Here is a 111,042-nt window from a genome sequence, read left to right as displayed (position 1 = left end):
CTTCCTGAAAACCCATGTTCCCGAGGCTTCCTACGTCATTGCGCATGGGCAACTGGCGGCCGGCGATCTGGATGACCGGATGAACCAGTTCTACGACGGCAAGTATGACGTGCTGGTGGCGACATCTATTGTTGAAAGTGGTCTGGATATTCCTACAGCGAACACGATGATTGTTCACCGAGCGGATATGTTCGGCCTGAGCCAGCTGTATCAGATCCGGGGTCGGGTGGGCCGTTCGAAGACACGGGCCTATTGTTATTTGACGACGAAGCCGCGCGCTCCGCTGACGCCACAGGCGACGAAGCGGTTGCGGTTGCTGGGAAGCCTGGACAGCCTTGGCGCGGGGTTCAACCTGGCAAGCCACGACCTTGACCTGCGCGGGGCGGGGAACCTTCTGGGCGAGGAGCAGTCGGGACACATCCGCGAGGTGGGATACGAGTTGTACCAGCACATGCTGGAGGAAACGATCGCCAAGATCAAATCTGGTGAGTTGCAGGGGTTGTCTGCCATCGATGACGACTGGTCGCCGCAACTGAACCTGGGTGTGCCGGTGATGATCCCCGAGAGCTACATTCCAGACCTGGACATCCGGCTGGGCCTGTACCGGCGCCTGTCTTCGCTGACGACCAAGGTCGAGCTGGAGGGTTTTGCGGCCGAGCTCATCGATCGCTTCGGGCCGCTGCCGAAGGACGTGAACACGCTGATGCTGATCGTGCGGATCAAGGCGATGTGCAAGCGGGCGGGGATTTCCAAGCTGGACGCCGGGCCGAAAGGGGCGACAGTTCAGTTCCGGGGCGACAAGTTCGCCAATCCCGCAGGGCTGGTCGATTTCCTGAAGGCGCAAGGACCGGCGGCGCGGGTGAATGGCAACAAGATTGTCCTGACCGGCGAGATGAAGACCGAAGCCGACCGGATCAAGGGCGCCTTCAACATCGCGCGCGACCTGGCCGAGGTGGTGAAGGCGGGCCGGAAGGGCTAGGCACGCGGCTCGCCCAGGGTTTTGAGCGACAGGACCAGGCTGAGAGCGATGAGCCCCGTGGCTCCGATCAGAAGCGGTGTCGACGTGCCGTTGAAGGCAAGACCTACCGGGATCGCCAGCATCACCGAGCCAACGGTTGCGATCGACGAGATGACCGAGGCGGCAAGGCCGGCGATGTGGCCGACAGGCTCCATCGCCAGCGCGTTCAGGTTGCCCATCGTCAGGCCCGTCATCGAGAAAATCCCGATGCACCAGGCCATTTGCATGGCGAAGCTCAGGTTGCCCTGCAGAAGACCCGTTCCAAGGGAGGCGAGCGCAATCAGCGACAGCACGAGGACCGTGGCATAGCTGCGCTGGACGACACGGCGCATGCCGATGGTCATCACGATCCGACTGTTCAGCAGGCTGCCCCCCATCGAGGCGACGGCGATGACAGCGAACCAGAGCGGGAAGCTTTCGGCCCGGTCGAACTGGCGTTCGAAGATGCCTTGCAGGCTAGAAAGCGTGGCGAAGAGCGCCGCCAGGGTCAGGGTTTGCAGGAGGGTGGACACGACGATGATGCGGTGCGTGAACAGCTCTTTGGTGCCGCGCCAGAGGTCGCCGATGTGCAGCGGGCGGCGCTTGGCAAGGGGCAGGGTCTCGGGTTGGCGAAGGCCGAGCCAGAGCATGCAGAGGCCGGAAAAGAGGATGTATGCCAGGAAGATCGAATGCCAGCCGCCCAGAGCGATGATCCCCTGTCCCATCAGGGGTGCAAGCGCGGGGACGATGGTGAAGATCATCATGGCGAAGGACATGATCCTGGCCATCTCGCGGCCCGCGTAAAGGTCGCGGACCATCGCGATGGCGACCGTGCGCGGGGCGGCGGCGGCGAGGCCCTGAAGAAGGCGGGCGGCAAGCAGGACTTCCAGGCTGGGGGCGAAGAAGCAGGCCAGCGCGGCGAGGGCGTACAGGCCGGAGCCGACCAGGATCACGCGTTTGCGCCCGAAGGCGTCCGAGAGCGGGCCGGTGAAGAGGGTCCCGATGCCCATGCCAAGGACGAAGCTGGTCACGACCAGTTGCGCCGCGTTGGGCGCATCGGGAGAAAGGGTGGCGGCAATTTCCGGCAGCGCGGGCAGCATCGCGTCGATCGAGATCGCGATGGTGGCGAAAAGCATGGCGACAAGCGCCACGAACTCGGTCTGCGAGGGGCGGGACTGGATCACTCGGCCCGACCTGCCAGCTCGGCGATCACTTTCTCCCAGGTCTCGGGCGGTTGCGCGCCGCTGACCACATACTGTTGGGCGATGAGGAAGGTCGGAACGGCGTTCACCCCCTTCTGGCGGGCGTCCCCATCGCGGGCGGCGATGTCTTCGGCATCGGCGTCCGATTGCAGAAGGCGCAGTGTCGCGGCGCGGTCCATGCCGTTTTCCCCGGCAATGTCGGCAAGAGTTTCAAGGTCACCGATGTCGCGGCCTTCGGTCCAGTAGGCGCGCATCAGGGCGCTGACAACGGCGGGCTGCACGCTCTCGATCCCGGCCCAATGGATCAGGCGGTGGGCGTTCAGCGTGTTGGGCATCCGCTGCGGCTTGTCTGGGTCCATGTCGACGCCCGCCCCGCGCGCGACCTCACGCAGGCGTTCGTGGATCGCATCGACGCGGGCCTTGCCGCCGAATTTGCCTTCAAGATAGGCGCGCTTTGCGACGCCTTCGGCGGGCATGTCAGGGTTCAGCTGAAACGGGTGCCACTGGATCGCGAAAGGGTGGTCGGGGTGCGCCGCAAGCGCGCGGTCGAGGTTGGCCTTGCCGACATAACACCAGGGGCAGACCGGGTCCGAGAAGATGTCCAGGCGGATCGGGGCGGGGATCATTCGGGTCTCCTGTAGCGGGCGGCCAGCGCCTTGCGGATCAGCTTGCCGGTGCCGGTGCGGGGCAGGGCGTCAAGGCGCTGGTAGTGCCTTGGCTGCTTCCAGCGGGCAAGGGTCTTTTCGGCGCATTGGCGCAGGGTCGAGATGTCGATTTCGCAGGGGGCTTCGTAGAACAGCGCAACGATCGCGGTGCCTGGGGTCGGCTCTACCTGGGTCGCGGCGCAGGCGGTGAGGGGCAGGTCGTGGAAGGCGGCCTCGATCTCGGCGGGCGAGACGCGGAAGCCGCCGGCGTTTAGGAGGTCGTCCTTGCGGCCAAGGTGGGTGACGGCCCCATCCCCGGACATGGTGGCGGCATCGCCGGTGCGGAACCATCGGCCTTGCGGCGGCGGGTGGCCGAGGTAGGTCCGCATGAGTCCGGGGTCGGACGTGGAAACGGCGAGCTCGCCTGCGGCCCCACGCGCGACCGGGTTGCCATCGTCGTCCAGGATCGCGACATGGCGGCCGGGTTGGACGTAACCAGCGGCGCCTTCGGGCGCGGGGCGGATGGGGGAGCCGGAGAGGTAGGTGGAGATTTCCGACATGCCCAGGGCTTCGTGCAGGTCGGTCCGGGTGGCGGCAAGCCACTGGGCGCGCAGGGCATCGGGCAGGGTTTCTCCGGCGGACAGGCCGTGCCGGAGGTGGGGCAGCGCCGGAAAGTCGGCGCGAAGGAGCTGGCGGTAGATGCCCGGAGCGGCGGCGAAGACGGTGGCTTTGGCGCGCGCCATCAAGGCGAGCAGCCCCGTGACGGGAGTCCCGGCGGCTGGGATCAGAGCGGTCGCTCCGACCGTCCAGGGGTCGAGAAGGCCGGTCCCAAGGGTGTAGGTCCAGTTGAGCGCTCCGGCGTGGAGGAGGCGGTCGTGGGGCGTCAGGCCCTCCCAGTGCTGGTGCATGGTCTGGCGGGCGAGGATGGCGCGGTGGGCGTGGGAGACGGCCATTGGGTTGCCAGAGGTGCCGGAGGTGAAGATGATGTAAGCCTCGCGGTCAGGGTCGCCGAGGTGGATCGGTGCGGTTGGGAGTGTGGCCCAATGATCCAGGTCGGGAGTGAGGAGTGGAGCAGGGTGGTCGGGAAGCGTGATGCCCGGTTCGGCCGCGACACGCCTGGGGGATGTAAGGGCGGCGAGCTTGGTGATCTCGGGCCGGGTCAGGGCGGCCGAGGTGGGGATCGGGACGAGGCCGGCCCAGATCGCGCCCAGGAACAGGATCGGAAAGGCGAGCGTGTTGCCAAGGCGCAGGAGGATGCGGTCGCCGGGTTCAAGGCCCTGGGCGCAGAGGGCGGTGGCGCAGCCCTGGGTCAGGCGGAGAAGGTCGGCGTAGGCAAGGGTTTCATCCCGGTCCCGGTGCAGGATGGTGAGGGCGGGCTTTTTACGGTCGGCAGCGTTGGTCAGGACGTGTCCGGCAAGGTTGAAGTCCTGGGGCACGGTCGGAAACGGGCGGGTGTCGATCTCGGACAGCATGCGACAGGGGTAGGCAGGCCGCGCGGCAGTTGCAAGCTTGGGAAGGCTCGACTATCCGGGGAAGTATGGCACTGACCGATCCGAACAGCATGATCCGCGTGGCACGCGAGGCGGGCGGGGAGGCGCATGTCGAGCCGCTGAACCTGGGGGAACGCGTGCGCGAGTTGCGCCGATCCTTGGGCTGGACGCTGGAGGAGGCGGCCAACCGGGCGGGACTGGCGCGGTCCACTCTGTCGAAGATCGAGAACGGGCAGATGAGCCCGACCTATGACGCGCTGAAAAAGCTGGCCGGGGGGCTGTCGATCAGCGTGCCGCAGCTTTTCACGCCGCCGTCGAGGCAGCAGGTCATGGGCCGGATGGCGGTGACAAAGGCCGGAGACGGGCAGTCACAGGCCACGGTGACCTATGAGCACGAGTTGCTGGCGGCGCATCTGACAAAGAAGCAGATGCTGCCCTACCGCGCGGTGATCCGGGCGCGGGACCTGGAGGAGTTTGACGGCTGGGTGCGCCACGACGGCGAGGAATTCCTGTACGTCCTGACCGGAGTGATCCGGCTTTACACGGAATTCTACGAGCCGGTCGAACTGCGCAGGGGCGATAGCGCGTATTACGACGCGGCGATGGGGCACAACGTCATCAGCCTGTCCGAAGAGGATGCGACTCTGCTATGGGTCACGTCCCTGGTGTGAAACCGGACGGACAACACCCGGACCGGCAGGAACCGGACTGGCACGGCAGCCGCCCGGCGGGAATTGGCAAGCCGGGCAGTCCCGGCTTTGCCTCATGCCGGCACGCGCCGCGAAACCGGCCCCACCGTCAGAAGGTGTTCTGCACCGTGCGGGCGGTGCCCGAGATGTCCTCACCCACGCCAGCAATGGTATTGCAGCCTGCCAGGGAGGCCAGGACGGCCAGAAGTGCCAGTTTCTTCATGCTCATTGCCTCTTTCACTTTGCCTCGTACCACCAGGTGTCGGGCAGGAAACCCGTCCAGTCACCGTAAAGCGGTATCTTCTCGGGATACTTCAGGTCGGAGGAGTATGCCAAGCGGGAAAGGTCGGAATACCAGATCGGGATCACGAAGCGGCCCGAAGTCAGGACGCGGTCCAGTGCCTTGGTCGCGGCGGTGAATTCCTGGGAATTCGGGGCCTTGAGCATGGCGGCGATCATCGCCTCGACAGCCGGAGAGTTGACGCCCATCCAGTTGCGGGTGCCGGGTTCGGTGACACCGGGGGCACCCCAGTACAGAAGCTGTTCGTTGCCGGGCGAAAGGGACAGCGACCGGATGTAGTGGGTCATCTCGAAGTCGTAGTTGGTGGTCCGGTCCTTGTATTGCGCGTCGTCGATCTTGGTCAGGCGGGCCTGGATGCCAAGCGCCTTCAGCGCCTCGATATAGACTTCGGCGGCCGAACCCATCTCATCCTGGCCGGTGACGAGCAGGATTTCGAAGGCGAAAGCTTCGCCCTTGGCGTTCTTCAGGATGCCGTCATCGCCCACGGTCCAGCCCGCTTCCTCCAGGAGATTCGCGGCGGCGCGGATGTTCTTGCGGTTGGTCTGGTCGCCTTCGGAGACCGGAAGCGCGTAGCCCTCGATCGCGCCGGGCGGCAGTTCGGCGGCGAAGGGCTGCAGGAGGTCCAGCTCGCGCCCATCGGCGGGTTTGCCGGGGTCCATCGCAAGGAAGGAGTTGCCGAAGTAGGACGGGATGCGGGGCAGGGCGCCTGCGTTCAGGGTCTTGTTGATGAATTCGAAGTTGAAGGCCAGGATCAGCGCCTCGCGGACGCGCCAGTCGGCGAAGATGGGCTTTCGGGTGTTCATCACGAAGCCTTCGATCCCCGAGGGGCGGCCATGCGGGATTTCCGCCTTGATCACGTCACCGGACTGGACGGCGGGGAAGTTGTAGGAGGACTGCCACTTGGCCACGTTCGCCTCGCGGTAGGCCGAGACCTGGCCCGCCTTGAACGCCTCGAAGATCGCCTGGGGGTTGGCGTAGTAGTCGTAGCGGATCTGGTCAAAGTTCCACTGGCCACGGTTGAAGGGCAGGTCCTTGCCCCACCAGTCGGGGTTGCGCTTGTAGGTGACCTGGACGCCGAGTTCCGAGCTGTCCAGCACGTAAGGCCCCGAACCGATGGGGACCTCCATCGTGGCTTCGGCAAAGTCCTTCCCCTCCCACTGCGCCTTCTTCAGGATCGGACGCAGGCCCAGGATCAGCGGCAGTTCGCGGTCTTCGACATTGAAGGTGAAGCGGATCGACCGCTCGCCGGTCTTTTCCATCGAGGCTATCTTCTTCCAGGCGGCGGCGTAGCGCGGGTTGCCCTGCGTGCCAAGGGCTTCCATCGACCACATGACGTCCTCGACCGTGACGGGCGAGCCGTCAGAGAATCGGGCCTCTGGTCTGAGGGTGAATTCGACGTAGGTGCGACCCTCGTCGGTGTCTATCGATTCGGCCAAGAGCCCGTAAAGCGAGAAGGCTTCGTCATAATTCCGGCCCATCAGCGTCTCGACCGTCAGGGTCGAAATGCCGATCGCGGGGCGGCCCTTGGTGACATAGGGGTTGAAGCTGTCGAAGCTGCCCGCCTCGCCCCAGCGATAGGTTCCGCCCTTGGGTGCGTCGGGGTTCACTTGCGGCAGAGACACAAAATCCGGGGGGAGAGCAGGGTCGCCATACATAGCTATGCCGTGCATCGGTTCCGCCTGAGCGCCTGCGGCAAAAAGCGCCACCGCGACCGTCAGCCCGAACCTGCGCAAACCGGCCCTCGTTTCCCGTCCCATCCCGTGATGCTCCCCATATCCAGCGGTTGTGTGGCCGCAGACTAGGACGGAGATTGAATCAATTCAAACTTTTAGCTTGGCCATCGGCGGAGAGGGGACTATAAAGACTGTACTGCTCGATAGGTTTCTTGCCTGTATGAAACCTGCCTCAAAGACTTAACGCCGGCTTCGTGCCGGCGTTTTTTTATGCCCTTCGTCTGGAATCTGGAACCAAAGGGGTCGTATGATCCTTTTGCAGGTGCAGCATTTGGAGGACGGCATGGGCTTGGGTGGCAAACGGGCGATCATCACCGGGTCGAATTCGGGAATCGGGCTGGGGGTGGCCGAGGCGCTGGCGGCCGCCGGGGCCGAGGTGGTTCTGAACAGCTTCACCGACCGTGCCGAGGATCACGAGCTGGCGGCCGAGCTGGGCGCGCGGCACGGCGTGGCGGCGCGATATATCGCAGCGGACATGTCCAAGGGCGCAGAGTGCCGGGCGCTGGTGGAAAAGGCGGGCGGCTGCGACATCCTGGTGAATAATGCGGGCATCCAGTTTGTCAGCCCGATCGAAGAGTTTCCGGTCGATAAATGGGATGCGATCCTGGCGATCAACCTGACGTCGGCCTTCCACACCATCGCGGCGGCTTTGCCGGGGATGCGGGCGAAAGGCTGGGGGCGGGTCGTGAACGTCGCCTCGGCGCACGGACTGACGGCCTCACCCTTCAAGTCGGCCTATATCGCGGCCAAGCATGGTGTTGTCGGCCTGTCGAAGACCGTGGCCCTGGAGATGGCGGGGCAGGGCATCACCTGCAACGCGATCTGCCCGGGCTATGTGCTGACGCCGCTGGTCGAGGCACAGATCCCCGAGCAGATGAAGGTGCACGGGATGGACCGGGAAACCGTGATCCGCGAGGTCATGCTGCTGCGCCAGCCCTCGCGCCAGTTCGCAACGGTCGAGCAGATCGGCGGGACGGCGGTCTATCTGTGTTCGTCGGCGGCGGATCAGGTGACGGGGACCACGATCAGCGTTGACGGCGGCTGGACGGCGCTGTGAGGGGTCAGAATCCTTCGAAGGATTTTGCAAATCTTTTCGAAAAGATTTGCGGAGCCCGGCCATGAGGCGGGTCAGCCTGGCCCTGCAGGGTGGCGGCGCGCATGGGGCCTTTACCTGGGGTGTCCTCGACCGGCTTCTGGAGGAAGAAGGCCTTGAGATCGCCGGGATCTCCGGCACCTCGGCGGGGGCCTTGAACGGGGCCGCGTTGAAGGCGGGACTGATCGCCGGGGGGCGCGGGGCGGCGAAACAGCGGCTGGACCGGCTTTGGAGCCAGGTTGCCGAGATCGGCGATTTCCGCATGGTGCCGTGGATGGCGGCTTTCCTGCCCGCGATGCGGTTCTGGCAGACGGCCGGCGCGGCGCTTTTGCCGTTCTCGCCGCAGGCAGTCGCGGCGCAATTCTACTCTCCCTACGTCTTCGGAAAACGATGGACCAACCCGCTGGAGCCGGTGGTCAGGGATCTGGACTTTGCCGATGTCTGCGCCAACGCCGGACCCCGGCTTTTCGTCAGCGCGACCAATGTGCGGACCGGCAAGATCAAGGTCTTCGGCGCCAGGGACATAACGCCCGAGGCAATCCTGGCCTCGGCCTGCCTGCCCACGGTGTTCCAGACGGTCGAGATTGCGGGCGAGGCCTATTGGGACGGAGGCTATTCCGGTAACCCGGCGCTGTTCCCGCTGTACGAACCGGACTTGCCCGATGACATCCTGGTCGTGTCGCTCAATCCGATGCGGACCGAGAAGATCCCGGACACTCCGCTGGAAATCCAGAACCGGATTAACGAGATCAGCTTCAACGCCAGCCTTCTGGGCGAGCTTCGGGCCGTGAATTTCGTACGCCGCCTGATCGCCGAAGGACGGATGGAGCGGGGGCAAATGAAGGCGGTGAACCTCCACATGATCGCGGACGACAGGCTGATGAACGACCTCTCTGCGGAGTCGAAGCTGTCGCCTACGCCGCTGCTGCTGGACCGCCTGAAGTCTGCCGGACGGGCGGCGGGCGAGCGGTTCCTGCAGGATGCCGGCGCGAAGATCGGGCAAGAGCCCAGTGCCGACCTGAAGGGCCTGTTGGGCTAGATCACCGGCTCTTTCGGCACGGGATAGACAAGGCCGCCCGACACGATCAGCTTGGCCGCATCGTCCACACCCATGTCCATCACGATCAGGTCCTGGGTCGGCACGAACAGAAGCATCCCGCTGGTGAAGGGTGTCAGGCCCACGAAGACCGCCGACATGTCCGGGCCGATGGCGGCAAGGCGTTCGGCCAACTCGCCCTTGGGCCGGGTCGACATGAACCCCAGCGCCCAGGACCCGGCGCGGGGAAATTCCACCAGCACCACCTTGTCGAAGCTTTTGTCCTTCTTGTTGAAGAAGGTTTCGGCCACCTGCTTGATGCCGGAATAGACCGACCGGACGACCGGCATCCGTTCGACCAAGTTCTCGCCCGAGCGGATGACGGATCGGCCGATCAGGCCCTTGGCCAGCCAGCCGACGATGATGGTGACGATCAGGAAGACGAGGACCCCGACCCCGCGGACGGGGAATTCGTATGCCGGGCCGAACCAGCGACCAATCAGGGCGTCGGGCTGGTAGGTGGCAGGAATCAGCGGCAGAATCCAGGCATCGATCCAGCCGATCACCGCCCAGACGAAATAGATCGTCAGCCCGATGGGCAGCACGACGACAAGCCCCGTCAGGAAACTTGCGCGCAGGCCGGCAAGAAAGCCGCGACGGTGGTGCGGATGCGGTTCAGTCACGTCACATTGTCCCCTTCGGCCCCCTATCTAGGGGGTCGGACCGTTGCTGTGCAATGGCACCTGCAGGCAAACACGGGAATTTCAGGCTGCCCCGGCCAGTTCTCGGGCAATCGCGGCGCCAAGCCTGGCATTGTTCAGCACCAGCGCAATGTTCGAGGTAAGTGATCGACCCTGTGTCAGCTCGAAGATGCGTTGCAAAAGGAATGGGGTCACGGCCTTGGCGGCAATGCCTTTGGCTTCAGCCTCGGCCAGGGCAATCTCGATCTGCGGAGTGATCTCGGCGCGGGGAATCTCGGCCTCTGGCGGGATCGGGTTGGCAACAAGCTGGCCGCCAGGCAGACTTAGCCGGGCGCGCATGAGGTGGGCGGCGGCGATAGCGGCGGGGGTGTCCATCCGAAGCGGCGCTTTCAGGCCCGACGCACGCGACCAGAAGGCAGGGAAATCGTCCTGGCCGTAGGCGATGACCGGGACGCCCAGGGTTTCCAGGTACTCCAGCGTCTTTGGCAGGTCCAGGATCGCCTTGGCCCCGGCGGCGACGACGGTGACCGGAGTTTCGGCCAATTCGCGCAGGTCGGCGGAGATGTCGAAGCTGGTTTCGGCGCCGCGATGGACCCCGCCGATCCCGCCTGTGGCGAAGACCTGAATACCGGCAAGCCGCGCGCAGATCATCGTGGCGGCAACGGTGGTGGCCCCAATGCTCCCGGACGCAAGACAGGCCGCAAGGTCGGCGCGGGAGAGCTTGGCGACGTCCTGCGCCTGGCCAAGGTCGTCAAGTTGCGCCTGGGTCAGGCCGATGTGGATGCGGCGGTCCATGATCGCGATGGTGGCAGGGACGGCCCCTTGAGCGCGGATTTCGGCCTCCACCCGGCGAGCCGTTTCCACATTCTGCGGGAATGGCATCCCATGTGTGATGATCGTGCTTTCCAGCGCAACAATCGCCGCGCCGTTCGCGCGGGCTTCGGCAACTTCGGGCGAAAGGGTCAGGGGCAGGTCAATCATGAAGCGTCCGATCTATGGCAGGGCCGCAGGTGTATTGGTGGAAGTCGGCGGTGAAGCCTGCGCGCTCGGGCGAACAGGCCATGACGCCGATCTGCGCCGGTCCAGGGTCGAGGTAGCCCAAGCGCGTCATCAGCCAACTGCCGTCCGGGCGCCGGACCTGGACGCGGACCGCGTCGTCGTGGCGCGTCAGGCGCAGCCGCAGGCGGTCGGCGGGGAAGGGCAGGGCGACGATGGACCAGTCCGAGCGGTCGTTTGTGATGACGGTGGAAAAGAACGGCTGACCATCTGTGTATTCGATCCCGGCCTTGACCCAGCGCGTCTCGTCGATCCGCAGCATCAGCCCGGCCTGATCGTACAGCGCCTCATAGCGGGCGGCGATGGTGACCTCGGCGGTGAAGTCGCCCGAAACAGGGTGGTGCAGGAAATGGCCCGTGTCGCGGATGAAGCCGTAATGGGTCTTGCGCCAGAAATCGGTGCGCTCGCCGGTGGAGAGGGTCAGCGTGCCGTCCTTCATGTCCGACGCGGGCGGAGGGTTCAGCCAGGTCATGTCGGCAAAGGTCATGCGCCGATGTCCCCCGAGACATAGGTCGCGGCGGCGCGCAGGGCCTCGTCCAGCGCCTCTTGCCGGGGAACGCCGCGGCGCTCGGCGACCAGGTGGGCTGCCATGAAGGTGTCGCCCGCGCCCGTGACGCGGGTCACCAGAACCTTGGGCGGCTGGCCCATGATCACGCCCTCGCCGCGGCGGCCTTCGGCGGCAAGTTCGCCGCCGTTGGTGACCAGAACCCGGCCCGCGCCACGGGCCAGAAGCGCCTGCGCCGCCTCGGGGGCGGTGGCGGCCTCGCTGCGGGCCAGGATGTTCGCCTCTTCGAGGTTGACGTACAGCGTGGCCGATGGGTGGGTAAGAAGGGGTAGCAGGCGCCCCGCCTTGCCGGGTGAGGCCGGTGCTACGCGCAGGTCGGCAGCTGCGAAAAGGGGCGAGGCGGCGATTTCGGCCAGCAGGCCCTCGGTCAGGTTGCCATCCAGCGCGATGGGGCCGGACCAGGGGGCCTTTGATGTGCCCAGGCGGCCGTCGGCGAGGGGGCGCAGGATCTTGTCGCCTGCGGCCTCAAGCGAATGGGCGTCGGCAACTGCGGCGATCAGGCCGTTCGCGCCTTCGATGGCCATGTAGCGGTCGGTCGGCAGGTCGTCGGAGCGGTAGATCGTGCCCGTCACCAGACCCAGCCGGTCACAGGCGGCGACCAGTTCGTCGCCCTCGGCATCGCGACCAATGGCGGTCAGCAGGGCAGGCGTCATCCCGAATCGGCGCAGCGTCATCGCGATGTTCATCGCCACCCCGCCGGGCAGTCGGGTGATCCGCCCCGGCACGTCCGAGCCAAGGCGCATCGAGGTGGGCGAGCGGCCGATGATGTCCCACAGGACCGAACCGATGCAAAGAATGTCTGGCGTCATGGCTGCGTTCTGCCTTGTTCCACCAGGCGGGGTCAACCACTCAGCGTTTGCGGAACTGGCCGCCATAGCCGCCGTTGCGGCCATCGGGGAAGGGGCCTTCGTCCAGATAGCGTTGGTGGCAGCGGGCCAGCGCCGCGCGGTCTAACGTGACGCCCAGACCCGGACCCTGGGGCAAGGCGACGAAACCGCCGTCGTGACGGTGCGGACCACCTTCGATCACGTCGTCAGCGTACCAGTGGAACAGGGTCTGGCTGGGATCACGGACATGATCCAGTGCGGCGGTCAGGTGCAGGTAGGCAGCCGAGGCGATGCCAGTCTCACCCGAATGGAAGCGGAACCCGACGCCGAGAAGTTCGCAAGCGCGGATGAAGGCAACAGTGCGGGTGATGCCGCCGTGTTCGTTGATGTTGGTGACAATAGCCTCGGGGCAGCCAAGGGCATGAGCTTTGGCCAAGTCGATGCTATGGGCCGAGAACGGGATGTCGGAAAAGCGGCGCAGCTGGGCCATCTCTTCGTAGGTCTCGCAGGGTTCTTCGAACCAGGCGATGTCGTAGGGGGCGACCCGGCGCAAGGCGTCGCGGGCCGTCGGCACGGTCCAGACGCCGTTCGCATCCAGTTGCAGTGGGCGGTCCCCAATTGCCGCGCGGACTTCGGCGACCATGCGGACTTCCTCGGTCAGGTCCACGGTGCCCATCTTGCCCTCGAACCGGGTCGACCCGTGGCGTTCGATCATCGCGGCGCAGTAGCGGGCAACCTCGGTGGGCGACGATTCGCCCGCATCGATGCCGGGCCAACGGTAGCTGAAGTATTCAGTCAGTTCGATCCGGTCACGCCGTGCGTCGCCCAGAAGCGCGGCAAGTGGCATGCCGTCGGTCTTGCCTCGGGCGTCCCACATCGCCATCTCGATCCCACCAAAGGCGCGGCGGGTGGCCAGCACATTGCCCCAAGGCGTGTACCTCATTCCCGGGACAACCTTGGCTTCGGCTGTGCCAACCTCACGTACATCATGCCCGATTAGCCTTGCGCCCATTGCCACCACATCGGCCGTCCGGTCACCATCGGCACATTCCCCAAGGCCGATCACGCCATCTTCGGTCTCAAGCTCGATCACTGTCTTGGTCAGCGAGGCTATGGCTCCGTAGGAAAACCGGTAGGGTGCCCGGAAGGGGATGTTGACCGCCGTCGCGCGGACCTGTCGGATGAACATGGCGTACCTCCCCTTGCACCGCTGGTGCCATGCAGCGACGGGGGAGTCTTGCCTGCCTGCGACAGGGCCGGTGCGTTTCGCAGGGGCGCGTGTCAGCGGTCGTGTCGGCCAAAGCCCGACTGCATGAAGAAGGGCAGGGCAGGGTCGTATGTGGCGACGCCGGTCAGATCCTCGGGAGCAAGACCCGTGTCGCCGACTGTGTCCGGTTGAATCGCGGCCAAACGGGACTGCCGTTCCATCGCCGCCTCGGTGTGGGCGACGCGGCGGCGCAGGTGCGTCACCAGGACTTGGAAGAAGGAATGAGCGGCTGCGTGGTCGCGCAGGTTGATTTCGGCAAGGCGGGTCATGGCAAGCTCCTGGTTCGCGATGCGACAAGACTGCCAGAACGACCGGTTCGCGCTTGAGGGCCGCGTGGGGAAAGCTTGGGGAATGTCCGGGGAAATTGTGAAGATTGCCGAAGCCGTTTGATTTGGATCCCCGGCCATGCAACCGTGCCTCACAGGAAAGCCGAGCATTGCTGCATGCATCACGTCTTTGGCCCTTACACGCTTTTTCCGGACCGGGCAGAGCTTGTCGGGCCAGACGGTATCGTGCCGATGGAGCCAAAGGCCTTTGCCGTCCTGCGCCTGCTGGTCGAAAACCACGACAGAGTTGTGTCACGCCATGAAATGATCGAAGCGCTCTGGGGCGGGCGCTTTGTGTCGGATGGTGCCGTTTCGACCGCGCTGAAATTCGCCCGCAGGGCTGTAGGGGATGACGGCGACCGGCAGGTGATGATCCGCACCATTCATGGGATCGGGCACCACTTTGTCGCCCCTGTCGTAAGGCGGGTGGATGCGACAACTGCAGTGCAGGTGATGGAGCCGGCACCCGAGCAGTCCGACCACCGGCCGACGATTGCCGTTCTGCCCTTTGCTCAGGACCCCGGCAACGCGCTGCGGCTGGGCGAGGGGCTGGCGGACGAGATCATTGGATCGCTGGCCCGACTGCGCTGGCTGCGCGTGATCGCGAGAGAATCCACCTTTCGGTTCCGACAGGACGAAGTTGATCTTGCCGGTTTGCGCCGCGTTCTGGGCGCGGGCTATGTGCTGTCCGGGCGGGTGGAACTGGTGGCAGGTCGGCTGGCGGTCACAGTCACGCTGATTGAAACCGGGGCAGGGTCGGTGGTCTGGTCTGACCGTTTCAGCCCGTCACTGGACGACCTCCACCACGCCCGGATCGAGATAACCTCTGCCGTGATCGGAGCATTGGACCTGCAGATTTCTCAGGCGGAGGCGGCAACAGCGCGCACGAAGTCGACCGAAAAGCTGGATGCCTGGGGGGCCTATCATCTGGGGATGAGCCATCTCTTGCGCTTCAACGTGCATGACAACACCATCGCCGAGGGCCTTTTCGAACGCGCCACCAGATTGGACCCGAACTTCGCCACCGCCTTCGCCGGGCGGGCCTTTGCCGTGCAGCAAGAGGCAGCGCAAGCGTTCACGACCGACACAGCGCCCGTTATCGCCGAGATGCGACGGCTGGCCGAACGCGCAGTTGAACTGGACCCGTTCGATCCCTTCGCAAACATGGTCATGGGCCGCGTCAACCAGATTGCGGGTCAAGCGGATGACGGGCTTTTCTGGTATGATCGCGCGGTCGAGGTCAGCCCGAATTTCGTCAAGGGCCACTATGCCCGCGGCATGATCGACATGCTGGCCGGTCGTACGGAACAGGCCCACGCGGGGTTGGACCTGTCCTTGCACCTAAGCCCGATGGACCCTCTTCTGGGTCTGACCTTTACCTTCAAGGCACTGTCCTACTTCTTGGATGGCAAACTGGATCTTGCCCTGGATTTCAGCCGCAAGGCCGTGCGCAGCAATCAGGTGCACTACCTGATCCTGACAACCGCAGCGATGATCAATCAGGTGGCGGGCGACACGATCGAAGCGACACGCTGGGCCACCCATCTGCGCCGCTTGCGACCTGACGCCACTGCGCGACCGTATTTTCTGTCGATGAAATTTGCGAATACCGACACCAGCGACCTTGTCCGAAGGGCGCTGCGTGATCTGGGAATCCCGGACTGACCGCCTCTTGCATATCCGGGCACGACCGGCTAAAGGGGCGCCACTTCACAGGTGTGGCTGGGTCCGATGCGGGGAGAAATCCCGTGCGGTCCACCGGTTGCCCCCAGTCGGGGGTGAAGACGGCCGCACCGAGGATCAAACCGGAAAAGGATAAGGCATGGCTCTTCCCGAGTTCACCATGCGTCAGCTCTTGGAAGCTGGCGTTCACTACGGCCACCAGACCGCTCGCTGGAACCCCAAGATGGGCGAGTACATCTACGGTGACCGCAACGGCATCCACATTCTCGACCTCACCCAGACCGTCCCGCTCTTGGACCAGGCGCTGAAGGTCGTGCGCGACACCGTCGCCAAGGGCGGCCGCATCCTGTTCGTCGGCACCAAGCGTCAGGCCCAGAAGCCGATCGCCGACGCCGCCGAAAAGTGCGCGCAGTTCTACATGAACCACCGCTGGCTCGGCGGCACGCTGACCAACTGGAAGACCGTTTCCCAGTCAATCCAGCGTCTGAAGCAGCTGGACGAAGTGCTGGGCGCAGGCGGCGAAGGCCTGACCAAGAAGGAACGCCTTGGCATGGAACGCGACCAGGCCAAGTTGCAGGCCTCGCTGGGCGGCATCCGTGAAATGGGCGGCACCCCCGACCTGATCTTCATCATCGACGTTGGCAAGGAAGACCTCGCCATCCTGGAAGCGCAGAAGCTGGGCATCCCGGTCGTCGGCATCGTTGACACCAACTGCTCGCCCAAGGGCGTGACCCACGTGATCCCGGGCAACGACGACGCGGCCCGTGCGATTCAGCTGTACTGCGACCTGATCAGCCGCGCGGCTCTGGACGGCATGTCGGCCCAGATGGGTGCGGCGGGCGTCGACCTTGGCGCGCTGGAAGCGGCTCCTGAAGAAGAAGCTGTCGCCGAAGCTGCCGTCGAAGCCTGATCGGGCCTTCGCGTCACAACACTGTCACCCGGCGGGCCTAAGCCCCGCCGGGATCAGCATTTCCAAGGAGTGAACCCATGACGATCACCGCCCAGATGGTGAAGGAACTGCGCGAATCGACCGGCGCAGGCATGATGGATGCCAAGAAAGCCCTGACCGAGGTCAATGGCGACATGGAAGCCGCAGTTGACTGGCTGCGCACCAAGGGCCTGGCCAAGGCCGCCAAGAAGGCCGACCGCGTCGCGGCGGAGGGCCTGATCGGCGTCGCCGTCAGCAATGGTCGTGGCGTCGCGATCGAGATCAACTCGGAAACCGACTTCGTCGCCAAGAACGCTGACTTCCAGGCGCTGGTTCGCGACGTGGCGAACATCGCCCTGACCACCGGCGACGACATCGAGGTCGTGAAAGCCGCGCATCTGAACGGCAAGACCGTCGAGACTGTGGTGCAGGAAGCAATCTCGCGTATCGGCGAGAACATGACCTTCCGCCGCATGCACGTGCTGGAGGGAGACACTGTCGTCTCCTACGTCCACAACGCGGCGACCGCAGGCATGGGCAAGATCGGCGTCCTGGTGGCCCTGAAGGGCGACAAGTCAAAGGCCGAAGAGATCGGCAAGCAGTTCGCAATGCACATCGCCGCGACGAACCCGCTGTCGCTGTCCGAAGCCACTCTGGACCCGTCCGTGGTCGAGCGTGAGCTTGCCGTGCAGACCGCCAAGGCGCTGGAAGAGAACGCCTCGTCCGCCAAGCCGAAGCCGGAAGCCGTGATCCACAACAACATCATCCCGGGCCGGATGAAGAAGTTCCTGGCGGAAAACACGTTGTTGGGACAGGCCTTCGTGATCAACCCGGACCTGACCGTGGAAACTGCGGCCAAGGAAGCCGGTGTCGAGATCACCGGCTATGCCCGCGTCGCCGTGGGCGAAGGCATCGAGAAGAAGACGGAAGACTTTGCCGCCGAAGTCGCCAAGGCGCTGCAGGGCTGAATTTTCCAGTAATGGGGCAGGGGGCCGGGGCAGCGATGCGCCGACCCTTTTGCTTTCGCGTAACGCGGAAATGGAAACGGCGCGGTTCCGGGGAGAACCGCGCCGCAAGTCACGCTCTGACCCCTGGGGATGAGGGTGCGGCAGAGCAGGACATCAAGTCGGCCGACTGAATACGCGGCCCTGGATCAGGTCTATGATGCAGTGCCAGCAAAGGTCCGCTGGTCCGCGAGACCGTGGGTTGCCCTTAGGTCACCCTGACCTTGTGCCATGCGAACTCGCCCGAAACGAGTGCGGAATACCCTACCTCGCGGCCTGGGCGACCTCGGGTACGCGCTGAAAGATCATGTTCAGCAGCGCCCCTTTGGCGACGGCCTGGGCCGTGGTCTCGACCGCAAGTGCCTCGCGCGCAAGCCGCAGGTGCTTTTCGACCATCGCAGGCGAGACGCCCATCAATAGCGCCACATCCTGCGTGGTCTTGCCATCGGCCACCCACTCCAGCGCCTCGCGCTGGCGGGGGGAAAGCGCCCGATGGCGGCTGAGCTGCGGCAAATGAACGATCGTCAGGTGCATCATGTTTGCGACCGCCAGGATCTCTTCCTTGCGGGCCGCAAAGATCTCGTCCACCCGGGCGGGGGTCAGGCCCGGATCGGCAATCAACCCAAGCGCGCCCTTCGAGCGGGAAGAGACTTCGGGGAAGCTGACCGACATCCCGGCCACGATCCCCATCGCCGCGTTCTGCCGGACGGCTTCTGCTTCCTCGGCCGCCAGGCGCCCAGCCTCGAAAGCCTCCTTCACCCAGGACCATGTGCAGGCACCCGAATTGTGCTCGGCCCAGCGGAAAACCGGCGTCTTGGCGTAAAAGCCGCCCTGAAAGTAGCGCTTGACGTAATCAGCGTCGCAGGTCGTGAGGAACAGAGCGTCCTCGGGGTCACCGATGGTCTTCAGGTGCTTGAACCGGGTAAAGCCGTAATTCGCGCGGCGGAAGCCCAGGCTTGCGTAGTACCCGGTGGCGCGGTCCCAGGCCTCGTCGATTGATGAGGCGGCGGCGAGACGGTTCAGCAGTGTAAGAATGGAGTCACTCATCGTTTGTCTTCCCTGTTGCCCTGAACTGCCGCGTCAAACGACCCTGACCCGACGACATTCCGAACTTGGACGTGACATAAGGCCGGTTTCCTTGGCTTGTCTACGACTTAGGCATCGGAACCGTCCGCAAACCGGCCAGATGACGGAAGTTGTCACCGATTTGGGTCAAATCGCGCTAGAGACGAGCCGAAACATGAGCGACGAGGCGGGGAAGGGCGGCGTGATCGTCGAAAATCAGTCTCGCTCCCAGCGATTCTGCCGGTGCTTTGCGGTATCCACCCGCGAACAGCCCAAAAGGAATACCCGCACGCTGCGCGGTCTCGGCATCCACTTCACTGTCGCCGACAAAAAGCGCCTTGCCTGGCCCAAGCCCGGTCAGCGCAGCAAGTAGCGGGGCCGGGTCGGGCTTGCGCTGGGGCAGGGTGTCTCCGCCGATCACGACGGGGAAGAACCGGCCCAGGTCGAAGTGCCGGAGAACTGCCAAAGTCGGCCCCTGGGGCTTGTTGGTGCAAATCGCCATCCGGTGTCCGGCGTCAACCAGTGCAGACAAGGTCGTATATACGTCTGGATAAAGGGATGTTAGATCAAAGGCTTGTTCGTAGATATTGATGAAGCTCTCGACCAGTTCGCCCTCAAGCGCGGCGGTCGCCTCGATACCTTGGTGGGCGATCAACCGACCGACCAGCACACCCACACCGTTCCCGATGAACCCGCGAACGGTTTCCTGTGAAAAGGGCGGCAAACCCTTGCTCCCAAAGACAATATTCGCTGCGGCATGAATCTGTGGCGCGCTGTCGATCAGCGTGCCGTCAAGGTCGAAGACCAGATTCACGGTGTCAGCCAACAACTGCCTCGGCCGCGGCCCGGATTGCCCTGATGTTTGACCCATAGGGTGCCGGATTGTCGACCGAACCACCCTTGAAAACCGCCGAGCCCGCAACCAGCACATCGGCACCGACGGCACTGACCAGAGGAGCCGTCACAACCGTGATCCCGCCATCGATCTCGATGTGGATCGGGCGATCACCTATCATCTGTCGCAGACGCGCAATCTTCGCAACCTGGCTTTCAATGAAGCTCTGACCACCGAACCCGGGGTTCACCGTCATCACACAAACGAGATCGACCATATCCAACAGCTCGGCCACAGCCTCGACCGGGGTTCCGGGGTTCAACGCGACACCAGTCTTTTTCCCAAGCGCACGAATGGCTTGCAACGTGCGGTGAATGTGCGGCCCAGCCTCGACATGCGCTGTTATCACGTCGGCGCCGGCCTGGGCATAGGCGTCAAGATAGACGTCCACGGGCGAGATCATCAGGTGGACATCCATCACGCCCTTGATATGCGGCCGGATTGCAGCGCACATCGCCGGGCCGAAGGTCAGGTTCGGCACAAAATGGCCGTCCATCACATCGACATGCACCCAATCCGCACCTTGTGCTTCGATCGCGCGACATTCCGCGCCAAAGTTGGCGAAGTCAGCCGCAAGGATAGACGGGGCGATCTTGATCGAACGGTCGAACATCTGCAGGCTCCACGGGGCTCGAAGGCCTCATATCCCGGTGTACTCCGGCTTTCCAGCGCCCATTACATTACATAATACTGATTATGCGATATATGGATTTCGCCGTTCACCCCCCCCAAACGGAAACGGCCCGGTCGATCGACCGGGCCGCACCGACGTGGACCCAGAAATCAGCCTACGAGTTCGAGACCCGAGAAGAAGAACGCGATCTCGCGCGCGGCCGATGCCTCGCTGTCCGATCCGTGCACCGAGTTCTCGCCCTTCGACAGCGCGAATTCCTTGCGGATCGTGCCGTCTGCCGCAGCGGCCGGATCGGTCGCGCCCATCACTTCACGATTCTTGGCAATCGCGCCTTCGCCTTCCAGAACCTGCACGACAACCGGCTCGGAGGCCATGAACGCGCAAAGTTCGCCGTAGAAGCCGCGCTCCTTGTGTTCGGCGTAGAAGGCACCGGCCTGGGCAGGCGTCAGGTGGATGCGCTTCGAAGCGACGACACGCAGGCCGGCATCTTCGAACTTGGCAACGATCTTGCCGGTCAGGTTGCGCTTGGTCGCATCGGGTTTGATGATCGACAGGGTACGTTCAACGGCCATCTGGCTCTCCATCGGGTTTGGGGCCAGCGTGGCCCTTTCGGATGGCGGGCTGCTACCACGGGCGGCGGGCTTTGAAAAGGTGCAGTGGCATTGACCTTCCCGTCGGCTTCGGGCAATGCCCGACCATGCTGAAGATCGAGGACATCACCTACAACGTCGAGGGCCGCCCCCTGTTCGAGGGCGCGTCGGCCACTATTCCCACTGGCCACAAGGTTGGCCTTGTGGGCCGCAATGGCGCGGGGAAGACCACACTTTTCCGCCTGATCCGGGGCGAGCTGGCGCTGGAGGGCGGGTCGATCACCCTGCCCCAGCGCGCCCGGATCGGCGGCGTGGCCCAGGAAGTGCCGTCGTCCGAGACCTCGCTGATCGATACGGTGCTGCAAGCGGACACGGAACGCGCCAGCCTGATGGCCGAGGCCGAGACGGCGCAGGATCCGCACCGGATCGCCGAGATTCAGGCGCGGCTGGCTGACATCGATGCCTGGTCGGCCGAGGGTCGGGCGGCCAGTATTCTCAAGGGCTTGGGGTTCGATGCTGAACAGCAGCTCATGCCCTGCTCGGCCTTTTCGGGGGGTTGGCGGATGCGGGTGGCACTGGCGGGGGTCCTCTTCGCCCAGCCCGACTACCTGCTCCTGGACGAACCGACCAACTACCTCGACCTTGAGGGCGCCTTGTGGCTGGAGAGCTATCTCCAGAAATACCCGCACACTGTCCTGATCATCTCCCACGACCGCGGCCTATTGAACCGAGCCGTGCAAGGCATCTTGCATCTCGACAACCGCAAGCTGACCTATTGGCAAGGCGGCTACGACCAGTTCGCCCGCCAGATGGCCGAACGGCGCGCCGTCCTGCAGGCCGAGGCGAAGAAGGTCGAGGCGCGGCGTGCCCATTTGCAAAGCTTCGTGGACCGCTTCAAGGCCAAGGCCTCGAAGGCGGTGCAGGCGCAAAGTCGCGTCAAGATGCTGGAGAAACTGACCCCGATTACCGCGCCGGAGGATGCCAAGAAGGTCGTATTCACCTTCCCTGCCCCCGAGGAACTGGCACCACCGATCATCAACCTGGACGGCGCGGCGGTCGGTTACGGCGGCCCGCTGATCCTGAAGAAACTGAACCTGCGCATCGACCAGGATGATCGCATCGCCCTTCTTGGCCGAAACGGCGAAGGAAAGTCCACGCTTTCCAAACTGTTGGCGGGCAAACTTCAACCTGCCGAGGGGAAGTTTTCCCGGTCCACCAAGCTGCGGATCGGCTATTTCGCCCAGCACCAGGTTGACGAATTGCACCTGGATGAAACGCCCCTGCAGCACATCATGCGCCTCCGTCCGACCGAGGGGCAGCCGAAACTGCGCGCGCGGCTGGCCGGATTCGGCCTGATGGCCGACCAGGCCGATACGGTTGTGGCGCGACTGTCCGGCGGTCAGAAGGCGCGATTATCCCTGCTTTTGGCAACAATCGATGCCCCGCACTTGCTCATTCTGGACGAACCGACCAACCACCTAGACATCGAGTCGCGTGAAGCCTTGGTTGACGCGCTGACCGAATACCCCGGCGCGGTGATCCTGGTTTCCCACGATATGCACCTTCTTGGGCTTGTCGCCGATCGGCTCTGGCTGGTGAAAGGTGGCGCGGTAACGCCCTATACCGAAGATCTGGAAGCCTATCGTCGGCAGCTTCTTGCGGGCGAAGACGATGTGAAGATCCCCGCAAAACCCATTGAGAAGAAACCGAAACCCAGCCGGGATGAACTGCTTGCGCTGAAAGCCGAAGTTCGCAAATGCGAGGACCGGCTGGAGAAGCTGAACGCCATGCGGGACAAGCTGGCGAAGAAGTTGGCCGACCCAGAGCTTTACGAGGACGGCCGCAAGGGCGAGCTGGACACCTGGAACCGGAAGTACGCCGAGGTGATGGACGCGCTGGACAAGGCCGAGGCGCTGTGGTTGTCGGCCCAGGAAAAGCTGGAACTCATCAGCGCGTGAGCCTGGATGTATATACAGCTTGACAGGGTATGTATATACACATTTGTAGACCTCGTAAATACAATAGTGATCAAGATCCAGGCCATAGCGGGTCGCTCACCAGCATTGGCTGTGCTGAGGTTCCGCTTCCCAAACCGCAGCGCGCCGCCTAGCCTGCGGAGAACCGTGGAGCCGCGATGCCCGAGACTGCCTTCCTTATCACCGCCTTCGCCACGCTATTCGTGGTGATCGACCCGCCCGGCCTGGTGCCGCTTTTCATCGCGCTGACCCGAGGCATGGGGCCGGAGAAGCGGCGGGCGATGGCGCGGCGGGCTTGTCTTATTGCGGCGGCGCTCTTGTTGTTGTTCGGGGTCGCGGGTGAAGCGATCCTGACCTTCATCGGGATCTCGATGCCGGCTTTCCGCATTGCCGGGGGGATTCTTCTGTTCCTAACTGCGCTTGACATGCTGTTCGAACGGCGCACGCAGCGGCGGGAGGGGCAGCAGGCCGAGCCGGATCACGACCCCTCGGTCTTCCCGCTGGCGACGCCGCTGATCGCAGGGCCAGGGGCGATCGCCTCGGTGATCCTTCTGGTCGGCGAGGCGGGGCCGGGTTGGCCGGGGACCCTGGCTGTGCTGGGGCTGATGCTGGCGATGATGGCTGTGACCTATGCCTTCCTGCTGGCTTCGCCGCCCCTGGAGCGGATGCTTGGCCGGACCGGGGTGATCGTCATCACGCGACTGCTGGGGATGCTGCTGGCCGCGTTGTCGGTGCAGTTCGTGATCGACGGGGTGAAGGGCACGGGGTTGATCGGGTGATCTTTCCAAGTCGCCTGCCTGCCCCCATATCTGCCTGAACCGGAGGTTTGGATGGACGGAGAGACCCTGGCCCGCGTGGGCTACCTGGCGCTGATCCTGGCTGCTCTGGGCGGCTGGGTGCTGGTGGAGTTTCGCCAGCGCATGGGTCAGGCGCTGCGGATGGCGCTGGCCTGGGGGCTGATCTTCGTGGGCATGATGGCGGGCTACGGGCTGTGGTCGGATATCCGGCGGGATGTGATGCCAATCCAGGAGGTCGGCGCAGCGGGTGAGGTCGAGGTGCCACGGTCGGTCGACGGGCACTATTATCTTACCCTGATGATCGACGGGACTGCGGTGCCCTTCATGGTCGACACCGGGGCTTCGGGACTGGTGCTGGCGGGAAAGGATGCCAAGCGGCTGGGGATTGACCTTGCAGAGCTGGAGTTCCGCGGGCAGGCCAACACGGCCAACGGGGTGGTCCGAACGGCACGGGTCACGCTGGAGGCGGTCGAGTTGGGGCCGTTCCGCAATGAGCGATTCGGGGCCTTCGTGACCGAGGGGACGCTGGATCAGTCGCTCTTGGGGATGGACTACCTGGGGCAGTTCCGAATGGAGTTCGACGGGGGAAAACTGGTGCTGCGGCAGTAGGTGTCCACGGTGGACATATTTTGTTTTCTATTTATTTTCAATTACTTGTGTTTTTCTGTTAAGGTGGCCTTAACCATTTTTCCGGGCCAGAATCCTTCGCAGAATCCTGCAAAGTTCTTCGAAGAAACTTGTCCCGAACCCTAACCGGCGGCGCTTTCGGCCTTCTTCTCCCAGCGACCAGATTCCTCGGACCAGTATTGCGCCGCGTGACCGGCGGTGGTGATCGTCTTCCACTGGCCACGGGCAGCTTGCAGCCGCGCCTGGTCGTTGCCGTCGAACAGGACCCAGACCCGCTCCATCGCGGCGATCTCGGCGTCCGTGGCTTCGGCCCCGTCGACCAGTGCCAGGACTTTTGCGCCATTTACCGGGTGACCAAGGCCCAGAAGCACCGGCTGGTCCGCGTCGTGGGGCCCGCCCTCCAGCCCATGCGGCAGAAAGCTGTCGTCGCCGCCTTTCAGCCAGAGAGCCTGATCCAGCCGGTCCAGCGCCGAAAGGTCGGTGCCGCGCACCATGACGCGCCAGCCCTGCCCCAAGGCGCGCGGCGCGTTGATGGTCAGCGTATCGGCGGGGGCCGATTGCATCAGGTGGAAGAACATCACCGTGCCCATTAGGCACCGCTCGTCGTGCGTCGTCGACTTCTCCTCGCTGGTGCGCCGCCCGGCGAAGAGCGACGCGTAACGCGAGCGAGGAGCCTCACTTTTCGAACCGGTCGCGGATCAACCGGTCCAGCGCCATGACGCCCCAGCCGGTCGCACCCTTCGGCGCCAGCGTGGTGTCAGCCTTCAGCAGCGCCGTGCCTGCGATGTCGAGGTGGCACCACGGCATGTCTGGCTTGACGAAGCGCTGAAGGAACTGCGCCGCAGTGATCGCCCCCCCGTCGCGGCCGCCGACGTTCATCATGTCGGCGATGCGGGACTTGAGCTTGGCGTCATAGGCGTCGCCCATCGGCATCCGCCAGGCGCCCTCGCCCTCTGACTTGGCGGCCGCAAGGAAGGCGTTGCAAAGGTCGTCATTGTTGGAGAATACGCCGGTGTTTTCATGGCCCAAGGCGATGATGATCGCGCCGGTCAGGGTCGCGAGGTCGATCATCCCGGTGGGCTTGAAGCGTTCCTGCGCGTACCACATCACGTCGGCCAGGACCAAGCGGCCCTCGGCGTCGGTGTTGATCACCTCGATCGTGTCGCCCTTCATCGATTTCACGACGTCGCCGGGACGCTGCGCGCGACCGTCGGGCATGTTCTCGACCAGGCCGACGATGCCGACGACATTGGCCTTGGCCTTGCGCAAGGCGAGCGTCCGCATCACTCCGGCGACGACGCCAGCCCCACCCATGTCCATCGTCATCTCTTCCATGCCCGCAGCGGGCTTGATCGAGATGCCGCCGGTGTCGAAGACCACGCCCTTGCCGATCAGTGCGAAGGGCGCCTCGCCCTTTGCACCGCCGTGCCACTGCATGACGACGACCTTCGAGGGGCTTTCCGACCCCTGCCCCACGCCCAGAAGCGCACCCATGCCGAGTTTCATAAGGTCTTCTTCTTCCAGGATCTCGACGTCGAGGCCCAGTTCATGCATGGCGGCCAAGCGGGCCGCGAAATCGTGCGTTGTCAGGACGTTGGCCGGTTCGTTCACCAGGTCCCGGGTAAAGAAGACGCCTTCGGCGACGGCGGCCATCGGCGCTGCGGCCTTCGCGACGGATTCGGGGTTGGTGGCCATCAGGGTGACGGGTCCGGGGACGGACTTTTCGCCGCTTTTGTGGGTGTCGAAGTCATAGGCGCGCATGGCAAGGCCGAAGGCAATGTCTGCGGCGCGGGCGTGGCCCTCGGCCAGGACAAGCGAGCCCCCTGCCCCGTGCGACTTGCCCACAGCCGACCCGGCCTTGCGAGCCTGGGTCTGATCAGCCTTCTTGCCCAGCCGGATCAGCTGGACAGCATCAGCCGCAAGGCCCGGCAGATAGGCCAGGTCCATCGCCTCGCCCGGCTTCAGTTTGCCAAAGGCCTCGGACCCGGCCGCGCGGGTCAGCGCGCCCTTGGTCAGCCGGTCAAGCCGCTTGAACCCGGGGCTGGCCGGCTGGTCCGCGTCGGCCAGCACGGCGATACGGCCCTTCTGGGCGGCGAGGGCTTCAAGATCGGTGGCCTGGAACTGGATCGGCAGGGGTTTCGGCATTGCGTTCTCTTTCGTCAGACGGTTTTCCGCATCGGGTTTTTCACACTCGGCGGCGGCTTGCCGGGACGCTACAACCCCGCCCGGCGCTTGGCCAGATAGCAGTTTTCGCCGCCGGTGAATTCCGCTAGGGTCGCGCCTAGATGTTGTAGGGGCCGGCGCAGGCGTGTCTAGATTCGACAGATATCTGATGTCGCAGCTCTTGTCGCTGTTCGGCTTCTTCGCGCTGGTGCTGGTCGCGGTCTACTGGGTCAACCGGGCGGTGGGCCTGTTCGACCAGCTGATCGGTGACGGGCAGTCGGCGCTGGTGTTTCTGGAGTTTTCGGTCCTGACGCTGCCGAATGCGATCCGGCTGGTGCTGCCGATCGCGGCCTTTGCGGCGACGGTCTATGTGGTCAACCGCCTGATGCAGGAAAGCGAGCTGGTGGTGATGCAGGCCACGGGGTTCTCGGCCTTCCGGCTGGCGCGGCCGGTGCTGTACTTCGGGGTGACCGTGATGGTCATGCAGCTTGTCCTGACGAATTTCCTGGTCCCGGCCAGCCAGCGCATTCTGAGCGAACGGTCGGCGGAGATCTCGCAGAACGTCACGGCGCGGTTCCTGACGGCGGGGCAGTTCCTGCATCCCTCGCAGGGGATCACGCTTTACATCCGCGAGATCAGCCCCACCGGCGAGATTCTGGACCTGTTCCTGGCCGATGAGCGGTCCGAGACCGACCGGGCGGTCCATACGGCGCGCAAGGCCTTTCTGGTGCGCGGCGAGGTGGCGCCGAAGCTGGTGATGGTCGATGGCGCGACCCAGCGGCTGACACGCGAGGGCGGGCGCATGGCGGTGACGCGGTTCTCTGATTTCACGCTGGACCTGGCGGGGCTGATTTCGGTCGGCGGTGCCGGGCAGATCGCGCTGAACGCCCTGCCGACGCGGATCCTGCTGGAGGGCCGCCCCGAGGCGGCGGCGGAGACGGGGGCGACAGTCGCGCAGATGCAGGAGGAGGGTCATTCGCGGCTGGCGGGCCCGCTTCTGGCGGTGGCAGCAGCGTTGATCGGCTTTGCGGCGCTGATGCAGGGGGCGTTCTCGCGCTTCGGGCTGTGGCGGCAGATGGCGGTGGCGGTGGGCCTGCTGATCGCGCTGCAGCTGGTCTGGACCTGGGGCGGAAGCGTGGCGCTGGAGCGGGAGGGCGCCTGGCCTGTGGTCTATGCGGGGCCGCTGGCGGGCATCCTGATGGCGGGGGCGATGCTGTGGTGGGCGCAGAGGCCCCGGCGGCGGCGGGCCTTCGCATGACGCTAAGTCTTTACATCGCGCGGCGGTTCCTGGGGTCGGTGGGCCGGGTGTTCCTGGCCTTCTTCGTGATCCTGATGCTGATCGACATGATCGAGCAGCTGCGGCGCTTTTCCGATGCGGGCGTGGGGCTGGCGGGCGCGGCGCGGCTGTCGCTTCTCAGCGTTCCCGAGACGCTGTACCGCATCCTGCCCTTGATCCTGATCCTGGGGGCGATCGCGAATTTCCTGGGGCTGGCGCGGTCGTCGGAACTGGTGGTGGTGCGCGCGGCCGGGCGGTCGGCGCTGCGGTTTCTGGTGACGCCGCTGGTGGTCTCGGTGGGCTTGGGGCTTCTGGCGGTGGCCTTCTTCAACCCCTTGGTGGCGGCGACATCGAAGGCCTATGACGACGCGCGCGCGGCGCTGAGCCAGGGTGGGCGGTCAGTCCTGTCGGTGGCCGACACGGGCCTGTGGCTGCGGCAGGGTTCGGGCGAGGGGCAGACGGTCATCCAGGCGGCGCGGTCGAACCTGGACGGGACAGAACTCTTCGGCGTGACGTTCCTGGGGTTTGACCAGGAAGGCCGCCCGACGCGGCGGATCGAGGCGGAGACGGCGAAGCTGGTCGAGGGCGCCTGGGAACTGACGGGGACCAAGACCTGGGACCTGACGGCGGCGAACCCCGAACTGTCGGCAGTCAAGGCCGAAGGGCCGGTCGCCCTGCCCTCGGACCTGACGCCAGAGCGCATCCGCGACAGTTTCGGCACGCCCTCGGCCATCGGGTTCTGGGACCTGCCGGGTTATATCGCCGATCTGGAACGCGCGGGCTTCTCGGCGCAGGCCTACAAGCTGTGGTACCAGATGGAACTGGCGCTTCCGATGCTGATGGCGGCGATGGTGCTTGTCGCGGCGGGGTTCACCATGCGGCATGTCCGGTTCGGGGGCACCGGGCGGATGGTGCTGTTTGCACTGCTGGCGGGCTTTGGTTTCTACTTCCTGCGCAACTTCGCGCAGGCCTTGGGGGACAGCGGGCAGATCCCGATCCTGCTGGCGGCCTGGAGCCCGCCGGTCGCAGCGGTGATGTTGTCGCTTGGCCTGCTTCTTCACCTGGAGGAAGGCTGACATGTCGCGGCTTCTGGCCCTGTTGGCGGTCCTGATCACCCTCGCCCTGCCCGCCCAGGCGCAGGACAGTGCAACACTGGTCTCGGACCGCCTGGAGATCGCCGGCGACACCCGGTTGATCGCTGACGGCAATGTCGAGGTCTTCTTCAGGGGCAACCGCCTGAAGGCCAGCCGCATCGTCTTTGACCAGGCAACCGACCGTCTGGAAATCACCGGGCCGATCGTCCTGACCGAACCCACGGGGCAAACCCTGATCCTGGCAGGCCAGGCGGATCTGGCCGCCGACCTGTCCGAAGGCATCCTGACCAGCGCAAGGCTGGTGCTGAACCAGCAGTTGCAGCTGGCGGCCAACCGGATGATGCGCGTCGCGGGCCGGTATACGGCCTTGCAGACCGTCACTGCATCGTCGTGCAAGGTTTGCCCGGGAGATCCGACACCCCTGTGGGAGATCCGCGCGCGCCGGGTGGTGCATGACGAGGTGGCGCGACAGATCTATTTCGACCGCGCGCAGTTCCGGCTGGCGGGCATCCCGGTCCTTTACATCCCGCGCCTGCGGATGCCGGACCCGACGCTGAAGCGGGCCACGGGCTTTCTGATGCCATCGATCCGCACGACCTCGGACCTGGGGACCGGGATCAAGGTTCCCTACTTCATCGTGCTGGGCACATCGGCCGACGTGACCCTGACACCCTACCTGACCGCGCGGGACAGCAAGACACTGGGATTGCGTTACCGCCAGGCCTTTGCAACCGGGCTTCTGACGCTGGAGGGATCGGTCAGCCGGGACGGGCTGAGCCCCGGCGAAACCCGTGGCTACCTGCGCGCCAGAGGCGATTTCACCCTGCCCGAGCGGTTCCAGCTGAGCTTTGACGGCAAGACCGTGACCGACCCGGCCTATCTTCTGGATTATGGCATCGACAACACCGACCGGCTGGACAGCCGGATCGAAGTCAAGCGCACGCGGCGCAACGAACATATCTCGGCCCGGATCATCAGCTTCCAGACGCTGCGCGATGACGAGGACAACACCACGATTCCCACGGTGATCGCCGACCTGACGTTCCACAGGCGTTTCTCGCTGGGGCCGCTGGGCGGTGAGGGTGGCTTGCGGCTGCAGACGCACAACCATTATCGCAGCTCGGCCAGTCCGGTGGACGGCAACGGCGATGGAATTGCCGATGGCCGCGATGTCGGCCGCATTTCCGCACGGATCGACTGGCGGCGCAGTCTTTTCCTGCCGATGGGCATCGAAGGGACGGTTCTGGGCGAACTTACGGCGGACGCCTACACCATCGCCGACGACGCAACCTTCGGCGGCAGCACATCGCGCACACATGGCTCGGCCGGGGTCGAATTGCGCTGGCCCTGGGTCAAGACCGAAGCCAGTGGGGCCGTGCAGGTGATCGAGCCGGTGGTGCAGCTTCTGTTCTCATCCTCGGTGGCGGAAAGCCTGCCGAACGAGGATTCGGTCCTGATCGAGTTCGATGAGGGCAACCTGTTTTCCCTGGATCGTTTTCCCGGATCGGACGCAGTGGAACGCGGCCCCCGGGCCAATGTCGGGGTCAGCTGGACACGCCATGACCCAAGGGGCTGGTCGATGGGGGTCACGGTGGGACGGGTCTTCCGTGAGGCCGACCTTGGGCAATTCGGGCCGGGCTCGGGGCTGGCCGGGACGACCTCGGACTGGCTGGCGGCGACGACCTTCACGCTGTCGGACACCCTGGCGCTGACCGGGCGCATGGTGCTGGACGACGGGCTGAGCGTCACCAAGGCCGAGGCCCGGCTGGCGCTGAGCGGACCGAAGACGGCGCTGTCGACCTCGATGATCTGGGCAGTGGCCGACCCGCTGGAGAACCGGCCGGATCCCACGCAGGAGATCACCTTCGACGCCCGGCGAAAGGTGACGCCCAACTGGACTGCCAAGGCATCCGGCCGCTATGATTTCGCGGGTGATCAGGGCACGCTGGCCGGCTTGGGTCTGGAGTTCCTGAACGAATGCGTGCGGTTTGATGTTTCCCTCTCGCGTCGCTTCACGTCATCCACTAGTGTGACCCCGACGACGGATTTCGGCCTGTCGCTGGACCTGGTGGGCTTCGGCAGCGGGGTTACCGGGGGTCCGGCACGGACCTGCAGGCAGTAGGCAAGGGCGGGCCAAAGACCCGCGGGAATAAGGAAGAGCGGCGGAAACGATGCGATTTTCGGGTCTGAAACGGCAGGCTGCAGCAGCAGCGATCGGCCTTGTGCTGGCGGCTCCGGTGATGGTGGCTCCGGTTATGGTGGCTCCGGCCCTGGCGCAGGACCTTTTTGCGCCGCGGCTTTATATCAACGACCGGGCCATTACCGAGTATGAAGTGCAGCAGCGCGCCCTGTTCCTGCGGGTGCTGCGCGCGCCGGGCAACCCGGAGGACGAGGCGCTGAAGGCGCTGGTCGAGGACCGACTGCGCCAGACCGAAGCCGAACGGCTGAAGATCAAGCTGACCGAGAAGGACCTGACCGACGGGCTGGCGGAATTCGCGAGCCGCGCGAACCTGACGACCGAACAGTTCGTGACCGAGCTGGCCAAGGCCGGGATCGCGCCGGAGACCTTCCGCGATTTCGTCGCGGCGGGCCTGCTGTGGCGCCAGGTGGTGCGGGCCAAGTTCCTGGGCCAGGTGCCGATCAGCGAGGCGGACGTCGACCGGGCGCTTGAAGCCTCGGTGCGTCCCAAGGCCTTGCAGGTCCTGGCGAGCGAGTTGGTGATCCCGGCCCCGCCGGGCCAGGAAGACGCGGCGATGGCCCGGGCGCAGGACCTGTCGGACAGCCTGTCGGGCGAGGCGGCGTTTGCGGCGGCGGCGCGGCAATATTCTGCGGCCCCGACGGCGGGTGCTGGCGGGCGGCTGGATTGGCTTGCCCTGTCGAACCTGCCGGCGGTAATCGGGCAGAAGATCCTGGCGCTGGACCCGGGCGAGGTTTCGGACCCGGTCTCGGTGCCGGGCGCCGTGGTTCTGTTCCTCTTGCGTGACGTGGCCGAAGATACGGCGGCGGAACCGATTTCGGTCTCGGTGGAATGGGTCGAGCTTCTGGTCCCGGACGATGCCGCCGAAATCGGCCGGATCCGGGCGGCGGCGGATGATTGTGCCATGCTGCAGGCCGAGGCCGATGGGCAAGCGGACCGGGTGACGCTGACCAAGGCCGGGATCGGCGAGGTTCCGGGCGACGTGGCGCTGGAGCTGGCGAAGCTGGACCCGGGCGAGATCTCGGTTGCGCTGACGCGGGGCGGCTTGCGGCGGATGCTGATGCTGTGCGGGCGCGAGGCGGTGCTGGACCCGGCCCCGACCCGCGCCCAGGTGCGTGACCGGGTGATCAACCAGAAGCTGGAAGGCCTGGCCGAGGGCTATCTGGAAGAACTCCGCGCGGCCGCGATCATCCGCGAGCCGTGAGCGCGCCGGTCCTTCTGACCTGCGGCGACCCGTCCGGCATCGGGCCGGAGATCGCGGCGAAGGCCTGGGCGGCAGGTGAACGTTTCGTCTGGATCGGCGATCCGCGCCATCTGCCCTTGGGGACAAAGTGGCGCGCAGTGGCCGAGGGCGAGGCTCCTGGCGATGGGGCGATGGCGGTCCTGCGGCTGGATTTTGCGGGGCTGGCGGCTCCGGGGCGACCGGACCCGGCCAATGCGGCGGGCGTGGTCGCTGCGATCACGCGCGCGGTCCGGCTGGTGCAGGCCGGGCTTGGATCTGCGGTCTGCACGGCCCCGATCAACAAGAAGGCCCTGAAGGACGGGGCGGGGTTCGCCTTTCCGGGTCACACCGAGTTCCTGGCGCATCTGGCGGGCGTGGATCGGGTCGTGATGATGCTGGCTTGTCCCGGGCTGCGGGTCGTTCCGGCGACGATCCATATCCCGGTGTCCGAAGTGCCCGCGGCCCTGACCGAGGCCCTGCTGGAAGCGACGATCCGCATCACTGTTGCCGGCCTGATCCGGGATTTCGGGATCGCGCAGCCGCGCATCGCCGTGGCGGGGCTGAACCCGCATGCAGGCGAAGGCGGGGCGATGGGCTGGGAGGAGGAGCGGATGATCCGGCCGCTGCTGGCCCGGCTGAAGGTCGAGGGCTTGAATGTGACCGGGCCCTGGCCCGCGGACACGATGTTCCATGCGGGCGCTCGGAACTCCTACGACGCGGCGGTCTGCGCCTATCACGACCAGGCGCTGATCCCGATCAAGACCATCGACTTTGCGGGCGGGGTGAACGTGACGCTGGGCCTGCCGTTCGTGCGGACCTCGCCGGACCACGGCACGGCCTATGACATCGCGGGCCGGAACCTGGCAGACCCGTCGAGCCTGATCGCGGCCTTGGCGATGGCGCGCGAGATGGTGGCGACGCGCGGGGCGTGAGGGCGGATGCCTCCGGCGGGGATATTTGGGCAAAGATGAAAGGCTGAACTTGGGCACGATAGACGGGCTGCCGCCCCTGCGCGAAGTGATCCGGGCGCATGAACTGGTGGCGAGAAAGCAGCTGGGGCAGAACTTCCTGCTGGATCTGAACCTGACCGCCAAGATCGCGCGGGCGGCGGGAGACCTGTCGGCCTGCGACGTGCTGGAAGTGGGGCCGGGTCCGGGCGGATTGACGCGGGGGCTGCTTGCCGAAGGCGCGCGGCGGGTGGTGGCGGTCGAGAAGGATGCCCGCGCCCTGCCCGCCCTGGCCGAGATTGCGGCGGCCTGTGCCGGGCGGCTGGAGGTCCTGCACGGCGATGCGCTGGAGCTGGATCTTGCCGCCCATCTGACCCCGCCATTCAAGATCGTTGCCAACCTGCCCTACAACATCGGCACAGAGCTTCTGATCCGCTGGCTTACGCCGGAGGTGTGGCCCCCGCTTTGGTCATCGTTGACGCTTATGTTCCAGAAGGAAGTGGCAGAGCGTATTGTTGCCAGGCCGCGAACCGAGCATTACGGGCGCCTTGCCCTCTTGGCGCAGTACCGCTGCGAGGCGCGGATCGTGATGACCTTGCCGCCCGAGGCCTTTACGCCCGCGCCCAAGGTTCATTCCGCCGTGGTGCAGCTGACTGCCCTGCCTCAGCCACGATTTCCGTGTGATTTCAAGACGCTCCAACGCATAACTGCAATGGCGTTCAACCAGCGCCGCAAGATGCTGCGGGCCAGCCTGAAAGGCCTGCGCCCGGATATCGAGACGGTGCTGGAGAGCGTCGGCATCGCGCCCACCTCCCGGGCCGAGGAGATCGGGCTGGAAGGGTTCTGCGCCCTGGCCCGCGCCGTGGCCTAAGTGGACTGGCGCGTGGTGGCCAGCGCCTGCCGGTAGGTGTCGAGGTAGTCAGCGGTATAGGCCCGATAGTCGAAGTCGAGCTTCGAGTGGATCTCTTGCACCATCGACCACATCGCTTCACGCAAGGCGGCGGCGGCCTTCATCGCGCGGTAGCGGCGCCAGAGGTCGGCATCGGGCGGGGCGCCGAAATAGGCCCGAAGCAGCCAGGCCTCTTGCGCCGGGTCAAGGCCGTTGTTCGCGGCAAGCCCGCCGAGGTCAAAAAGCGGCGAGCCCCAGCCGGCGTAATCCCAGTCGATCAGCCACATCCGCGTGCCGTCGTGCAGGAAGTTGCCGGGCAGAAGGTCATTGTGGCCGAAGACCATCTCGATCCGGCCCACGGCGCGCTCCAGCGCCTCGGCTTGCGACAGAAGATCGGGCAGGATCGGCAGGTGATGCGACCTGCCCTCGGACAACGTGGCGGCATAGTCGCGGACGACCTGGAATACCCAGAAGGTCAGCGCGGGGCCGCGCAGGTGGCGCGGGATGTCACGGTGGGCATGCATCACCAGGGCCAGCGCCTGTTCCAGCAGGTCCTGGTCCTGCAGATCCTTGGCGGTCATGGTCCGACCTTCGACAAAGTCGATGACCAGCGCGCCTGGTTCGTGGTGGATCACGCCGGGCGAGACCCCGGCCGCATGGGCGGCGCGGCTGGCCGCCAGTTCGTTGAAGCGCATGATCTGGTGGACGGGAATATCGTCGCCGATCCGCACCACGGCGCGGCGGATGGCGTCGGTCACGAGGACATTCAGGTTGGTGATCCCGCCGCCCAAGGGCGTGGCCGTCGCCTCGCCCTGCCAGATCGGCAGCGCCAAGGCCCGCGTCAGGGGATCGATACGGTCATTCATGCCACCTCCGCGCCACAGGTTCCAGGGTGGAGCGGAGCACGGGTCTGGCAAGGGACCGCACCACCGCCACCGTCACCCGCGACCAAGGCGCACTTTGCGCCCGAGCCAAGGATGCGGCCAAGCGTCTGAGCTGTCAAAGCAAATCCGGGGCGGGGTCAGCTGTCCGCCGGCTGATCAACACATTGCCAGAGCGCCTGGCTTAGCCTCTCGATGCGGATCGGCTTGGCGACGACAGCGGCGAAGCCGTTGCCAAGATAGTCGTCAACCTGATGGGTCATCACATTGGCAGTGACCGCAATGGCGCGCGGTGCGGGGCGACCGAGTTCGGCCGCAAGCACGTTCAGCGCCTGCAGCGTATCCAGCCCGTCCATTCCCGGCATGGCGATGTCGAGAAGCACCGCGTCGAAGCCGCCGTCGCGGAAGCGGTGCAGCGCCTGGGATCCGTCGGCCACGATCACCGTCGCGACCCCCAGGGACTGCAACATGCTTTGCAGGATGATCCGGTTGGTCGCATTGTCTTCGGCGGCCAGCACCCGCAGTGGCGGGAGGTGTGGGACTTCGGCACCAGAGGCGTGGGCCGCACCATCGACAAGCACCGGAATCTTCAGCAGGACACGCGCGGTGACGCCCTGCCCCTCGACCGATTGCAGCGAGACATCGCCGTGCATCAATCGGGTAAGCCGGCGCACGATGGGCAAACCAAGCCCGGTCCCGACATGGCTGCGGCGCGATCCGCCCATCCCTTGCGTGAACTCATCGAACGCGCGCGAAATCTCTTCGGCGGACATCCCGATGCCGGTGTCCTGGACATGGATCGTGATGGCTTCGGGGTCGGAGCAGTCGATCTCGACCCGCACATGGCCGGTGTCGGTGAATTTCAGCGCGTTGCCCATCAGGTTGTGCAGAATCTGGATCAGCCGCATCTCGTCGCCCAGGCGCACCTCTCTGCCTGCGCCGCCGCTGCAGTGGATGATCAGCTGCACGCCCTTTTCGGTCGCGGTGATCTGGTGGAGGGCCGCGACGCGCATCAGGATGTCCGGGAGCCGGATCGGGCGCGGGTCCAGCACCAGGCGTCCGGCCTCGATCTTGGCGAGGTCGAGAATGTCGTTGATCACCCCCAAGAGGTGTTCGCCGGAATCGCGGATCACCCGGACCATCGCCTGTTCCTGCGGATCGGTCAGCCGCGATGCAAGCACGGTGGCCATGCCGAGGACACCGTTCAGGGGGGTGCGGATTTCGTGGCTCATCGCGGCCAGGAAATCGGATTTGGCGCGGTTCGCCGTCTCGGCGGCGGTCATCGCGGCGCGGAGACGGTCCTGGCTTTGCACTTCGTCGGTGATGTCGGTGAAGGTGCAGACAACGGCGGCCTCGGTACCGGCGGCCGAAAGCCTGGCCGACGTGACCGCCACGACGCGACGTTCACCGGAGGGCCAGTGCAGGTCATGGCGGACCTCGTGCATCCCAGGCTCGCCAGAGAGCGCGCGGGCTACGGGCAGCTGGTCCGTCGGGATGCGGTTGCCGTCGAGGTCGGTCACCGCATCATCGCCCAGAAGCGACAGGAGGCAGCTGCCGGCGCTGACCTTGCGGCCGAGGACGCGCTCGGCGGCGGCATTGGCAAAGACCACGGCGCCACGTTCGTCGACGACCACGATGCCCGAGACCGAGGCTTCCATCACGCGGGCCAGGGTGTCGCGTTCGCGGGCCAGCGCGAATTCAAGCGACTTGGCTGCCGAGATGTCGAGGTTGATGCCGCTGGTCTTGACCGGGCAGCCACCCTCGTCCCATTCCGAGACCTGGGCGCGGGTCAGGACCCAGACCCAATGTCCGTCGCGGTGGCGCAGGCGGACCTCGTGTTCGACCTGCCACTGGCCGGACTCGAAAGCGTCGCGTTCGTGGGAGATCAGGCTTTCGGTGTCATCGGGGTGCAGCATGTCAAGCCAACGCTGCAGCGACATCGGGTTCAGTTCGACCGCGCGGAAGCCCAGAATCTCGGCCCAGCGGTCGCTGACCACCGTTATGCCGGTCCGCATGTCGTGTTCCCAGGTGCCAACCTGGGTGCCATCGATCACATGGGCCAGACGCTGCTCGGCCTCGGTCTGAACGGACACATCCAGCGTGATGCCTGAAATCCGGCGCGGGCTGCCGTCAGCCCACCGTGCTGCGACATGGCCGCGGGTCAGAAGCCAGACCCACTTGCCGCTTTGGTGGCGCATCCGGCAGCGGAGCGAAAAGGTTTCGCTGCCCGACAGGAACAGCTCGCGCTGCGCTTCGGCGACTGCCAGACGGTCCTCGGGGTGAACGAGTTCGATCAGGTCGGCCAGCGCCCGCGCCGAGCCGAGACCCAGCATCGTCTCCCAGCAGTCGTTGATCGTGGTGAAACCGTGGTCAGAGGCCCAGTCCCAAACCGCGATGCCGCCGCCGTCGACGACCTGTTCGAGCCGACGGTCCGCCAGACGCCTGGCGGTGACATCCTCGTAAAGGCCCACGGTTTCCCGCGAGGGGGTGGCGCGTTCGCGGACCCAGATCAGCCGACCATCGGCCAGTTCATCTTCGTTATCCCAAACCTCGGTCAGCGGGCGGTCGAGCCGACGCTGAAGGTTCGCGCTGTCGCGTTCCCCTTCGGCACCGAAGACACCCCGGCTGATGGCAGCGCGCAGGAGGTCGTCGTAAAGCGCACCCTCGCGGATCAGGTCGCCGATCCGCGAGAACACCCGGACATAGGGCGTGTTCCAGAGGACCAACCGATCCTGGGCGTCGAAGATGGCAAACCCGTCGTCCAGAGCCTCGATCGCGGCGAGGAACCGGGACTTCGTCGCCTCAAGCGCATTGCGACCGGCCTGAAGTGCGGCTTCCTTGGCGCGGATCTCGGTGATGTTTTCGATCAGCGACCAGACGAGACGGCGGCCGTTGGGGTCGACACTCATGAAACAGCGCACCACGGCGGGGAACGAACGGCCGGTCTTGCAGCGGAACGTGGCTTCGACCGGGCCATAGGTCTGGGCGGCCTTCAGCGCGGCCCGCGCGCCCTCGATCAGCCACGCGCCATCCTGGGGAAGGATCTGCTGCACCTGAAGGTTGATCCCCGCCTGCGGATCAAGTCCGAACATATCCTTGAAGGCGCGATTGACGTCGACGATCTCGCCGGTGTCGAAGTCGTTCACAAGGATCGGATGCGGGCACATCTCGAAGAAGGCGGTAAACTGACCTTCACGAAACGAGGTCATCTCGCTGGACCGGTCCGATGTGGCGATGTCGCGGATCACCACGATCAGGTTGGCCGCCAGCCCCGGTGGCGAAGGGCTTAACCGGGCGACCGAAACTTCGTAGCGGTGCGGGGTCACCAGGGTCGAGACACCGACCCGCCGGGTCAGGGACGACGTGTTGCCCGGCGGCGCCGCAAGAATTTCCGTCATGACTTGCGCCAGCGGCAGCGGCAGGACCTGGGCCACATGCCGACCGATCCCCGCACGGACCAGGCTGGACAACCAGGGCAGCTTGTCGCTTTGGCAGGCGACGATCTCACCCGTCGGAGCCAGTTCGATCACCAGATCCGGCAGCGCGTTCAGCGTGGCGGCCAGGTGGCTTCGCAAGGCGGCCTCGGCCCTAGCCGCCTCGACCCGGAGGACGATCGAGGACACCGCCCGCCCGATCGAGGTCAGCAGGAAGACCGCTTCATCGTGCCAGTGCCGATCCGGGCGGCAGCAGTCAAAGCCGATCACTCCGAACAGCCGGTTGCCGTCGCAAAGCGGCACCATGAGCGACGAACTGACGCCGATATCGGTCAGGAACTGATGTTCGGGCGACCCATCGGGAAGCTCGGATCGGTCAAGAACGGCGACGATCCTGCCGTCCTGGAAAGCCTGGTGCCAGGCCGGACGGACAACCTGGGGACCACCCTGCATCACCGGCTTCAGCGGCTGGACGCCAGGCGCCACCCATTCGTGTGTGTTCCGGTATCCGGTTTCCGCCGCGTAGCGAAAAAGAAAGGTGCGGGCAAAGCCGTAGCCTTCACCCAGCGCCGCCAACACGGCGTCAATCTCGCTTTCGATGGTGTCGGGGGTCACGTCGAGCAGACGATTCATCAACTCGACCACGCGGAGCTCTACCCGCGCAGGTTGTGCCGTTCCGGTGTCAGGCTGGCCTGCGTGTCCCATCCATCCTCGATCCAACGCCGTAAATTATCTGCGAGATGCCCCCGCGCCGCAAGTCCGCTTATGCGCTGGCTGCATCGCGACCAGGCTTACCGCCACAACCCCAGAGGTACGGGGCCAAGCCGTTGGCGCGGCGGCCGGGTGGAAGCGGTGGCCAACATCGGCGACCCCACCCGCAGGACGATCGTAATCAGGGCCAGCGCAGTCGCCGCCTGGCGGTCCTGCCGCAGACGAAACCAAGGGTTCAAATTCCAACCAGCACGGCCACCAGTGCCAGCACGGCGGGAGCGGCCTGGATGTAAAGGATGCGTCGGCCCGCAGTCGCCGCGCCGTAAAGTCCGGCCACGATCACGCAAGCCAGGATGAAATACGCCAGCCCCTGCCCCGGACCCGGAAGGCCCTGGATCAGCGCAAGGACCAGCCCTGCAGCGAGAAAGCCGTTGTAAAGCCCCTGATTTGCGGCCAGGACCCGCGTCGCCGCTGCAAAGTCAGGCGTGGTGCGGAAGATCGCACGCACGCGCGGCGTCTCCCACAGGACCATTTCCATCAGCAGGATGGCAATGTGGATCGCTGCCACCAGCGCAACCAGGGTAACCCCGATCATGCGGCGGGCATCCGGGTCTCGGCCATTTCGGCGTACCAGCTGGAGCCGAAGGGGATCGCGCTGTCATCGAAGTTGTAGGCCGGGTGGTGGACCATCGCCGTATCGCCGTTGCCCAGGAAGATGTAGGCACCGGGGCGTTCGTTCAGCATGAAGCTGAAATCCTCGGCCCCCATCAGAGGCGCGGTGGCGGTATCGACGTGGCCCGAGACGCGGCGCGCGACCTCGGCCGCGAAAGCGGTGTTCTCGGGGGCGTTGACCGTCACCGGATAGCCGCGTTGGTAATGAACCTCGGCCCGCGCCCCAAGCGCCAAGGCCGTGCCCTCGACGATCTGGCCGATGCGGGCCTCGACGAAGTCCTGCACCTTGGCGTCCATCGTGCGGACCGTGCCCTTCATCTTCACCACCTGCGGGATGACGTTGTGGGCGGTGGAGTCGGTTTCCACCGTGCAGACGCTGACCACGATCTGCTTCAGGGGGTCGACGTTGCGGCTGGCGATCGTCTGCAGGGCCACGATGATATGCGCGCTGACAACGGTCGTGTCGACGCAGTCATGCGGCTTGGCGGCGTGTCCCCCCTTCCCCGTCACCACGATCTCGAACTGGTCGGCGGCGGCCATCATCGCGCCGGGACGGATCGCGAAGTGGCCGACGGGGATGCCGGGCATGTTGTGCATCCCGTAAACCTCTTGCACGTTCCAGCGGGACAGCATGCCGTCCTTCACCATCTCGCGTCCGCCACCGCCGCCTTCTTCGGCGGGCTGAAAGATGCAGACGACCGAGCCGTCGAAGTTCCGCGTCTCGGCCAGGTATTTCGCGGCCCCCAGCAGCATGGCCGTATGCCCGTCATGGCCGCAGGCATGCATCTTGCCCGGGGTTTTCGAGGCATAGGGCACCCCGGTCTGTTCCCTGATCGGCAGCGCGTCCATGTCGGCCCGCAAGCCCACGACGCGGCCCTTGCTGTCGGATCGGCCCTTGATGACAGCGACAACGCCCGTGCGACCGATGCCTTCGACAACCTCGTCGCAGCCGAACGACCGGCACAGTTCGGCCACCCGGGCGGCAGTGCGGTGGACGTCGAACAGCAGTTCGGGGTGCTCATGGAAATCGCGGCGCCAGGCGGTGATTTCGGGCAGAAGCTCGGCGAAACGGTTCTTGGGCGGCATGTCAGGTCTCCTTTGGAGTCACAAGGTGAACCCGAAGCGGCATGACGGCAAGCCCTGCGGGTAGACCAGAGATGGCCGGGGCCAGGCGGGAGGTCAGGAAAACCGGAACGTGATCAAAGACCTGTTGCCGATGTCGCACGTTTTCGCCATATCGTCGCAAAATCGTCATGAACCCGGCTTGTTGCGGCCAAGGACCCGCGCAATATCGGAAGAACAAGAGCCAAACGGAGCAGTCAGATGGCCACGACCCCCAGCCAGCCTCAGCAAGGCGGCAGCAGCACCCCCAGCCAGCAGCAGCAAGGCCAGCAGGCCGGTGGGTCGACGCAACAGCCCGGACAACCGATCTTCCGGGACTGGGCCGCGATCTGATCGCCTCCTCGCTTGACACGACCCGCGCTTGACAAGACCTGGGCCAACCGCGAGATTCGACATGTTTTGTTCTCACTCTCCACAGCGTGATGCCCAGCCCCGTCTCATCGATCCCGAACCTTGGCCCGGCCTCGGAAGAAGCCTTCGCCCGCGCCGGGATCACTTCGGCCGAAGAAATACGCGATCTGGGCGCTGACGAAGCCTACCGGCGGCTTCTGGACGGCGGGTCACGCCCGCATTTCATCGGGTATTACGTCCTGGTGATGGGGTTGCAGGGCCGCCCCTGGAACGACTGCAAGGGCGAAGAGAAGAAGACCCTGCGAAAACGCTTCGATGCGCTCTGCCGCGGGTTCAACCGTTCGGACGCGAAACTGCGCGCTGATCTTGAGCAGACGCTCAGTTTCCTGGGCGTAATAGAACGCCGATAATTCGGCGGTTTCTGGCCTGCTTTGGAAACAACCGGACCGCTGCATCGGAATAGCGGGCCGGAGCTACCTGACCTTATGGGCGGACCCGCACCCAGACCCCATCGATCCGTACAATCGCCGGAGCGCCGCAATGAAAGCGGATATAGGTCATTCCCACACTTTGAGCCAGATCCGGGTTGAACCTGTTTCGCAAATCACCTGCCTTGACGAAATTCGTCACGACATGGACATCGGAAGAAATCTCTTGCCCCGGGGACAGGAGCATATCCTGGGACGGTCGTCCCGGCCCGAATGAGTCGGCGGGAATTCGCAGGGGTAGCGCACTTGGCTGCTTGCGCAGAAAGTCTTCGTCCAGGTGAATCCGGTCAACCAGCTGCACCTGCGCGCTTGCCCCCGAATAGGTGCGAAGATCATCGCGAACGCGCAGAGCCTCGATCGGAAGCTCGCCGAACACGGTACTTACCCGGGATTTTCCTGAAAATCCGGGGAGATACCAGGCCAGCCGGGGTTCGACCTTCTCGGCCCCCTCGGGCCGCATCAGGCCAGAGAACGCATCTTTGAGCCGGCGAAACTTGTCGAATTCGATCACCGAGCCTGATGGTGACATCTTGGTTCAATCCTGCAAATTGGTATTGCGCCGGAAACAGTGGCGCGCATTGATACTGAAAATGGACAATTCCGGTGTGACGTCTTTGCGCCTTTACCTGTTCCATAATATACCATTTGCATTGATGCGGGGTAACCTGTCCTTTTCGACAGGTTTTATTCGGCGTTTTGCGACAGTCCCAACCAGCGGCCCCGATTATGGGTGTTCGACACTTGTCGCGCAACTTTCGGTTGGGAAGTTCCGGCTCTGGCTGGGTTGGGTGATTCTGCGTGCTTTGCAAGAACGGGGACGCGTCCTGCAATCTCAGATTGCATCACCTGCGCAATAAAACCAACCATCCCCAGAATTGTCTTGCTGCTGCCCTTCTCCTGCCGGAGTTGCGCGTCATTACTTCTGGAGTGCGAGGTGGTGAAGTCCCCTCATCCACCACGCATTTACGATCGCGTGCTGTCTGCATCGACCAGAACGGGTCAACCTGCCACCTGGCACTTCCCCAAGCCCGCCGGGTGGCAGGCCTTATCATCGCTGCAACCTGCACCGGACACGGGCCCTTGCCCGATCCCGATGCGGGTATGGTGATGAAGGATGTGGTGCCCCCAGAGAGACTCGAACTCCCGACCCTCTGATTACAAATCAGATGCTCTACCAGCTGAGCTATAGGGGCCACGCCCTTCAGATACCCTTGCCGCCCGGCCCGCGCAAGGGTTCAGTCCTGGCGGCGGGCGACCACCGCGACGGCCAGCAGGCCCACGGCCATCACCAGAAGTGCGGCCGGCGCGGCTTCGGACAGGCGCTCCAGGCTGGCAAGTTCGAAGACGCGGGTGGAAAGCGTGTTGTAGTTGAACGGACGCAAGAGCAGCGTGGCGGGCAGTTCCTTGACGCAATCGACGAAGACGACCAGGAGCGCCGTCAGGACCGACCCGCGCATCAGGGGCAGGTAGACCGCCCCCAGCGTCCCCGAAGCCGAGCGGCCCAGCGACCGCGCCGCCATCGACAGCGAAGGCGAGACCCGCCCGAAGGCCGCATCCACGGCCCCCTGTGCGATGCCAAAGAAGCGCACCATATAGGCCAGCCCAAGCGCGAAGGCCGTGCCGGTGATCATCAGGCCGGGGTCCCAGCCGGTCAGAGCCAGAACGCCGTCCGCCAGGCGGTGATCCAGCGCGGCCAGCGGCAACAGAAGCCCCAGAGCCAGCACGGCTCCGGGTGCTGCGTAGCCGATCAGCGTCATCGGCAGAAGCCACTGCGCCGCACGCGAGCCCTTCATCCGCAGCGCATAGACCAGGAAGACGGCGGCCCCGACCGTGACCAGCGCCGCCAGCCCCGCGACGACAAGCGTGTTCGCCAGCGCCTCCAGCAGGCCGGGGGCAAGCCAGCCCTGGGGTGCTTCGGCAGAATGGACAAGCATTACGCCGACGGGCAGCAGGAAGCCCCCCGCGAAGGGTATCAGGCACAGCAGCGTGGCAAACCAGCGTTTCGCCCCCTTGATCTGGGTCGGTTCATGCGGTTGCGCGCTTCGGCCAAGGCGGTGGAAGCGGGCTCCGCCTCGCCCTGCCCTTTCGAACCCGACCAGAAGCAGGATCAGAAGCAGGATCACCCCCGCAATCTGCGCGGCACCCCCGGCATTGCCGCCGTTCAGCCAGGTGGAAAAGACCCCCGTGGTCAGCGTCTGCACTCCGAAATGCAGGACCGTGCCGTAGTCGGCCACCGTTTCCATCAGCGCCAGCGCCACGCCTGCTGCGATGGCGGGTCGGGCCAGGGGCCAGCCGATCCGCAGGAACAGCCCCCAAGGGCCGCACCCAAGCGCGCGGGCGACCTCGTAGGCGCGGCCCGACTGCTCGCGGTAGGCCGAGCGGGCAAGCAGGTAGACGTAAGGGTAAAGCGCGAAAGAGAGGACCAGGATCGCCATCGGCAGCGAGCGCGTCTGCGGGAACCAGTAGTCGCGCGCCGAGATCCAGCCGAAGGTTGCGCGCAGCGCAGATTGCAGCGGGCCGGCATAGTCCAGCAGATCGACCAGAGCATAGGCCCCGACATAGGCGGGAATCGCCAGAGGAAAGAGAAGTGCATGAGCCAGCCAGTCGCGGCCGGGAAAGCGGTACTGGCTGACCAGCCAGGCCGCCCCGGTGCCCATCGCGGCGGTCAGAAGCGCGACGCCACCCATCAGCAACAGCGTGGTGACCAGATAGCGCGGCAGCACTGTCGCCATCAGATGCGGCCAGATGTTCTCGGTCGGATTGAAGGCGATCCAGACGATGGACACGATCGGTGCCAGCACAACGGCGGCGATAAGCCCGGCCCCGATCGTCCAGAGATCGGGCCGGAACCGGGGGCCATTGGCAAGTTGAGTGAAACGGTCGGACATCCTGGGCACCGGTTACAGGAAAGCGGTTTAACTGTCCAGAAAAGCCCGTATAGTCGCGCCGCCGGGCCAGGGGATGCCCGCGCCGAAAAGTCAGGCCCGATGCGCATCGTCTACCACCTGGGTGTTCATTGCACCGACGAGGACCGGCTGGTCCGCTGTTTGCTGAAGAACCGCGCAGTCCTTGCCGACCAGGGCATTTCCGTCCCCTCGCCCACCCGTTATCGCAAGCTCTTGCGCGCCACGGCAACGCAACTGCGAGGTCGTGCCGCATCGGACGAGACGGCGGCAATGATCCTGGACCAGATCACCGACGAGCCTCAGGCTGACCGGATGATCCTGTCCTGGACCAGCTTTCTAAGTTTTCCTGCCTATGCGGTGGACCACATGCTTTACGGTCAGGGCGGTGAGCGGTTGCACGGCTTCACCCGTATCTTCCCGGACGACGAGGCCGAATTCCACATGGCGATCCGCAATCCGGCATCATTCCTGCCGGACCTTAGGCTTCGGGCGCAGACCAAGGGCCACGAGGACATCCTGAACGGCGTCGACCCGCGAAGCCTGCGCTGGTCCGATACGATCCGCTCGATCAAGGCGGCCAATCCAGGGGTCCCGCTGACCGTCTGGTGCGATGAGGACACGCCGCTGATCTGGCCCGAGGTGCTGCAGGCGATCTCGGGCCACGCCGTAGAAACCCGGCTTGAGGATGACGAGGAATTGTTGTCCGACCTCATTTCCGAGGCCGGCTTCGTGCGCTACCAGACCTACTGCCGCGAGCATCCGCCGCAGACGGTTTCGCAGCGGCGACGCATCGTCACGGCTTTCCTGGAAAAGTTCGGCCGACCCGAAAAGCTGGCGGCCGATGCCAGTGTTCCCGGCTGGTCCGAGGATCTGGTCGAGGAGCTGACCCGGTCCTACCTGCGCGATCTGGACCGCATCGCCCGGACCCCGGGCGTGCGGATCATCGAGCCCTGATCAGCTCATCCCCAGCGCGGTCTTGTAAAGCTCCAGCACGGCTTCCTCTTCGGCGATCTCGTCCGGCTTGCGCTTGCGCAGCGCGATCACCTTGCGCATGACCTTGGTGTCGTAGCCCCGGCCCTTGGCCTCGGCCATCAGCTCTTTCTGCTGCTCGGTCACGTCCTTCTTTTCGGACTCCAGCTGCTCGTAGCGTTCGATGAACTGGCGAAGCTCGTCGGCAGTGACGGCATAGGGATCGTTCGCGTCGGGCATGGCGGTCCTCCGGGCTGGCGGGTGATCCGGGGTTCCTACCCTGCCAGTGCCTTCGGGTTCAAGGCAGGAACGGTCGGTCGGTGGCGATTGCTTGCGCGGGGACCCGAGACGGGCTAGCAGAACGCCGGGAACAGGGAGAGGCTTTGATGCAGGCAGTGATCTGGGCAGGGGCGGCCTTGACCGTCGCGGGACTTGCGGGCCTGGTCTACTGCATCATGCGCGCCACCAGGGCAAAGCGCTCGGGGCTAGACGACGCCGCGATGCGGGCCGAACTGCAGCGGGTCGTCACGATCAACCTTGCCGCCGTCGGCCTGTCGGCCCTGGGTCTTGCAGCCGTGGTGGCAGGCATCCTGCTGGGCTGACCTGGGCCAACCTAGACGGGCATGTTGTCGAAACCGGCCTCGACCTCGGCGTCAGTCGGAAGGTGCGGATCTTCACCCGGCAGCATGGCGGCCAAGGCGCGCATTTCGGCCAGCAGCAACTCCATGCCCTGCTGCTGCAATTCCAGGCCAGCGGCCAGAAGATCGGCCTCCTCGCGGATCAGATCGGCGGGGCGGATGACGTCGGCGGGTTTGTGGGCGGTCATTCTGCGCAGCTCCTGCAAAGGGGGGTCCAGGGAAGAAGGTCGAGGCGGGCTTCGGCGATGGTCTCGCCGCAGCGGGCGCAGGTTCCATAGCTTCCGTCGGCAATCCGGGCCAATGCGGTGCGAATCTGGGTGATCTCGGCCTTGCCCGCGTTGCCGGTCGCTTCCAGCACTTCGTCACCCTCGCGTTCGGTCGCAAGGTCTTCCCAATCGCGGTTCTGGTGCGAATCGAGCTCTTCCTCGATGGCTTCCAGTCTGGCGCCAAGTTCGATCAGCCGCGTTTCCAGCGCGGCCTTGCGGGTGGCAATGGGTGTGGTCAGATTGGCCTGCATCGGGTCCTCCTCTTTCCCGATAAGTCTATGGTGGACTGGTGCGGACCGCTTTGACCCAAGTCAACGGCTTTGCGCTTTGCGTTCAAGCTGGCTATGGTCGGGCGGATTTTCTGCAGACGCTGAAGTGGAGAGACAGATGGACATCCGTGCGATCACCCCCGACTACGCCGTCTCGCCGCAGATCGAGCCGGGCGATCTGCCCGCGATCAAGGCGGCGGGGTATGTCACGGTGATCGACAACCGACCAGACGGCGAGATTCCGCCGCACCTGCACACCGACCAGATGCGTGCGGCGGCAGAGGCGCTGGGGCTGACCTTCGTCGCCAATCCGGTCATCGGCGGGGCCATGACGATGGAGAATGTAACGGCGCAGGGCGCCGCCATCGCGGCCTCGTCCGGGCCGGTGTTCGCGTATTGCGCCAGCGGCAATCGGTCGTCGGTGGTCTGGGCACTGGCGAACGTGGGCAAGCACCCGGCGGATGATCTGATCGGGCTTCCGGCCCGGTTCGGCTATCAGCTGGAGCATCTGCGGCCGCAGATCGAAGCCATGGCGCGCAAGTAGGCCCTAGCCTGCGGCCCGCAGTTCGGCGGGAGGCGGGTCAGCCGTCGTCGCGGGCCCTGCGGAGATCGGCGCCCCGGCCCGCTGCTTGCTGACGGCCTCGTTCAGCTTCAGCGCCCGCATGCCGCGGTGCTGGCCAAGCCGCGCCCCGGCGACGTGCCGGCCCTCGATCGTTTCAAGCGAGATGGAATCCAGGGCCGCCCGTGGCAGGAGCAGCGTTTCGCCCGCCTGGAGCGTCATGATTTGCCGCAAGGGCAATGTGAGGCGCCCGATCACCGCGTCCAGTCGGCAATCGGCCTGCATCACCTGGGCGGACAATGCAGAGGTGAAGTGCGGGGCCTCGGCATCAACCTCGTCCTCGGCGATCTGCGGCACCTCGCCACGGCCGATCGCTGGCAAAACCAGAAGCACCCGGCCCGTGCGTCCTTCCATACCAAGTGCCACCTCGGCGGACAGGACGCGGTAGGCGTCCTCTTCAAGCAAGAGGCCAAGCGGGCGCGCATCTTCCAGATAGCTGGAATAGCGGAACCCGCCGGCCCAGCTGAAGTCGGCCTCTTCGGCCAGGGTTTCGTCCAGGCCGACAAGCGCGCGGTCGATGACGCCCGCGACCATCGCGGCATCGATCCGGCTGGCCCTGCGCGGGGGGGGCGACTGCTGTCCCAGCCGACCAAGGGTCTGCTTTTCGATGAACGAGGCGGTCACGGTCGGAGCAAGCATGATGACCCCCAGCCCGCCGCGCGGCCCATCCAGAAGCGCAATCAGTGCCAGGTCGGGCGCCTGTTCCAGGATTTCCGCCAGACTTTGCCGGGCAATGGCCAGACTGCGAAATTCCAGGTCGAGCCCCATCGCATCGCGCGCAGCACGGGCAAGTGCCAGGCGCCAGCCCCGGTCGGCGCCGGGGGCCCCCTCCGCCTGGGTCGGGCGGGCACGGTCGATCTTGCGGCGGATCACGTCGGTCATGGCGGCCCTGTCCCTTGCCCGCCACCCTAGCGCAGCCTTCCCTTACAAAGGGTTAATGCCTGTTGTCGTCAGGCCGCCTGCCGCTCCAGCCGCAGAGGCAAAGTGACCCGGAACGCGGCTCCTTTCTGGCCGGGCAGATAGGCGACTGCCCCACCAAGGTTGGTCATGATCTCGCGGCAGATCGCCAGGCCCAGACCTGCCCCACCCGCGCGGTTGGCATCGGTCAGCCGGGCGAACTTTTCGAAGATCAGGGTCTGACTGTCCTTGGGGATACCCTTGCCGTTGTCGATGAAGTCCACCGTGACGCGGCCGGCCCGCTGGCGGACCACAATCCGCAGCTCGGGCCGGGCAGCGTCGCAATATTTCCGGGCGTTCGAGATCAGGTTGATGAAGACCTGGGTCAGCCGGTCGGCATCGGTCTTGAGATAGATCGCCTCGGACGGCAGGTCGCGGATCACCAGGAACTCGCGGTCCGGTCGGGTCTGGCGCGCGGCAGTCAGCGCGGTATCAAGCATCCCCTGCAGACTGGCGAGACCAAGGTTCAGCTGAACCGAGCCGTTCTCCAGCACCGAAAGGTCCAGAAGATCGTCCAGAAGCCGCGTCAACCGCTTCGCCTCGTCATGGATGATCTTGCCGTAGCGCACCACCGACTCGGGTGGCAGGTCGCCTTCGGTCAGGATCTCGGAGAAGGCCCGGATCGACGTCATCGGCGTCCGCAGCTCATGGCTGATCTGGCTGAGGAAGGCATCCTTCTGCAGCGACAACTGGGTGAGTTTTTCGTTGGCCTCGCGCAGCGCCCCGGCGGTGCGGGTAAGTTCAGCCTCGCGCGCCTCGAGTTGGGCGGAATACTCCAGAAGCTGCGCCGATTCCGAGGCCACCGCCATCAGGTCCTCGACTGTCACCGTTGCGCGACCGACCAGCTGGCTGATCATCGCATGCGCCGTCGCTGCCCCGACCGAACCCGACAGCCGTGTCTCAAGCTGGTCCAGGAACGTCGGGGTCGGATCCGGCAGGAAGCCTTCCTTGCCCTGGGCACGGGCTGCGGCCTGGAAGAAGCTTAGCGCCGTCTCCTCGCCCAGGATACGCTGCGCCATGCCCAGAAGCGCCTCGGGGTCCACCTGCCCCCGCGCCCAGCGTTGCGGCCCGACTGCGCCTTCGAAGACATTGACGAAGGCCGCCCCCTGCAGCCGTTCCACCGGGCCGGGGAAGGTGAACAGCGAGCCCAGGCAGAAGGCCAGCACGTTCAGCGCCAGCGACCAGAAAAGCGCATGAGTGATCGGGTCCATCGCCTGAGTGCCAAACAGCGCCTGGGGTCTAAGCCAGGACAGACCGAAAAGCCCGTCAGCGAAGATCGCCTGGGACAGGGCAGCACCTGGCCCGAACGAGGGCAGGAACGAGGTATAGGCCCAGACCACCAGCCCTGTCACCAGGCCAAGAAACGCTCCGGTCCGCGTCGCTCCGCGCCAGAAGATGCCACCGAGCATCGCCGGCAAAACCTGTGCCACGCCCAGAAAGGCGATCAGACCGATGGCCGCCAGCGCCGCCGAGCCGCCAGAGACGTGGTAGTAGCCATAGCCCAGGGCCAACACGACCGCGATCGCCAGCCGCCGCGCCATCAGCACGACCGAGCGCAAATCATCCGCCGCCGCCGCCCCTGGACGCAGCCGCAGCCAGAGCGGGATCATCACATGGTTCGAGATCATCGTGGCCAGCGCGATGGATTCGACGATCACCATCGATGTCGCCGAAGAAAACCCGCCCAGAAACACCAGCATCGCCAATGCCCCCTGACCCTCGGCCAGTGGCAGCGTCAGGACGAACATGTCCGGGTTCGAGCCTGCGGGCATCCGCTCCAGGCCGACGACGGCGATGGGCACGATGAACAGGCTCATCGCCATCAGATACAGCGGAAAGGCCCAGCTTGCGCGGGCGAGATGGCCTTCATCCTCGTTCTCGACGACCATGACCTGAAACATGCGCGGCAGGGTGATGACCGCGGCGGCAGAAAGGAAGATGAGGCCGGTCCAGCGCCCCGGCTCGACCTGCCAGGCCGAAAGATCTGCGGCGTCGATCCTGGCGATCACGTCGGCGACACCCCCGGCGATGCCCCAGACGACGAAGCTGCCCACGGCAAGGAGTGCGACCAGCTTGACCACCGCCTCCACCGCAATCGCCGTGACGATGCCGTGGTGCTGTTCGCGCGCATCAAGGTTCCGCGTGCCAAAGAGGATGGTGAAGAACGCCAGTCCCACCGCGACCCAGACAGCCGTCTGACCGGGGTCCAGCGGTCGCGAGCCGTCCGGGGCGGCGCTGGCGAAGACGCCGAAGGACAGGACCACCGATTGCAGTTGCAAGGCGATGTAGGGGGTTGCCGCGATCACCGCGATCAGGGTCACGATCACGCCCAGCAAATTGGACTTGCCGTAGCGCGACGAGATCAGGTCGGCGATCGAGGTGACATGATACTGCCGCCCGATCCGCACCAGCTTTCGCAGCAGCCACCACCAGCCGATGAAGACCAGCGTCGGGCCAAAGTAGATTGTCAGGAATTCCAGCCCCGAGCGGGCGGCATAGCCGACGGCGCCGTAGAAGGTCCATGCGGTGCAATAGATCGACAAAGACAGAGTGTAGACCAGGGGAGAGCGCAGCCAGCCCAGCCGGCCCCGCGCGGCCCGCCGTTCGACCACGAAGGCCACGGCGAACAGGAAGGCCACATAAAGCAGGCAGGACAGGACCAGGAGGTTGAAGGGCACCTCAGTCCTCCTCGTCGTCCGTGCCGTCGCCGCCGCGCAGTCCGGCGGCAAAGGCCGCGGCGACGCCGATCAACCCGACCCAGACCAGAAAGAAGTAGATCACGTCGCCCGACCGCAACGCCATGCGCGAGTCTTGCGTCCAGAGCAGGGGCAAGAGCAAGAGGAAGATGCCAACAACGGGAAGCAGCCGCGCTGCATCGCGGAGCCTGCGGCGGCGGTAGGGCGCGCGGGCAAGAAACAGGGGGGGCTTGGGCCGGCGCATCAGACGGCCCGACGCGGCTGGCTTAACATGGCGCGGACCTCGGCCAGGATCTCGGCGTTCGAGAAGGGCTTGGTCATGAAGCAGTCGGCCCCGGCCTCTTCTGCCATCTCGCGGTCGCGGCCACGCGCGGTCAGCATCATCACCGGCAAGTCCCGGCATTGCGGGTCGGCGCGGACCGCAGTCAGAATTTCCAGGCCGGACATGCCGGGAAGCATATGGTCCAGGATCACCAGGTCCGGCGGGTCCTGCCGCAACATCACAAGTGCTGTATCGCCTTCGGGCGCATGGCTGACCCGCAACCCGTCCCGGGTCAGAAGGAAACGGATCGCCTCGGCGATGTTGGGTTCATCCTCGATGAGGAGCACATGCTTTGCCAATAGTTCCCCCCAGGGGTCTCCCGCCCCTTGGTTCCACTATCGGCGCAAAGAAGGCCGCGTGTCAAAGCCTTGGAAAGGCGCGGCTTGACTGGATGCGCCTAGGCGATGCCCTCTGCCGCAAGGATCGAGGGTTCGCGCCGCGCCGGACAGTCGCCCCTTGCGCAGACGCGGCAGCTTGATCCCAGGGGCAGCACCGGCCCTGCCCCGTCGTCCGGCAGGATCAGCATTGCCGCCTCGCGCAGTTCCGGTCCGCGCAGACCCTGCGGATGCCGGGTCTCGGCCCAGGCGATCACCCGATGTCGGCGGTCACTTTGTCCAGCCATCTGCACCCGGGCCTCGAAAAGCTGCATCGGACGGCCAAGTGCTGCGTAAAGCGGCCAAAGCGGACAGGCCGAGCCGAAGCGCGGCAGCGGAAATCCGGTGGCGGGTTTGCGAAAGGTCAGGGTGCCAGAACCGTCGCAGGTCACCAGCCCGGTCGGCACGCCGCCTATCCCGCCCAGTCGGCGCATCGCCACGAGGGGCGAGGTCCCGAAGTGTTCGGCCAATGCGACGGGGTCCGGCCCGATCTCGGCGAGGGCCTCCGCGAACACGGCTTCCGGCAACAATGCGGCGTCGTCTCGGGCCCGCGCCACATGCGCCCGCAGAAGGCTGCGCGCCGCGGTCGAAGCAAGGTGGCCGATTTCCTCCTCCAGCCCCCCGGCAAGATCGGCATCGGGGATGACCCAGGACCGGCTGCGGAGCCAATCCTCGACCTCTTCCTGGGGCGCGGCAATGCCCTGTTCCTCGATCCCCTGACCTGCGTCCAGAAAACCCACCAGCGCTTCGGCCCCGGCCGCCAGACGTTCGCTGTCCTGGTGCAGGTTGCGGTGGAAGCGCAACGCCCATTCCGGTTCCAGATCCGGTGTCTCGGCCAGGATTGCCGCCGTCGCCCGCACCGCCGAGAGCGAGGACAAAAGCTCGTGCAGCGATTGGGACAGGTGCGGGTCGTGCGTCATTCGGTCGTTCAGCGCCTCGACCGCGCGTTCCAGCGCCCGTCCCCGCGCATCCAGAGCCGCGATCAGGGCCGCCCAACCGGGAAATCGGTCAACGAAATCCTCGACCCGTTCAACCTCGGCATCGGTTCCCCCGCGGGCCGCCGCGGCACGCAGGTCCTCGACCAGCGCCGCCTCGCGCCCCTCGGTCAATGCGCCGCGATCGATCTGCAGGGCATCGGCCAAACGTTCGATCACTTCGGGGGTGACCTTGCGCCGGTTGTGTTCGATGAGGTTCAGGTATGAAGCGGAAATCCCCGCCCGCGCCGCCACATCGGCCTGCCTGAGGCCCGCCGCCAGGCGCCGGTCGCGCAGCTTGGTTCCGGTCAGGGCTGAAAGCGGCATCGCGGCGCATCCTGCAAATTGCTTTACAGCAGGAGGGCCGATTTACAGAACCCTGTCAATCAGAGAGGCCGGCGATGCGCTACTTGAAGCTGGCGAAGCGGTGGCCGTAGAAACTGATCGCCCGCAGCGCGCAATCCTGCACGGCCACATGCAGATGCGCGCCCTCGTTCACGCCGGGGGCCGAGCTGTCGCGCGACAGCGCCACCCGCCCGGCGCCGGGCCGCTGTCCCACACGGGGACGCCAGAAGGCGACCTGTTCGTCCAGATGGGTTTCAAGCCGCGGATCGCCCTGGCCCCGGGTAATTTCGGAGATCCGTTCTGCCACCGCCAGGCAATAGCCCGCCTCGGCTTCGGCCGTGGTGGCGCCATAAAGGTGCCCTGACGGCGCGGCGAAGCCCTGCCACCAGACCGTCGCGAACAATGCCAAGGCAAGGGCCAGCAGGCCTGTCACGATCCATCGCATCCTTTTCCCCTTTTGCGGAACAGGAAGCCTTGGAACCGTAAAGAAAGAACGGACGCGACCCCCGGCCGCGTCCGCCGAATTCAGACAAGTCGAAGGATTACTGTGCCAGCGCCTTGTCGGTGATGGCAGAGGTCCAGGCCCCTTCCGGTGCCTTGGTGATCACCGGGTCCGACCCGCCAGACAGCAGCGAGGCCACGGTCCGCTCGGCATCCGCCACGTCCAGCGCACCATTCGAGCCCGCCGTCAGCTTGGCGATCTCGCCCATCATGCGCTTCTGGTGGTTCTCGGTCTGCGCGCCGGTCTGGTCGTTTTCCAGCACGATCATCGCGGCTTCGTCCGAGTTCTCCTCGGCGTATTTCCAGCCCTTCATCGACGCCCGGACGAACTTGACCATCGTTTCCTGGAAGGCCGGATCGGCCAGACGGTCCTCAAGCACGTAAAGCCCGTCTTCCAGCGTCGCGACGCCCTGGTCCTCGTACTTGAAGGTCACCAGCTGATCCTCGGTGATCCCGGCGTCGATGACCTGCCAGTATTCGTTGTAGGTCATGGTCGAGATGCAGGCCGCCTGCTTTTGCAGCAGCGGATCGACGTTGAACCCCTGCTTCAGGACCGTGACGCCCCCGGCCGAGCCATCGGTGGCCAGACCAAGCTGCGACATCCAGGACAGGAACGGATATTCGTTGCCGAAGAACCAGACGCCCAGGGTCTTGTCGGCAAAGTCTGCCGGCGAGGTGATCCCGGTTTCCTTCAGGCAGGTCAGCATCATGCCCGAGGACGCGAAGGGCTGGGCGATGTTGACCAGCGGCAGGCCCTTTTCGCGCGCGGCAAGTGCGGCAGGCATCCATTCCACGATCACGTCGGCCCCACCGCCCGCGATGACCTGGGTCGGCGCGATGTCCGGCCCGCCCGGCAGGATGGTGACGTTCAGGCCCTCTTCCTCATAAAAGCCCTTGGCCTGCGCGACGTAATAGCCCGCAAACTGCGCCTGGGTGACCCATTTCAGTTGCAGGTTCACATCCTCGGCGCTGGCTTGCGACGCCACCGCCGCAAGGAAGGCTGCCGTTACAAGTTTCTTCATCTTCGTTCTCCCGTGTTGGGCCCGCTCTCGGGGCCTTTGTTAATGCCGTTGCGATGGATGCCAGAAGGTCACCCAGCGTTCGATCAGCGTGATCAGTCCGTAGAAGACCGATCCCGCCAGGGCCGCGACCGCAATCGTGGCCCAAACCATGTCCAGGCCAAGCCGCCCCACCTCGGTCGAGATGCGGAAGCCCATGCCATAGACCGGACTGCCGAAAAACTCGGCAACGATGGCCCCGATAAGGGCCAGAGTCGATGCAATTTTCAGCCCGTTGAAGACGAAGGGCATTGCGGCGGGAAGCCTGAGCCTGACAAGCGACTGGAGGTACGACGCCCCCCAGGTCGCCATCAAGTCGCGCTGCATCCGCTCGCTGGCCTGCAACCCCGCCACGATGTTCACCAGCATCGGGAAGAACACCATCACGACCACGACCGCCGCCTTGGACTGCCAATCGAAGCCGAACCACATCACCAGGATCGGCGCCAGGCCAACGATGGGCAGGGCCGCGACAAAGTTGCCGATGGGCAGAAGGCCACGCTGCAGGAAAGGCGAGCGATCGATCGCAATTGCCACCAGAAACGCTGCCCCGGCCCCGATAAGGAACCCCGGGATCGCGCCCTTGAGGATGGTCTGGGCAAAGTCCTGCCAAAGGGTCGGAAGCGAGACGGCGATCTTGGCGGCAATGACGCTGGGCGCTGGCAGAATGACAGGCGCGACGCCTAGACCACGCACCAGCCCTTCCCACAGGACCAGCACCGTCGCCCCGAAGATCAGCGGCACAAGCGCCTTGCCGAACCGCGTCTGCGATACCCGGCTGCCCGCCAGCCAGACGTTCAGCGCCCATGCCGCAAGCCAGAACCCGACCGCCAGCCAAAGCGCGCTCATGCCGGGACCCCCATGCGCATGCGGGCCAGACGCTCGACCAGTCCGACGACCAGGATCAGCAGCCCCGCCAGGATCGCCGCTGCAAACAGCGCCGCCCACATGATCAGCGGCTCGCCGAACTGCGATCCGATCAGCATCCGCGCGCCAAGGCCCTCGATCGCCCCGGTGGGCAGCTCGCCGACGATTGTTCCGACCAGCGACGCCGCCACCGCCACCTTCAGCGAGGCGAAGAAATAGGGCATCGAGGCCGGAAGCCGCAGCTTCAGGAAGGTCGCCCATTCCCCCGCCCCATAGGTCCGCAAGAGGTCAAGCTGCATCTGGTCCGGCGCGCGCAGGCCCTTCACCATGCTGACGAGAACCGGGAAGAACGACAGGTAGGCCGCGATGATCGCCTTGGGCAGGTCACGGCCCTGCAGCCCCAACTGGCTGGACAGCGTGATGATCATCGGCGCAAGCGCCACGATGGGGATGGTCTGGCTGATGATCGCCCAGGGCATCACGCTCATGTCCATCACGCGGAAGCGGACGATGGCCATCGCCAGAAGGACCCCGGCGATGATCCCCAGGCCAAAGCCCATCATCGTGCCCTTGAAGGTCACATAGGCGTGGTAGACAAGACTGCGCTTCGAGGTGATCGCTTGGCCGAACAGGCCCTTCCACAGCTCTGCCCCCACCTGATGCGGCGGCGGCAGGAGCGGGCGGTCCTGCGTCATGGTCTGCGGGATCACCTCGGACCAGGTCACGACCGTCCCGGCCCGCTGCGCCTGGTCGAAAACCCAGGTCGCGTTCATCCAGACCGCCGCTGCGTACCAGATCGCCACGATCCCGGCGAGGACGGTCAGGACAGGAAGGACGCGGGTCATGCGCGGCCTCCCGCAGGCCAGGCGATCATCGCCACTGCCACCACGCCAAGCGCCATTCCGGCCAGTTGCAATCCCGTGGGCCGTTCGCCGAAGACGACGATGGCCATCAGCGAGATCGCGACCAGCTGGAAGATCGCCGACAGGGCAATCGCCAGCCCCAGGCCGTTCAGGCGCATCACCTGCACCATCAGCCAGTTGCCGACGCAGAACAGGGCCAACGCGCCGATCAGGACCGGCCAGCCACCCTTGACCGCATAGGTCTTGAGCACCCCATTCGCCGCCACGAAGACCGCCGTTGCCGCGCCGAGCCAGAGAAAACTGATCACGCCCATCACAAACCCCTGTCCTTGTCGCGCTTTTCCTTCACGCTCAGCACGACGATCACGACGTACAGGGCCACAAGCCCGATCAGGAACATCCCGGCCTCACCGAACGGACGGCCCTTCCTGAAATCGTCCACCACAAGCACCGCCGCAGCGCCGGCACAGAACACCCAGACCGCCGTGATCAGGATCATCACCCGCCAGAAGGTCTTGCGCCGCTTCTTCTGCGCCGCCGTCTCGCGCCGCTTGCGACCGGACGGTGCGGGCACGGCGTCGGGGGCGTGTTCGTCGTCGTCGACAAAGACTTCTCCGCGTCTGAACGCCGACAGACGCTGCCACAGAAGCCAGACTTCATAGCCCAGCACCAGGGGGCCGATCGTCAGTGCCCCGACCCGGATCCAGAAGAAATCCCACAAGTTGCGCGGGTTCAGGCTGATCTCGTCCTGCGCGACCAGCAAGAGGACCACCGCGATGCCGATGCCGACCATCGCCGCCACGCCGACCTCGGCCGCAAAGGCGCCCCATGCCTCACGCGGGGTTCTGGGCGCCACGCGGCGCCCACGCCAGACGCGGCGGGCCTCAGTCATCCTGGTGCCCGGCCCGCAGGCCCTCGCGCACCCGATGCGCGATTTCGATGAACTCGCGGCTGTCGCGGATGTCCAGCGGACGCTCCCTCGGCAGGGGCGAGTCGATCACATCCGTGATCCGTCCCGGACGGGGGGACATGACGACGATCTTGGTCGAGAGATAGACGGCTTCGGGGATGGAGTGGGTCACGAAACCGATGGTCTTGCCGGTGCGGCCCCAAAGCTTCAGGACTTCCTCGTTCAGCCGGTCGCGCACGATTTCATCGAGCGCGCCAAAGGGTTCGTCCATCAGAAGGATATCGGCGTCGAAGGCCAGCGCGCGGGCGATGCTGGCGCGCTGCTGCATGCCGCCGGAAAGCTGCCAGGGAAACTTCTTGCCAAAGCCCTTCAGTTCCACCAGATCCAGCACCCTTTCGGTGCGTTCGTCCTGCTCGGCCCTGGAAAATCCCATGATTTCCAGGGGAAGCCGGATGTTCCCGGCAATCGTCCGCCAGGGATACAAGCCAGCCGCCTGGAAGACATAGCCATAGGCCCGCATCCGGCGCGCCTCGTCGGGGGACATGCCGTTGACCGTCAAGGTCCCGCCCGTGGGATGCTCCAGCGCCGCGATGGCCCGCAGGAATGTCGTCTTCCCGCACCCGCTGGGCCCGATGAAACTGACGAAATCGCCCTGGTTGATCACCAGGTCCACATCCTTCAACGCCTGCACCGGCCCGTCGGCGGTCTGGAACACCAGGTTCAGCCCCTTCGCCTCGATCACCGGCTGGCTCATTCCATCCCTCACGCCGCCTTCCCTTCACATTCCCGTTGCCTGTCGCTGCGACACTTGTCCCGGACGGGGTGCGTCCCCACCTCGTGCCGATACGGAGGACCGCCATGCTTATCAACACCTTGCAGACGACCCTCGCCTTTGCTCCCGCCCCGGACGACCTCGAAGAGGTCTTCTTCGACGCCCCCGTCATCGCTTTCGCGCCCACCAAACCGGACGAGGAGGAAAGCGAACAAGGGGAACCCTGACACGCTCAGACTCCCGTCGCGGGGATGCCCGTCCGCTGCACCGGGCGCGGGGCGGTCAGGTCCTTCCACTGGCTAAGAGCGCGGTTCACGGCGGGCCTTGGCTCACGCGCGACAAACTTGCCGTGACCCTCCTGCGTCCGCACCTCGCCATCGTGGATCGCGACATGGCCGCGGGTCAGGGTATAGCGCGGCAGGCCTCTCACGGTGTGACCCTCGAAGACGTTGTAGTCGATCTTCGACTGCTGTTTGTCCGCGCCGATGGTCTTGGTCTTCTCGGGGTCCCAGACCACCAGGTCGGCATCCGCCCCGACCAGAACCGCGCCTTTCCGTGAGTAGCAGTTCAGGATTTTCGCGATATTGGTTGAGGTTACGGCGACAAATTCATTCGGAGTCAGACGGCCCGTGGCAACCCCGTGGGTCCAGAGCATCGGCATCCGGTCCTCCAGGCCCCCCGTCCCGTTCGGGATCTTCGCAAAGTTGCCGACGCCGAAGCGCTTCTGTTCGGTCGTGAAGGCGCAATGGTCGGTGGCGACGACCGACAGGCTGCCCGACATCAGGCCCGACCAAAGGCTGTCCTGATGCTGCTTGTTGCGGAACGGGGGCGACATCACGCGGCGGGCGGCGTGGTCCCAGTCGGGGTGGAAGTATTCGGACTCGTCCAGTGTCAGGTGCTGGATCAGGGGCTCGCCCCAGACCCGCTTGCCCTGTTGGCGCGCGCGGCGGATCGCCTCGTGCGCGTCCTCGCAAGAGACGTGGACGACATAGAGCGGCACCCCCGCCATGTCGGCGATCATGATCGCGCGGTTGGTCGCCTCGCCCTCGACCTGCGGGGGCCGGGAGTAGGCGTGGCCTTCGGGGCCGGTGTTGCCCTCGGCGATCAGCTTCGCGGTCAGTTCGGCCACCACATCGCCGTTCTCGGCATGGACCATGGCCAGGCCGCCGACGTCGCCCACCCGGCGGAAAGAATTGAACAACTCGTCGTCGTTCACCATCAGCGCGCCCTTGTAGGCCATGAAATGCTTGAAGCTGGTGATGCCCGCCTTGGCCGAGTCCTCGATGCCCTGCCAGACCTTCTCGCCCCACCAGGTGACGGCCATGTGGTAGGAATAATCGCAGGTCGCGCGGGTGGACTTGTTCGACCATACCTTCGCCGCATCCATCAGGTCCTGACCCTGGCCGGGCAGGATGAAGTCGACGACCATCGTGGTCCCGCCACTCAGCGCCGCCCGGGTGCCCGACTCGAAGTCATCCGCCGAGTAGGTGCCCATGAAGGGCATCTCCAGATGCGTATGTGGATCAATCCCGCCGGGCATGACGTAGCAACCGGTCGCGTCAAGCTCGGTCCCGCCATTGAGGCCCTGCCCGATCTCGGTGATCACCCCGTTCTCCACCCGGACATCGGCCTTGTAGGTGAGGTCGGCGGTGACGACGGTGCCGTTCTTGATGATGGTGGTCATGTGCGGCTCCTGTAGGGAAAAGGAATACCCGTCCCGGGCCTGACCCGGGACCTCCGGTTGGTCCGGGCGCTGACGATTGCCAGACCTAGAGCGGGATGTGCGAGGTAATGTCCTGCCAGTTCGGATTGCGCTCGGCGATCAACGCATTCTTCCACGCTCGCGGCCAACGCTTGATCGTGCGCTCGCGTTGCAGACTGGAGGCAAAGTCGTCGTGCGTTTCGAACCAGACCAGCGTGCGGATCTTGTACTTGGCCGTATGAACCGATGCTCCGGCCCGATGTGCCTCGACGCGCGCCGAAAGGTTCCCGGTGCGGCCGATGTAGATCGCACCGCCCGGACGGGATGCCATGATGTAGACGAATTGCGACATGCGCGAAGACTGCCGCACCTTGGTTAAGCGAAGGTAAACCGCATCCCGGACCAGTAGGCGGTTGCGCTAGTTGCAGATGGAGGTCCCGGGTCAAGCCCGGGACGGGTATCCTGTTTGACCTCACCCCACCACCTCCGCCACCTCAAGCACGGCGTGCAGCAGCACATCCGTCCCCGCCGCCGCCCATTCGGGGCTGATCTTCTCGGCCTCGTTGTGAGACAGCCCGTCCACGCAGGGGCACATCACCATCACCGTGGGGGCGACGCGGTTGATCCAGCAGGCGTCGTGGCCGGCGCCGCTGACGATGTCCATGTGGGAATAGCCCAGCTTTTCAGCAGATTGCCGGACGATCTTCACAAGGCCGGGGTCGAAGGTGACAGGGTCGAAGTGGCCCACGTCCTCGATCTCGCACCCCAGTCCCAACTCCTTCGCCACGGCATGGGCTGCGCGGATGACCTCGGCTTTCATCGCGTCCAGCTTCGCCTGCTCGGGCGAGCGGATATCGACGGTAAAGACAACTTTGCCCGGTATCACGTTGCGGCTATTGGGAAAAACCTTCACCTGCCCCACCGCGCCCACGGCGTTCGGCTGGTGGCTCATCGCGATCTGGTGGACGCGTTCGGTGATCCGCGCCATGCCGAGGCCCGCATTCACCCGCATGTTCATCGGCGTGGAGCCGGTGTGGGCGTCCTTGCCCGTCAGCGTGATCTCCAGCCACCACAGGCCCTGCCCGTGGGTCACGACGCCGATCTCTTTGCCCTCGGCTTCCAGGATCGGACCCTGCTCGATGTGCAGTTCCAGCATCGCGTGCATCTTGCGCGCGCCGACCTTCTCGTCCCCGACCCAGCCGATCCGCGCCAGTTCCTCGCCGAAGACCTTGCCGTCGAGGTCACGGCGGGACTTCGCATAGTCCTCGGTATGGATGCCGGCAAAGACGCCCGAGGCCAGCATCGCCGGCGCAAACCGCGCGCCTTCCTCGTTGGTCCAGTTCGTCACCACAATGGGGTGCCTGGTCTTGACGCCCATGTCGTTCAGCGTCCGCACCACCTCGAGCGCGCCGAGGACACCCAGCACCCCGTCATACCTGCCGCCAGTCGGCTGGGTGTCGAGGTGACTTCCCATGTAGACCGGCAGCGCGTCCGGGTCGGTCCCGGCCCGCGTCGCGAACATGTTGCCCATCGTGTCGACGCCCATCGACATCCCCGCCGCCTCGCACCAGCGCTGGAACAGATGGCGCCCCTCGCTGTCTGCATCGGTCAGGGTCTGCCGGTTGCAGCCGCCCGCCACGCCGGGGCCGATCTTCGCCATCTCCTCAAGGCTGTCCCAAAGGCGCGCAGGATCGATCCGCAGGTTATCCCCGGTTGCTGGCATCTTGTAGCTCCCTGTTCGCAGCGGGGCCATGCTGCCCCTTGCCGCGACTCGTTTCCTGACCGTATGGTCAAGGTGAAGCGCAGCACAACCTGACCAGACGGTCAACAAAAATCCGGGAACCGATGAGCGGCGACGCCCAGATTTCACGCCTGAAGCCCGGCCGACGCACGGATATCCGGCGCGAGAACGAACGCGCCATTCTGGAGGCCGCCGAGAAGGTCTTTGCCGAGGCCGGGTTCGGCGGTGCCACGATGCAGCTGATTGCGGACATGGCGGGGCTGCCGAAGGCGAACCTGCATTACTACTTCGCCACCAAGGAAGACCTTTACCGCCGGGTCGTGCAGCAGATCTTCGAAATCTGGCTGGATGCCGCCTCCAGCTTTGACAACGCTCCTGGTCCGGTCGAAGGGATCGGAGCCTATATCGACGCCAAGATGGACATCAGCCGCACGCATCCGCATGGGTCAAAGGTCTGGGCCTCGGAAGTGATGCACGGCGCTCCGGTGATCCAGGATTATCTCGAGACGACGCTGCGGGACTGGACGAATGGACGGATCGCCGTCATCCAGCGCTGGATCGACGAAGGAAAGATGCAGCCGGTGAATCCGCGGCATCTTCTGTACATGCTCTGGGCGACAACGCAGCACTATGCGGATTTTGGCCATCAGATCCAGACCTTGAACGGGGGGGCGCCCCTGACCGACAGGCAGTGGCGCGAGGCGAAGGCCAGCGTGAAGGACATGGTCCTGCGCGGGATCGGGGCGATTTAGGGGATGATGATGGATATTGCTGACCTTGAAGCGGAGTTTGCCGCGCTTGAGCTGCCGCGTTTCGATGAGGCGACGGCCCTGCACCTGGGGCAGATCCTTGTTGACCTCGCGCTCCCGGACCGCCTACCGGTAGTCATCGACATCCGCACGGCGGACCGGGTGCTGTTTCACGCAGGCCTACCCGGGTCCGCACCGCTGAACGATCTCTGGGCGCGGCGGAAGTCGAATACGGCACTGATGTTCCAGGTGCCGTCCCTCCTGGTTGCGGCGCGGAACCGGGCGAAGAGTGAGGCCCTGGACAAGCACGGACTGTCGGGGGCGGACTATGCCGACAGCGGCGGGGCGGTTCCGATCCGGGTCAAGGGCGTGGGCGTGGTGGCGGTCGCAACCGTCTCGGGCTTGCCGCAGGTCGAGGATCACAAGCTGGTCGTACGAGCGATCAAGACGCTGCTGGCAGGCTAAACCGCCGACCCTTGTCTGTGCGGCGGTTTCTCGCAGGTGCTTGCATGCGTCGCGAAACTGCCAAGCTTCCTTGGGCAAGACTCAGGGAGACTTCAATGGTTTCAAGCTTCAAGCGTTCGCTCTTGCTTATCACCGCGCTGGTTCCACTACTCCTCTGGAGCATCATGCAGGCAGAGCAGTAGCCCGACGATCACCGTCTGCGCAGCGCAGTACCTGACGGCTGGCAAGGCGATCTTGGGACTGCTTTACCGTGCCCGAATTCGGCGCGGTTGCTCGACCAGATTGCGGCGAACCATTTGACCTTGAACGCGCCGCCGGGCTATCCAAGGGGTCCGCAGCCGTGTTCCAGGACCCATGTCGCCCACGCCCCGCCCCCGATCCCGCATTCAGCAGCGCAACCGCGAGGTCATCCTGGACGCGGCGCTTGAGGTGTTCTCGCTGCATGGGTTCCGGGGTGCGACGCTGGACCAGATCGCCGAAGTGGCGGGGCTGTCGAAGCCGAACCTGCTGTATTACTTCCGTTCGAAGGAAGAAGTTCACACAGCATTGTTGACCGGGCTTCTGGACACCTGGCTGGACCCGTTGCGGGCAATGAATCCCGCCGGACAGCCGTTGCAGGAGATCCTGGCCTATGTCCGGCGCAAGCTGGACCTGGCGCGCGATTTCCCAAGGGAGAGCCGTCTTTTCGCCAATGAAATCCTCCAGGGGGCACCGCGGATGCGGGCGGCGATCGAGGGTGACTTGCGGCGACTGGTCGAGGACAAGGCGGCGGTTCTGACCCGCTGGATGGACGAGGGGCGGATCGCCCGGGTCGATCCGGTACACCTGGTCTTCTCGATCTGGGCGCTGACGCAGCACTATGCGGACTTCGAGGTGCAGGTCCGGGCGGTCCTCGGGCCGGGGCGTGACCCCATTTCGGAAGCCGGTGGATTTCTGGAGACCCTCTTCACGCGGCTTCTGACGCCGTGATGTCCAGGGTGGACCGAATGACTTATCTTAAATGAATCAATGCACTATTAAAATATGTTAACCTTCTGGAAAGGTTTGGATCTGCGATCCCCGGCATTTTAGGCATTTCGGCGATGGCCGTTAGCAAAGTCTGAGGTATTGTGGCTCCAGGGGGTCAACATGGAGGTCGATCATGGACCTTGTTTCATCCATCCGGTCGCTGACGCCGGTTCTGCCATCCGTCTCGCAACAGGTCCCGGACCGGGCCACAAGCGTGGCGGCAGCACAAAGTGCGCGCCCGGTGACAGATACCTTGCGGCGCGAGGCTGTGCATCAGCCCGCGGGCCTCGCAGCGCAGATTGCGGTGGACCTTGCCGAACGGGATGAGGATCATCATCCCGCAGCCGAGGCAAGGGCGGTCGCCGCCCAGGCCGCACGCGACGCCTATATCAAGGCCAGCATCGCGGCTGGACTTAGCCCCCTGCCCCTGCCCTAATCCAGGTCAAGCATCAGGTCGAAAGCGGCCACAGGGGCGGTATCGGCGAAGTACCATTCTTCGGCCTCGTGCCATTGCAACTCCCACGGCCCCAGCGCGCCCTCCCGCGCGATCAGGCGGGCCTGGCGCAGCGCGTCGGGGACCCGGACAAGGATGCACAGATCGAAAAGGTCGCGCAGTTCGGGACGTGCGGCATAGACCCCTTCCAGAATGACGATTGGCGCCGGGGCAATCTCTGTCGCAATCCGGGACAGTGAGCCGTCGAAGGCGTCCCAGTCAAAGGCGTGATAGCGGGCGGGCTGGCCCTGCCGCAAGGCGGACAGCACCGGGCGCTGCGCCTGCCAGTCGATGCAGCGGGCAGCGCGGGCATGAGGCGGGTCGCCCGCGAGTCCGATGCCGCCGGCATAGAAGTCGTCGCCTTCGATCACCACAGCGGGCAATCGCTTGGCGAGGGCTTCGGCCAGCGTCGACTTGCCGGTCCCGCTGCGGCCGTCGATGGCGACGATCAGCGGCCCGGCCTGCCGCCGGGCTGCGTCTTCGATCCGCGCTGCGGCCTGATCGACCGCAGGTCCGTTCATTCAGCCGCCTGAGCCATCGGGTTGTTCGGGTGCGTCGTCCAGTCGGCGAAATCGCCGACAACCTTGCCGGTGCGCGGGTCAACGGCCCCCTTCGGCAGTTCGCGCATCGTGATGCAGTTGTCCACCGGGCAAACATCGACGCAAAGGTTGCAGGCCACACATTCGTCGTCCTTCACCGTGAACACCCGGTCGGGCGACATGGCGATGGCCTGGTGACTGGTATCCTCGCAGGCCGCATAGCAACGACCGCAAGAGATGCAGAGGTCCTGGTCGATCTCTGCCTTCGTCACGTAGTTGAGGTTCAGGTGCTGCCATTCGACGAAGTTCGGCACAGCGCGGCCGACCAGGTTGTCGAGAGACATCTCTTTATCGTCGAGGTATTGCGACAGGCCCGAGATCATTTCCTGCACGATCTTGAAGCCATAGGTCATCGCCGCAGTGCAGACCTGCACGTTGCCCGCGCCCAAGGCCATGAACTCGGCCGCGTCGCGCCAGGTGGTGACGCCGCCGATGCCGCTGATCGGAAGGCCGCGGGTTTCCTGATGCCGGGCAATCTCGGCCACCATGTTCAGCGCGATGGGCTTCACCGCCGGGCCGCAATAGCCGCCATGCGAACCCTTGCCGTCGATCATCGGGAAAGGCGAGAAGTGGTCCAGATCGACATTGGTGATCGACTTGATGGTGTTGATCAGGCTGACCGCATCCGCCCCACCCCGGTTCGCCGCCAGCGCCGGCGGAAGGATCGAGGTGACGTTGGGCGTCAGCTTCACGATGCAGGGCATGCGGCTGTATTGCTTGACCCAGCGCGTCACCATCTCGATGTATTCCGGGACCTGTCCCACGGCGGAACCCATGCCGCGTTCGGCCATGCCATGCGGGCAGCCGAAGTTGAGCTCTACCCCGTCGGCCTCGGTATCCTCGATCCGGGACAGGATGTCCTTCCACGAATCCTCGTCACAGGGAACCATCAGGCTGATGACCAGCGCCCGGTCCTTCCACTTGCGCTTGACCTCCTTGATTTCCTGAAGGTTCACCTCAAGCGGGCGGTCGGTGATCAGCTCGATGTTGTTCAGGCCCAGAAGGCGGCGGTCCGCGCCCCAGATCGCGCCGTAGCGCGGGCCGTTCACGTTGACGATGGGCGGGCCTTCCGCACCAAGCGTCTTCCAGACCACGCCGCCCCAGCCTGCCTCGAAGGCACGCTCGACGTTGTACTTCTTGTCCGTCGGCGGGGCCGAGGCCAGCCAGAACGGGTTCGGCGACTTGATGCCAATGAAATTCGAGCTGAGGTCAGCCATGAGAAGCCTCCTTGCGGCACGCGGGGAGTGATGCGGGGGAAGTAGGGTGGGCGATCCGCCCACCTTCCTTGACAGCAGGGCGGGCGGTCAGAACAGCGACCAGATCCAGCCGATAAGATCGCCGCCGACCTGGCCAAGCTTCGGCACGATGAAGGCCCAGGCCACGCAGCCAAGCGTGTTCCAGAACAGGAAGCGCGGCAGGGTCATGCCGCTCATCCCGGCCATCAGAAAGACCACGGGCCGGAAGATGGTGGTGAAATGGCCGATGAAGATTGTCACCGGGCCGTATTTGTCGAAGGTGGCCTGCGCTTTCGCCACCCAGTCCGGGTGGTCGCGCAAGGGTCGCATCGTCAGGATATGCGTGCCGTAGCGGCGCCCCAGCCAGTAGCTGAAGGTCGAACCGATCAGCGCCCCGACCGTGGCCCCGATCCAGAGCGCGTTGAACGACAGCGCCCCGGTCGCGGCCAAGGCCCCGACGGCGGCCAGAACGGGCGTCGAGGGGATCAGAAGCGACAGGAAGGCCGTGGTCTCGGCCGCCGCGAAAAGCACCATGATGAACGGAAACCAGGTCTGGTTCTGTTCGATGAAGGCGATGATGCTTTGCGCGAACTCTTCCAGGGGACACCTCTTGCCGCGCCCCTTCTGACCCGGGTCCCTGAATAAAGCAAGAGAGAAGCACAGCCATTACAAAGCCATAAGCTGGATGTGCATCGCCTCGGCGGCGTCGCGGCCCTCGGCGACGGCGGTGACGGTCAAGTCCTCGCCCCCCGCCGCGCAATCGCCGCCGACCCAGACCTTGCCCGAGGCTCCCGCTAGCTTGCCACCCGCGACAGGCAGGGTCCCGGGCGCGCCGGTAAGCGTCTGGCCGATGGCCTTGAAGACCTGGTCGGCCTTCAGGGTGAAGGTCTCGGCCGAGAGGGTCAGCCCCGTCGGGCCATCGGAGGTATAGGCGAACTCCACCGCTTCGGCACTGCCGTTGCCAAGGACGCGCACCGGGGCGGCGTTGTGGATGATCCGCACCCCGGCCTGGGCGGCGTGCTCCTGCTCGTAGCCCGAGGCGGACATCTTTTCCTGGCCGCGGCGATAGACGATGGTGACAGTCTCGGCTCCGAGGAGCTTCGACTGAACGGCAGCGTCCACGGCGGTCATGCCGCCACCGATCACCACGACATCGCGGCCGATGGGCAGGGTCGCGACATCGGGGGCCTGGCGCAGTTCGGCGATGAAGTCGACGGCATTGTGGACGCCAGAAAGGTCCTCGCCCGCAGCCCTGAGAGCGTTGACGCCGGCAAGGCCGATGCCGAGGAACACCGCGTCGAAGTCGGAGGTCAGCTGGTCAAGGCTGATGTCGCGGCCAAGCTCCATGCCGGTGCGGATCTCGATCCCACCGATCTGAAGCAGCCAGTCGACTTCCTTTTGCGCAAAGCCGCCGGTCGCTTTGTAGCTGGCGATGCCGTATTCGTTGAGCCCTCCGGCCTTGGGGCGGCGTTCGAAGATCACGACGTCATGGCCGTGCATGGCCAGCCGGTGCGCGCAGGCCAGGCCCGCCGGACCCGCCCCGACCACCGCGATGCGCTTGCCAGTGCCGGCTGCGCGGGCGAAGGGGTGCAGGCCCTTGGCCATCGCCTTGTCGGTGGCAAAGCGCTGGAGCCGCCCGATCTCGACCGGTTTGCCCTCGGCGGCCTCGCGGACGCAGGCTTCCTCGCACAGCGTCTCGGTGGGGCAGACGCGGGCGCAGATGCCGCCCAGGATGTTCTGGGACCAGATCGTCTTTGCGGCCACTTCGGCAGTGCCGGTGGCGATCTGGCGGATGAAAAGCGGGATGTCGATCGACGTCGGACAGGCCGTGATGCAGGGCGCGTCATGGCAGAAATAGCAGCGGTCTGCCGCGACCCTGGCCTCATGCGCATCAAGCGGCGGCTCGTGATCAGCGAAGTTCCTGCAATAGGTTTCGGCTGGCAGGCGACCCGGAACGATGCCGGGCGTCAGCGGGCTGTTCGTCATGGGACGTCTGGTCCTCCCCTGGGCTTGTTTCCGAAAGGCTGGCACAGGTCTTATTTTTTATCAAACGGTAAATTTTCCAGGCCGCAGTTTTCCCTGGCTTTGCCCAATTTCCAGGCAGCCAGCGTTGGTAGCGCCAACGCTTTCGCGGCTTTTCAGCCCCGGCCCGGTCGCGTATAAGCGCCGCATACCAGACTGCGGGGGGCCACGGCCAACCCGCGCGCGCCCAGGGCAGAGAAGAACAGAGGACCCGATGAGCAAGCAGAACACCGACACCGACGTTGCCTTCATCTCGGCGCTTGCCGAGCTTCTGAACAAGAACGATCTGACCGAACTGTCGGTGAAGCGGGAATACGGCGAGGATGACAGCCTGGAGGTTCGGGTCGTCAAGCAGTCGAACGTGGTGACGGTCGCCGCCGCTGCCCCGGCCCAGGTCGCGCATCACGCCCCCGTTGCCTCTGCGGCTGCCCCGGCTGCCGCCGTGGTCAACGAAGACCCGGCCCAGCATCCCGGTGCCGTGACCTCGCCGATGGTCGGCACGGTCTACCTGGCCGCCGAGCCCGGTTCCGCGCCCTTCGCAACCATCGGTGCCCAGGTCACCGAAGGTCAGACCGTTCTGATCATCGAGGCGATGAAGACGATGAACCACATCCCCGCCCCGCGCGCAGGCACGGTAAAGCGCATCCTGGTCGAGGATGGCCACCCGGTCGAATACGGCGCCCCTCTGATGATCATCGAATAAGGGAAGACACCCATGTTCGATAAGATCCTGATCGCCAACCGGGGTGAGATCGCGCTGCGCGTGATCCGGGCCTGCCAGGAAATGGGGATCAAGTCGGTCGCCGTTCATTCCACCGCAGACGCCGACGCGATGCATGTCCGCATGGCTGATGAGAGCGTCTGCATCGGCCCGGCCCCGTCCTCGGAAAGCTACCTGTCCAAGGCCGCGATCATCTCGGCCTGCGAGATCACCGGCGCTCAGGCGGTTCATCCGGGCTACGGGTTCCTCTCAGAGAACGCCGCTTTCGCGCAGGCGCTGGAAGATCACGGCCTGACCTTCATCGGACCCAGCGCGGAACATATCCGCATCATGGGCGACAAGATCACCGCCAAAGTGACCGCTAAGGAGCTGGGTATTCCGGTCGTCCCGGGCTCGGACGGCGGAGTTCCTGACTTCGAGACGGCGAAGACCGTCGCGGAAGAAATCGGCTATCCCGTCATCATCAAGGCCACCGCGGGCGGCGGCGGACGGGGCATGAAGGTCGCCACCAACGCGACCGAGCTTGAGATCGCTTTCCGCACCGCCCGCAGCGAAGCCAAGAACGCCTTCGGCAACGACGAAGTCTACATGGAGAAATATCTCCAGCGCCCACGCCACATCGAGATACAGGTTTTCGGTGACGGCAGGGGCGATGCGGTGCATCTGGGCGAACGCGACTGCTCCTTGCAGCGCCGCCACCAGAAGGTGTTCGAGGAAGCCCCCGGCCCGGCGATCACGCCGAAGCTGCGCAGCGAGATCGGCATGATCTGCGCCAACGCTATGAAGAAGCTGAATTACATCGGCGCGGGCACGATCGAGTTCCTGTACGAAGACGGCAAGTTCTACTTCATCGAGATGAACACCCGCCTGCAAGTCGAACATCCGGTGACCGAAGGCATCTTCGGCGTCGACCTTGTGCGCGAACAGATCCGCGTCGCCTCTGGAATGGGCCTGTCATTCACGCAAGATGAGCTGGAGATCAACGGTCACTGCATCGAGGTCAGGATCAACGCCGAGAAGATCCCGAACTTCTCGCCCTGCCCCGGCCGGATCACCCAGTTCCATGCGCCGGGCGGCCTGGGCGTGCGGATGGACAGCGCCATTTACGACGGCTACCGGATTCCTCCCTATTACGACAGCCTGATCGGCAAGCTGATCGTACACGGCCGCGACCGGCCCGAGGCTTTGGCGCGTCTGAAACGTGCCTTGTCCGAGCTGATCATCGACGGAATCGACACGTCAATTCCGCTGTTCCACCTGCTGTTGGCGGAACCGGACATCCAGAACGGCGAATACAACATTCACTGGCTGGAAAAGTGGCTGGCGCAGAAGTTCGCCTGAATTGACGGGGCGTTCCGACAGGGTCGCCCCGCCGCAAAAGTCCTGAAAGGCTTTTGCAAAATCCTTCAAAGGATTTTGTAGGTGACCGAGACAACGTCCTTCGAAGACCTTACCCCGGCCGTCCTGCTGCGCGCCTATGCGACGGGCATTTTCCCGATGTCGGATGGCCGCGACGATCCCGAAATCCACTGGATCGACCCGCGCCGCCGCGGCGTGCTGCCGCTGGACGGATTTCACATGTCACGTTCGCTGGCCAAGCGCGTCCGGTCAGGCTGCTATCGCGTCACCACGGACACAGTCTTCGACGCGGTGGTCGAGGCCTGTGCGGCACGCGATGAAACCTGGATCAGCCACCGCATCCAGCGGCTTTACGTGCAGCTGCACCAGCTTGGCTTTGCCCATAGCGTCGAGGTTTGGGATGGCCCTAAGTTGGTCGGAGGAGTCTACGGTGTCACCCTTGGCGCTGCCTTCTTCGGGGAAAGCATGTTCTCGCGCGCGACCGATGCATCCAAGGTTGCACTGGCTTTCGCGGTCCATCGCTTGTGGGCGGGGGGGTTCCGGCTCTTTGACACGCAGTTTCTGACACCACACCTGGCAAGCCTTGGCGGGACCGAAATCCCGAGGGCAGACTATCATCGACAGCTTGCCGAGGCGCTGGGCCAGACCGCGCATTTCGATCCCGTGGGCTATTCGCCGTCGCCAGTGTCAGTCGCGTCCGTGGCGCGCGCTTCCGGCAGGACGCAGTTCAGCACCCAGACGTCGTAGCGCGGGTGATCCAGCGCCGAAAGCGCAGGAGACGAGGCCAGCATCCAGCCTGCGAAGAGCTGGGTGTTGGTCGTCTCTTCCAGGATCGTCAAATGGGCTTCGGCGTCCGAAGCCGGGTTGCCGGTCGGAAAGCGGCAGCTGTCCAGCTGGACCACGAGGCGCCCGAACTTTGCCGCCTGCCCAACGCCCAGTTCGACATCGCCGGTTTCGCTGGTCAGCTTGTCAAGGAAGCGAAGCTCGGCACCCTGCGAGTCCGAGAATTCGGGACCAGCGGGCTGGACCTCCTGCGCGGACGCGGGAAACGCCATTGCAAGGAAGACGGCGAGCGCCCTCATGGCGTCGCCGTCGCGTCCGGGACCGCGTTGCCCTCGCCGCCGCCGCCGGCAAACTTCATCAGAAGGGTGATGAGGCTGACCGCGCCCTGAGTGTCTTCGATCTCGCCGCCCGGCTCCAGCACCTCCAGCGCGCCGCCGGGCTGCACCTCGACGAAGGTGCCGCCAAGCAGACCCTCGGACGACACAAGAAGGGTGGAATCGACCGGCAAGGCCACGTCGTTGCGCATCGAGATGGTGGCATCGGCGAAGAATGTTTCGGGGTTCAGGGACAAGGCGGTCACGGTGCCGACCTTGACGCCGGCCAGGCGCACGTCGGTGCCGACGTTGACCCCTTCGACCGAGCGGAAGCTGGCCGTCAGCGGATAGCTGGACGGCTGGCTGACCACGCCCGACCCCTGCACTGCGTAAAGCGCGAAGGCGGCGGCAATAGCCAGAACCGCCGCCCCGGCCACGATTTCTGCACGCTCGTAAGCCATCACTCGGGCTGCCAGGCCTCGTAGTCGCGGCGCGCGACGGGCTCTACCCGGCGGATCGAGCCGGGGGGCGCATAGGCGGCCTCGGTGCCGGTCAGGTTCTCCTGGTGCGGCTTTTCCCAGGCCTTGTGCTTGAGGGGCTGCTTGGTCGGCGGCTCGTCCCAGGTGTAGTGCAGCCAGCCGTGCCAATCGGGCGACACGCGCGAGGCTTCCATGTCGCCATTGTAGATCACCCAGCGCCGCTTGGCATCGGCGGTCTGGTAGAAGATGTTCCCCGCATCGTCCTCGCCCACGCGCACGCCCTTGCGGGCCGTGAACAGCTGGGTGCCGATGGTCTGGCTGTTCCACCAGGTCAGCAGGCGCTTGAGGAAATACATGTGCGGCCTCCGGGTTCGTTTCCCCCCATATGGCGGAAAGCCGGGCCGAGGTCTAGGGTCAAGCGCCAAGCCAAGCCGCGGCCACCACCAATCCCGCTCAAATGGAAAAGGCGGGCACATGGCCCGCCTTCGATCCATCATGTCAAAGGCTCAGGCCTTGACCGGCTCTTTCTTCTTGGTCTCGGTGTAGACCAGCATCGGCTTGGCGCCGTTGTTCACGGCCTCATCCTTGACGACGACTTCCTCGACCGAATCCATGCCGGGGAGTTCGAACATGGTGTCCAGAAGGATGTCCTCCATGATCGACCGCAACCCGCGCGCGCCCGTCTTGCGCTTGATCGCGCGCTTGGCGATGGCGATCAGGGCGTCCGGGGTGAAGGTCAGCTTGACGCCTTCAATCTCGAACAGGCGCTGGTATTGCTTGACCAGGGCGTTCTTGGGTTCGGTCAGGATGGTGACCAGCGCGGCCTCATCCAGGTCGGTCAGGGTGGCGATCACCGGCAGACGGCCGACGAATTCCGGGATGAGACCGAACTTGAGCAGATCCTCAGGTTCCAGCTCCTTGAAGAGCTCACCCACGCCGCGTTCTTCGGGGCCCTTAACATCAGCGCCGAAGCCGATGCCCGAGCCTTTGTTGCGCTGCGCGATGATCTTTTCCAGGCCCGCAAAAGCGCCGCCGCAAATGAAAAGGATGTTCGTCGTATCCACCTGCAGGAATTCCTGCTGAGGATGCTTGCGGCCGCCCTGAGGCGGAACGCTGGCGACAGTGCCTTCCATGATCTTCAGAAGCGCCTGCTGCACACCCTCGCCCGAAACGTCCCGGGTGATACTGGGGTTGTCCGACTTGCGCGTGATCTTGTCGACTTCGTCGATGTAGACGATCCCGCGTTGTGCGCGTTCCACGTTGTATTCCGACGCCTGCAGAAGCTTGAGGATGATGTTTTCCACATCCTCGCCCACGTAACCGGCTTCGGTCAGCGTGGTGGCATCGGCCATGGTGAAGGGCACGTCCAGGATGCGCGCCAGCGTCTGCGCCAGAAGCGTCTTGCCACAGCCTGTCGGGCCGATCAGCAGGATGTTCGACTTCGACAGTTCGATGTCGTTCTTCGAGGAATGGTTCAGACGCTTGTAGTGGTTGTGGACCGCCACCGACAGGACCCGTTTGGCGTGGATCTGGCCGATCACGTAGTCGTCCAGCACCTTGCAGATCTCGCGCGGGGTCGGCACGCCGTCCGAGGATTTCAGACCCGTGGTCTTCGTCTCCTCGCGGATGATGTCCATGCAAAGCTCGACACATTCGTCGCAGATAAAGACCGTGGGGCCCGCGATCAGCTTGCGCACCTCATGCTGGCTCTTGCCGCAGAACGAGCAGTAGAGAGTGTTCTTGCTGTCGCCGCCGGTGTTGTTCGCCATCCGCAGTCCTCTAAGCTTTCCCCGTGTCGCGGGGCCGGTGCCTTGGTGGAAGTTTAGGCCAACCCCCAAGGCACCACAATCCGAAAAACCCGCCGGACCATCCGGCGGGAATGGGGCGTCACTTCGACGTATCGTCGGCCTTTCCGCGGCTTTCCAGGATCTGGTCGATCAGGCCCCAGGCCTTGGCATCCTCGGCCGACATGAAGTTGTCGCGCTCCAGCGCGGCTTCCACGGTGTCGTAGTCGTTGCCGGTGTGCTTGACGTAGATCTCGTTCAGGCGGCGCTTCAGCTTCAGCGTCTCCTGCGCGTGGATCATGATGTCGGTCGCCTGGCCCTGATATCCGCCCGAGGGCTGGTGGACCATGATCCGGCTGTTCGGCAGACTGAAGCGCATCCCCTTCTCGCCGGCGGTCAGCAACAGCGACCCCATCGAGGCCGCCTGACCGATAACCAGAGTGGAAATCTTCGGACGGATGTACTGCATCGTGTCATAGATCGACAGGCCCGCGGTCACGACACCGCCGGGGCTGTTGATGTACATGCTGATTTCCTTGGACGGGTTTTCCGATTCCAGGAACAGAAGCTGCGCGCAGATCAGGCTGGACATGCCGTCATGGACCGGACCGCCCAGGAAGATGATCCGTTCCTTCAACAGCCGGCTGAAAATGTCATAGGCGCGTTCCCCGCGGCTCGTCTGTTCGACGACCATGGGGACCAGCGTGTTCATGTAGTGCTCAACGGGATCGCGCATCGGTGCCTGCCTCTTCTGTCTTTTCCGAGGAATATCGTCGAATGTATTGCCAGAGTCTTAGTGGGGCGGAACGGGGGCTGCAAGGCACCCCCATCGCTTTTGCCGAAGGGGTGATGCAGGCTTGAATCACCGCCCGTGCGACCTAGACCTTTGCCATGTTCACGCCCACTCGCGCCGCCGGTCTTGACCGCATCACCGCCTTCCTGCCCCGTGCCGGCCGCGACTACGCGGCGCTGCGCAACCTTGACCTTCCCGGGCACCCCCATGTCTCGACGCTGTCGCCCTGGCTGCGGCTCCGGCTGGTGACCGAGGCCGAGGTGATCGCGGCGACCATGAAGGCGCACCCACAGGGCGCCGAAAAGTTTCTGGCCGAGGTGTGGTGGCGCACCTACTGGAAGGGCTGGCTTGAACTGCGGCCCGCTGTCTGGGCAACCTACTGCCGGGGCGTGCAGGCGGCGCTGAACCGGCTGGCGGCCGAGCCGGGCTTGGCCGCGCGCGCCGAGGCGGCCATGCTGGGCGAGACCGGGATCGACGGCTTCGATCATTGGGCGGAGGAGCTGGTCGCGACCGGCTACCTGCACAACCATGCCCGGATGTGGTTCGCCTCGATCTGGATCTTCACCCTGCGGCTGCCATGGGAGCTGGGGGCGGACTTCTTCCTGCGTCACCTGATCGACGGCGACCCGGCCTCGAACACCCTGAGCTGGCGCTGGGTAGGGGGCCTGCAGACGCCGGGGAAGACCTATCTTGCGACAGCCGAGAATATCGCCCTGAACACCAAGGGCCGCTTCCGGCCCGAGGGATTGGCGACCGAGGCCCCGCCGCTGCCAATGTCGCCGATCCCGGCCCCGCGCCTTGCACCCGGGGGCGATGCGCTGGACCCGACCGTGCCAAGCCTGCTTCTGGTGACCGAAGAGGACCTGAGCCCGGAGTTCCTGCTGCACCAAGGCCTGCGCCCGCGTGGCGTGGCTGTGCTGACCGATGTCGCGGGCCGCTCACCGCTTGCCGTGGCCGATCCGGTGGATCGCTTTACCGCAGGAGGGGTGACCGATGCGCTTTCCCGGCTGGCCGCGCCCCACGCGCCCCGCTTCACACCGGCGGACCTGCCTGCCCTTCTGGCCCTGGCCGAGAATGAAAATGTGACGCAGATTGCGACGCCCCATGCGCCGACCGGGCCCATTGCCACGGCGCTGAACGACCTGGCCCGGCTTGCCGCTTCAAGGGGCATCGCCGTGACGCGCGTCCTGCGCGACCATGATCGGTTGGCCTGGCCCCATGCCACGCACGGCTTCTTCCGATTTCGCGAGGCCGTGATGGGCTAACGGAATGTTTGCACCGCCAGCGCCACACGCGCAGCGGCGGTGACAAGGCACAGCGCGCCGAAGATCCAGGCAGCCGGGACGAAGACTGTGGGAATCAGCACGATCAGCAGGAAAAAGAGGATGGTCTCGGTCCCTTCCAGAAGGCCCGCAGTGAAGTAGAGCGACTTCTCGCCCCGCGACACGGTCTCCATCCCGCGCTTTGCGGCCAGGATCGCGTAGCCCAGGAATGTGGCGCCGTTGACGTAGAAGGCCGCAAGCAGAAAGGCCCCCGCGGCCCCGTTCGATGCTGGATCGCAAAGCACGAAGGCAAAGGGGATCGCCCCGTAGAACGTGAAATCGCAGACGATGTCGAGATAGCCGCCGAAATCAGACTTGCCCCGCGCCCGTGCCACCGCGCCGTCAAGCCCATCGGCCAGGCGGCTTGCCAGGACCAGAAGTGCCACGATCACCCCGCTGAAGCCCAGGGCCACCAGCGCAGCCCCCGTCAGCCCCAGAGCCAGACCGACCACGGTCACCGCATCCGCCGAAGCGCCGCGGGCCGCAAGCCAGCGCCCGCCCCGGTTGAGCGGCGCGTCGATCACTTCGCGGATCATTCCATCAAGCATGCCGTCCCCCAGTCGTTTCGCACCATGCCACGAACCGACTGCAACAGTTCTCACGTTTGCGCAGGTGCACGGCAACACTTCGCTTATGTGACCCAGGGTTGAGTGTCCGAAGGCATCTTTCTCGCGTAATTCTTGGTTTGCGCCACATTCTGCCCGATTCTGGCCCAACTGATCCTGAAACTGGAAAGCTGCCACTGACCGGGGACCAGACATGCCGAACTGTTCGACCCTTGCGGCCGCTGCCGCATCCGCTTTCCTGTGCCTCGCCGGCGCTGCCCAGGCTGGCTGCACGGTTCCGACAAATGCCAGCGCAATGCAGCAGGAACTGCTGAGCAGTCTGAATGCCGAGCGCAAGGCGCGCGGCTTGCCCGCGCTGGTGCTGTCGGCCAAGCTTGACAAGGCCGCACAGGGCCATGCCTGTGACAACGCCAAGCGCAAATCGATCAGCCATACCTCGTCGGACGGGGGCACGCTGAAGACCAGGCTGCGCAAGGCCGGCTACGCCTTCCGCACCGCCGCCGAGAATACCGGACGCGGCTTTGCCTCGGGCGCCCGCGCCGTCCAGTGGTGGATGAACTCGCCCAAACACAAGGACAACATCCTTTTGCGCAAGGCCCGCGAAGTTGGCGTCGGCATCGCGGTCAGCCCCGCCCCGGACAACAAGCTGCACTGGATCATCGTCGTCGGCGCCTCGAAATAGCCTAGCGCGCGATCACAAGCTCGGCTTTCAGCCCCCCCAGCGCGGCGCTTTGCGACAGACGCAAGGCGCCACCATGACTAAGCGCGATGTCCGAGGCGATCGACAGACCAAGCCCGACCCCGGCCCCCCGATTGGGGTCCCGTGATGCATCAAGCCGCGTGAAGGCGCGCATGGCTTCGTCCCGCCGTTCAGCCGGGATGCCAGGACCATCATCCTCGACCGCGATCCGCAGGCTGCGTTCCAGGAAGGTCAGTCGCACCTCGACCCGATTGCCGTAGCGCTTTGCGTTCGAGATCAGATTTTCCACAGCACGGCCGACAGCTTGCGGTCGCATCTCGACCGTCTCCGGTACGCCTTCGATCCCGGCAAACCTCACGCGGTCCCCCGCCCTGTCAACCAGGCTTCGGATCAGCGCCACTGGATCGGTGACCTCGGAACCCTCCATCGCATCGCCACGGACAAAGGCCAGGAACTCGTCCACCATACGCTCCATCTGCACGACATCGGCCTGCAGCGCCGCCACTTCGGCATCCTCTGGCATCAACGACAGCGCAAGCCGCATCCGCGTCAGCGGCGTGCGCAGATCGTGGCTGACGCCCGATAGCATGAGGGTCCGCTGCTCGATCTGGCGCTCGATCCGGGCACGCATGTCCATGAAGGCGCGCCCCGCCGCGCGCACCTCCTGCGCCCCCCGCGGGCGATAATCAACCATGCGGCCCTTGCCAAACTCTTCGGCGGCCTCGGCCAGCTTGGTGATGGGACGCAGCTGGCGGCGCAGAAAGACGTAGGCGATGATCGTCAGCAGGATCGAGGCGACGATCATCAGGACGATCAGCTGATGTGGATTGGCGGCAGACATCCGGCGGCGGCTTACCTCGGCCTGAACTGGACCTAATTGGCTGTCGAAGCGCAGTACGACGATCCGGTTCTCGCCGGTCAGATCGACCGCCACCAGCGTTGGCAGCCGCTCGCGGAGGGTCGAAATGATGGTGCCGCCTGACAGGTCGATCAGGGCAAGCCTGTCCTCCACCGGCGCGGACGGACCGGCTGGGACCGTGACCGTGATCTGCAGCGCCTCGGCCATGGGAACGACCCGCGCCCGGACCTCGGCCAGGTCGGCGCTGGAATCGATCTGGTCCAGAAGGAAGCCCAGGTCGATCGCAACACCTTGCGTCATCTGGCTGGTCACGTCTTCATAGAAGCGCTGGATGAATTCGGTCGAGAAGACCAGCTGAAGCGCCACGATCGGCACGATCAGGATCAGTGCCGCGCGACCGTAAAGACCTCTGGGAAGGATACGTTGAAAGACCGACATCGCCCGCCAGCCTATCCGCCCTGCCCCCGCTTGGAAAGCCGAGAGCCCATGACCAGCGACCCTCCGATCCGACAGCTTCTGGCCCCGAACCCATCACCGCTGACGGGCAAGGGGACGAATACCTGGGTGGTGGGGGCGACCGACCTTGCAGTGATCGATCCCGGGCCCGATGCCCAAGGCCACCTCGAGGCGATTCTTGGGGCTGTTGGTCCCGGTCAGCGCATCAGTCATGTCGTCGTCACCCATACGCATCTGGACCACTCGGCACTTGCCCGCCGTCTGTCGGCTGCAACAGGTGCTCCGATTCACGCCTTTGGCACGGCGACAGACGGTCGCAGTCCGCTGATGGACCGCCTGGCCCCAAGCCTGCCTGCCCACGCCGAGGGGCTGGACCGCGACTTCCGACCCGACCACTGCCTTGCCGAGGGCCAGACGCTCCATGGACCGGACTGGAGCCTTGCAGTCCTCCACACGCCGGGACACCTGGGCAACCATATCTGCCTGGCTCTTGGAGACCTTCTGTTTTCGGGCGATCATGTGATGGGCTGGTCGTCGACCATCATATCGCCGCCAGATGGTGACATGGCGGACTATATGGCGTCGCTTGCCCGACTGGCTGCCGGATCGTGGCGCCGTTTACTGCCGGGGCATGGCGATCCCGTCGCCGACCCCGCCGGGCGCCTGGCCGAACTGGTGACGCATCGCCGCCAGCGCGAAGCCCAGATACTCCGGGCGCTGACGCGGGTCGCAGCAGATATCCCGGACCTGACGCGCCGCGTCTATCTGGACACTCCGCGCCATCTTCTTCCCGCTGCCGAACGCAATGTTCTGGCGCATCTCATTGATCTCGAAGCGCGAAAACTGGTCGCGGCTGAACCGGACCTGCGGCCGGACGCCCGCTTTGTCCGCCGCTGAAGCCAGGACAAGTTTCCCGCCATTTGCCCCTTGCCGCCCCCTGACGGCCTTGCTATAGACCCGCCCGTGTTCCGGCGTAGCTCAGCGGTAGAGCAGTTGACTGTTAATCAATTGGTCGTAGGTTCGATCCCTACCGCCGGAGCCAACACCATCAAGGGCCCGTGAGCGATCACTGGGCCCTTTGTGTTTTGCAGACGCCGTGCCCCGGAATTCGCGCTGCGACCGACTTGCCTTTCTGGCCTGGAATGGCTAGATCGCTTCCATCGCGGGTGTAGCTCAATGGTAGAGCAGAAGCTTCCCAAGCTTACGACGAGGGTTCGATTCCCTTCACCCGCTCCAGCCTATATCGAAGATTGACACCGGCACGCGGGCGCTTAAGCCTGCTGAAAACGCCGCTTCAGGATCTGCATATGTCCCCTCGTGGTCTTGCGCTGCCCTTCTGCCTTGCCCTTTCCGCCTGCCTGCAGGAGACCGGCCCGACCGAGCCCTATGCCTTTGTCGGTTCGTGGGATTGCGGTGTCGATACCTTCACATTTACAAACAGCACCTACAATAACGGCTCCAACACCTACACGATGCAAAGCGTCAGCCGCGATGGGCGCAATTACATCCTGCGCTTTGCCAACGGCTACACGATCGCGCTGGCCGCAGTGACACAGACCGGGCTTACCTGGGTTTCCGGCGCCTCGGGCGACCAGTTCAACTGCCGTCGCGTGAACTGACTTCCGTTCCGGCGCGGAACCGGCTAACCAGCCGCCCGACGCCAATGAGGAGAGGCCCCATGAACACCGACATCACCCGCTACGGCACCGGCCCCCGCATGTCCGAGGCCGTGGCCTATAACGGCATCCTCTGGGTCGCTGGCCAACTTGGCGAGCCTGGCGGCTCGGTCGCGGACCAGACCGCCCAGGCACTGGCCGCGATCGACGCGATCCTGGCCAAGGCCGGGACCGACAAGACCCGCATCCTCTCGGCCCAGATCTGGCTGGCCGACATGGCGACCTTTCCCGAAATGAACTCGGTCTGGGACACCTGGGTCCCGCAAGGCCACACTCCGGCCCGCGCAACGGGCGAGGCGAAACTGGCGACCCCCGACTACAAGGTCGAGGTGATCGTTACCGTAGCACTGAAGTAACTTCGCCGCGCAACGCCTTGAATACAAAGGACCGAGGTCTCCTGGCCCCGGTCCTTTTGCGTTGTGCAAGGTCAAATCCGCAGGAACCCGACCAGCGCCGCGGTCGATCCATCCTTGCCCGTCGTCCCCGCCCTGCCCTCCAGCACCGGTTGCAGGGCCAGCGCCAGTTCCTTGCCCAGCTCGACCCCCCACTGGTCGTAAGAGTTGATGTCCAGGATCACGCCCTCGACGAACACCCGGTGTTCATACAGCGCGATGATCTGTCCCAGCACGAAGGGCGTCAGCTGGTCGTAGGCGAGTATGGTAGACGGCCGATTGCCCGGGAACACCCGATGCCGCGCCTGACGCTCCAGCTCGGTCCCCGTCGCACCCTTCTTCGCCATGATCACCCGCGCCTCGTCCAGTGACCGCCCGCGCAACAGCGCCTCGGCCTGCGCGAGGCAGTTCGACACCAGAAGTAGGTGCTGATGTGCCAAGTCTGGCTCATGTCCGCGCCGGGCCACCAGGAATTCGCATGGCACGACCCGCGTGCCCTGGTGAATCAGCTGGTAGAAAGCGTGCTGGCCGTTCGTCCCGGGCTCGCCCCAGACCACGGGGCCAGAGTGGGTTTCGAGGTCCGTGCCGTCGATGGCCACGCGCTTGCCGTTACTCTCCATCTCCAGCTGCTGAAGATATGCAGGAAGCCGCGCAAGCCGTTGATCATACGGCAGAACCGCGCGTGTCGCATAGCCGCAAAGCTGGTTGTGCCACAGACCCACCAAAGCCAGCATCACCGGCATGTTTGCCGCGAACGGTGCGGTCAGGAAGTGCTGGTCCATCGCCCGGCCACCGGCCAGAAACTGATCGAACGCCTCTGGACCGATGGCGATCATCAGGGAAAGCCCGATCGGACCCCAGATCGAATAGCGCCCACCAACCCAATCCTCGAATCCGAAAACACGCGATGAATCAATGCCATAAGCGGCTGTCTTGTCAACGGCCGTCGACACGGCCGCAAACTGCGCTGCAGGGGTCTTCACCCGTTCAGCCATCCAGCGTTTCGCCGTGTCGGCGTTGGTCATCGTCTCGATGGTGGTGAAGGTTTTCGAGGCGACGATCACCAGGGTCGTTTCCGGGTTCAGACCGCGCAGCACGTCGTGGATATGCGCACCATCCACATTGCTGACGAAATGGCAGCGCGGGCCGTCCGCAAGGGGCGCCAAAGCCAGATAAGCCATCGCCGGCCCAAGGTCCGACCCACCGATACCGATGTTCACCACATCGGTGATCCTTCCGCCCTGGCCCTTGAACGCCCCGGATCGTACCTCCCGCGCAAATGCCGCACATGTCGCACGGATGCGGCGGACCTCGTGCAGCACGTCCTTGCCATCGACTGTGATGACCGCGTCGTCGCCCGCCCGAAGCGCCACGTGCAGCACCGCCCGGCCTTCCGTGTCGTTGATCTTGGCGCCAGAGAACATCGCCGTGCGCTTCTCTGCGACGCCCGATGCCTTGGCCAGGGCCACCAATGCCGCGCGGGTCGCAAGGTCGATGTTGGTCTTGGAGTAGTCGAACAACATTCCGTCGGTACGGACCGAAAAGTCAGCGGAACGGCTTTCATCAAAGAGATCAAGGATATGCCGGCCCTTGTTCGCATCGTGAAGCCGTTGCAGTTCAGCCCATTTGCTCATATTATTCCGCCCAATGCACGGTTGCGTTGTCAAGGACGGCGCGCACCGGCGCCTCCATCGGGGTCAGGGTCATCGCGCGCTCCAAAGCGGCCCGCTTTTCCGGCCCGGTAATCAGAAGGTGAATGTTGAAGGCCTCCCTCAAGGTCGGTGCCGTCAAGGTGACCCGCGGCTCCCCCGCAGCCGCGGCCCGCATCGGCAGCAGCGCCGGAGCCTGCGAGGACAGCGCCTCCTCAAGCCGGTCCGCGCCGGGGAAAAGGCTAGCCGTGTGCATGTCCGCCCCCATCCCCAAAAGCAGGACCGAGATCGGCAGATGCGGCTTCAGGCCGTCTTCCAGCGCCTGCAGCATCTCTTCGGGCTGCTCGGCAGGGGCATACAAGGGCACCAAGCGCGCCTGCGCCGCCCGGCCCCGCAGCAACCGCTCGCGCACCAGCCGGGTGTTCGAACGCTCTGACGACTCCGGCACCCAGCGTTCATCGTTCAGCACGACAGCCACATTAGCCCAGTCCAGATCGACCCCGGACAGGGTATCGAAGATCGGTCCCGGAGTCGTTCCCCCCGGCACCGACAGGGTTGCCTTGCCTTCGCGCCGCAGGAAATCGGCCAGTTGCCCGGCGATGGTATTGGCCAGGCCCAGCATCAGAAACTCCCGGTCCGGGTAGGTCTCCAGCTTCATTCGCGTATCTCCCGCCAGCGCCGACCGTCGCGGTGCATCAACATCAACGCGTCTTCGGGACCCGAGGATCCGGGGTCATAGGTCTGGGGCCTGTCGCCCCGCGCCTCCCAGCCCTCGATGATCGGGTCGGTCCAGGCCCAGGCAGCCTCAACCTCGTCGCCGCGCATAAAGAGGGTCTGGTTGCCCCGGATCACATCCATGATCAGGCGTTCGTAGGCGTCCGGCACGTCCTCGGCATCGTCGATGGCATCGGCAAAGGACATGTCCAGCGGGACCTGCATCAGGCGCATGCCGCCGGGGCCGGGTTCCTTGATCATGACCATGAGGTTCATCCCCTCGTTCGGCTGCAGCCGGATGACCAGCACGTTCTCGTGCCAACCGCTTGCGTCGTCGAAAATCGCATGTGGCGGCTGCTTGAAGGTGATCGCAATCTCAGACGCCCGCGCGCGCAGGCGCTTTCCGGTCCGCAGGTAGAACGGCACCCCCTGCCAGCGCCAGTTGGAAATCTGCACCTTCAGCGCGATGTAGCTTTCCGTCTTCGACGCCGGGTTTTCCGAGTGCACGACGTAAGACTTTTCGCCACGCCCTGCCCCGTATTGCCCCCGGACGATATCCTCGGTCTTGACCGGCTTCAGTGCGCGGATCACCTTCAGCTTTTCGTCCCGCACCGCGTCGGGATCGAAATGGTACGGCGGCTCCATCGCGATCAGGCACAGAAGCTGCATCAGGTGGTTCTGCACCATGTCCCGCATCGCGCCGGACTTGTCGTAATAAGCCCCGCGCCCGTCGACGCCGACCGTCTCGGCCACCGTGATCTGGACGTGGTCGATGTATTCGGCTTTCCACAGCGGCTCGAACAGGATGTTGGCAAAGCGTACCGCCATCAGGTTCTGGACCGTCTCTTTCCCGAGATAGTGGTCGATCCGGTAGATCTGCGTCTCGTTGAAATGCTTGGCCAGCACCTCGTTCAACGCCTTCGCACTGGCCAGATCGCGGCCGAATGGCTTTTCCACCACGATCCGGCTCCAGGCATCGGCGATCTGATGCTCGGACAACCGCTGCGCGATATCGCCGAACAGGCTGGGCGCGACCGAGAAATAGAACGCCCGCACCACGTTCTCGCGCATCAGCGCCTTCAGCGCAGCCCAGCCCCCGGTGCCCGTCGCGTCGATCGAGACATAGTGGATGCGCCCCAGGAAGCCTTCGATTGCCGCATCATCTTGACGGGCCTTCGGGACGAACTCGGCGATAGCCTCACGCACCTGCTGCCGGAACGCTTCATCGGTCAGATCCGCCCGCGCTGCCCCGATCATCCGGCTTTCAGGAACCATCTGGCCCGCCAGGAACCGACGGTAAAGCCCCGGAAGGATCTTGCGGCGCGCAAGATCGCCTGTGCCCCCGAAGATCACCAGATCGAAGACATCCACCGGAATGACACGCGAAACCATGATCGTCTCCTGCGAGGGCGCTGTTAGCGCTAACGGTGGCCTTCTACAGGCTGCCTCGCCTTCTGTCTAGCATTGCCGGACCGACGGGGAAACATCAGCCGTCTTCCAGCGCCTCCCATCGCACGCGGATCAGACCCGGCTCAGCGGCAAGCCGCTGCACTGCCTGTTCCAGCGCCACTTCACCGACGGCTTCCGCCGTCACAGTCGCGGACAGGTCAAGCGTCTGCCCCTGGTCCGTTGGCGACACACCGATCTCCGAGATATGCAAGCCTCCCAGCGACAGCGTCCGCAGCATCAGGCTGCGCACCTCGACTTCCTGGGCGGGGTTCACGGCCACTTGCACCCGATAGGCCCGGATCACTGGGATTCCCGCCCGCGTGTAGTGCTTCAGAAGCTTGACCAGCGGACGCAGGCCCAGGTTCACGAAGACCACCATCCCGGTCAGCAGAATTGCATGCTCCCAAGCCCCGTTTCCGGCCATCATGCCAACACCCGCCGAACACCACAGCGTCGCCGCCGTGTTCAGCCCGTGGACGTTGAACCCGTCGCGGAAAATGATCCCTGCGCCCAGAAAGCCGATCCCCGACACGATCTGAGCCGCCACCCGGGTCGGGCTGACTTCATCCGGGTACAGGCCCGAGAAGATCACAAAGCTCGCGGCCCCCAAAGCGACCAGCGCATTGGTCCGAAGACCCGCCATGCGCTGCCGGACCTGGCGCTCCGAGCCGATGATCGCGCCGCAGGCCAAAGCCGTGAAAAGGTTGACTGCTGCCGTCTCAAGTCCCGCCACCATCGCCGCCCCCGGTTCCGATGGCCCATCCGACCATGTGGTGCTGCCGAAGTAAACTGGCGCTCAGCCTCTCAGTTCCGCGCGCTCGGACCACCACAAGATCAACATCGCCCCGCTGACCATCGCGCAGCCAATCAGTTCAGCAGAGCCCAGTCTCTCGGACAAGACCAACCAAGCCAGCACCGCCGCCAGTCCCGGCTCGACCATCGAGGCGATAAGCCCCACTCCCGCGGACCGGCACCGTGCTACGCCCGAGCAGTAGATGACATAGGCAAGCGCCGTGGGACCGAGGCCGAGATAGATCACCAGAGCGACTGTCTTCCAGCCGTTCTGGGCCGGTGGGGCGATCGACTGCGGATCAAGCAGCACGAGGCCCAGCAGCAGCATGATCCCCGCCAGCGTCAGTCCCGCACCGACCACGATCAGCGGGCCGACTTCGCGGGTCATGTCCCTGGCACTTTCGGTCATCACCACGAAGGCGATCGAGGCCGCAAGGGCCAGTCCCAGACCCGGCACCAGCGATTGGGGTGACGCAACCTGGCCGTGGCCCACCGCGAACATTGCAAGCCCCACGGCCGCAAGACCCAAGGCCAGCAGCGCCACCCGGGACACGGGTTGGCTCCCCCGGATGGCGGACCAGCCACAGGCCAGAAGCGGCGGAAGGCAGACCGTCACGAACACCGTTGCCGTCACCCCAAGAAGCGTGAAGGCCCGGAAGAGGCAGACCTGGAAAACCGCACATCCCGCTGCAAATGCCAGAAGCTGCTGCAGATCAAGCCGCCGGAAGGCGGCAAACCGATCCTGCCGACTGACAATTGCCAGCGCCAGGATCACCGGCCCGCCCACGGCCATCCGCGCTACTCCCATGACGACGTCCGAAAGCGTCTCTGATGCGGGAATCATCCGGCTGGCGACACCCACTGTTGCCCAAAGCGCGGCCGCGGCCATGATCTGCAGCAACCCGATCGCCGACCCGTCGCGCACTGCCACCTGCATGCTGATCTCCTACCGATTTCGGCAGAAGACTAACCTCGGCGGAACAAGGGCGCTGTTCCCTGGGGCACAGCGCCGGGCCGATCAGGCGTCCAACTCGGCGTCCCAATAGAGATAATCCATCCAGCTTTCGTGCAGATGGTTCGGCGGGAACCGGCGGCCATGCGACTGCATCTCTTCGGCCGAAGGTGCGCGCGGCAGGCGGTTCAGATACATCCCGGCCTGCTTCAAGGTGCGCGAGCCCTTGCGAAGGTTGCACGGGCTGCAGGCGGCCACGACGTTCTCCCAGCTGGTGATCCCGCCCTTGGACCGCGGCATCACATGGTCGAAGGTCAGATCGCCCTTCGCACCGCAGTACTGACAGCAGAATTCGTCTCGCAGAAAAAGATTGAAGCGCGTGAATGCCACGCGCTTCTGGGGTCTGACGAATTCCTTCAGGACAACGACCGAGGGTATCCTGAACTCTTGCCGCTGGCTTCGCACGACATGGTCATATTCCGCCACGATCTGCACTCGGTCCAGGAAGGCGGCCTTGATCGCCTCCTGCCAGGGCCAGAGGCTGAGCGGGTAGTAAGAAAGCGGGCGATAGTCGGCGTTCAGCACCAACGCGGGATAGTGCTTGAGTGCCGCGGGATCGCGCACGAACTGGGTTCTGAAATCGCCGTCCATTCCGTCAAAGACTCCGCACTTCTCCCGTCGGCCGCTAGGCCAGCAGGGCGGGGAGTCCCGCCCCGTCGACAGGAACTATATCTGGCGTTCCGGCCATGACAACCCCCAAGCGCGTGATTGCAATGCTGGGCTGTTGCAGTTTTCTGCACCTGCTCGGTAACACGTCAATGACATCGGCGGTTCCACCAATCCCCGGTCCCCGCGCCACTTGCCGCCCAGGCCTATGCCTCTGGGTTGCATCCCTTGCCCGCCCCCGGTAACCGTCGGTTGCCAGAACCGGAGCCTGCCTCATGACCCTTTCCCGTCGCAGCCTTGTGCTTCTTGCCGCCGCAGCGGCCGTCTCGGCCTGCGGCCGCAAGCCCCAGCCTGCAACCCGCGGCCCGATGGCTCCTGGCGCGAGCCCCGAGATGATGGCTCTGGTCGCAAGGTACGCAGACATCCACGACATCCCCGAAAGCCTGCTGCATCGGGTGATCCAGCGCGAAAGCGGCTATAACCCGGGTGCGCGCAATGGTCCCTACTACGGCCTGATGCAGATCCTGCCCGAGACGGCGCGGACGATGGGATATCAGGGCCCGCCCGAGGGCCTGCTCGATGTGGAAACCAACCTGACCTATGCGGGACGGTATTTGCGGGGAGCCTGGCTCGTCGCCGACGGATCCGAGGATCAAGCCGTGATGTGGTATGCCCGCGGCTACTACTATGAGGCGAAACGGCGGGGCCTTCTGGAAGAGACCGGTCTGCGCGCCTAGATCCCTTGTGATCATGAGGTGACAATGCCAGTCCGAGGGCCCGATATCTGTGTGCTTTCGAACCCGCGCTCAGGCACGGCCCTGCGCAATCCCGGCGCGGTCGAACGGGCCATGCAGGTCTTCGGACCCAGGGCTGAATTGCGCGCCTTTTCCGGCGATCCGGCTGACGAGGCGATGCGCGCACTGCGGGATGGCTTCCGCATCATCGTTGCCGCAGGCGGGGATGGAACCGTCGCCGGGGTTGCGCATGCGCTGGCCGGAACTGACACGGCCCTGGGCGTTCTGCCGATGGGCACCTTCAACTACTTCGCCCGGGGGCTTGGACTACCCGAAGATGCCGAGGCGGCCGCGAAGGCCATTCTGGATGGGTCTGCGCATGACATCGCGGTCGGCACCTTGAACGGCCGGGTTTTCCTGAACAACGTCTCCATCGGCCTTTACCCGGCGATCCTGGAAGAGCGCGAGGCGACCTATGCCCGCTACGGGCGCTACCGCATCCTTGCCCACATCGCGTCGCTGCGCACGATCCTGCGCTTTCAGCGTCCCTACCGGATGGACATCCTTCAGGACGCGACCCGCCACCGCATCCGCACGCCGATGCTGTTCGTGGCCCGTTCGGCCTATCAGCTGGACCAATTCGGTCTGGAAGGCGCTCAGGCGATCTCCGACGACCGCTTCGTGCTGTTCCTGGCGCACCAGCAGACGCGGCTTGGCTTCCTTAGGCTTGCCTGGAGACTTGTCCGCCGGAAGGTTGATCATGGGCGCGATGTCCTGGTCTCGACACCGCGCCGGATTGCGGTTTCGGTCCGGGGGCGGCGACGCATCTCGGTCGCGCTGGATGGCGAGAAGCTGAAGATGGAAATGCCGTTGCGGATCAGGATTGCCGACCATCAGCTTCAGGTGATCGTGCCCCCGGCGCATCCGGCGACCGGAAAGACGGCATGATCCGGCTTCTGCATCTGTCCGACGTGCATTTCGGAGCCGTCAATGACCGTTTGCCCGGCCCCATCGTCGCGCTGGCGCATGACTTGCGGCCGGATGCGACGGTGATCTCCGGCGACCTGACCCAGCGCGCGCGGCCTGCACAGTTCGCGGCCGCCCGCGCCTTTGTCGACCTGCTGCCCGGCCCGGTTCTCTGCGTTCCGGGAAACCATGACATGCCGCTCTGGAACCTGGGATTGCGGCTCCTTGCGCCTTTCGCCCGCTACCGTCGCGCGATCGGGCCCGAGCTTGAGCCGACCCTGGCCCTACCCGGCGCCATCATCCAGGGGGTCAACACGGCCAACCCATTCGTCTGGAAGTCTGGTCAACTTGGCCGCTCCTCGGCCAAACGCTTGACCACCGCCTTTGCCGCCGCCCCGCCGGACGTGATGCGCATCGCGGTGCTGCACCACGCCCCGGTGCCGGCTGCCGACGGCACGCCCGCCGACATGGCCGACCCTGCCGCCGTGCTGGGCGCCCTGGCGCTGGCCGGGACCGACATCGTTCTTTCGGGCCACACCCACATGCCGCACGCGGGCTTCGCCGAAACCGCCGCTGGGGTCCTGTTCCTGCAGGTCGGCACCGCGATCTCGACCCGGCTGAAGACCGACACCAACGATTTCGCGCTGATCGAGATCGGGGCCGACACCGTTACTCAGCACGCCTGGCTGGCGCGTCAGGATGAGGGCTTTGTCCAGTCGGCCAAAGCCCGGTTCCTGAAATCGTCGACCGGCTGGCGCGCGTTGCCTGACGCGGTCTAGGCTCAGGTCACCACGTCCGGCGCAGTTCGCCCGGTGTGACCCGCGATCCCCGCCAGCGCATGCGCCGCCCGGATCACTGGGGCCAGCGCCTCCTGCGCATCCAGCTCCAGCCCCTCCGGCCCCGCCGCATAGCGTTCCAGATAGACCCGCAAGGTCGCGCCCTCGGTTCCCGTCCCCGACAGGCGATAGACGATCCGGCTGCCGTCTTCGAACAGGATGCGGACCCCCTGCTTCAGACTGACCGAGCCGTCCACCGGATCGGTATAGGCGAAGTCGTCCGCCGCGCTGATGGTCATCCCCTCGATACCCCGCCCCGGCAGCCCGGCCAGAGACCCCCGCAGCGCCGCCATCATCGCATCTGCCTTTGCCACCTCGATCGCCTCGAAGTCGTGGCGACTATAGTAGTTGCGCCCGTAGGTCGCCCAATGCTCGGCCAGAATCTCCGCCACCGACTGCTTCCTGACCGCCAGGATGTTCAGCCACAAAAGGACCGCCCAAAGCCCGTCCTTCTCCCGCACATGGTCCGATCCGGTCCCGAACGACTCCTCGCCGCAGATCGTGGCCTTGCCCGCGTCCAGGAGATTTCCAAAGAATTTCCATCCGGTCGGCGTCTCGAACTTGCCGATCCCAAGCGCGTCGGCCACCCGGTCCGCCGCGGCACTGGTCGGCATCGACCGCGCCACCCCCTTCAGCCCCGCCCTGTATCCCGGCGCGAGGTGGGCATTGGCAGCCAGCACCGCCAGGCTGTCCGAAGGCGAGACATAGATCCCCCGCCCAACCACCATGTTCCGGTCCCCGTCCCCATCGGACGCCGCGCCGAAGTCCGGCGCGTCAGAGCCGAACATTTCGTCCATCAGCGCCTTGGCCCAGGTCGGGTTCGGGTCGGGGTGCATCCCGCCGAAATCCGGCAAGGGGGTCGCGTTCACACAGGTCCCCTTTGGCGCACCCAGCCGGTTCTCAAGGATCTCCACCGCATATGGCCCGGTCACTGCGCACATCGAATCCATCCGCATGCGGAACCCACCCGCGAACATCGCCCGGATCGCGGGGAAGTCGAACAGGCTTTCCATCAATGCGGCGTAGTCGGTGACGGGATCGACCACGTCCACCGACATCGCGCCCAATTGATGCCGCCCGACGCGGCCCAGATCGACATCCTGAGCCTCAAGCATCTTGTACTCGGTGATCTCGGTCGTCCGCTGGTACATCGCCTCGGTCACGCCTTCCGGGGCCGGGCCACCATTGGGCATGTTGAACTTGACCCCGAAATCCTCGTTCGGTCCGCCGGGGTTGTGGCTGGCCGACATGATGATCCCGCCGTCGGTCTGGTTCAACCGGATCAGATGTGACGCGGCCGGCGTCGACAGGATCGCCCCCTGCCCCACGATCACCCGCGCCGCACCATTGGCCGCCGCCATCCGCAGGATCACCTGCGCGGCGCGGTCGTTGAAGTAGCGGCCATCGCCGCCCAGCACGAAGGTCTTCCCCCCCCCATCTTCATTTCGCGCCCCCACCACATCGAAGATCGCCTGTACGAAATTCTCCAGATAGTGTCGCCCCATGAAGACCGGAGTCTTCTTGCGCAATCCGCTGGTCCCGGGCTTCTGCCCGGCAATCGGCGCGGTCGAAACCGTGGTGATATGGGTCATGGTCTTCCTCCCTTGCCGGTCAGCGACCGGAATAGCAGAACCGATTGCGCAGGTGCCTGGGTCAGGTCCGAGGCCGCGCCCGAGGGCTGCAACTCGGGCTTCGTGGTATCCAGCAGAAGCTCCCAGCCCGGCGCGGTGTCCGGCAGGTGCAGCGAAGTGGCGGGGCCGGTGTTGAAGACCGCGAAGACGGCCTCTGGACTGGGATCGCCCCCCTCGGCAGCCATCCGCAGCTCGACGCAGAGGCAGCGGAAGGCCGGATCGTGCCATTCCTCGTGCTGTGGCACCGTCCCGTTGGCCCGCCGCCAGATCACGTCGGGGATATCGTCCGCGGGCCGGGCACGTGCGTGCAGGAACCGGCGCTGGCGCAGCACCGGCAATGACCGGCGCAGACCCGCAAGCCGTTCGACGAACCGCAGCATCACCGGGTCGGTCTTGGTCCAGTCGATCCAGGACGTCTCGTTGTCCTGGGCATAGGCGTTGTTGTTGCCGCCCTGGCTGTGGCCGATCTCGTCGCCCGCCAGCAGCATCGGCACGCCCTGGGCAAGCATCAGCGTCGCCAGGAGGTTCCGCTTGCGCAAGGCCCGTGCCGCCAGGACCTTGGCGTCCTTCGTCGGTCCCTCCACCCCCATGTTGTCGCTGTGGTTTTCGTGGTGGCCGTCGCGGTTATCCTCGCCGTTGGCGAAGTTGCGCTTGATCGTGTAGCTGACCAAGTCCTCCAGCGTGAACCCGTCGTGACTGGTGATGAAGTTCACCGACGAGGTCGCCGCGCGACCCGAATGGTCGAAGCGTTCGGCACTACCCAGAAGCCGGGCCGCAAGGTCGCGGGTCATCCCCGCATCACCCTTCCAGAACCGCCGCACCCCATCGCGGAACTTGTCGTTCCATTCCAGGAACGGGTGCGGATAGGCCCCCAGCTGATAGCCACCAGGGCCAATGTCCCAGGGCTCGGCGATCAGCTTGACGCGAGACAGGACCGGGTCCTGCCGGATCGCGTCGAAGAACCCGCCATTGGGGTCGAACCCGTGCATCTCGCGCCCCAGGACCGTCGCCAGATCGAAGCGAAAGCCGTCGACATGGGTCATCTCGACCCAATAGCGAAGTGAGTCCATCATCATCCGCAAGACCATCGGATGTGTCAGATTCAGCGTGTTCCCCGTGCCTGCGTCGTTGGCATAGGTCCGCCCGCCGCCGCTCAGCCGGTAGTAGCTGGCGTTGTCCAGGCCGCGGAACGACAAGGTCGGCCCCCATTCATCGCCCTCGGCCGTGTGGTTGTAAACCACGTCCAGGATCACCTCGATCCCGGCGGTATGGAAGCGGCGGACCATCGTCTGAAATTCCCACAACGCGCCCTGGCTCATGTAGCGTGGCTCGGGGGTGAAGAAGGCCAGAGTGTTGTAGCCCCAATGGTTGCGCAGACCCTTCGAGACCAGGAAGCGGTCATCGATATAGGTCTGGACCGGCAAAAGCTCGATCGCGGTGACGCCCAGTTTCAGCAGATGGTCGATCACCGGGTCAGATGAAAGCCCCAGGTATGTTCCCCGCAGCCCCTTCTCGACGCCGGGATGCAGTTCCGTCATCGACTTCACATGCGCTTCGTAGATCAACGTCTCGGCGCGTGGCGTGCGCGGCGACTGGTCGTTGCCCCAGGTGAACGAGCTGTCGTTGACGACAGCTTTCGGCACGGCAAAGGCACTGTCCCGCGTGTCAAAACTCAGGTCGCCGCGCGGCGAGCCGATCTTGTAGCCCATCAGCGCGTCCGACCATTTCAGCCGCCCCTCCAGCGCGCGGGCATAGGGGTCAAGGAGCAGCTTGTTCGGATTGAACCGATGCCCCTGCTCGGGCGCGTAAGGCCCATGCGCGCGGAAACCGTAGACGGTGCCCACCGTCAGCCCGCCGACATGGATGTGCCAGATATCGCCGTCGCGTTCGATGATCGGCAGCCGGCACAGCTCTTTGCGGCCGTCGGGGGTGAAAAGGCACAGCTCGATCCGTTCGGCATGGGCCGAGAAAACCGCAAAGTTCACCCCGTCCCCGGTCAGGCTTGCGCCCATCGGCCAGGGGCGGCCCGGGCTGACCGCATGGCCCTGCAGCCGCGCGGGCAGCGAGACGGCCTGCGGTGTCACGCGGTCAGCCTTTCGTAAAGGCCAGCATAGGCTGTGGCGCTGGTTTCCCATCCGACCGGATGCGCCATTGCGTTGGCGCGCAGCTTGGCCCAAAGCTTCGGCTGGCGGTAAAGTTCAAGCAGCCGAGCCATCGCCCGACCGAAGGCCAGAGCATCGACGGGGTGGAAGGTCACCCCGGTCGCGGCCCCTGCGGCCAACGTCGCCGGGCTCGCCCCGATGACCGTATCCGCCAGCCCGCCCACCAGACTGACAACCGGCAGCGTGCCATAGCGCAGGCCATACATCTGCGTCAGTCCGCACGGCTCGAACCGGCTGGGCACCAGCACGGCGTCCGCCCCGGCAAACAGCCGGTGGCTGAGCTTTTCGTCATAGCCGATCTGCACCGCGACCCGCCCGGGGAAGCGCGCCGCCAGGTCGCGCATCGCGCCTTCCATCCCCGGATCGCCCGAACCAAGCACGATCAGGCCGCCCCCACCCACGACGAAATCCGGGATCACCTGCGGCAGAAGGTCGATCCCCTTCTGGTCGGTCAGGCGGCTGACCACGATGGCCAGCGGCCCCGGCACCTCCAGCCCGAACTCCTCGCACAGCTTGGCGCGGCAGGCTCCCTTGCCTGCAAGCGCCTTTGGCCCGAACGGTGGGTCCTCGGCCATCGGCGACCAGCTTTCGGTATCGACCCCGTTCAGGATTCCCGACACCACATCCGCCCGGTTTGCGATCACGCCCTGCAGGCCCATCCCGAACTCTTCCCGCATGATCTCGGCGGCATAGGACGGAGATACAGTGGTGATCCAGTCTGCCGTGACCAGCCCGGCCTTCAGGGTCGAGATGCCGCCATAATACTCCAGCGCGTCGGCGTGAAAGGCATGACCCGGCAGGCGCAGGATGCCCAGCATGTGACCGGGCGCCCAGCCCTGGAAGGCGATGTTGTGGATGGTGATGACCGACCTGCACCCGCCATTGCCGTGATAGGCCAGATAGGCCGGAGCCAGCCCCGCCTGCCAGTCATGCGCGTGCAGGACATCGGGCTTCCACCCCTCCAACCCCTCCCGCGCGATCCGCGCCGCGACCCAGGACAGCGCCGCGAAGCGGATCGCATTGTCCGGGTGCTCCCCCGTCGGGCCGGAGTAGGGACCGCCCTCCCGGTCATACAGATGCGGCGCGTCCAGCAGCAGAAGCGGCACGCCCGCTTCCTCGCCCGCCAGCACCCGGCCGGTGCCGCCCCAAAGATCCGGCTCCTCCCAGACGACCGGCCAGTCCTGCGCCCGCGCCCGCAAGGCGCGATAGGCCGGCAGCAGCACCCGCATGTCCCAGCCCGTCCCCGCCAGCGCCCTTGGCAACGCGCCCACAACGTCTGCCAGACCCCCGGTCTTCACCAGCGGGACACACTCCGAGGCCACCGACAGAACCCGACCGCCCATTCGCCTTGCCTTTCCGTAACTTCCCGCCCGGAGTTAAACCACGCTCCGGGCAAGGTCCAGCCGTTCAGCCAAGCGCCTTGGCCCGTGCGTCCAGCATGTCCTGGGTGATCAGCACGATCCCGCCTTCCGACCGACGGAACCACTTGGCGTCTTCCTCGGCATCCTCGCCGATCACCAGGCCTTCCGGGATGATGACGCCCCGGTCGATCACGCAGTTCTTCAGCTGGGCCTTGCGGTTCACCGTCACCTGCGGCAGCGCCACCACATATTCCAGACTGGAATAGCTGTGCGTCCGGCATCCGGTGAACAAGAGGCTGTTCGACACCGACGAGCCCGACACGATGCAGTCCCCGCTGACCAGCGACGACACCGCCGAGCCCCGCCGCCCGTCCTCGTCATGGATGAACTTCGCTGGCGGCACGATCTCGGCATAGGTCCAGATCGGCCACGCACTGTCGTAAAGGTCCAGTTTGGGGACGAAATCGGTCAGATCGACGTTCGCCTGCCAGAAAGCGTCGATAGTCCCCACGTCGCGCCAGTAGGGTTCGGTCTCCAGCCCGCTCATCACGCAGCTGTCCGAGAACTTGTGCGCGACGGCCTTGCCGTTCTTGACGATGTTCGGGATCAGGTCGAAGCCGAAATCATGGGTGGAATTGTCGTCCTGCATGTCGCGGATCAGAAGGTCGCGCAGGAAGGCCCAGTCAAAGACGTAGATCCCCATCGAGGCCAGCGCATGATCGGGATCGCCCGGAATCGACGGAGGGTCCTTCGGCTTTTCCAGGAAATCGGTGATCCGCATCGTGTCGTCGACATGCATCACGCCGAAGGCCGTGGCCTCCATCCGCGGCACGGTCAGGCAGCCGATGGTCACGTCCGCCGCCTGCTCGACATGCTGCCGCAGCATGACCTCATAATCCATCTTGTAGATGTGGTCGCCGGCCAGCACGATCACATACTTGATGCCGTAGCTGTCGATGATATCGATGTTCTGCGCGATGGCATCCACGGTGCCGCGATACCAGTTCACCTCGTCCATCCGCTGCGACGCCGGCAGGATGTCCAGGTATTCGTTCCGCTCGGCCCGGAAGAAGCCCCAGCCGCGCTGGACGTGGCGGATCAGGCTGTGCGCCTTGTACTGTGTCGCAATCGCCATCTTGCGGATGCCCGAGTTCAGCGCATTGGATAGCGCAAAGTCGATGATCCGGGTCTTGCCGCCGAAGTAGACCGCCGGTTTTGCGCGCCGGTCGGTCAGCTCTTTCAGCCGGCTACCGCGCCCTCCTGCCAGGACGAACGCCATGGCCTGGCTCGACAGGCGCTGGTTCGGTCTTGCCTTCATCACTTTTTCCTCCCCCAAGGCGGTTTTATCCGCCGAAATTCAGTCCTGTTGAAGATACACTGCCGACAGCGGCGCCAGCGTGACAAGCGCCGATTGCGTCTGGCCGTGCCAGGGCGTCTTTTCCGTGGTCACTCCTCCCAGGTTTCCACGGTTGCCCCCGCCATAGACTTCGGCGTCGGTATTCAGGATCTCATGCCATTTGCCCGCAGCCGGCAGGCCCAGACGATAGGTCCGCTCCAGCGGCGTCATGTTCACCACCGCCACCACTGGCTTGTCGCCCTGATTGCCCTTCCTGACCCAGGAGAAGACCCCGGCCTCGGCGTCATGCGCTTCGATCCAGTCAAATCCCTCGGGTCGGCAATCGTTCACATGCAGGGCCGGCGTCTCGCGGTAGACCCGGTTCAGGTCGCGCACCAGTCGCTGCACGCCGCGATGTTCCGCAATATCAAGCTGGTGCCAGTCGAGGCTCTGGTTGTGGTTCCATTCGGCCCCCTGCGCGAACTCCTGCCCCATGAACAAGAGCTTCTTGCCCGGATGCGCCCACATGAACCCGTAATAGGCCCGCAGATTGGCGAATTTTTCCCACGCGTTGCCCGGCATCTTCGACAACATGCTGCCCTTGCCATGCACCACCTCGTCATGGGAGATCGGCAGGATGTAATTCTCGGACCAGGCGTAGACGAGGCCGAAGGTCATCTGCCCGTGGTGGTACTTCCGGTAGATCGGGTCCTTCTGAATGTAGGACAGGGTGTCGTTCATCCACCCCATGTTCCACTTGAACCCGAAGCCCAGTCCTCCCCAGTTCGCCGGACGGCTGACGCCCGGAAAAGCGGTCGATTCCTCGGCAATGGTCATGATCCCCGGCACTTCACCATAGGCCGTGATGTTCGTGGTCCGCAGGACGTCGATCGCTTCATAGTTCTCACGCCCGCCGTCCTTGTTCGGCACCCATTCCCCATGCTTGCGGGAATAGTCGCGATACAGCATCGAAGCCACCGCATCGACCCGAAGGCCGTCGATGTGGTATTCCTCCAGCCAATACAGCGCGTTGGAGACGAGGTAGTTCTTCACCTCGACCCGACCGTAGTTGTAGATCAGCGTGTTCCAGTCCTGATGGAACCCCTCGCGCGGGTCGGCATGTTCGTAAAGCGCGGTGCCGTCAAAGCGGCCCAGCCCATGCGCATCCGTCGGAAAATGCCCCGGCACCCAGTCCAGGATGACGCCCAGACCCTTCCTGTGCGCCGCATCGACGAAAGCGCGGAACTCCTCGGGTGTGCCGTGGCGGATCGTGGGGGCGAACATACCGACGGGCTGGTAACCCCATGATCCATCGAAAGGAAACTCGCTGACCGGCAGGCACTCGATATGGGTGAAGCCCATGTCGGCGGCATAGTCGACCAGTTGCTCAGCCAGCTCCAGGTAGCTCAGCATCCGGTCGCCGGGGGCGCGTCGCCAGGACCCCAGATGCACTTCGTAGACCGAAATCGCCGCGTCGATGGCATGCGCTGCCGCCCGGCTCGCCATCCAGGCCCCGTCCAGCCAGTCCCCGCGAATTGTCCTGACAACAGAGGCGTTTGCAGGCGGATGTTCAGAGCCGAACCCGACCGGATCGGCCTTCAGCGGCAGCACCTCGCCACCCGGACCCTTGATCTCGTACTTGTAGGTCGCGCCCTCGCCCAGGCCGGGTATGAAGATCTCCCAAACGCCTGTCGCACCCCTGCGGCGCATCGGGTTGCGCCGTCCGTCCCAGACGTTGAAGTCGCCGACGACGCTGACCCGTTCGGCGTTGGGCGCCCAGACGGCGAAATGCACGCCGTCCACGCCCTCATGCGTCAACACATGCGCGCCAAGGGCCTGCCACAAGCGGCGGTGAGTCCCCTCGCCCAGTAGATACTCATCCATCTCGCCCAGCACTGGTCCGAAGCGGTATGGGTCCTCGAATTCCCACGTCGTTCCAAAACCTTGCGCGCGGAAGCTGTAGTTCGCCTTGCGGGCAATCTGATGCGTGAAAAGACCCGGCACACCCGGATAGGGCACCGCCTCTGCTTCGGACTTGCCGCTCAGGACCCAAAGCCGCTCTGCCCCAGGCACGAAGGCCGTGATCTCCCAGCCCTTGGCCCGCTTGTGCGCCCCAAGGACCGAGAACGGATCGCCGTGCCAGCCCCCGGCAATCGCCTCGGCCGCGCCTTTGTCGAGTGTCGTCTCAGCCATGCTTCCCCTCCCGAAAGCCTGTCGGACTGCGCCCTTAAAGCGCGGACGTCGCCTGCCAGATCTCTTCCATGTAGCTGCGGATCGTGCGGTCGGACGAGAAGAACCCGCTCCGCGCCGTGTTCATCACCGCCATGCGCCACCAGCGGTCCCGGTCAAGATAGGCCTTGTCGACCTCACCTTGCGCCGCGTGGTAGGCGGCAAAATCCGCCGCCACCAGGAAGTAATCATGGTGCCAGACCCGGTGCACCAACCCGTGATACCGGTCCGGCTCTTCGGGCGAGAAGCGCCCCTCGGCGATCAGTTGCAGCACGTCCATCAAGGGCTGGCTTGCCTCGATCGCCTTTTTGGAGTGGTCCGGGTCCTCACGGCGCTTGGCGACTTCCTCGGCGGTCAGACCAAAGAGGAAGAAGTTCTCCGGCCCCACCTCCTGCAGGATTTCCACGTTGGCCCCGTCCAGCGTGCCAATGGTCAGCGAACCGTTCATCATGAACTTCATGTTGCCGGTGCCCGATGCTTCCTTGCCCGCCGTCGAAATCTGTTCGGACAGGTCAGAGGCCGGGATCACCCGCTCGGCCATCGTGACGTTATAGTTGGGCGGGTAGATGATCTTCAACAGATCACCCGTCGCTGGGTCGTTGTTCACAACCTCTGCCACATCATTGATAAGACGTATGATTTCCTTTGCGACCGCATAGCCCGGCGCCGCCTTGCCGCCAAAGATCTTCACCCGCGGCACCCAGCCGGCCTTCGGGTTCGACCGAACCCGGTGCCAATGCGCAATCGTCTCCAGGATGTTCAGAAGCTGTCGCTTGTATTCATGGATCCGCTTGATCTGGACGTCGAACATCGCATCGGGCGAGACCTGAACTCCCATCTCGCGCCCGATCCACTGCGACAGACGCACCTTGTTTTCACGCTTGGCCGCAGCAAAGTCCGCCCGGAACCCGGCGTCCTCTGCCAAAGGCTCCAACGCGCGCAGACGGTCAAGGTCGGCTTCCCAGCCCGGACCGATGCTGTGTGTGATCAGCGTCGAAAGGGGCCGGTTCGCCATCCGCAGCCAGCGCCGAGGTGTGACACCATTGGTCTGGTTGATGATCCGCCCCGGATGCAACCCGTTCAATTCAGGAAACAGGTTCTTCTTCACCAGCTCCGAATGAAGCGCCGAGACGCCGTTTACCTTGTGGCTCATGATGAACGCGAGTTCGCCCATCCGCACCTCCTGGTGCTTGACGATGCCCACATAATGCGGCCGGTTCGGATAGGCGCGGCGGTGCCAGCTGTCAATCTTCTCGACAATCTGCATGTGGCGCGGCAGCACGTTGCCGAAAGTGAATGTCGCCCACTTCTCAAGTGCTTCCGGCAACAACGTGTGGTTGGTATACCCCAGGCAAGCCCGAGCGACGGTCAGCGCCTCGTCGAAAGGCAGCCCATGCTCGTCCGACAGAAGCCGGATCAGCTCGGGTCCCGCGATGGCTGGATGCGTGTCGTTCATCTGGATCGCCACGTGCCGCGGCAGTGCCCGCAGGTCAGAGTGGCTGGACAGGAACCGCCGCAGGATGTCCTGCAGCGCTGCCGAGGTCAGGAAGAACTCCTGTTTCAGCCGCAACTCCTTGCCCTGATAGGTCGTGTCGTCGGGATAAAGCACCCGGGACAACGTCCGCGCCAGCGTCTCGGGTTCCGCCGCCGCCGTGTAGTCCCCCCGGTTGAAGCGTTCGAGGTCAAAGTTCGTCGTCCCCTTTGCGCCCCAAAGCCGCAGCGTGTTCGCCCACTTCCCCTGCCAGCCCACGACCGGAGTGTCGAACGCCTCTGCTGTCACGGTTTCCTGCGGATACCAGGTGTCGCGACCGTCCCGGCTTTCGACATGGCCCTTGAACCCGATGGTATAGCGGCTTTCGGGCCGGGCGAATTCCCACGGATGCGCCTGCGCCAGCCAGTTCTCTGGCGTCTCGACCTGGCGGCCGTGGTCGAAGTGCTGGCGGAAAAGACCATGCTCATAGCGGATGCCATAGCCATAGGCCGGGCAGCCCAGCGTCGCCATCGATTCCATGAAACAGGCCGCAAGCCGCCCCAGGCCCCCGTTCCCCAGCGCCGCGTCCGGCTCGTCGTCGATCACCACCCGGATGTCCTGGCCGAAATGCGCCATCGCATCGGTGGCCATCTCGTAGAGCCCAAGGTTGATCATCGCATCTTCCAGGATACGTCCGATCAGGAACTCCATCGACAGGTAGTAGACGCGCTTGCGGTCTTCGGCCCAGGTCCGCCGGGTCGAGGCGAACCAGGGCTCGACGATCTGGTCGCGGATCGCGTGGCTCAGCGCCATGCGCCAGTCGTGCGCGCTGGCGTGGGGCGCATCCTTGCCCACGGTAAAGGTCAGGTGGCGCAGGATGCTTGCCTGCAGGATATTCGGGGTCACACTCAGGTCGGTCACGGGTTTGTCCAGCAAGGTCTACTCCTGGGAAAGCCTAAGCGCCTTGGGGCGGCGGTCAAGCGGGCTTTCGGGCACGGCGAGTCGGATCGCTCCTGTTACCGCAAACATTAAGTCTGTCTAAGTGATTTAAAGCGTTTTGGAAACGTGATTCGACGATTTTTGCGGCACATCGGCACGGATGCCCCAATGCAACTGCAACCCCTTGACGCCGTTGGCAAGCTCTGGACCAATCGCAGCCGAAGAGGATACTCCATGACCACACTTTCTGTTCCCGACATGTCCTGCAACCACTGCAAGGCAACGGTTGAAACCGCCCTTGGCTCTGTCCCCGAAAGCGGCACGGTGAAGGTCGACCTTACCACCCGCCAGGTCGAGGTTACCGGCCCTGCCCCCGTCGCCGAGCTGATCAAGGCGCTGGATCAGGCGGGCTATCCCGCCACCGTCGCCTAAAGGCTTGGCCCCGGCTGGATCGGACTTCCATCGCCGAACCGCGACAGGCGGAACCGGCTCAGGTCGTGCCCGGTCGGCCGCCCCATGACCAGATCAGCCACGACCCGCCCCATCCCCGGCCCGATGCCGAAGCCGTGTCCGCTCATCCCCGTGGCAATGGTCAGGCCAGGGATCGGCGCGTGATCGACGATCGGCACCACGTCGGGGAGGCTGTCGATCATCCCCGCCCAGGCTGCCTTCAGCTTCGGGCGTCCCAGCACGGGGAAGGCCTTGGCAAAGCTGTCCTGCACTTCGGCCAAAGTGGCCCGGTTCGGCGCGGGGTTCAGGATGCGCTGACGCTCGAAGGGGCTTGTCCGGTCAAGTGACCAGCGGCGCGGCGTGCCCCAGGCGTCTGGAAAGCCCTTCGGCGCTGCGGGACGAAAGTTGGTGGACCGGAAATCCTTTTTCAGCACAGGCAGATAGACCCCGAGGCTGGCAAACGCATCCCTCCCGATGAAGAAGTCATGCCGGGCGCCCGGGGCGATGGAGTATCCGCCATCGGCGCGACGTCGGAAGGCGAAGTCATCATCCGCTGCATTTCCGGGAAATATCTCCGGCATCGGTTCCGTCGCTGCGACCGAGGCCAGCACCGACAACTGCGGAATCTGGATGCCAAGGTGGCCCAGGAACAGCCGCGACCACGCCCCCGCGGCGACCACGACCTGATCACAGGCAATCCGCCCGGCCTCGGTCACGACCCCGGCAACCTTGCCCGCCGCCAGGTCAATCCCCCGGACGGCACAGGATTCGCGGATCACCACACCCTTCTCCTCGGCCGCTGCCGCCAGCGCCGGGACCGCGACCCAAGGCTCGGCCCTTGCATCGGACGGCGTGAAAAGCCCGCCCTTCCAAGGTGCGACCGCGCCTTTAAGCATCGCCATCGTCTCACGGGCGGTAAGAAGCCGCGTGTCCAGCTGATGCGCGCGGGAATGTTCGGTCCAGGCCTCGAACCCCTCGATCTCGCGTTCCGTCTTGGCCAGATACAGGACGCCGGTCTGCCTGAACCCCAGCCCCTCGCCCATCTGCAAGGCCAGCTGCTTCCAGATCGACAGGCTTTCCACCATGATCGGCAGTTCTGCCGGATCACGGCCCTGCTGGCGCACCCAGCCCCAGTTCCGTCCAGACTGTTCGCCCGCGATCCGGCCCTTTTCGCAAACCACCACGGACAGGCCCCGTTCGCGCAGGAACCAGGCCGTCATCACCCCGATGATGCCGCCGCCGATCACGACAACATCGGCCCGACGCGGCAATGTCGCCGCAAAGCGAACAGGGGACGCTTCCGAAATCGGAAAGCTCATCCCAGACGCTCCAGAAGCCGCTCCATGAACCGCTGCCCGGCCTGAAACTCGCTGACCTCCAGGTATTCATCGGCCTGATGCGCCTGGGCGATATCGCCCGGCCCGATCACGACCGCCGAATAACCTGCGTCCTGGAACTGCCCGGCTTCGGTGCCATAAGAAACCACCCCCGTCGCATTGTCTCCGGTCAAGGCCCGCGCCAGGGCTTCCGCCGGACCCTCGACCTCGGGCCGCAACGGCGAGACGTCGAAGAACTTCTCCAGATGCACCCCCGCCTCGGGCCGCCTGGCCTTCAAAGCGGCGTCAAGCTTTTGCGCCTCGGCGCGGAACGCCCCGGCATGCGCCTCGGGGTCGTCATCCGGCACACAACGCATCTCGACCGCAAACCGGCAGTCCCCTGCCGTGATGTTGTCCGCCGTTCCGCCCTGGATGCGGCCGACATGCAGCGTCGTGAAGGGCGGGTGAAACCGGCCACCCACCACCCCGCGCGGCCGTGCCTGAATCTCGTCGTTGTGGTCGTTGACCCAACTGATCAGCCGCGCCGCCTCCATCACCGCCGAAACCCCCTCGGGAAGCAGCGAGGAATGGACCTCGTACCCCTTCACATGCACCGCATAGCCCGTTCCGCCCTTGTGCCCGGTGATCACCTTCATCCGCGACGGCTCACCGATCAGGGCGATGTCCCCTTTCGGCACCACATCCTGCATGGTGCGGATCATCGGCGGAGCGCCCGTGCAGCCGATCTCCTCGTCATAAGACAGCGCCAGTTGCAACGGCCGCGCCACCCCGCGCCCTTGCGCCTTGACCACCGCCCAGACCGCCAGCGCCACGAAGCCCTTCATGTCACAGGTCCCGCGCCCGAAAAGCCGACCGTCCCGTTCGACCACCGTCCACGGGTCCGAGGTCCAGACCTGTCCCTCCACCGGCACCACGTCGGAATGTCCCGACAGGACCACCGCGCCTTCGACCCAGGGCCCGGCATGGGCGATCAGCGCGGCTTTCTGCCGGTCCTCGTTCCAGTGCCGGAAGCACTTCACCCCCTGCTCGTTCAGATAGGTCTCCAGCCAGTCGATCAGGTCCAGGTTCGACTCGCGGCTGACGGTTGGAAAGGCGACCAGCCGGTCCAGGATCTGACGCGGCGTCAACATGGTCATCACGATTTTCCTTCCGCCACCTACATCTGGTAGCCAGCCTGTCGTTCGGGGTTGGTCAAGTCAATATCTGGCAGAATGATGTGTCCATTGGTCATTCTGACGATGGAACAGGGTGGAATCGCGCCTCAAATCGGGATTGATAGAAGGAAGAGAATCGTAAAGAGTTGGGCGCAAGACCCAACCAAGGGTTGTCGGGCTGGAAAATCAGCCAATAAAAACAAGAACAAAAACGTCGCGGGGAGAATTGAATGGCCGAACCGGCCGCGACTGTCCTTGATGTCAGGGACCTCAAGACCGTGTTCCGCACCCGCGGAGGCGAAGTCCACGCGGTCAACGATGTCAGCTTCCACCTGAAACGTGGTGAATTGCTGGGCGTCGTGGGCGAAAGCGGCTCGGGCAAGTCTGTCACCATGATGTCGCTGCTGCGGCTTCTGCCCTCTCCCCCCGCCGATATCCGGGGCGGCAAGGTGCTGCTCGACGGTCGCGACCTGCTTGCCATGTCGGATGACGAGCTTCGCTCGGTCCGCGGCGCGAAGGTCGGCTTCGTCTTCCAGGACCCGATGACCAGCCTGAATCCGGTCTTCACGCTGGGCGATCAGATCATGGAGCCGCTGATCAAGCACATGCGGTTGTCGAGGTCCCAGGCCCAGGCCCGTGCCATCGAGCTTCTGGAACTTGTCGGCATCCCCGGTGCGGCGCAGCGGCTGCACCAGTATCCGCACCAGTTTTCCGGGGGCATGCGCCAGCGGGTGATGATTGCCATCGCCTTGGCCTGCGACCCTGACGTCCTGATTGCGGACGAGCCGACCACGGCGCTTGACGTCACCATCCAGGCCCAGATCCTTGAGCTGGTGAAAGAGCTGCGCCGCAAGCTTGGCATGGCGATCATCTGGATCACGCATGACCTTGGCGTCATCGCAGGCATCGCCGACCGGGTGATGGTGATGTATGGTGGCCAGGTCGTCGAACACGCCCCGGTGCGCGAGCTTTTCGCCAATCCGCAGCACCCCTATACCCGGGCGCTGTTGCAGACGATCCCGCGCATCACCGGCCCGCGCACCACGCGGCTGAAGGTAATCGAGGGCCAGCCACCAATCCTGACCGGCCCCCTCACCGCCTGCCCCTTCCGCGCCCGCTGCGAGCACCGCTTCGACACCTGCGACGCCGTGAACCCGCCCCGCCGCGCCATCGACGGCGCACCGATCGGCCTGGGCCACGATGTCGCCTGCCACTGGGTTGCCCCTGCAAGGCAGGAGGCGGCCCATGCTTGACGCCCCAGCCACGCCGCTGGTCCAGGTCCAGGACCTGAAAATGCACTTCCCGATCTACTCCGGACTCTTCCGCAGGCATACGGGCGACGTCAAGGCGGTGGACGGCGTGTCCTTCGACATCCTGGCCGGGCAGACCCTGGGTCTTGTCGGCGAATCCGGCTGCGGCAAGTCCACCGTCGGCCGCGCCATGCTGCGGCTTTACGAACCCACCGCCGGTCGCGTGGTGATCGACGGCGACGACGTGGCCACCCTTTCGCCCGAGGCTTTGCGCAAGAAGCGCCCGACGATGCAGATGGTCTTCCAGGACCCGCAGGCCAGCCTCAACCCCCGCATGACTTTGGCCGAGATCGTCAGCGAACCCCTGGAAGAACATACCAACTGGACTCGCGATCAAAAGCTGGAACGCGTCTACGAACTTATGGACCAGGTCGGCCTCAACCGGCGCTTCGTGAACCGCTTCCCGCATGAATTCTCGGGTGGCCAGCGCCAGCGCATCGGGATCGCCCGCGCACTTGCCCTGAAGCCTCGCTTCATCGTCTGCGACGAACCCATCGCCGCCCTCGACGTCTCGATCCAGGCGCAGGTCGTCAACCTTCTGGAGGACCTGCAGGAAAAGCTGGGCCTGACCTACCTTTTCATCAGCCATGACCTGTCGATGGTCCGCCATCTCGCGCAGCGGGTGGCCGTGATGTATCTTGGCCGCATCGCCGAGCTCTCGCCGTCGAAGGACCTCTACGCCCGCCCGCTGCACCCCTATGCAGAGGCGCTTCTTTCTGCCGTGAACGAGCCCGACCCCGAGCTTGCCGCGCGCCGCAACCGCATCATCCTCAAGGGCGACGTGCCGTCCCCGGCAAATCCGCCGAAGGGCTGCAACTTCTGCACCCGCTGCCCCAGGGTGATGGACATCTGCCGGACCGTGAAGCCCGACCTACTGGAGGTCGAACCCGGCCGCCTGGTCGCCTGCCATCTCTATACCGCCGCCGGATCAACCGGCGCATCCGAGGCTAACGAGCGTAACCAACAAGGAGAGACCCGATGAAACTGAGAGCCGCCCTTCTGGGCGCAGTGGCCGTGCTGGGGTTTGCCCCCGCCGCCTTCGCCGAACGCGGAGCCGATGGTGAAGTGAAGCTCACTTTCCCGCAGGCCGTGTCGATCGTGAACCCCTACCTGTCGGGCGGGACCAAGGACATCCTGGCCGCCGCGATGGTGCTGGAACCGCTGGCGGTGGTCGACCCCGATGGCGTGCTGGTCCCGCGTCTGGCCGTCGAAATCCCGACGATGGAAAACGGCGGTATTTCGGAAGACATGACCTCGATCACCTGGAAACTGCAGCCGGGCCTTCTGTGGTCCGACGGCACCCCGGTCACCGCCGATGACGCGGTTTTCACCTGGCAGTATTGCACCCATCCCGAAGGTGGTTGCAGCCAGGCGACCAAGTACGAAGGCGTCGCCTCGGTCGAGGCGGTCGATGCCTCGACCATCAAGGTGACCTTCGCCGCACCGAAGCCGAACCCCTACACCGCCTTCGTCAGTGGCCTGTCGCCGCTTCTGCAGAAGGCGCAGTTCGAAGCCTGCCTCGGCGCCGCTGCTCCGACCTGCACCGATGCGAACAACATGCCGATCGGAACCGGCCCCTTCATGGTCACCGGCTTCACCGTCAACGACACCGTGTCGATGACCGCAAACCCGAACTACCGTGATCCGGCCAAGCCTGCCTTCGCGACCGCGGTGATCAAGGGCGGCGGCGATGCCGAAGGCTCGGCCCGCGCGGTGATGGAGACGGGCGAGTTTGACTACGCCTGGAACACCCAGATCCCGCCGGACAGCCAGGCGGCAATGGCCGCTGCCGGCAAGGGCCAGTTCGTCGTCGCCTTCGGCACTCTGGTCGAGCGGATCGAGATGAACACGACCGACCCGTCGCCGGCCCTGCCCGAGGGCGAGCGTGCCACCGCCAAGCACCCGCACCCGATCCTGTCGGACATCAAGGTGCGGACCGCGCTGTCCAAGGCCATTGACCGCACCATCCTGGTCGAAGTCGGCTACGGCGCCGGCGGCAGGCCGACCTGCAACGTGATCCCCGGACCGGAAGCCTGGGCCTCGGACAACGAAGGCTGCATCGCACAGGACATGCCGGGCGCAATGGCTCTGCTCGATGAAGCGGGCTGGACCGACAGCGACGGCGACGGCATCCGCGACAAGGACGGCAAGAAACTGTCGCTTCTCTATCAAACGACCGTCAACCCGATCCGCCAGGACTTCCAGGCGCTGATCAAGGACTGGTGGACCGAGCTGGGCGTCGAGGTCGAGCTCAAGGCCATCGATCCTGGCGTCTTCTTCGGCGGTGACCCGGGCTCGCCCGACACCTTCCAGAAGTTCTACGCCGACGTCGAGATGTACGCCAACAACTCGGACAACCCCGACCCGGAAACCTATCTGGGCCAATACCAGTGCAAGAACGCGCCCTCACCGGAAACCCAGTGGCAGGGCGAGAACATCAACCGCTTCTGCGATCCGGCCTATGACGCGCTGCATGCCGAACTGACCCAGACCACCGACATCGCCAAGCGTCAGGAGATTGCCAAGAAGCTGAACGACATGGTGACGAAGGACTCCATGACCGTCATTCCGCTGGTCCACCGCGGCACGCTTTCGGCACATTCCAACAGCCTGGGCGGCGTGCAGATCAACGCCTGGGACATGGAGACCTGGAACGTCGCGGACTGGTTCCGCGTGAAGTGACCTGATCCTTGCGGGGCCGGCGCGATCCGGCCCCGCAGCTTCCTTCGACCCCCGTTCCCCAAGGCGAGAGCCGCATGCTGACCTTCACGCTACGCAGGCTTCTGCTGGCCATTCCCACCCTGCTGGTCATCAGCCTGGTGATCTTCCTGCTTGTTGATCTGGCCCCCGGCTCGCCGATGTCAGAAATTCCGCTGACCGTGCCCCCCGACGTCCGGCAACGGATGATCGAGGCGCTTGGCGCCGATCAGCCGGTCTTCGTGCGCTATGTCCTCTGGCTGCGGCAATTCTTCTGGGTCGAACCCGCCTACCTTTTCGACAGCTGGTTCGGCACCACCCTGGCCGAGGGCGAGCAGCGCATCCTGTCCTGGCAGTCGCGCAGCCCGGTCTTCACCATCATCGGCCAGCGCCTGCCCCAGACCCTGACGGTGATCGGCACCGCCTACCTGGTCGGCATCCTGATCGCGCTGCCCATCGGCATCTATTCGGCCTACCGCCAGTATTCGCTCTTCGACCAGGGCGGGACGCTGTTTGCGATGATCGGCTTTTCCGTCCCCACCTTCTTCTCGGGCACGCTTTTCATCATCATCTTCGCGGTCTGGCTGGGCTGGTTCCCCACGAAGTACGACACGCAGCTCAATGTGACGGACTGGGACAGCTTCGTGAAACAGATAAAGCAGATGGCCCTGCCCGTGATGACCCTGGGCCTTGCCAACGCCGCCGCGATCAGCCGGTATATGCGGTCCTCGATGCTGGACAACATGACGATGGACTATGTCCGCACCGCCCGCGCCAAGGGCATGTCCGAGCGGACAGTGGTCCTGAAGCATGTCCTGCGCAACTCGCTGATCCCCGTGGTCACCGTCATCGCGCTTGGCATCCCCTCGATCTTCGGCGGCGCGATCATCACCGAGAACCTTTTCGGCGTAAACGGCATCGGCGCGGCCCTGATCGGGGCGATCCATGCCTCCGACCTGCCGATGGTCCAGACCCTCGCCTTCATCTTCGCCGTGCTCATCGTCCTTTTCAACCTGATCGCCGATATCCTCTACGGCTTCCTCGATCCCAGGATCCGCTATGACTGACGCGAGCACGACGCCCCCCAAGCCCGCCAGCCAGGCGCGCGAGATCTGGCAGCAGTTCCGCACCCACAAGGGGGCCCTGTTCGGACTGATCGTCCTGGGGTTCCTGATCGTCGCAGTGCTGATCGGTCCCTATCTCTGGGTCCCCGAGAAACTGACCGTGGCCGAGGCGATCAAACTGAAGAACCAGGGCCCGTCCCTGCGCTTCCCCCTTGGCACGGATCAGCTGGGCCGAGACATGCTGTCCCGGATGCTGCTGGCCGGTCGCGTGTCGCTGGCCGTGGGCCTGGTCGCGATGCTGATTGCCATCGTCTTCGGAACCTTCATCGGCATCCTGGCCGGCTACTTCCGCCGGCTCGACAGCCCGCTCATGCGGCTGACCGACATGTTCCTGGCCCTGCCGCTGATCCCGCTTCTGCTGGTCATGGTCATGCTCTTCCGCGACCGCATCGCCGGCCTTATCGGACCCGAGCTTGGCGCCTTCACCCTGATCGTCTTCGCCATCGGGATCACCTCCTGGATGGCCACCGCCCGTATCGTCCGGGGCGAGGTCCTGACACTGAAGGAACGCGAATACGTGCTGGCCGCCCGCTCCATCGGTGCGCGGCCGAACCGGATCATCCGCCGCCACATCCTGCCGAACGTCGTCTCTCCGGTCATGGTCGCCGCCACTCTGGGCGTGGCCGAGGCGATCATCACCGAATCCGTGCTGTCCTTCCTCGGGCTCGGCTTCCCGCCCGACTTCCCGACCTGGGGGCGGCTCCTGTTCGACGGTCTGCAATACATGCAGGTCTACCCCGAGCGCGTGGTCTGGCCCGGCCTTGCCATTTCGCTGACCGTTCTGTCGGTGAACTACATCGGCGACGGTCTCCGAGACGCGCTCGACCCCCGCATCCGCGGCCGGTAGCGCTCGTCGTCAACTTCGTTGCTCCTCGCTGGCGCCCCCGACGAGAAGCCGAAGGCGCACGAGGAGGCTCTTGCTAATGCAACGTCTTGCGGATGCGGCGGACCATCAGCCACACCGCCAGCACCACCGCCGGCACCAGTCCCGCCAGCAGCACCCCGTGGCTGATGTGCAGTGCATGGGCGGCAGGCTCCAGAAGGTAGGCCGCCAGGTTCACCGCGTAGTAGCTGATCGCCACCGTCGACAGCCCTTCGACCGTGCGCTGCAACCGCAGTTGCAAATCCGCGCGCTGGTCCATGCTCTCCAGAAGCTTCTGGTTCTGCGCCGACCGCTCCACGTCCACCCGGGTCCGCAGCAACTCCGCCGCCCGCTCCGCCCGCTCCGCCATCGCGGCCAACCGGCTTTCCGAAGATTTCACCGTCCGCATCGCCGGATCATAGCGGCGCATCATGAACTCGCCGAAGGTCTGTCGCCCCTCGATGCGCTGTTCGCGCAGCACCTCGATGCGCTGGCTGACAATCGCCTCATAGGCCGCCGTCGCCCCGAAACGGAACGAGAACTGCACCGCCAGGCTCTCCAGCTCCGCCGAGATCGTCAGCAGGTTGTGCAGCGCCACTTCCGGCGCTGGTTCGGCGTTGTCCAGCCCCGAGACCAGCGCCGACAGCTTCGGGTCCAGCGCGTTCAGTCGCGCGCTCAGATCCCGCGACCGCATCAGCCCAAGCATCGACATCGCCCGGTAGGTCTCGATCTCGCACAGCCGCTGCACGATCCGCCCCACCCGGCGCGGCCCTGTCCCCGGCGCCACGAAGACCGCAAAGCGCATATGCCCCGCCGGGTCGATGCGAAAATCGCCCGCCACGACCGCCGCGCCATCCACGACGCGCGATACCGCAAGGCTCTCCGGCACGAACCATTCATCCACCCGCCGCAACAGCGCATCCTCCGAGGCCGGCATCGGCTCGATGCGGATCAGGACCGAGGTCAGCCGCTTGCCCGGAGCCTCCGCCATCCAGTCTTCCGGCAGCACCTCCGCCTCGGCCGGATCGAAGGGTCGCGCGGAAAGGCCCTTGGTGAAGGCGGTATAGGTGACGAACTCGGTGTGGCTTTCCCACTTCACCTCGGCCCGCCCGATCGGCCCCTGGAAATGCGTCGCCCCTGGCTGCGGATGCGGCGAGGCGTGCCGGTCCAAAAGCGCCAGAAGATGTGCAAGGTCCCTGCCGCGATCCCGGTTCTGCGCCTGGACCGGTTCCTTGATTGCCACGTATACGGCGGTCGACGGCACTTCCAGCGACGGGAAGGGACGCGCATGCAGCTCGTTCACGGTGGCATAGCGAAGCGGATGGTCAGGGATCGGCATCTTTGTCCTCGGCGTTACAGCCCGAGAGGTAGGGCGACACCCAGGCGGGTTCCAGAGAAATGCCGGAATCCAAGGGTATGCCGCACAGGTGTTGCCCAAAGGCCGATCTTCACGGCGACGCACCGCTGCAATGCCGTGCAGAACCGAAAGATCGCAAGCGCCCGGACATGAGTTAAGAAAGTCCTAACGCCCGCGAGCAAGCCATTGAAAATGCAATGCATCCAGAGTTTGTCCACCGTGGACACCCCGCGACAAGTAGGGTGGGCGATACCGCCCACCCTACGGTTCAGTCATCGCGCAAGATCCGCCACCAGGTCCGGCGATCATGCCGGCCAATGCGCTCGATGACCTCGTAGCCTGCAGCGTCGGCCCGGTCTTCCCGCGTGTCCACCTTGTCCTCGGCCACGTCCCAGCGGCCCCGGTCGACCTTCTGATCGATCCGGCTTTCCGCCAGGTCGATCCGGTCCTCGACCGTGTCCACCCGCTCGCCCTTTGCCAGCACGGGCGGGGGCCAGCAGCAGCACCACAGTCATCGCCACGGCCCGGCCCAACGGTCCCTGCATCACCGCACACTCCTTTGGTTGCTGGCGACGATGCCCTCACGGACCACTTGACCCGTTCCGCCGCTCCCGGAATCGAAAAGGCCGCCAAACGGCGGCCTTTTCATAGAGGCGACAGGTCACTCGATCATGGGCAGCAGGGCATCCAGGGACTTCTTGGCGTCGCCGTAGAACATCCGGGTATTCTCCTTGAAGAAGAGCGGGTTCTCGATCCCGGAATACCCC

The 111,042-nt window shown here is 65.0% G+C and carries 112 protein-coding genes and 3 tRNA genes (1 of these 115 only partly in view); 45 read left to right on the top strand and 70 right to left on the bottom strand.

The genetic code is table 11. The annotated features are described in order from the left end of the window. Positions 1-979: the 3' portion of a transcription-repair coupling factor gene (mfd, locus tag Q8M85_RS11095; RefSeq protein WP_305544242.1), read on the top strand. The gene continues 2,468 nt to the left of window position 1, outside the view; only the last 979 of its 3,447 coding nucleotides appear in the window; its start codon lies beyond the left edge, outside the window; it ends in the stop codon at positions 977-979. Here the strand turns inward: mfd and Q8M85_RS11090 are convergent. From Q8M85_RS11090 to Q8M85_RS11080, 3 genes are read right to left on the bottom strand one after another with little or no spacing between them, the layout of a single operon-like run. Further along, on the bottom strand, positions 976-2,178 hold the full coding sequence (locus Q8M85_RS11090; RefSeq protein WP_371135233.1) for a multidrug effflux MFS transporter: 1,203 nt from the start codon (positions 2,176-2,178) through the stop codon (positions 976-978). The two genes, mfd and Q8M85_RS11090, sit on opposite strands and share 4 nt — an antisense overlap. Further along, the gene (locus tag Q8M85_RS11085) at positions 2,178-2,825 is read right to left on the bottom strand and encodes a DsbA family oxidoreductase (RefSeq protein ID WP_305544238.1); all 648 of its coding nucleotides are present in this window, start codon (positions 2,823-2,825) and stop codon (positions 2,178-2,180) included. The genes Q8M85_RS11090 and Q8M85_RS11085 overlap by 1 nt, the downstream gene beginning before the upstream one ends. Beyond that, positions 2,822-4,315 carry a class I adenylate-forming enzyme family protein gene (locus tag Q8M85_RS11080; RefSeq protein ID WP_305544236.1) on the bottom strand — a complete coding sequence of 498 codons (1,494 nt, stop codon included), beginning with the start codon at positions 4,313-4,315 and terminating at the stop codon, positions 2,822-2,824. Before Q8M85_RS11080 ends, Q8M85_RS11085 begins: the two co-directional genes overlap by 4 nt. 65 nt (positions 4,316-4,380) lie before the next feature. On the opposite strand from Q8M85_RS11080, the gene Q8M85_RS11075 reads away from it, so the two are divergent. Further along, positions 4,381-5,004 (top strand): helix-turn-helix domain-containing protein, encoded by a 624-nt coding sequence (locus Q8M85_RS11075; protein WP_305544234.1) that lies wholly within the window; start codon positions 4,381-4,383, stop codon positions 5,002-5,004. A 127-nt stretch (positions 5,005-5,131) separates the two neighbouring features. On the opposite strand, the gene Q8M85_RS11070 is transcribed toward Q8M85_RS11075, so the two are convergent. Together Q8M85_RS11070 and Q8M85_RS11065 are read right to left on the bottom strand one after the other, a co-directional pair. Continuing rightward, complete coding sequence (locus Q8M85_RS11070) at positions 5,132-5,245, bottom strand: entericidin EcnA/B family protein (protein WP_305544231.1); 114 nt, start codon at positions 5,243-5,245, stop codon at positions 5,132-5,134. Between the two features lie 14 nt (positions 5,246-5,259). Continuing rightward, positions 5,260-7,080, bottom strand: coding sequence for an extracellular solute-binding protein (locus Q8M85_RS11065; protein WP_305544229.1), 1,821 nt, complete (start codon positions 7,078-7,080; stop codon positions 5,260-5,262). Positions 7,081-7,339: 259 nt separating this feature from the next. Between Q8M85_RS11065 and Q8M85_RS11060 the strand changes: the two genes are divergently transcribed. Next, positions 7,340-8,113 (top strand): 3-hydroxybutyrate dehydrogenase, encoded by a 774-nt coding sequence (locus Q8M85_RS11060; protein WP_305544306.1) that lies wholly within the window; start codon positions 7,340-7,342, stop codon positions 8,111-8,113. 61 nt (positions 8,114-8,174) lie between these two features. After that, positions 8,175-9,188 (top strand): patatin-like phospholipase family protein, encoded by a 1,014-nt coding sequence (locus Q8M85_RS11055; protein WP_305544226.1) that lies wholly within the window; start codon positions 8,175-8,177, stop codon positions 9,186-9,188. Here Q8M85_RS11055 and Q8M85_RS11050 read toward each other — a convergent pair. The 6 genes from Q8M85_RS11050 to Q8M85_RS11025 form a co-directional block, all read right to left on the bottom strand. Continuing rightward, entirely contained in the window at positions 9,185-9,868 is a 684-nt protein-coding gene (locus Q8M85_RS11050; RefSeq protein ID WP_305544223.1) for a DUF502 domain-containing protein, read from the bottom strand. The two genes, Q8M85_RS11055 and Q8M85_RS11050, sit on opposite strands and share 4 nt — an antisense overlap. A gap of 81 nt (positions 9,869-9,949) precedes the next feature. Next, entirely contained in the window at positions 9,950-10,864 is a 915-nt protein-coding gene (locus Q8M85_RS11045) for a pseudouridine-5'-phosphate glycosidase (protein WP_305544303.1), read from the bottom strand. Then, a complete protein-coding gene (locus Q8M85_RS11040; protein ID WP_305544220.1) occupies positions 10,860-11,429 on the bottom strand; it encodes a DUF1349 domain-containing protein in 570 nt (189 codons plus the stop codon). Before Q8M85_RS11040 ends, Q8M85_RS11045 begins: the two co-directional genes overlap by 5 nt. Next, positions 11,426-12,316 carry a PfkB family carbohydrate kinase gene (locus Q8M85_RS11035; protein ID WP_305544217.1) on the bottom strand — a complete coding sequence of 297 codons (891 nt, stop codon included), beginning with the start codon at positions 12,314-12,316 and terminating at the stop codon, positions 11,426-11,428. The genes Q8M85_RS11040 and Q8M85_RS11035 overlap by 4 nt, the downstream gene beginning before the upstream one ends. A gap of 40 nt (positions 12,317-12,356) precedes the next feature. Then, positions 12,357-13,523 carry a mandelate racemase/muconate lactonizing enzyme family protein gene (locus tag Q8M85_RS11030; protein ID WP_305544215.1) on the bottom strand — a complete coding sequence of 389 codons (1,167 nt, stop codon included), beginning with the start codon at positions 13,521-13,523 and terminating at the stop codon, positions 12,357-12,359. A 92-nt stretch (positions 13,524-13,615) separates the two neighbouring features. Then, positions 13,616-13,870: a hypothetical protein gene (locus Q8M85_RS11025; protein WP_305544212.1), complete on the bottom strand. Its 255-nt coding sequence runs from the start codon at positions 13,868-13,870 to the stop codon at positions 13,616-13,618. A gap of 174 nt (positions 13,871-14,044) precedes the next feature. On the opposite strand from Q8M85_RS11025, the gene Q8M85_RS11020 reads away from it, so the two are divergent. The 3 genes from Q8M85_RS11020 to tsf all read left to right on the top strand — a co-directional run bounded on the left by Q8M85_RS11020 (position 14,045) and on the right by tsf (position 17,506). Further along, positions 14,045-15,592 carry a winged helix-turn-helix domain-containing protein gene (locus Q8M85_RS11020; protein WP_305544210.1) on the top strand — a complete coding sequence of 516 codons (1,548 nt, stop codon included), beginning with the start codon at positions 14,045-14,047 and terminating at the stop codon, positions 15,590-15,592. A gap of 157 nt (positions 15,593-15,749) precedes the next feature. After that, entirely contained in the window at positions 15,750-16,520 is a 771-nt protein-coding gene (gene rpsB, locus Q8M85_RS11015) for a 30S ribosomal protein S2 (RefSeq protein WP_305544207.1), read from the top strand. A 77-nt stretch (positions 16,521-16,597) separates the two neighbouring features. Beyond that, positions 16,598-17,506: a translation elongation factor Ts gene (gene tsf, locus Q8M85_RS11010; RefSeq protein ID WP_305544204.1), complete on the top strand. Its 909-nt coding sequence runs from the start codon at positions 16,598-16,600 to the stop codon at positions 17,504-17,506. 300 nt (positions 17,507-17,806) lie between these two features. Here the strand turns inward: tsf and Q8M85_RS11005 are convergent, their stop codons facing one another. The 4 genes from Q8M85_RS11005 to ndk form a co-directional block, all read right to left on the bottom strand. Continuing rightward, positions 17,807-18,589 (bottom strand): LuxR family transcriptional regulator, encoded by a 783-nt coding sequence (locus Q8M85_RS11005; protein ID WP_305544202.1) that lies wholly within the window; start codon positions 18,587-18,589, stop codon positions 17,807-17,809. Between the two features lie 175 nt (positions 18,590-18,764). Further along, positions 18,765-19,433 carry a phosphoglycolate phosphatase gene (gene gph, locus Q8M85_RS11000; protein WP_305544199.1) on the bottom strand — a complete coding sequence of 223 codons (669 nt, stop codon included), beginning with the start codon at positions 19,431-19,433 and terminating at the stop codon, positions 18,765-18,767. Next, positions 19,426-20,115 carry a ribulose-phosphate 3-epimerase gene (gene rpe / locus Q8M85_RS10995; protein ID WP_305544196.1) on the bottom strand — a complete coding sequence of 230 codons (690 nt, stop codon included), beginning with the start codon at positions 20,113-20,115 and terminating at the stop codon, positions 19,426-19,428. Before rpe ends, gph begins: the two co-directional genes overlap by 8 nt. Positions 20,116-20,285: 170 nt before the next feature. Next, positions 20,286-20,708 carry a nucleoside-diphosphate kinase gene (ndk, locus tag Q8M85_RS10990; protein WP_305544194.1) on the bottom strand — a complete coding sequence of 141 codons (423 nt, stop codon included), beginning with the start codon at positions 20,706-20,708 and terminating at the stop codon, positions 20,286-20,288. Between the two features lie 125 nt (positions 20,709-20,833). Here ndk and Q8M85_RS10985 point away from each other — a divergent pair, with 125 nt between their 5' ends. The 3 genes from Q8M85_RS10985 to Q8M85_RS10975 all read left to right on the top strand — a co-directional run bounded on the left by Q8M85_RS10985 (position 20,834) and on the right by Q8M85_RS10975 (position 24,108). Further along, the gene (locus tag Q8M85_RS10985; protein ID WP_305544192.1) at positions 20,834-22,684 is read left to right on the top strand and encodes an ABC-F family ATP-binding cassette domain-containing protein; all 1,851 of its coding nucleotides are present in this window, start codon (positions 20,834-20,836) and stop codon (positions 22,682-22,684) included. Positions 22,685-22,860: 176 nt separating this feature from the next. After that, positions 22,861-23,481, top strand: coding sequence for a MarC family protein (locus Q8M85_RS10980; RefSeq protein WP_305544191.1), 621 nt, complete (start codon positions 22,861-22,863; stop codon positions 23,479-23,481). 51 nt (positions 23,482-23,532) lie between these two features. Continuing rightward, entirely contained in the window at positions 23,533-24,108 is a 576-nt protein-coding gene (locus Q8M85_RS10975) for a TIGR02281 family clan AA aspartic protease (RefSeq protein ID WP_305544189.1), read from the top strand. 140 nt (positions 24,109-24,248) lie between these two features. Here Q8M85_RS10975 and Q8M85_RS10970 read toward each other — a convergent pair whose 3' ends face one another. Together Q8M85_RS10970 and Q8M85_RS10965 are read right to left on the bottom strand one after the other, a co-directional pair. Further along, positions 24,249-24,716 carry a DNA polymerase III subunit chi gene (locus tag Q8M85_RS10970; RefSeq protein ID WP_305544186.1) on the bottom strand — a complete coding sequence of 156 codons (468 nt, stop codon included), beginning with the start codon at positions 24,714-24,716 and terminating at the stop codon, positions 24,249-24,251. Positions 24,717-24,801: 85 nt separating this feature from the next. Beyond that, positions 24,802-26,271: a leucyl aminopeptidase gene (locus tag Q8M85_RS10965; RefSeq protein WP_305544183.1), complete on the bottom strand. Its 1,470-nt coding sequence runs from the start codon at positions 26,269-26,271 to the stop codon at positions 24,802-24,804. Between the two features lie 163 nt (positions 26,272-26,434). Here Q8M85_RS10965 and lptF point away from each other — a divergent pair, with 163 nt between their 5' ends. From lptF to rsmA, 6 genes are read left to right on the top strand one after another with little or no spacing between them, the layout of a single operon-like run. Next, complete coding sequence (gene lptF, locus Q8M85_RS10960; protein WP_305544180.1) at positions 26,435-27,547, top strand: LPS export ABC transporter permease LptF; 1,113 nt, start codon at positions 26,435-26,437, stop codon at positions 27,545-27,547. Next, positions 27,544-28,641, top strand: a complete 1,098-nt coding sequence (gene lptG / locus Q8M85_RS10955) for an LPS export ABC transporter permease LptG (RefSeq protein WP_305544178.1) — start codon at positions 27,544-27,546, stop codon at positions 28,639-28,641. The genes lptF and lptG overlap by 4 nt, the downstream gene beginning before the upstream one ends. A gap of 1 nt (position 28,642) precedes the next feature. Then, the gene (locus Q8M85_RS10950; protein ID WP_305544175.1) at positions 28,643-30,781 is read left to right on the top strand and encodes an LPS-assembly protein LptD; all 2,139 of its coding nucleotides are present in this window, start codon (positions 28,643-28,645) and stop codon (positions 30,779-30,781) included. Positions 30,782-30,830: 49 nt separating this feature from the next. Beyond that, positions 30,831-32,060, top strand: a complete 1,230-nt coding sequence (locus tag Q8M85_RS10945) for a peptidylprolyl isomerase (RefSeq protein ID WP_305544172.1) — start codon at positions 30,831-30,833, stop codon at positions 32,058-32,060. Further along, positions 32,057-33,010, top strand: a complete 954-nt coding sequence (gene pdxA / locus Q8M85_RS10940) for a 4-hydroxythreonine-4-phosphate dehydrogenase PdxA (protein ID WP_305544169.1) — start codon at positions 32,057-32,059, stop codon at positions 33,008-33,010. Before Q8M85_RS10945 ends, pdxA begins: the two co-directional genes overlap by 4 nt. Positions 33,011-33,059: 49 nt before the next feature. After that, positions 33,060-33,896 carry a 16S rRNA (adenine(1518)-N(6)/adenine(1519)-N(6))-dimethyltransferase RsmA gene (gene rsmA / locus Q8M85_RS10935; RefSeq protein WP_305544167.1) on the top strand — a complete coding sequence of 279 codons (837 nt, stop codon included), beginning with the start codon at positions 33,060-33,062 and terminating at the stop codon, positions 33,894-33,896. On the opposite strand, the gene Q8M85_RS10930 is transcribed toward rsmA, so the two are convergent. The 4 genes from Q8M85_RS10930 to Q8M85_RS10915 form a co-directional block, all read right to left on the bottom strand. Further along, positions 33,893-34,780 (bottom strand): choline kinase family protein, encoded by an 888-nt coding sequence (locus Q8M85_RS10930; protein ID WP_305544165.1) that lies wholly within the window; start codon positions 34,778-34,780, stop codon positions 33,893-33,895. The two genes, rsmA and Q8M85_RS10930, sit on opposite strands and share 4 nt — an antisense overlap. Positions 34,781-34,935: 155 nt before the next feature. Then, the gene (locus Q8M85_RS10925) at positions 34,936-38,934 is read right to left on the bottom strand and encodes a PAS domain-containing protein (RefSeq protein WP_305544162.1); all 3,999 of its coding nucleotides are present in this window, start codon (positions 38,932-38,934) and stop codon (positions 34,936-34,938) included. A gap of 241 nt (positions 38,935-39,175) precedes the next feature. Beyond that, positions 39,176-39,535 carry a DUF1304 domain-containing protein gene (locus Q8M85_RS10920; RefSeq protein WP_305544159.1) on the bottom strand — a complete coding sequence of 120 codons (360 nt, stop codon included), beginning with the start codon at positions 39,533-39,535 and terminating at the stop codon, positions 39,176-39,178. Continuing rightward, complete coding sequence (locus tag Q8M85_RS10915; RefSeq protein ID WP_305544156.1) at positions 39,532-40,698, bottom strand: M20 aminoacylase family protein; 1,167 nt, start codon at positions 40,696-40,698, stop codon at positions 39,532-39,534. Before Q8M85_RS10915 ends, Q8M85_RS10920 begins: the two co-directional genes overlap by 4 nt. A 237-nt stretch (positions 40,699-40,935) precedes the next feature. Here Q8M85_RS10915 and Q8M85_RS10910 point away from each other — a divergent pair, with 237 nt between their 5' ends. Together Q8M85_RS10910 and Q8M85_RS10905 are read left to right on the top strand one after the other, a co-directional pair. Beyond that, positions 40,936-41,067, top strand: a complete 132-nt coding sequence (locus Q8M85_RS10910) for a hypothetical protein (protein ID WP_305544154.1) — start codon at positions 40,936-40,938, stop codon at positions 41,065-41,067. A gap of 89 nt (positions 41,068-41,156) precedes the next feature. Next, the gene (locus tag Q8M85_RS10905) at positions 41,157-41,495 is read left to right on the top strand and encodes a TfoX/Sxy family protein (RefSeq protein ID WP_305544151.1); all 339 of its coding nucleotides are present in this window, start codon (positions 41,157-41,159) and stop codon (positions 41,493-41,495) included. A gap of 73 nt (positions 41,496-41,568) precedes the next feature. Here Q8M85_RS10905 and Q8M85_RS10900 read toward each other — a convergent pair whose 3' ends face one another. The 3 genes from Q8M85_RS10900 to Q8M85_RS10890 form a co-directional block, all read right to left on the bottom strand. After that, complete coding sequence (locus Q8M85_RS10900; protein ID WP_305544148.1) at positions 41,569-42,084, bottom strand: Hint domain-containing protein; 516 nt, start codon at positions 42,082-42,084, stop codon at positions 41,569-41,571. A 606-nt stretch (positions 42,085-42,690) separates the two neighbouring features. Further along, positions 42,691-42,766, bottom strand: a tRNA-Thr gene (locus Q8M85_RS10895). Positions 42,767-42,808: 42 nt separating this feature from the next. Beyond that, positions 42,809-44,461: an iron ABC transporter permease gene (locus Q8M85_RS10890; protein WP_305544147.1), complete on the bottom strand. Its 1,653-nt coding sequence runs from the start codon at positions 44,459-44,461 to the stop codon at positions 42,809-42,811. 99 nt (positions 44,462-44,560) lie between these two features. Between Q8M85_RS10890 and Q8M85_RS10885 the strand changes: the two genes are divergently transcribed. Further along, positions 44,561-45,433: a hypothetical protein gene (locus Q8M85_RS10885; RefSeq protein ID WP_305544145.1), complete on the top strand. Its 873-nt coding sequence runs from the start codon at positions 44,561-44,563 to the stop codon at positions 45,431-45,433. Here Q8M85_RS10885 and Q8M85_RS10880 read toward each other — a convergent pair whose 3' ends face one another. Beyond that, positions 45,434-45,688, bottom strand: a complete 255-nt coding sequence (locus Q8M85_RS10880) for a DUF2312 domain-containing protein (protein ID WP_305544143.1) — start codon at positions 45,686-45,688, stop codon at positions 45,434-45,436. It lies immediately after the preceding gene. Between the two features lie 146 nt (positions 45,689-45,834). Between Q8M85_RS10880 and Q8M85_RS10875 the strand changes: the two genes are divergently transcribed. Continuing rightward, positions 45,835-46,050, top strand: a complete 216-nt coding sequence (locus Q8M85_RS10875; protein WP_305544142.1) for a hypothetical protein — start codon at positions 45,835-45,837, stop codon at positions 46,048-46,050. Between the two features lie 11 nt (positions 46,051-46,061). Here the strand turns inward: Q8M85_RS10875 and Q8M85_RS10870 are convergent, their stop codons facing one another. Beyond that, positions 46,062-46,274 (bottom strand): hypothetical protein, encoded by a 213-nt coding sequence (locus tag Q8M85_RS10870; protein ID WP_305544140.1) that lies wholly within the window; start codon positions 46,272-46,274, stop codon positions 46,062-46,064. Continuing rightward, on the bottom strand, positions 46,271-46,603 hold the full coding sequence (locus Q8M85_RS10865) for a TraR/DksA C4-type zinc finger protein (RefSeq protein WP_305544138.1): 333 nt from the start codon (positions 46,601-46,603) through the stop codon (positions 46,271-46,273). Before Q8M85_RS10865 ends, Q8M85_RS10870 begins: the two co-directional genes overlap by 4 nt. A gap of 136 nt (positions 46,604-46,739) precedes the next feature. On the opposite strand from Q8M85_RS10865, the gene Q8M85_RS10860 reads away from it, so the two are divergent. Continuing rightward, entirely contained in the window at positions 46,740-47,165 is a 426-nt protein-coding gene (locus Q8M85_RS10860) for a TIGR01244 family sulfur transferase (protein ID WP_305544136.1), read from the top strand. Between the two features lie 3 nt (positions 47,166-47,168). Here Q8M85_RS10860 and Q8M85_RS10855 read toward each other — a convergent pair whose 3' ends face one another. The 12 genes from Q8M85_RS10855 to Q8M85_RS10800 all read right to left on the bottom strand — a co-directional run bounded on the left by Q8M85_RS10855 (position 47,169) and on the right by Q8M85_RS10800 (position 57,861). Beyond that, the gene (locus tag Q8M85_RS10855) at positions 47,169-48,122 is read right to left on the bottom strand and encodes a FliM/FliN family flagellar motor switch protein (protein ID WP_305544134.1); all 954 of its coding nucleotides are present in this window, start codon (positions 48,120-48,122) and stop codon (positions 47,169-47,171) included. A 68-nt stretch (positions 48,123-48,190) separates the two neighbouring features. Next, positions 48,191-50,875 carry an ATP-binding protein gene (locus Q8M85_RS10850; protein ID WP_305544133.1) on the bottom strand — a complete coding sequence of 895 codons (2,685 nt, stop codon included), beginning with the start codon at positions 50,873-50,875 and terminating at the stop codon, positions 48,191-48,193. Between the two features lies 1 nt (position 50,876). Next, on the bottom strand, positions 50,877-51,137 hold the full coding sequence (locus tag Q8M85_RS10845; protein WP_305544132.1) for a hypothetical protein: 261 nt from the start codon (positions 51,135-51,137) through the stop codon (positions 50,877-50,879). After that, positions 51,137-51,514 carry a response regulator transcription factor gene (locus Q8M85_RS10840; RefSeq protein ID WP_305544131.1) on the bottom strand — a complete coding sequence of 126 codons (378 nt, stop codon included), beginning with the start codon at positions 51,512-51,514 and terminating at the stop codon, positions 51,137-51,139. The genes Q8M85_RS10845 and Q8M85_RS10840 overlap by 1 nt, the downstream gene beginning before the upstream one ends. 98 nt (positions 51,515-51,612) lie before the next feature. Next, on the bottom strand, positions 51,613-52,890 hold the full coding sequence (locus Q8M85_RS10835) for a helix-turn-helix transcriptional regulator (RefSeq protein WP_305544129.1): 1,278 nt from the start codon (positions 52,888-52,890) through the stop codon (positions 51,613-51,615). A 79-nt stretch (positions 52,891-52,969) separates the two neighbouring features. After that, positions 52,970-53,353: a hypothetical protein gene (locus Q8M85_RS10830; protein WP_305544127.1), complete on the bottom strand. Its 384-nt coding sequence runs from the start codon at positions 53,351-53,353 to the stop codon at positions 52,970-52,972. A 97-nt stretch (positions 53,354-53,450) separates the two neighbouring features. Then, on the bottom strand, positions 53,451-54,431 hold the full coding sequence (locus Q8M85_RS10825) for an ABC transporter substrate-binding protein (protein ID WP_305544125.1): 981 nt from the start codon (positions 54,429-54,431) through the stop codon (positions 53,451-53,453). A 39-nt stretch (positions 54,432-54,470) separates the two neighbouring features. Next, a complete protein-coding gene (locus tag Q8M85_RS10820; protein WP_305544123.1) occupies positions 54,471-55,316 on the bottom strand; it encodes an ABC transporter permease in 846 nt (281 codons plus the stop codon). Next, positions 55,313-56,179, bottom strand: a complete 867-nt coding sequence (locus Q8M85_RS10815; RefSeq protein ID WP_305544121.1) for an ABC transporter permease — start codon at positions 56,177-56,179, stop codon at positions 55,313-55,315. Before Q8M85_RS10815 ends, Q8M85_RS10820 begins: the two co-directional genes overlap by 4 nt. Then, the gene (locus Q8M85_RS10810) at positions 56,176-56,511 is read right to left on the bottom strand and encodes a hypothetical protein (RefSeq protein ID WP_305544119.1); all 336 of its coding nucleotides are present in this window, start codon (positions 56,509-56,511) and stop codon (positions 56,176-56,178) included. The genes Q8M85_RS10815 and Q8M85_RS10810 overlap by 4 nt, the downstream gene beginning before the upstream one ends. Next, positions 56,511-57,089, bottom strand: a complete 579-nt coding sequence (locus Q8M85_RS10805) for a hypothetical protein (RefSeq protein WP_305544117.1) — start codon at positions 57,087-57,089, stop codon at positions 56,511-56,513. The genes Q8M85_RS10810 and Q8M85_RS10805 overlap by 1 nt, the downstream gene beginning before the upstream one ends. After that, positions 57,082-57,861, bottom strand: coding sequence for an ABC transporter ATP-binding protein (locus Q8M85_RS10800; protein WP_305544115.1), 780 nt, complete (start codon positions 57,859-57,861; stop codon positions 57,082-57,084). The genes Q8M85_RS10805 and Q8M85_RS10800 overlap by 8 nt, the downstream gene beginning before the upstream one ends. Before the next feature lie 104 nt (positions 57,862-57,965). On the opposite strand from Q8M85_RS10800, the gene Q8M85_RS10795 reads away from it, so the two are divergent. Then, positions 57,966-58,106 (top strand): hypothetical protein, encoded by a 141-nt coding sequence (locus Q8M85_RS10795; RefSeq protein WP_305544112.1) that lies wholly within the window; start codon positions 57,966-57,968, stop codon positions 58,104-58,106. Between the two features lie 5 nt (positions 58,107-58,111). Here the strand turns inward: Q8M85_RS10795 and hydA are convergent, their stop codons facing one another. From hydA to Q8M85_RS10780, 3 genes are all read right to left on the bottom strand, one after another. Next, on the bottom strand, positions 58,112-59,563 hold the full coding sequence (gene hydA / locus Q8M85_RS10790; protein ID WP_305544109.1) for a dihydropyrimidinase: 1,452 nt from the start codon (positions 59,561-59,563) through the stop codon (positions 58,112-58,114). An 85-nt stretch (positions 59,564-59,648) separates the two neighbouring features. Beyond that, positions 59,649-59,933, bottom strand: coding sequence for a GIY-YIG nuclease family protein (locus tag Q8M85_RS10785; protein WP_305544106.1), 285 nt, complete (start codon positions 59,931-59,933; stop codon positions 59,649-59,651). A 120-nt stretch (positions 59,934-60,053) separates the two neighbouring features. Continuing rightward, complete coding sequence (locus tag Q8M85_RS10780) at positions 60,054-61,304, bottom strand: Zn-dependent hydrolase (RefSeq protein ID WP_305544103.1); 1,251 nt, start codon at positions 61,302-61,304, stop codon at positions 60,054-60,056. Between the two features lie 122 nt (positions 61,305-61,426). Between Q8M85_RS10780 and Q8M85_RS10775 the strand changes: the two genes are divergently transcribed. From Q8M85_RS10775 to Q8M85_RS10760, 4 genes are all read left to right on the top strand, one after another. After that, positions 61,427-62,074 (top strand): TetR/AcrR family transcriptional regulator, encoded by a 648-nt coding sequence (locus tag Q8M85_RS10775; protein ID WP_305544100.1) that lies wholly within the window; start codon positions 61,427-61,429, stop codon positions 62,072-62,074. Between the two features lie 9 nt (positions 62,075-62,083). Then, complete coding sequence (locus Q8M85_RS10770; protein ID WP_305544098.1) at positions 62,084-62,536, top strand: heme-degrading domain-containing protein; 453 nt, start codon at positions 62,084-62,086, stop codon at positions 62,534-62,536. A gap of 354 nt (positions 62,537-62,890) precedes the next feature. Continuing rightward, complete coding sequence (locus tag Q8M85_RS10765) at positions 62,891-63,505, top strand: TetR family transcriptional regulator C-terminal domain-containing protein (protein ID WP_305544095.1); 615 nt, start codon at positions 62,891-62,893, stop codon at positions 63,503-63,505. Positions 63,506-63,677: 172 nt separating this feature from the next. Continuing rightward, positions 63,678-63,980: a hypothetical protein gene (locus Q8M85_RS10760; RefSeq protein WP_305544092.1), complete on the top strand. Its 303-nt coding sequence runs from the start codon at positions 63,678-63,680 to the stop codon at positions 63,978-63,980. On the opposite strand, the gene Q8M85_RS10755 is transcribed toward Q8M85_RS10760, so the two are convergent. The 4 genes from Q8M85_RS10755 to Q8M85_RS10740 form a co-directional block, all read right to left on the bottom strand. Continuing rightward, a complete protein-coding gene (locus Q8M85_RS10755; protein WP_305544089.1) occupies positions 63,977-64,558 on the bottom strand; it encodes a uridine kinase in 582 nt (193 codons plus the stop codon). The two genes, Q8M85_RS10760 and Q8M85_RS10755, sit on opposite strands and share 4 nt — an antisense overlap. After that, the gene (preA, locus tag Q8M85_RS10750; RefSeq protein ID WP_305544086.1) at positions 64,555-65,853 is read right to left on the bottom strand and encodes an NAD-dependent dihydropyrimidine dehydrogenase subunit PreA; all 1,299 of its coding nucleotides are present in this window, start codon (positions 65,851-65,853) and stop codon (positions 64,555-64,557) included. The genes Q8M85_RS10755 and preA overlap by 4 nt, the downstream gene beginning before the upstream one ends. Before the next feature lie 87 nt (positions 65,854-65,940). Beyond that, positions 65,941-66,405, bottom strand: coding sequence for a DedA family protein (locus tag Q8M85_RS10745; RefSeq protein WP_305544084.1), 465 nt, complete (start codon positions 66,403-66,405; stop codon positions 65,941-65,943). 132 nt (positions 66,406-66,537) lie between these two features. After that, positions 66,538-67,857 carry an NAD(P)-dependent oxidoreductase gene (locus Q8M85_RS10740; RefSeq protein WP_305544082.1) on the bottom strand — a complete coding sequence of 440 codons (1,320 nt, stop codon included), beginning with the start codon at positions 67,855-67,857 and terminating at the stop codon, positions 66,538-66,540. A gap of 250 nt (positions 67,858-68,107) precedes the next feature. Between Q8M85_RS10740 and accB the strand changes: the two genes are divergently transcribed. The 3 genes from accB (at position 68,108) to aat (ending at position 70,720) form a co-directional block, all read left to right on the top strand. After that, the gene (accB, locus tag Q8M85_RS10735) at positions 68,108-68,596 is read left to right on the top strand and encodes an acetyl-CoA carboxylase biotin carboxyl carrier protein (RefSeq protein ID WP_305544080.1); all 489 of its coding nucleotides are present in this window, start codon (positions 68,108-68,110) and stop codon (positions 68,594-68,596) included. Between the two features lie 12 nt (positions 68,597-68,608). After that, positions 68,609-69,955, top strand: a complete 1,347-nt coding sequence (accC, locus tag Q8M85_RS10730) for an acetyl-CoA carboxylase biotin carboxylase subunit (RefSeq protein WP_305544079.1) — start codon at positions 68,609-68,611, stop codon at positions 69,953-69,955. Positions 69,956-70,036: 81 nt separating this feature from the next. Then, positions 70,037-70,720 carry a leucyl/phenylalanyl-tRNA--protein transferase gene (aat, locus tag Q8M85_RS10725; RefSeq protein ID WP_305544077.1) on the top strand — a complete coding sequence of 228 codons (684 nt, stop codon included), beginning with the start codon at positions 70,037-70,039 and terminating at the stop codon, positions 70,718-70,720. On the opposite strand, the gene Q8M85_RS10720 is transcribed toward aat, so the two are convergent. From Q8M85_RS10720 to Q8M85_RS10700, 5 genes are all read right to left on the bottom strand, one after another. Then, on the bottom strand, positions 70,642-71,055 hold the full coding sequence (locus Q8M85_RS10720; RefSeq protein WP_305544075.1) for a DUF2155 domain-containing protein: 414 nt from the start codon (positions 71,053-71,055) through the stop codon (positions 70,642-70,644). The genes aat and Q8M85_RS10720 overlap by 79 nt on opposite strands. Next, on the bottom strand, positions 71,052-71,531 hold the full coding sequence (gene mlaD / locus Q8M85_RS10715; RefSeq protein ID WP_305544074.1) for an outer membrane lipid asymmetry maintenance protein MlaD: 480 nt from the start codon (positions 71,529-71,531) through the stop codon (positions 71,052-71,054). Before mlaD ends, Q8M85_RS10720 begins: the two co-directional genes overlap by 4 nt. After that, the gene (locus Q8M85_RS10710; protein WP_305544072.1) at positions 71,531-71,905 is read right to left on the bottom strand and encodes an NADH:ubiquinone oxidoreductase subunit NDUFA12; all 375 of its coding nucleotides are present in this window, start codon (positions 71,903-71,905) and stop codon (positions 71,531-71,533) included. The genes mlaD and Q8M85_RS10710 overlap by 1 nt, the downstream gene beginning before the upstream one ends. A 150-nt stretch (positions 71,906-72,055) precedes the next feature. Next, positions 72,056-73,318, bottom strand: a complete 1,263-nt coding sequence (gene clpX / locus Q8M85_RS10705) for an ATP-dependent Clp protease ATP-binding subunit ClpX (RefSeq protein ID WP_305544071.1) — start codon at positions 73,316-73,318, stop codon at positions 72,056-72,058. Positions 73,319-73,436: 118 nt separating this feature from the next. After that, on the bottom strand, positions 73,437-74,069 hold the full coding sequence (locus tag Q8M85_RS10700) for an ATP-dependent Clp protease proteolytic subunit (RefSeq protein ID WP_305544069.1): 633 nt from the start codon (positions 74,067-74,069) through the stop codon (positions 73,437-73,439). Positions 74,070-74,224: 155 nt separating this feature from the next. On the opposite strand from Q8M85_RS10700, the gene Q8M85_RS10695 reads away from it, so the two are divergent. After that, positions 74,225-75,391 carry an FAD-binding domain-containing protein gene (locus Q8M85_RS10695; protein WP_305544068.1) on the top strand — a complete coding sequence of 389 codons (1,167 nt, stop codon included), beginning with the start codon at positions 74,225-74,227 and terminating at the stop codon, positions 75,389-75,391. Here the strand turns inward: Q8M85_RS10695 and Q8M85_RS10690 are convergent. After that, positions 75,388-75,996 (bottom strand): CDP-alcohol phosphatidyltransferase family protein, encoded by a 609-nt coding sequence (locus tag Q8M85_RS10690; RefSeq protein ID WP_305544066.1) that lies wholly within the window; start codon positions 75,994-75,996, stop codon positions 75,388-75,390. The genes Q8M85_RS10695 and Q8M85_RS10690 overlap by 4 nt on opposite strands. A 211-nt stretch (positions 75,997-76,207) precedes the next feature. On the opposite strand from Q8M85_RS10690, the gene Q8M85_RS10685 reads away from it, so the two are divergent. Then, positions 76,208-76,696, top strand: a complete 489-nt coding sequence (locus Q8M85_RS10685) for a CAP domain-containing protein (protein ID WP_305544064.1) — start codon at positions 76,208-76,210, stop codon at positions 76,694-76,696. A 1-nt stretch (position 76,697) separates the two neighbouring features. Here Q8M85_RS10685 and Q8M85_RS10680 read toward each other — a convergent pair whose 3' ends face one another. Then, positions 76,698-78,011 carry an ATP-binding protein gene (locus Q8M85_RS10680; RefSeq protein WP_305544061.1) on the bottom strand — a complete coding sequence of 438 codons (1,314 nt, stop codon included), beginning with the start codon at positions 78,009-78,011 and terminating at the stop codon, positions 76,698-76,700. Between the two features lie 48 nt (positions 78,012-78,059). Here Q8M85_RS10680 and Q8M85_RS10675 point away from each other — a divergent pair, with 48 nt between their 5' ends. From Q8M85_RS10675 to Q8M85_RS10655, 5 genes are all read left to right on the top strand, one after another. Next, positions 78,060-78,926 (top strand): MBL fold metallo-hydrolase, encoded by an 867-nt coding sequence (locus Q8M85_RS10675; RefSeq protein WP_305544059.1) that lies wholly within the window; start codon positions 78,060-78,062, stop codon positions 78,924-78,926. Between the two features lie 70 nt (positions 78,927-78,996). Further along, positions 78,997-79,071: transfer RNA gene (locus tag Q8M85_RS10670), tRNA-Asn, on the top strand. Positions 79,072-79,191: 120 nt separating this feature from the next. Then, positions 79,192-79,265, top strand: a tRNA-Gly gene (locus Q8M85_RS10665). 71 nt (positions 79,266-79,336) lie between these two features. Next, complete coding sequence (locus Q8M85_RS10660) at positions 79,337-79,648, top strand: hypothetical protein (RefSeq protein WP_305544056.1); 312 nt, start codon at positions 79,337-79,339, stop codon at positions 79,646-79,648. A gap of 59 nt (positions 79,649-79,707) precedes the next feature. After that, a complete protein-coding gene (locus tag Q8M85_RS10655) occupies positions 79,708-80,061 on the top strand; it encodes a RidA family protein (protein ID WP_305544053.1) in 354 nt (117 codons plus the stop codon). Positions 80,062-80,132: 71 nt separating this feature from the next. Here Q8M85_RS10655 and pgi read toward each other — a convergent pair whose 3' ends face one another. The 6 genes from pgi to Q8M85_RS10625 form a co-directional block, all read right to left on the bottom strand. Beyond that, positions 80,133-81,731, bottom strand: coding sequence for a glucose-6-phosphate isomerase (pgi, locus tag Q8M85_RS10650; RefSeq protein ID WP_305544050.1), 1,599 nt, complete (start codon positions 81,729-81,731; stop codon positions 80,133-80,135). Position 81,732: 1 nt separating this feature from the next. Beyond that, positions 81,733-82,404, bottom strand: a complete 672-nt coding sequence (gene pgl / locus Q8M85_RS10645) for a 6-phosphogluconolactonase (protein ID WP_305544047.1) — start codon at positions 82,402-82,404, stop codon at positions 81,733-81,735. Continuing rightward, a complete protein-coding gene (gene zwf / locus Q8M85_RS10640) occupies positions 82,401-83,852 on the bottom strand; it encodes a glucose-6-phosphate dehydrogenase (protein ID WP_305544044.1) in 1,452 nt (483 codons plus the stop codon). The genes pgl and zwf overlap by 4 nt, the downstream gene beginning before the upstream one ends. Positions 83,853-83,946: 94 nt before the next feature. Next, the gene (locus Q8M85_RS10635) at positions 83,947-84,645 is read right to left on the bottom strand and encodes an MgtC/SapB family protein (protein WP_305544041.1); all 699 of its coding nucleotides are present in this window, start codon (positions 84,643-84,645) and stop codon (positions 83,947-83,949) included. Positions 84,646-84,705: 60 nt separating this feature from the next. After that, positions 84,706-85,638: a DMT family transporter gene (locus Q8M85_RS10630; protein ID WP_305544038.1), complete on the bottom strand. Its 933-nt coding sequence runs from the start codon at positions 85,636-85,638 to the stop codon at positions 84,706-84,708. Between the two features lie 81 nt (positions 85,639-85,719). Next, entirely contained in the window at positions 85,720-86,304 is a 585-nt protein-coding gene (locus Q8M85_RS10625; protein WP_305544036.1) for an HNH endonuclease, read from the bottom strand. Positions 86,305-86,594: 290 nt separating this feature from the next. On the opposite strand from Q8M85_RS10625, the gene Q8M85_RS10620 reads away from it, so the two are divergent. Genes Q8M85_RS10620 through Q8M85_RS10610 form a run of 3 tightly spaced genes read left to right on the top strand, consistent with a single transcriptional unit; the run spans position 86,595 to position 88,798 of the window. Beyond that, positions 86,595-87,056, top strand: a complete 462-nt coding sequence (locus tag Q8M85_RS10620) for a lytic transglycosylase domain-containing protein (RefSeq protein WP_305544033.1) — start codon at positions 86,595-86,597, stop codon at positions 87,054-87,056. A gap of 24 nt (positions 87,057-87,080) precedes the next feature. Beyond that, positions 87,081-88,001: a diacylglycerol kinase family protein gene (locus tag Q8M85_RS10615; protein WP_305544031.1), complete on the top strand. Its 921-nt coding sequence runs from the start codon at positions 87,081-87,083 to the stop codon at positions 87,999-88,001. Further along, entirely contained in the window at positions 87,998-88,798 is an 801-nt protein-coding gene (locus Q8M85_RS10610) for a metallophosphoesterase (RefSeq protein WP_305544027.1), read from the top strand. The genes Q8M85_RS10615 and Q8M85_RS10610 overlap by 4 nt, the downstream gene beginning before the upstream one ends. Before the next feature lie 2 nt (positions 88,799-88,800). Here Q8M85_RS10610 and Q8M85_RS10605 read toward each other — a convergent pair whose 3' ends face one another. The 6 genes from Q8M85_RS10605 to Q8M85_RS10580 all read right to left on the bottom strand — a co-directional run bounded on the left by Q8M85_RS10605 (position 88,801) and on the right by Q8M85_RS10580 (position 99,981). Next, positions 88,801-90,447: an alpha-D-glucose phosphate-specific phosphoglucomutase gene (locus Q8M85_RS10605; RefSeq protein WP_305544024.1), complete on the bottom strand. Its 1,647-nt coding sequence runs from the start codon at positions 90,445-90,447 to the stop codon at positions 88,801-88,803. Next, complete coding sequence (gene glgX, locus Q8M85_RS10600) at positions 90,444-92,570, bottom strand: glycogen debranching protein GlgX (RefSeq protein ID WP_305544021.1); 2,127 nt, start codon at positions 92,568-92,570, stop codon at positions 90,444-90,446. Before glgX ends, Q8M85_RS10605 begins: the two co-directional genes overlap by 4 nt. Further along, the gene (glgA, locus tag Q8M85_RS10595; RefSeq protein ID WP_305544018.1) at positions 92,567-93,991 is read right to left on the bottom strand and encodes a glycogen synthase GlgA; all 1,425 of its coding nucleotides are present in this window, start codon (positions 93,989-93,991) and stop codon (positions 92,567-92,569) included. Before glgA ends, glgX begins: the two co-directional genes overlap by 4 nt. Before the next feature lie 64 nt (positions 93,992-94,055). Next, on the bottom strand, positions 94,056-95,327 hold the full coding sequence (gene glgC / locus Q8M85_RS10590) for a glucose-1-phosphate adenylyltransferase (protein WP_305544015.1): 1,272 nt from the start codon (positions 95,325-95,327) through the stop codon (positions 94,056-94,058). Between the two features lie 39 nt (positions 95,328-95,366). Next, a complete protein-coding gene (glgB, locus tag Q8M85_RS10585) occupies positions 95,367-97,538 on the bottom strand; it encodes a 1,4-alpha-glucan branching protein GlgB (RefSeq protein ID WP_305544012.1) in 2,172 nt (723 codons plus the stop codon). A 34-nt stretch (positions 97,539-97,572) separates the two neighbouring features. Continuing rightward, complete coding sequence (locus Q8M85_RS10580; protein ID WP_305544009.1) at positions 97,573-99,981, bottom strand: glycogen/starch/alpha-glucan phosphorylase; 2,409 nt, start codon at positions 99,979-99,981, stop codon at positions 97,573-97,575. A gap of 237 nt (positions 99,982-100,218) precedes the next feature. On the opposite strand from Q8M85_RS10580, the gene Q8M85_RS10575 reads away from it, so the two are divergent. Then, positions 100,219-100,416, top strand: a complete 198-nt coding sequence (locus Q8M85_RS10575; RefSeq protein WP_305544006.1) for a heavy-metal-associated domain-containing protein — start codon at positions 100,219-100,221, stop codon at positions 100,414-100,416. Here Q8M85_RS10575 and Q8M85_RS10570 read toward each other — a convergent pair. Both Q8M85_RS10570 and argE read right to left on the bottom strand, forming a co-directional pair. Then, a complete protein-coding gene (locus Q8M85_RS10570) occupies positions 100,413-101,753 on the bottom strand; it encodes an FAD-binding oxidoreductase (protein ID WP_305544003.1) in 1,341 nt (446 codons plus the stop codon). The genes Q8M85_RS10575 and Q8M85_RS10570 overlap by 4 nt on opposite strands. Further along, complete coding sequence (argE, locus tag Q8M85_RS10565; RefSeq protein WP_305544000.1) at positions 101,750-102,910, bottom strand: acetylornithine deacetylase; 1,161 nt, start codon at positions 102,908-102,910, stop codon at positions 101,750-101,752. The genes Q8M85_RS10570 and argE overlap by 4 nt, the downstream gene beginning before the upstream one ends. Before the next feature lie 245 nt (positions 102,911-103,155). Here argE and Q8M85_RS10560 point away from each other — a divergent pair, with 245 nt between their 5' ends. The 5 genes from Q8M85_RS10560 (at position 103,156) to Q8M85_RS10540 (ending at position 108,903) form a co-directional block, all read left to right on the top strand. After that, positions 103,156-104,178, top strand: coding sequence for an ABC transporter ATP-binding protein (locus Q8M85_RS10560; protein ID WP_305543997.1), 1,023 nt, complete (start codon positions 103,156-103,158; stop codon positions 104,176-104,178). Then, positions 104,171-105,217 carry an ABC transporter ATP-binding protein gene (locus Q8M85_RS10555; RefSeq protein ID WP_305543995.1) on the top strand — a complete coding sequence of 349 codons (1,047 nt, stop codon included), beginning with the start codon at positions 104,171-104,173 and terminating at the stop codon, positions 105,215-105,217. The genes Q8M85_RS10560 and Q8M85_RS10555 overlap by 8 nt, the downstream gene beginning before the upstream one ends. Further along, entirely contained in the window at positions 105,214-106,917 is a 1,704-nt protein-coding gene (locus Q8M85_RS10550) for a peptide ABC transporter substrate-binding protein (protein ID WP_305543992.1), read from the top strand. Before Q8M85_RS10555 ends, Q8M85_RS10550 begins: the two co-directional genes overlap by 4 nt. Before the next feature lie 74 nt (positions 106,918-106,991). After that, on the top strand, positions 106,992-107,999 hold the full coding sequence (locus Q8M85_RS10545) for an ABC transporter permease (RefSeq protein WP_305543990.1): 1,008 nt from the start codon (positions 106,992-106,994) through the stop codon (positions 107,997-107,999). Further along, a complete protein-coding gene (locus tag Q8M85_RS10540) occupies positions 107,992-108,903 on the top strand; it encodes an ABC transporter permease (protein WP_305543989.1) in 912 nt (303 codons plus the stop codon). The genes Q8M85_RS10545 and Q8M85_RS10540 overlap by 8 nt, the downstream gene beginning before the upstream one ends. A 73-nt stretch (positions 108,904-108,976) precedes the next feature. On the opposite strand, the gene Q8M85_RS10535 is transcribed toward Q8M85_RS10540, so the two are convergent. The 3 genes from Q8M85_RS10535 to Q8M85_RS10525 all read right to left on the bottom strand — a co-directional run. After that, positions 108,977-110,257 carry a DUF3422 family protein gene (locus Q8M85_RS10535; RefSeq protein ID WP_305543987.1) on the bottom strand — a complete coding sequence of 427 codons (1,281 nt, stop codon included), beginning with the start codon at positions 110,255-110,257 and terminating at the stop codon, positions 108,977-108,979. Between the two features lie 286 nt (positions 110,258-110,543). Continuing rightward, positions 110,544-110,738, bottom strand: coding sequence for a hypothetical protein (locus tag Q8M85_RS10530; RefSeq protein ID WP_305543985.1), 195 nt, complete (start codon positions 110,736-110,738; stop codon positions 110,544-110,546). A 198-nt stretch (positions 110,739-110,936) separates the two neighbouring features. After that, a partial coding sequence (locus Q8M85_RS10525; protein WP_305544300.1) for an NAD(P)(+) transhydrogenase (Re/Si-specific) subunit beta occupies positions 110,937-111,042 on the bottom strand: 106 nt, incomplete at its 5' end.

Origin of the sequence: Tabrizicola sp., from assembly GCF_030694085.1 — a bacterium.
Lineage (GTDB): Bacteria > Pseudomonadota > Alphaproteobacteria > Rhodobacterales > Rhodobacteraceae > Tabrizicola.
Note: the sequence above shows the minus strand (reverse complement) of the source record. Positions and strands in the feature narration are given on the sequence as shown.

Coding starts and splice junctions, on each gene's coding strand:
- Q8M85_RS10710 (WP_305544072.1), bottom strand. CDS start 71,905: ATGTATTTCCTCAAGCGCCTGCTGACCTGGTGGAACAGCCAGACCATC.
- pgi (WP_305544050.1), bottom strand. CDS start 81,731: ATGAGCAAATGGGCTGAACTGCAACGGCTTCACGATGCGAACAAGGGC.
- Q8M85_RS11080 (WP_305544236.1), bottom strand. CDS start 4,315: ATGCTGTCCGAGATCGACACCCGCCCGTTTCCGACCGTGCCCCAGGAC.
- Q8M85_RS10980 (WP_305544191.1), top strand. CDS start 22,861: ATGCCCGAGACTGCCTTCCTTATCACCGCCTTCGCCACGCTATTCGTG.
- Q8M85_RS10675 (WP_305544059.1), top strand. CDS start 78,060: ATGACCAGCGACCCTCCGATCCGACAGCTTCTGGCCCCGAACCCATCA.
- Q8M85_RS11040 (WP_305544220.1), bottom strand. CDS start 11,429: ATGACCTTTGCCGACATGACCTGGCTGAACCCTCCGCCCGCGTCGGAC.
- Q8M85_RS10815 (WP_305544121.1), bottom strand. CDS start 56,179: ATGACCCGCGTCCTTCCTGTCCTGACCGTCCTCGCCGGGATCGTGGCG.
- Q8M85_RS10920 (WP_305544159.1), bottom strand. CDS start 39,535: ATGATCGGGGTTACCCTGGTTGCGCTGGTGGCAGCGATCCACATTGCC.
- Q8M85_RS10780 (WP_305544103.1), bottom strand. CDS start 61,304: ATGCCAGCAACCGGGGATAACCTGCGGATCGATCCTGCGCGCCTTTGG.
- Q8M85_RS11020 (WP_305544210.1), top strand. CDS start 14,045: ATGCATCACGTCTTTGGCCCTTACACGCTTTTTCCGGACCGGGCAGAG.
- Q8M85_RS11075 (WP_305544234.1), top strand. CDS start 4,381: ATGGCACTGACCGATCCGAACAGCATGATCCGCGTGGCACGCGAGGCG.
- Q8M85_RS10805 (WP_305544117.1), bottom strand. CDS start 57,089: ATGACTGAGGCCCGCCGCGTCTGGCGTGGGCGCCGCGTGGCGCCCAGA.
- rpe (WP_305544196.1), bottom strand. CDS start 20,115: ATGTTCGACCGTTCGATCAAGATCGCCCCGTCTATCCTTGCGGCTGAC.
- Q8M85_RS10685 (WP_305544064.1), top strand. CDS start 76,208: ATGCCGAACTGTTCGACCCTTGCGGCCGCTGCCGCATCCGCTTTCCTG.
- Q8M85_RS11085 (WP_305544238.1), bottom strand. CDS start 2,825: ATGATCCCCGCCCCGATCCGCCTGGACATCTTCTCGGACCCGGTCTGC.
- Q8M85_RS11035 (WP_305544217.1), bottom strand. CDS start 12,316: ATGACGCCAGACATTCTTTGCATCGGTTCGGTCCTGTGGGACATCATC.
- Q8M85_RS10975 (WP_305544189.1), top strand. CDS start 23,533: ATGGACGGAGAGACCCTGGCCCGCGTGGGCTACCTGGCGCTGATCCTG.
- Q8M85_RS10770 (WP_305544098.1), top strand. CDS start 62,084: ATGGATATTGCTGACCTTGAAGCGGAGTTTGCCGCGCTTGAGCTGCCG.
- Q8M85_RS10910 (WP_305544154.1), top strand. CDS start 40,936: ATGGCCACGACCCCCAGCCAGCCTCAGCAAGGCGGCAGCAGCACCCCC.
- Q8M85_RS10810 (WP_305544119.1), bottom strand. CDS start 56,511: ATGGGCGTGATCAGTTTTCTCTGGCTCGGCGCGGCAACGGCGGTCTTC.
- mlaD (WP_305544074.1), bottom strand. CDS start 71,531: ATGGCTTACGAGCGTGCAGAAATCGTGGCCGGGGCGGCGGTTCTGGCT.
- Q8M85_RS10765 (WP_305544095.1), top strand. CDS start 62,891: ATGTCGCCCACGCCCCGCCCCCGATCCCGCATTCAGCAGCGCAACCGC.
- Q8M85_RS10800 (WP_305544115.1), bottom strand. CDS start 57,861: ATGAGCCAGCCGGTGATCGAGGCGAAGGGGCTGAACCTGGTGTTCCAG.
- Q8M85_RS10740 (WP_305544082.1), bottom strand. CDS start 67,857: ATGACGAACAGCCCGCTGACGCCCGGCATCGTTCCGGGTCGCCTGCCA.
- Q8M85_RS10680 (WP_305544061.1), bottom strand. CDS start 78,011: ATGTCGGTCTTTCAACGTATCCTTCCCAGAGGTCTTTACGGTCGCGCG.
- Q8M85_RS10890 (WP_305544147.1), bottom strand. CDS start 44,461: ATGTCCGACCGTTTCACTCAACTTGCCAATGGCCCCCGGTTCCGGCCC.
- Q8M85_RS10945 (WP_305544172.1), top strand. CDS start 30,831: ATGCGATTTTCGGGTCTGAAACGGCAGGCTGCAGCAGCAGCGATCGGC.
- Q8M85_RS10560 (WP_305543997.1), top strand. CDS start 103,156: ATGGCCGAACCGGCCGCGACTGTCCTTGATGTCAGGGACCTCAAGACC.
- preA (WP_305544086.1), bottom strand. CDS start 65,853: ATGGCTGACCTCAGCTCGAATTTCATTGGCATCAAGTCGCCGAACCCG.
- Q8M85_RS10610 (WP_305544027.1), top strand. CDS start 87,998: ATGATCCGGCTTCTGCATCTGTCCGACGTGCATTTCGGAGCCGTCAAT.
- Q8M85_RS10855 (WP_305544134.1), bottom strand. CDS start 48,122: ATGACCGACGTGATCCGCCGCAAGATCGACCGTGCCCGCCCGACCCAG.
- Q8M85_RS10690 (WP_305544066.1), bottom strand. CDS start 75,996: ATGCTTGATGGAATGATCCGCGAAGTGATCGACGCGCCGCTCAACCGG.
- Q8M85_RS11025 (WP_305544212.1), bottom strand. CDS start 13,870: ATGACCCGCCTTGCCGAAATCAACCTGCGCGACCACGCAGCCGCTCAT.
- glgC (WP_305544015.1), bottom strand. CDS start 95,327: ATGAAGGCAAGACCGAACCAGCGCCTGTCGAGCCAGGCCATGGCGTTC.
- Q8M85_RS10630 (WP_305544038.1), bottom strand. CDS start 85,638: ATGCAGGTGGCAGTGCGCGACGGGTCGGCGATCGGGTTGCTGCAGATC.
- Q8M85_RS10820 (WP_305544123.1), bottom strand. CDS start 55,316: ATGAGCGCGCTTTGGCTGGCGGTCGGGTTCTGGCTTGCGGCATGGGCG.
- accB (WP_305544080.1), top strand. CDS start 68,108: ATGAGCAAGCAGAACACCGACACCGACGTTGCCTTCATCTCGGCGCTT.
- Q8M85_RS10860 (WP_305544136.1), top strand. CDS start 46,740: ATGGACATCCGTGCGATCACCCCCGACTACGCCGTCTCGCCGCAGATC.
- Q8M85_RS10700 (WP_305544069.1), bottom strand. CDS start 74,069: ATGCGCGATCCCGTTGAGCACTACATGAACACGCTGGTCCCCATGGTC.
- Q8M85_RS11005 (WP_305544202.1), bottom strand. CDS start 18,589: ATGAGTGACTCCATTCTTACACTGCTGAACCGTCTCGCCGCCGCCTCA.
- Q8M85_RS10575 (WP_305544006.1), top strand. CDS start 100,219: ATGACCACACTTTCTGTTCCCGACATGTCCTGCAACCACTGCAAGGCA.
- Q8M85_RS10540 (WP_305543989.1), top strand. CDS start 107,992: ATGACTGACGCGAGCACGACGCCCCCCAAGCCCGCCAGCCAGGCGCGC.
- Q8M85_RS10870 (WP_305544140.1), bottom strand. CDS start 46,274: ATGACCGCCCACAAACCCGCCGACGTCATCCGCCCCGCCGATCTGATC.
- Q8M85_RS10555 (WP_305543995.1), top strand. CDS start 104,171: ATGCTTGACGCCCCAGCCACGCCGCTGGTCCAGGTCCAGGACCTGAAA.
- accC (WP_305544079.1), top strand. CDS start 68,609: ATGTTCGATAAGATCCTGATCGCCAACCGGGGTGAGATCGCGCTGCGC.
- Q8M85_RS10755 (WP_305544089.1), bottom strand. CDS start 64,558: ATGAACGGACCTGCGGTCGATCAGGCCGCAGCGCGGATCGAAGACGCA.
- Q8M85_RS10835 (WP_305544129.1), bottom strand. CDS start 52,890: ATGCCGCTTTCAGCCCTGACCGGAACCAAGCTGCGCGACCGGCGCCTG.
- glgA (WP_305544018.1), bottom strand. CDS start 93,991: ATGGGCGGTCGGGTTCTGTCGGTGGCCTCGGAGTGTGTCCCGCTGGTG.
- Q8M85_RS10905 (WP_305544151.1), top strand. CDS start 41,157: ATGCCCAGCCCCGTCTCATCGATCCCGAACCTTGGCCCGGCCTCGGAA.
- Q8M85_RS10875 (WP_305544142.1), top strand. CDS start 45,835: ATGCAGGCAGTGATCTGGGCAGGGGCGGCCTTGACCGTCGCGGGACTT.
- Q8M85_RS10795 (WP_305544112.1), top strand. CDS start 57,966: ATGCTTATCAACACCTTGCAGACGACCCTCGCCTTTGCTCCCGCCCCG.
- Q8M85_RS10635 (WP_305544041.1), bottom strand. CDS start 84,645: ATGGTGGCGGGACTTGAGACGGCAGCAGTCAACCTTTTCACGGCTTTG.
- Q8M85_RS11065 (WP_305544229.1), bottom strand. CDS start 7,080: ATGGGACGGGAAACGAGGGCCGGTTTGCGCAGGTTCGGGCTGACGGTC.
- Q8M85_RS10660 (WP_305544056.1), top strand. CDS start 79,337: ATGTCCCCTCGTGGTCTTGCGCTGCCCTTCTGCCTTGCCCTTTCCGCC.
- Q8M85_RS10970 (WP_305544186.1), bottom strand. CDS start 24,716: ATGGGCACGGTGATGTTCTTCCACCTGATGCAATCGGCCCCCGCCGAT.
- pgl (WP_305544047.1), bottom strand. CDS start 82,404: ATGAAGCTGGAGACCTACCCGGACCGGGAGTTTCTGATGCTGGGCCTG.
- Q8M85_RS10545 (WP_305543990.1), top strand. CDS start 106,992: ATGCTGACCTTCACGCTACGCAGGCTTCTGCTGGCCATTCCCACCCTG.
- Q8M85_RS11070 (WP_305544231.1), bottom strand. CDS start 5,245: ATGAAGAAACTGGCACTTCTGGCCGTCCTGGCCTCCCTGGCAGGCTGC.
- lptG (WP_305544178.1), top strand. CDS start 27,544: ATGACGCTAAGTCTTTACATCGCGCGGCGGTTCCTGGGGTCGGTGGGC.
- Q8M85_RS10535 (WP_305543987.1), bottom strand. CDS start 110,257: ATGCCGATCCCTGACCATCCGCTTCGCTATGCCACCGTGAACGAGCTG.
- Q8M85_RS11030 (WP_305544215.1), bottom strand. CDS start 13,523: ATGTTCATCCGACAGGTCCGCGCGACGGCGGTCAACATCCCCTTCCGG.
- Q8M85_RS10775 (WP_305544100.1), top strand. CDS start 61,427: ATGAGCGGCGACGCCCAGATTTCACGCCTGAAGCCCGGCCGACGCACG.
- Q8M85_RS10695 (WP_305544068.1), top strand. CDS start 74,225: ATGTTCACGCCCACTCGCGCCGCCGGTCTTGACCGCATCACCGCCTTC.
- glgB (WP_305544012.1), bottom strand. CDS start 97,538: ATGGCTGAGACGACACTCGACAAAGGCGCGGCCGAGGCGATTGCCGGG.
- Q8M85_RS10760 (WP_305544092.1), top strand. CDS start 63,678: ATGGACCTTGTTTCATCCATCCGGTCGCTGACGCCGGTTCTGCCATCC.
- Q8M85_RS10550 (WP_305543992.1), top strand. CDS start 105,214: ATGAAACTGAGAGCCGCCCTTCTGGGCGCAGTGGCCGTGCTGGGGTTT.
- Q8M85_RS10830 (WP_305544127.1), bottom strand. CDS start 53,353: ATGCGATGGATCGTGACAGGCCTGCTGGCCCTTGCCTTGGCATTGTTC.
- Q8M85_RS10925 (WP_305544162.1), bottom strand. CDS start 38,934: ATGGGACACGCAGGCCAGCCTGACACCGGAACGGCACAACCTGCGCGG.
- Q8M85_RS10605 (WP_305544024.1), bottom strand. CDS start 90,447: ATGACCCATATCACCACGGTTTCGACCGCGCCGATTGCCGGGCAGAAG.
- Q8M85_RS10825 (WP_305544125.1), bottom strand. CDS start 54,431: ATGAAGAAACTTGTAACGGCAGCCTTCCTTGCGGCGGTGGCGTCGCAA.
- Q8M85_RS10745 (WP_305544084.1), bottom strand. CDS start 66,405: ATGGTGCTTTTCGCGGCGGCCGAGACCACGGCCTTCCTGTCGCTTCTG.
- Q8M85_RS10985 (WP_305544192.1), top strand. CDS start 20,834: ATGCTGAAGATCGAGGACATCACCTACAACGTCGAGGGCCGCCCCCTG.
- Q8M85_RS10655 (WP_305544053.1), top strand. CDS start 79,708: ATGAACACCGACATCACCCGCTACGGCACCGGCCCCCGCATGTCCGAG.
- Q8M85_RS10625 (WP_305544036.1), bottom strand. CDS start 86,304: ATGGACGGCGATTTCAGAACCCAGTTCGTGCGCGATCCCGCGGCACTC.
- Q8M85_RS11055 (WP_305544226.1), top strand. CDS start 8,175: ATGAGGCGGGTCAGCCTGGCCCTGCAGGGTGGCGGCGCGCATGGGGCC.
- Q8M85_RS10915 (WP_305544156.1), bottom strand. CDS start 40,698: ATGCCGCCCAAGAACCGTTTCGCCGAGCTTCTGCCCGAAATCACCGCC.
- ndk (WP_305544194.1), bottom strand. CDS start 20,708: ATGGCCGTTGAACGTACCCTGTCGATCATCAAACCCGATGCGACCAAG.
- zwf (WP_305544044.1), bottom strand. CDS start 83,852: ATGGTTTCGCGTGTCATTCCGGTGGATGTCTTCGATCTGGTGATCTTC.
- Q8M85_RS10865 (WP_305544138.1), bottom strand. CDS start 46,603: ATGCAGGCCAATCTGACCACACCCATTGCCACCCGCAAGGCCGCGCTG.
- Q8M85_RS10965 (WP_305544183.1), bottom strand. CDS start 26,271: ATGCCGAAACCCCTGCCGATCCAGTTCCAGGCCACCGATCTTGAAGCC.
- Q8M85_RS10880 (WP_305544143.1), bottom strand. CDS start 45,688: ATGCCCGACGCGAACGATCCCTATGCCGTCACTGCCGACGAGCTTCGC.
- Q8M85_RS10570 (WP_305544003.1), bottom strand. CDS start 101,753: ATGAGCTTTCCGATTTCGGAAGCGTCCCCTGTTCGCTTTGCGGCGACA.
- clpX (WP_305544071.1), bottom strand. CDS start 73,318: ATGGCGAACAACACCGGCGGCGACAGCAAGAACACTCTCTACTGCTCG.
- Q8M85_RS10950 (WP_305544175.1), top strand. CDS start 28,643: ATGTCGCGGCTTCTGGCCCTGTTGGCGGTCCTGATCACCCTCGCCCTG.
- Q8M85_RS10930 (WP_305544165.1), bottom strand. CDS start 34,780: ATGAATGACCGTATCGATCCCCTGACGCGGGCCTTGGCGCTGCCGATC.
- Q8M85_RS11060 (WP_305544306.1), top strand. CDS start 7,340: ATGGGCTTGGGTGGCAAACGGGCGATCATCACCGGGTCGAATTCGGGA.
- Q8M85_RS10720 (WP_305544075.1), bottom strand. CDS start 71,055: ATGAGGGCGCTCGCCGTCTTCCTTGCAATGGCGTTTCCCGCGTCCGCG.
- Q8M85_RS10785 (WP_305544106.1), bottom strand. CDS start 59,933: ATGTCGCAATTCGTCTACATCATGGCATCCCGTCCGGGCGGTGCGATC.
- hydA (WP_305544109.1), bottom strand. CDS start 59,563: ATGACCACCATCATCAAGAACGGCACCGTCGTCACCGCCGACCTCACC.
- Q8M85_RS10615 (WP_305544031.1), top strand. CDS start 87,081: ATGCCAGTCCGAGGGCCCGATATCTGTGTGCTTTCGAACCCGCGCTCA.
- tsf (WP_305544204.1), top strand. CDS start 16,598: ATGACGATCACCGCCCAGATGGTGAAGGAACTGCGCGAATCGACCGGC.
- Q8M85_RS10620 (WP_305544033.1), top strand. CDS start 86,595: ATGACCCTTTCCCGTCGCAGCCTTGTGCTTCTTGCCGCCGCAGCGGCC.
- Q8M85_RS10845 (WP_305544132.1), bottom strand. CDS start 51,137: ATGCGCCGGCCCAAGCCCCCCCTGTTTCTTGCCCGCGCGCCCTACCGC.
- Q8M85_RS10885 (WP_305544145.1), top strand. CDS start 44,561: ATGCGCATCGTCTACCACCTGGGTGTTCATTGCACCGACGAGGACCGG.
- rpsB (WP_305544207.1), top strand. CDS start 15,750: ATGGCTCTTCCCGAGTTCACCATGCGTCAGCTCTTGGAAGCTGGCGTT.